This is a genomic window from Staphylococcus sp. GDH8C109P, assembly GCF_017893405.1.
GTDB lineage: Bacteria > Bacillota > Bacilli > Staphylococcales > Staphylococcaceae > Staphylococcus > Staphylococcus cohnii.
The window spans coordinates 346,030-461,372 of the sequence record NZ_JAESMX010000009.1; the positions used below are offsets into that span (position 1 = coordinate 346,030).

Consider the following 115,343-nt stretch of genomic DNA (forward strand, 5'->3'; position numbering starts at 1 on the left):
AAAAGCTTTTCAAGATAAAGGATATATGAATGATGTTGATGCACTAGTGATTGCTGAACCTTCTCAAGATCGAATTATTTATGCACATAAAGGATCAATGGATATTCGCGTCACTTCTCGTGGCAAGGCTTCACACAGTTCTATGCCTCAACTTGGTTTCAACGCAATTTCACCATTAGTAAAATTTGTTTATAAAGCTGATGAAGGCTTTGAAAAATTCACTAAAAGTAATGATTTATTAGGCAATGCAATTATGAATGCCACAATTTTCAACGGTGGTAATCAGGTGAATTCCATTCCTGAACATGCTGAGTCTGAATTTAATATTCGTACGATTCCTGAGCATGATAACGAACAGTTCATCTCATATTTCAACGAAATCTTAAAACAAGTCGAAACTGAACAAACGGATATCGATATTGACACATACATGTCTAGACCACCTGTTTATACTACAGGACAAAACCAATTAGCTGAACTTGCTGTTGAAATGGGAGAAAAATATTTAAATACTACATTACCAACTGAAGCTTCACCTGGTGTTACCGACGCGTCTGATTTACTAGTAGACAAAGATGAAAACTTTTCATTTATCATGTATGGCCCTGGGGCTGTAAGCCAAGCACACCAAGTAGATGAACACGTGGAAAAAGATATATATCTGACATTTGTTGATTTATTTACAGATTTCTTCTCTACTTACTTAAATAATTCAAACGAAGTATGATTGTAAATCGATTATAAATACCATTTTGATAAAATAGTATAAAATCAAATGAGCATGGGACATAAAGTTCTTGGACAAGTGAAAAAAGACAATTTCTATTGAAATAATATAGAAATTGTCTTTTTCATTATTATTTTGATTATAGTTAGCTCGTTGATCTACTACTTTCTTATATCAAGTGCCATTAATACAACGCCAAGTTCGCTTTTGACGCGTTTGTTTTCCTAACCTATACTACATTTTTCGTGTTCAATAATGTGACGTATTTTGGGGAGACTCTTGAGGGAACAGGACAGTCTGAAACTATCCCCAAAGAAAGCGAGCCAACAATACGAAATATTGCATAAAAAAGAAGCACTCAGATGAATTGAATTAAATCATCTGAGTGCTATTTTTCTGAAATTTATGTTCCAGACTCTCTATCGCGTTAAAACATGATTATATCAGTCTATAATTTTTTTCAACTTATTGATAAATTGTGCTCTTTCAGGAATTGGGAAGATAGGATGAATATGAAATAGCTGGTATCCTGGGATAAAGTTATGATGAATACCTTGAGCATTTAACACTTGCGATAATTTAACCGCGTCAGGATAAAGCGTTTCTTTTGTACCAATTGAAATGGTTATTTTTCCTAATCCATTGAATGATCCGTAAATTGGCGAAACTCTCCAATCCGTTAATGACAGTTCACCAGCCCATAAACTAATTAAATATTTACTACCCTCAACACCTAACATGGGATCAATTTTTTCATAATTGTAAACTTCAGGATGACTAAATGTACCATCCAGTACTGGTGAAATCATCACAATATCACTTGGCTGTGACATATTCACTGTTTTTAAATACTGTGCAAAAGATAATGTAATTTGGCCTCCAGCCGAATCGCCCATGATAACAACACGCTCTGAACTCACCTTTTGTTCTAATTCACGTCTATAAATCTCTTCTAGTAATTCAAAAGTTTCTTTATATGTTGCATGTGGAATTTTAGGATATATTGGCATTATTACTTTTGCATCAAAGGCTGTTGCCAACATATCTATATATTCAAAATGATATGGCAGTGGATCTTGGAACCACGCTCCACCGTGAATGTATATCACTACTTTTTGTTGACGATCTTCTTTATCATTCACAATATAATTGGTTACATTGTGAATTTTTTTAGTATAAACAGCATTGTCAAAGTTATAATTCGTACCTTCGTACTCGCCTTGTGTTTGTTCTTTAACAAATTCAAGCGCTTTTTGTGCGTTTGCTTTCTTTTCAAATGGTTGTTTCATCTTTGTTGCTCTAATCATTATTTCATACAAAAAGCTTTTATAACTACGTTTTTCTAAAAGCTTGGCGTATAAATATGAAGCTATCACACTACCACTTGCAATGGTTAATATTCTTTTTAGCATTTCATATTACCTCCAATGAACAATTACTTCGTGACTTGGTTAGTATCAACAATAAACTAAACTATATATTGTGCTCCATCCATAAGTTTAATAAACACTTAAACATTAACACCTCACACAAGCCTACCATGCTCAAATATGTTGTGTGACTAGTGCGCTTCACACATCAAAATATAGCAAATAATCCTTTTAAGAAAATGCTATAAAACGCCTTTTGGATACAATTCTCCAAAACTAGAGCGAAGTTGAATTATCGTTAACTCATTTTATTAATATGTATTGTACATTTCATTACGAAATGATGTAATGTTAATTTGTATTAAGTTAGCTCTCGAGTATAGCTGAATCTATTGAAAATGATTGATTTATCATCATTGACATATATAATTCATCATAAAAATGATGGTCCATATAAATAGATTCATGTTTGATACCTTCAATTTTGAATCCTAATTTCTCATAAAATTTAACTGCCGGAGTATTAGTTGTAATGACAGTTAATTCTAGTCTTCTTAATCCTTTACGCTCAGCCCATTTTATTGTTTCTTGAAACATCTTTGTTGCTAACCCTTGATGGTGTTTTTCATTTATCACACCGGTCACAATATAACCGATATGCTTAATTTTCGCTAATCTACTAATATGTACAGATAAATATCCTAGAATGTCATTTTCATCAGTTTTAACACCAATATAGAAATTGTGTTTAATATCATCAACAAGTCTATCTTTATTAAAACTTCTTTCATCAGGTAAATAGAGCATGTATTGTGTCTCTTGATCAATCTTTTTCATGCAAGTATACAGCGCTTCAGCTTCATTCGGACATATTCTTTCTATGCGCATAAATACTCCTCCTCAATTCAATAGATTAATCTTATCATACATTATTTTTATTATATATGATACTTGTGATTTAATTTACCTCATTTTTGTTTTAGACAATTTACTTTTAATTATAAGTTTTTTAAATTGAAACATCCTATTATTAGTATTACTTTTATGTTAATAAACTAACAACAGGATGTCTAATTACTTATAATGCACAACTATTTCATATTCATTTATGATTTTAAACTTTCATACATTATGGATAATTGGTGTTCTATTTGCTGCATATCAATAAATCTACCTTGACGATGCATTTCTTTACCGTTGAGAAAGATCAAATCAACCGGTACTGTAAAGATAGATAATTCACCAGCTATTTCTTCTACATTACTTTGATTAACCACACCTAATGGTATGTCTGGGAATTCACGCAACATGTCCTCAATTTGCGGCAATACCGCATGACAAACACTGCAATTATCTCTCATTACATGAATGACTACGAGCGGATGTTTGTTAATAAATGAATGATATTCATCCATGGAACTTAATGTTTGAGTCATATAGAACACCCTCCTTAATTATAAAGTGTTTAATATTATGCACCATATATAGTATACTTCGCAATTTATATGCTTTTGACTACAAAATGTGTACGTAATCATCATATCTAAATATATTTACAAATCATTATTGAAATTTGGCAGTAATCGTTGAATACGTGTTCTAGTTTCCTCTGTATAACCTTGTAGTCCACCTGTATGAATAAACAAAATTGTTTGTTGATCATCATATTTTCCTTCTTGAATTTCTTTAACCATACCTCTAAAAGCTTTTCCTGTGTAGGTTGGATCTAAAACAATACCTTCTTGTTGTGCAATATCAATATAAAATGCTAATTCTTCATCTGTTGCTTGTGCATAACCTAATCCAATATAACTATCATTAATGGTAATTGTATCGAATGTATCTATGTTTTCATCTAAATGATTAATGATTGTTTGCACTTTATTTTTAAAGGCTGCTGCACTTTCATTGACTGCATAACCAATTATCTTTGTCGGTAGGTTGTGACTGTGTTTACCAAACCATAAACCTGCATATGTGCCACCTGAGCCTACAGCTACATTAATAGAGTCAAAATGACAACCTAATTCAGCCTCTTGTTCTATAACCTCTTCAAAAGCATTGATATAACCATGCGTACCTATCCAATCTGATGCGCCAGTTGGTATCATAAAAGGTGTTTTGTTTTTACTTTCTAGTGTATGGCTCAATTGTGCCATCGCTATTTCTCGAGACTGATCGTCGTCAATCACATGTACATGTGCACCAAGCATAGCATCTAAGAATAAATTACCTTCAAAAGATTTCATTGTACCTTCTAACACGAGATGACATTCAATTTGATATTTTGCGCATAGTGCTGCTGTTGCTCTGGCATGATTAGATGTGATTGCACCTGTTGTAATAATCGTATCATAGCCATGATCAAATATATATTGTATCGTATACTCTAACTTTCTTACTTTATTCCCTGATATTTCAGTGCCAGTATAATCATCTCTTTTAATATAAATTTCTTTGCCTAAACGTTTACTTAAGTGTACTAACTTATGAATAGGCGTGGGTAAGTTGGCGACATCTAACTTTCTATTTAACATTATTTTTAACCTCCTGCGTCAATATTTCTTACACGTCCGGAATAAATACACTTGCCTCGCTATCTCTAGGATAATAATAACCATTTGGTATCGTTTGCAACTCAATTAAACTTCCCCATGGAGTTTTAACATATACCGTACGATTACCAGCTGTATCTTCATATTTTGTATTACTGTGAGGTTCAGAGATAGGTTCTCCTCCAGCTTGTTTGATTTTATTAAGGGATGCTTCAAAATCATCCACGTAAAATGAAATATGTGTATAACCTATGTCTTGTAAATTTACAGCGTTTTTTTGATTTGCATATACAAATTCAAACATCTCTATATTGGGGCCATCATTGAACACCATCATTCTCTTTTTAACAATTTCAGCACCATTCTCCAGTCCCAATACATGTTCAACAAATTGGCCACCTCTAGGTTCATCCATTTTAGTTTGGCTATCATAAGCAATACGACCATCTAAAGCCTCTTTAAAGAAAGCCGTTGCTATTTCAATATCAGGTACAGTTAAACCAATATGATTAATACCTCTAGCCATCAAGTCGTAATCCTCCTTATATATCCTTTTCGTCTGTTTCATATCATAGCTAATATCAGTCAATACAATAAGTTTACTAACAATTGCTTGTGACTTGGACACACCGGATACTGTTAAGCATGTGCTATACAGGCAATCAATCTAGCATTTAATGACTTTCAGCCAAGTCAAAATGATTTTTCAATAAAATATATCGATTCATATCTTGATAATTTTCACCATCATACATGTCCTGAATATCAGTTGCTACAAAATGAAAACCTGCATTTTTAGCAACTTTATTACTAGCAATATTTCTTACGTCTGCAATAATCGTGAGTTTATTCAATTCTAAAATTTCAAATGCATAATGACATATAAACACAACACTTTCCGTCGCAATTCGCTTACCTGTATATCCTTTCGCCATCCAATAACCTATTTCTGCTTTTTTATTTTTTAAATCGATTTTATGTAAATCTATTGTGCCAATCAATTCATCTTCATAATAGATTAGAAATAATTGACCTTTACTTTCAGCTTGATGTTGTATCATCATTTTTAAATATGATTTTTCCGCATCTACAGTGAGATCTTCAGTAATGAAATCTAAAAATCGTGATAAATGCGTAAAATTTTCTTGAATGGTTTCAAATAATGATTCAGCCATTTTAAGATCTGGTGGTCTTAATGAAACGTTCGGCAGTATTTCTATAAACGGTCTATATTGCATTGTCTCACCTTCTTTAATTATGTCTTATATCATATCTTATTTGTAATTTCTGAATATTTCAACATTTTAATGATTAGACATAAAAAATAGGAGTGCCTCAGATATCTAATTAATACTTTAATATCTGAGACTACTCCTAATAACATGAAGTTCAAGTTAGCTAAATGACTTAGCAAATTATTACTTAATAACCTATTATTAAGGCAATAGACATACCAATACAACATATGATTACCCATACTAAAATTAATTTCCAAGCAAATTTAAGCCACTGAGTATAAGATATCTTTCCAACAGCTAAAGCACCCATTAAAATTGCAGAAGTTGGAAATAAGACATTACTGATTGAATCTCCATATTGAAACGCAAGTACAGTAATTTGTCTATTGATATGTAATAAGTCAGAGATTGGTACCATTAATGGCATAGTAGTTAATGCTTGTCCAGAACCTGATGGTATAAAGAAATTCAAAAAGAATTGTAAGATAAACATCGCGATGATAACTGCCGAGGAAGGTACATCTGTAAGCAAGGTTGTCATACCATGTACGATGGTATCTATTACTTGGCCATTTTCTAAAATGACAATAATACCTTTAGCAAAGCCAACAATCATTGCGCCAAACAAAATATCTTTCATACCTTCTATCATGGCTTCAAATGTACCGTTGACGCCCAATCCTCCTATGACACCTGCAAGTAAACCTGCCAATAAGAAGTTAGCACTCATCTCGTTAAAGGACCAACCATAATTAAAAATACCAAACACATTTAATACGATCGCTGCAACAATGAGTAGTAAACCAACTTTCTGTCGCTTCGTAAAACGTGGCGTATCCATCGCTTCCGTAGATTGTCCTTCAACTTTTTCCAGTTCGTATACAATACTTTTCGACATATCTTGTTTCACTTTACGTGCATATATCATCACTGTTGTAATAGCTGCCAACAAGATAAAGATATAAATAATCGAACGCAACCCCCAACCTGAAAATAATGGTAACTCCGCTACAGATTGTGCAACACCTACAGTAAATGGGTTTAACATACCACCAATAAAGCCACTTGCTGCTCCAAGTATAACCATTGCTGCTCCAGTCAACGCATCATATCCTAATGTTCTTGCTATAATAATTCCAATAGGAACAAAGATAATCGTTTCTTCTGCTAATCCAATTGAAAAACCTAATATAGAAAATATCGTCATAGTCAATGGAATCATTAGTACTTTATAAGATCCTAATGTGTTCATTGCTTTATTCACACCATTTTCAAATGCGCCTGTTTTATGGACAATACCAAATGCGCCACCCACTAAGAAAATGTAAAATATAATTTCAGCGCCACTCTGTAATCCTTCTGGAATTGCTCGAAATATATCAAAAAACGAAACGCCATGTTGTGACACTTCTTGATATGAACCAGATATAACTAATGTTTGTCCATCTTTTTTTTCACGTGCATATTCCCCAGCTGGTATTAAATATGTAAGTAAACTTGCCACAACAATGATAAATAATAACAATGCATATGTATGTGGTGTTTTAAATGTTATCTTTTTAAAAATTGATTTGAACATTTTAAATATCCCCCATTAAATGGTTTTTAATTGAAAAAAATCATAATCTAAAAAATAACCTGATCAATCAATTTAATAAATTACTGTTATAATAATACACTTTATAGATATTATGCTGAATTTTCAATCTATTTTTAAATATCTTTAACTAAATCATAAAATATTATGATTTTGAACATGCATGCTTGCCTGGGGATATGATTCGAGCCTGTAGTCTCTCGTTCATATCTTTTCCCTAGGCGTCAGCACGTTACAAAATCACGATGGGAGATATTTAGTACAAATGAAAAATATTTTGACTTAAATCCATTCAAGCTAATCATTTCATGTTGCAGCTATTTTATATCTTTTAAAATATTATGATTTTAAACGTGCATGCTTGCCTGAGATATGATTCGAGTCTGTAGTCTCTCGCTCATATCATTCCTCTAGATTTCAGCACACTATGACATCATTTTAATTTATTAGGTTTCGATTCAAGACGAACGTGATGCAAAACTTCACAAAGCAAAGAAAACGCCAATTTCTATAATATTTCAATAGAAATTGGCGTTTATTTTTAGTCAGAGAAATTAAAGTCTCTAATTTTTTACTTATATCAACTTAGAAGAAACGTTTAACAGCTGTTGACATTGGAGGAATTTCATCTAAATCTAATTTTTTATCTTCAGTAATAGATCTGTATGCCCATTTACCGTAATTAATTGCTTCGTCTTTAACAATTTTACCAGGTAATGGCGCAGCATTTGGATCAACATAAACGTTGACAATTGTTGGTCTATCTTGAGCCATTGCTTCTTCTACAACTTCATCAATTCTATTAGGATCTTTAAGTGTATAACCAACGCCACCGCAACTTTCCGCAAATTGTGCTAAGTCTATATCAGTGAAGTTGATTGCATATTCTAATTCACCAGCAGCTTGTTGTTCATATTTAATGAATGATAGTTCTTGGTTATTTAAAACAAATATAGTCATTGGTAAATCATATTGTACTGCTGTTGCAAAGTCTTGCATTACCATTTCAAACGCACCATCGCCTGCTATACCCACTACTTGACGGTTAGGGTAAGCACGTTTTGCTGCTAATGCACCTGGTAATGCACAGCCCATCGTACCTAACCAACTAGAAACGATGAATTTATTATTCACTGTTAGATCTAAATAACGTGTTGACCATACAGTAGATGTACCTACATCGATTGAGAAAATCGCGTCATCTGTTCTCACTTGGTTGATTGCATCTATTAGACGTTCTGGACGGATTGGTGAACTTTCATCTGCTTTATCTTTATCCATCCAAGAATCCCAAGTTGCTTTTCTTTCTAATGTTTTATTTAAGAAATCACGATTTTTCACGTGTTTGGCACTATCTGTTAATTGTTGCAATGCTAATTTACTATCACCAATTATACCTGCATTCACGTCGAAACGATGTCCAATATTTTCTGGATTTGTATCGATTTGAATTGCTTTGATATTTTTCTTAGGTAAATAGTCAACATAAGGATAGTTTGTACCTACCATTATTAGTAAATCAGCGTCTTGAATCGTTTGATAAGACACTTTAGTACCAATTTTACCTAAGTTACCCAAATTATATGGGTGAGCATCTGCTAAGATACCTTTAGCAGGTAAAGTAATGATTGACGGAATTTTAACCGCTTCAATAAATTCTTGCACTTCGTCTTTAGCATGTTTAGCACCAGTACCGATAATCATAACCGGACGTTTACTTTTATTAATAAGCTTAGTGGCTTTTTTAATGCTACGTGGTTTTGGTGCAACACGTGTTGGTGGTGCAGTGTCCACTGGTGTATTTGTTGTATCTTTCACTTTGTTTGTCAATAGGTTATTTGGCAGAATTAAGACTGCAACACCTTTTTTCTCATAAGCCGTACGGATTGCTTCATTAACAATGCCGAATATATCTTTATCATTCTCAGAGATTTGACGGTTATAAACAGCTACATCGTCTACCATTTTGCTAATATCTGTTTCTTGGAATGCTTTTGTTCCTAAAGCTGTACTATCTGTTTGTCCTGCTAAAATAAGTTGAGGAACATTATCCATTTTCGCATCATACATACCATTAAGTAAGTGAACGACCCCTGGACCACCGATACTTAATGCAACTCCAATTTTACCAGTCAATTTTGTATGACTTGCAGCTGCTAAACTTGCTACTTCTTCATGACGTACATGAACAAATTCAATATTATCTCTTTCAGTTCTTAAACTATCTACTACCGCATCTATAGAATCTCCTGGGATACCATATAAGTGGTCTATCTCCCATGCTTGTAATGCTTTTACTAATGCTTCATTTGCTTTAATTTTTGCCATTGTAAAAATTGCTCCTTCCAAATTTTAACGATTTATTTTTACCCTAAAATAGTTAATACTGTGTTTTAACACTACGCTTAATATAAAAAGATTATGAGTATCGGGAGAACGATTGAACTTAATAATGCAGTCAAGATCATACCAATTGAACTAAACGCACCTGCTTCTAAATCAATATCAAGTGCTTGAGCTGTACCAAAAGCATGTGATGCGTTACCAAATGTTAAACCTTTTGCAATAGAAGTTTTAAATCTTCCAAATTTAATCAAATACGCACCTAAAATGCTCCCGATTAAACCAGTTGCTACGATAAATAACACTGCTATTGCATCCACACCACCCATTTGGTGAGATACTTGAATACCTACAGCAGCTGTAATTGATCTTGGTAACATCGTAACAATAACTTCTTTTGAATAACCAAACATTTTTAATATGACATAAACAAATGCAAAGTTCAAAATTACTGCTGTAATCACACTACTAAATATAATTTTACCATTAGCTAATATTTTATGACGATTTTGATATAGTGGATACGCTAATGTTACCACTGTACAATTCAACAGTTGGTGTATCCACTTTCCACCGACCATATATTGTTTATAATCTAAGTTAAATAACAATAATACAACGATAATTCCAATTGATGATATAAGTGCAGGGTTTAAAAATGGGCTCCGGTATTGAAACTGTAATTTTTTTGCTCCAACGTACATAAAAACTGTCAGTAGAATCATTAACAATGCTTTTAGAAGTACCATCTAATCTTGACCATTCCCGTATTGTTCAGCTTTAACCATTTTTTCAGCAATAAACCCTGAAATTAAAGCAACACAACATGTGCCTAGAACAATCATGATAAAGAATAAAATAAAATTAAAATTGATCATATTAGCGACATCCATAATACCTACGACAGATGGAACAAAGAAAAATACCATGGTAGCTAAGAAAAATTTAGAGCCTTCTTCTACCCATTTTGTTGGAATAATTTTAAATTGTAGTAATAAGAAAAATAATATTAATCCAACGATACTACCTGCAATCGGAATATCAAAAATCATTTGAATTTTATTACCAATAAAAGTAATACCCATAATAATTAATGCTTGAAACATAATTTTGATTATCTTTAGCGCTACCTGCAATACTCATCACCCTTTTTATTACTTTTGAACTGCTGACTATTTTTAACTACTTTGTTGATTACATGACTAAGTATAACGCGCCATTAAATATAATAAAAATATTGTTTTTTCATAATACCAATTACTTTTTTCTATGAAAGCGATTTTACATATTCCAATTAGCTATAGTTAATAAAACAAATCAACTATTTTACTATGTGTCCTTTTCAAATGATTTCATAGCATAGCTTTTACAACTAAAAATAGTGGGAACAGTATTGGAATCAAAACATCCGTTTGATTGCGCAATCTACTCCCACCAATCCCTAAAATTACTCTACGCTATGGTTGAAATTTCTATTATTAACACACAATTGATTCAATCGTTTTATTCAAATGTTGTTTCATTATCACATAATATGAATACTAACCTACGTCTTTATAAACGTTGTTTCATAAAATCTATCCATTGTCTGGTTGCATAACTTAAATATTTATCTCGTTTCCATATCACACCTAATTCCCAACTCATGCCTGGATCCTCAAGTGTTATATTTTTAAAGTCACTGTTTAATAATCCCACTATATTCTCTGGTAAAATACTTACACCTAAATGAGCATTTAAAAGATTTTCAATAAAGTTCCATTGTGAAATCTTGGATATTGTATTAGGTATATAACCTGCATTTTTTGCCGCTTCGATAATCTTATCATTCAAGTAAAAATCTTCATTAAAAAGTATAAAATCTTCGTCTTTTAGCATGCTCATTTTCACTTGTTGATATTGAGCAAGACGATGTTCTTTATTCAAAACTAATTTCAACTCTTCTTGATATAATGGCAAGGAATGGAAAATAGATTGGTCTACTGGTAATGTTGTAATTCCTATATCTATTTCATCATTAATTAATTGATGTTCAATCATTTTGCCACCGTTTTCCACTAAGTTATACGTTACATTAGGATACTGCTGATGGAATTCACCTAAAATATGAATAAACTTATTCATATTCATGACTGCAGACAAACCAATGCTAATATGACCTGTTTCTAAACCTAATAAACTATTAATTTCTTTAGGCAGATCTTTGTATAATGATAAGATTTCTTTACTTTTATGATAAAAAACTGAGCCAGCATCCGTTAGGACAAGTTGACGTTTGCTTCGATCAAACAATGGCATATTCAATTCTTTTTCAATGTCTTTAATTGCTTTACTTATCGTTGGCTGAGCGATATACAATGATTTAGATGCATTTGTCATACCTTGTTGGTTTACTACTTCTACAAAATACTTCATATGTTTAATATCCATATGCGTGCTCCTCTATACTTAACTTCAATGTGTATATCCTAGTATACGGTTATATACTATTTTTTCAATCTTTTTAGTTTATGCATTATTTAATGTATTGAAATGATTAGGACTATTGAAAAATCATCCTGATATGTATAATCAATTTCTATGCTCATTTTCACTATAAAAAAGAGAAACCAAATATCACACTTGATTTCTCCTCTTTTTATAGTAAATGATAGAATTTCATAAACTCCGCTAAATTAAGCTAAGTTAGCATTGTCTGTATTTCCTTCATCTGAATCTTTTAATTTAATTATTTTAAACCCAATAAATCCAAAAATAACTGAAATTATAGGAACTGTATAATTCACAATAGCAAATGGTGCATATTCCATTACCGATACGCCTAACGTAGATGCGATAAATACACCACATGTATTCCAAGGTACGAATACTGAAGTTAATGTTCCACCATCTTCTAATGCCCTAGATAGATTCTTAGGATGTAAGCCTTTGTCTTTAAAAGCACTCGCATACATTCTAGAAGGTACAATAATAGATATGTATTGTTCTGAACATGTAAAGTTAGTGCCGATACAAGAAATAATCACTGATGCAATCAATGAACCAGTTGTTCTCGCTACTTTTAAAATCACCGAAATTAATGCAGATAGCATACCCGAATATTCCAATACGCCACCAAAAGTCATCGCTACTAAAGTCAATGAAATCGTATAAAACATTGATTCTAAACCGCCACGATTAAACAGTTCATCTACAAGTTTATTACCTGATTCAATCGTATATCCTGTTTGCAAAGCAGTCAGCGCTTCCGTTATGCTTCCACCTTGCACAAAAATTTGAGCAAAAAATCCAAATATAATGCCGACACAAATTGCTGGAATAGCTGGAACTTTGAACGTTACTAATACAATAACTACTAAAGGTACTAACAACAACCATGGTGTAATCACAAAATTATCTTGCATAGTGTTAAGAATTGCATCGATACGCTTCGTATCAAAATTTTTATTACCATACTGCATACCAATAAAGAAAAATGCAATTAACGCAATAATCACAGCTGGGATTGTGGTATAGAACATATGTTTAATATGCTCAAATAATTCAACACCAGATAATCCTGAAGCAAGATTTGTCGTATCTGATAATGGGCTCATCTTATCACCAAAATAAGCACCACAAATGACTGCACCAGCGACCATGCCTGGAGAAATACCCATGCTAACACCAATACCCATTGATGCAACACCAACAGTAGCCATTGTCGACCAACTACTACCGATAGCTAACGCTACGACACCACATAATATAACTACAACTGCTAAAAAATAACGAGGGTCTATTAACTGAAGCCCATAAAATATCATTGTTGCTACGACACCGCTACCAATCCATGAGCCAATAACTAAACCTACAAGTATAATAATAACAATCGCTGGCAAAGCATGCCGTATGCCCTTGTACATCATTTCTTCTACTTCACTAAATTCATATCCATGCAACATAGTCACAATGATAGCGACCGCAGTACCAATCATTAGAGGAATATGAGGTTCTTTTTCTAATACAGCCACAGTTATTAACATCGTAATAATCATAATTGACAATGTAACGACTGCCGACGTAACACCTAGTGGCTTCTTTAAATCATGTTTTTCTTCGTTATGCTTATCTTTTGGCTTTAAAATAACAAACACCTACCTTTGTTAATTTATATCATACTTAAAAATGTATGCGCTTTCAATAGTGTATTTATAAATTTTTAATGAATTTTATCTCAATTAATTTATTGTTATACTTAAAATCAGCGTCATTACTCGACTTACTCTCCTGTCTGTAAACTTCAAATAATGATTTAAATGCTTTGATTTTTACAACAATAAAATATAAATGCGATTAACAAAGGTGGTATATACTAAAAAAGTCTAGACGACATTGCTTCGTCCTAGACTTTTTCATATTGTCTGTAATTGAGTTAGTAGTGCTTATGCATGAAGTGAAGTTCAGGTAATCATTTTATACTTTCTTCAATATTCGTCATCTTTGCCAAGCTGAGATGACGAAATTATTTTAATAAAATTAGATTTCTATCCGCGCTCTAAAGCATTTTTATGAGGCATATTTACTGAAATTGATAGCTATGATGACCTTTTGCAAAGCCTTTCGCCGTATAAATCCAAGAACCTCCGCCTTGTTCAATATCATTAGCACAAATCACTAACTGATCCGTCCCTGGGATAAATGCTGGATGGGTTGAACGAAGCATATGCCCTTGATCACGACCCGGGATTAAAATTTGTCCAATAGGATAACCTTTTTTATTAAACACTAATACTCTGCCCTGTCCATACATTGCTACGTATAAATTATCATCACTGTCTATACAACATGAATCTGGCCCTTCGTGTCCAGTAAAATGGTAAGGTATAGAAGCGCCAAATGGTGCAATGGTTACACCGTCTTCTAGTAAATCAATACGATGTAATCGGTTCGCATTTGTTTCAGTTACCCAAAGTGTTTTTTCGTCAGTACTTAAAGCTACGCCATTGGCAACAGCTAAATTTTGAAGCACAGGTGTTATGGATTTATAATCTGGCGCAACATAATATACGCCACCTTTAAGATTCGTAGAGTATCCTCTAAAATCAGTAAAATAAAATCCACCTTTACTATCAAACACTAAATCATCTACACAATATTCTGTGTCAATGTCTGACACAATCGTCTCTTCTGCTTCTCCCTCAGCATTAACTGCAAACACGCCGCCTGAACGCTCAAAGTCACCCAAATAACAAACAAATAATCTTCCATCCTTGTGGATTTTAACAGCTGCAGGATTTTCTTTATGTGATGTAAAAAGCTGAGTTACTTTTTTGTCTGGCAAAGTCACATGAAAAACAGTTCCCCCAAACACTTCGCAAAGTGTTAAATCACCATTTCTATCAAAGCATAAACCTTCTAATTGTAATCCTTCATCTGAAATTTCCAACCAAGGTTCTGCAGTTATTGTTTGTAGACTTTGTTCCGATGCTAAAATTGGCACCACAGAATGATTCTTGTGATCATATGATAATGCCGGTAGATTATTCCCCATCATACTCCCTCTTTTCTTTTAATCTTTTCTTTCGAGCTTGTAATTTATATTATATGGAACTCAAATCACAAAATAAAATATTTATATTTTAATTCAAAGTCATTTATTGCGCAAAAAGACGGAGTAATGAAAACAATGAGTCATTACTCCGTCAATCATATTAAATATTTTAAAGTCTCAATGATACCTATCAAAAATATAATTCAATCGCTAATATGCTTCTCTAATTTGATTGAGAATCTGTTCTGCCATAGCTGCATTTGCGCTCGGTTTTTCTTTTAACAGTTCAGCGACTCTAGCGATTTCATCACCTTGCGCACCCACAACAATTGCTAATGATTTATATTGTAAACTCATATGACCTTTTTGAATACCTTCCGAAACCAGTGCACGACATGCTGCAAAGTTTTGAGCTAAACCAACTGCAGCTACAACATGACCAAGTTCTTGTGCTGAATCAACTTTCATTAAATCTAAAGCAGCTCGAGCAATAGGTAAGACACGTGTACCTCCACCAACTGTTGCCAGTGTCATTGGCACCTCAATCGTACCAATTAATTTTTGGCGTGTTACATCATATTGCCAAGTAGCTATACCTCGATACTGTCCATCTTTACTCGCATATGCGTGAGCACTAGCTTCAGCACCACGCGTATCATTACCTGTAGCTAAGACAACTGCGTGAATGCCATTCATCACACCCTTGTTATGCGTCGCTGCACGATGAATATCTACTTGCGCTAACACAGATGCTCTTTCCATTCTACGTGCTACTTCGGCACCGTCACGTCCACCTTTGGATAGTGATTGAATATCTATCTCACCTTGTACTTTAACAACAGAAGCAGTGGCGTGATTAGATAGAATACTCATTAATATATCTACATCTTCAAGTTCCGTTTTTAAATATGCAGAAATCCCCTCTAATATTGTATTTAACATGTTAGCACCCATTGCATCTTTTGTATCTACAAATACTTTGAGCGATAATAATTCCGCTTCTGGAAAAGTATCTATTTCAATTCGACGGTAACCGCCACCTCTTTCAATAATACTAGGATAAGACTCATCTGCAATTTGCTTAATCTTCGGCTCAAGATCTTTAATATTTTGAGATAAACGTTGTGTATCCTTTACGTTATCAAAAACAATTTGTCCAATCATTAATCGCTCACTAGCTACGACATGAAACCCACCTGTTTCGTTGACTAACTTTGCACCATAGCTTGCAGCTGCAACAACAGAGGGTTCTTCAACCATCATTGGAACAACATATGATTTGTCGTCTACAATAATTTCAGGTAGTAACCCGACAGGCAACGCACCTTGACCAATCACATTTTCAATTAAACTGTTGGCAATTTCTTCTGGAATTAAAGGATGTGTTAATAACATATCGTGATTATCTTTATTCAACCAACCATAATCAAGTAGACAATCTAACTTCTCCTCACGTGATAAATGGCGAAAATCTTTACCTAAAGGTAACATTAGGCATCCCCCTTTTCTACATATAATGCGATACCTAAACCGCCACCAATACATGCAGTTGCAATCCCGTTTCGTTTATTTTCTTGTGATAAGATATTTACTAAAGTAGTCACCAATCGTGTACCACTTGCACCTATTGGATGACCTAAAGCAATGGCACCACCATATAAGTTAAGCTTATCAGGATGTATCTCTAAATTGTTTTTAACCGGTATACTTTGAGCAGCAAATGCTTCTGTCATTTCCACAACGTCAATATCATCCATGTCTTTCTTGGATTTTGTTAATAATTCCGTCACTGCATGATACGGCGCGTACCCCATATAGGTAGGATCACAGCCAATTTCCGCGTGTTCACCTAATGTTGCAATAATTTCAAAGCCTTCTTGCCTTGCATAATCCGCATCCATCAAAATAATTGTTGATGCGCCATCATTGATACTTGAAGCATTCCCACCTGTGACAGTGCCATCTTCTTTAAATATTGTTTTTAAAGTACTTAATTTTTCAATACTACTATTGCCACGAATGCCTTCATCTACCGTCATTAATTCGCCTTCATTATCTGTTAATGTAACAATTTCATTATCAAATTTACCTGCTTCTGAAGCTTGCGCTGCTTTATGTTGTGAATCGTTCGCAAACGCATCTTGTTGTTCTCGTGTGACATTATATTTTTCCGCTATTTTCTCTGCTGTAACACGCATTGGTACATTTAGAAATGCATCAGTTAAGCCGTCATGCATAAAACTTTCAACTGATGTTGCTTCTTCATCAAATAGTATTTTGGGCGCATTTGTCATACTTTCAATACCTCCAACAGCTACTACTTTTGCTTCTCCTAATTGGATTTGTTGCTTGCCAAGTATGATAGATTTTAACCCAGAACCACAAACTTCGTTAATCGTCATCGCAGGTGTTGTATTAGGCACACCAGCATTGATACTAACTTGTCGTGCAGGATTTTGGCCACTTCCAGCCTGAAGTACATTGCCATAAATGACTTGCTCTATCATTTCAGGTTTGAGATTAATGGCTGACATAGCAGCCTCTAACGTTTTTGTACCTAATTCTACTGCAGTATAATTACTTAATTTACCTCTGAATTTTCCTATAGGTGTCCGCTTGGCACTTACGATTGCTATCTTTTTCATTATTATTCTCCTTTTGAGCATATTGTAAATAATTGTCTTTTATACATATGATTTGATATGATACAATTGCTTATTTATTAAAAGAAAGGTGTCGATACACTTTATGACAGTTGGTATTGATCAAATCAATTTTTATGTTCCAAATTTTTATGTAGACATGGCTAAACTTGCCGAATCTCGTCAAGTTGACCCAAATAAATTTCTTATTGGCATTGGGCAAAATGAAATGGCAGTTAGCCCAATGAGCCAAGATATTGTAACTATGGGTGCCAATGCTGCCAAAGAAATCATCACTGAAGATGATAAAAAACAAATTAGTATGGTTATTGTTGCTACTGAATCTGCTATAGATTCTGCTAAAGCATCTGCGGTTCAAATACATAATCTATTAGGTATTCAACCATTCGCGCGTTGTATTGAAATGAAAGAAGCTTGTTACGCTGCTACGCCTGCTATTCAATTAGCGAAAGATTATATTGCCAGCCGCCCTAACGAAAAAGTTTTAGTTATTGCTAGTGATACTGCTCGCTATGGTCTAGAATCTGGCGGTGAGCCAACGCAAGGCGCAGGTGCAGTTGCTATGATGATAACACAAAACCCACGTATTCTTGAACTAAATGATGACGCAGTCGCATTTACAGAAGATGTATACGATTTTTGGCGTCCAAGTGGACAACCGTACCCGTTAGTGGATGGTGCATTATCAAAAGATGCCTATATCCACTCATTCCAAGAAAGTTGGAATGAATATGCACGTAGATATAATACTACATTAGATACATTTAAATCATTATGTTTCCACGTACCATTTACTAAAATGGGTAAAAAAGCACTCGATTCTATCTTAACAGAAGATATCAACACAGAAACTAAAGAACGATTAACTACAGGGTATGACGCAGCAACTTATTACAATCGTTATGTAGGTAATATTTATACTGGGTCATTGTACTTAAGTCTAATTTCATTGTTAGAAACACATACTGAATTAAACGCTGGTGATACAATTGGTTTGTTCAGCTATGGTTCAGGTTCTGTTGGTGAATTCTTTAGTGGTAAATTAGTCGAAGGCTATCAAGATGCACTTGATATAGAAAAACATAAAGATCTATTAAATCATCGTACAGAAATCTCTGTTGACACATATGAAACATTTTTCAAACGTTTCGACAACCTTGAATTTGATCATGATATAGAGTTAGCAAATGAAACAAAAGGTATTTTCTATCTCGAAAGCATCAGTGATCATATTCGTAATTATAATACATTAAATTAAGTTTCAATTCACTTAATCTTACCTCACTTCATTTAGTATGATTGGTGACATAGAAAATAGTATATGTATCTAAAAAACTTTATCTAAAATCGAAGGTTAAATACAATTCCAAATATTCAAGCCCGTAAATGAATTTTTTGATATTCAATTACGGGTTTTTTTATATAAAATAAAGAGGATGACTTTTACTTCACTTACATAAAAGCCATCCTCTTTTATTATGTTAAACACATTATGATTAGATTACCTATGAGATTTAACCACGGTTCGTTTCGTCTAAATCTTGCGTTTCAATATCTCTTTTGGGTTGTAACGATAACCCTAAATATTTACGTTCTTCATTTCCATCTTTATATAAGGAAATCATCATTAAGATAACTACAAAACTAAACGGTAATGCTGAAATAATTGCCGCAGATTGCAGTGCATCTAATCCAGTGTCACCACCAGCCAATAATAGTACGTACGCGATAGCTGCTAATGCAAGTCCCCAGACAATTTTTATAAATCCTGACGGATTCAATGTACCATATGCAGTTTGCATACCTAAAACAAAGGTTGCAGAGTCTGCAGAAGTGATAAAGAATGAAGCGATTAATGCTAACGCAATAATTGATAGTATAAATCCAAATGGCAACTCGTTAAATATACCGAATAATTGCGTTTCTGGTGGCATTTTAAATATCTCGCTATGAGATTGCCCTACGTCTATACCAGTTACACCAAATGCACTAAACCAAATAATACTAATCACAACTGGTACACCTAATACGGCAATTACAAATTCGCGAATACTACGACCTTTAGAGATTCTCGCAATAAATATACCAACAAATGGACTCCAGCTCATCCACCAGCCCCAATAATAAATTGTCCAGCTTTTCAACCACTCAGCTTTTTGTTCATTTAATGGTGCCACGTCTAAACTATTAAAAATAAGTGAATTAAGGTAATCACCAGTACCACTTGTCATCATATTTAATATCAGTACGGTTGGTCCTACAATAAAAATAACAATAAGTAATAATGCTGCTAAAAACATATTTAAATTACTTAAATATTGGATACCTTTACTCAAGCCACTCCACGCACTATATAAAAATAACACTGTAACTACAGCAATAATAATTCCTTGAACAACAGCATTATTCGGCACACCAAATAAATAATTTAAACCACCGTTTATTTGTATTGCGCCTACACCTAAAGAAACTGCTACACCAATAATAGTAGCAAACACCGCTAAAACATCTACTACGACACCAATTGGGCCATCCACTCTATCGCCCAACACTGGTCTTAGCGTTCTAGAAATTAAGCCATTTTCTCCTTTACGAAATTGAGAATATGCCAAGCCTAATGCCACTACACCGTATACTGCCCAAGGATGAAATCCATAATCAATAAATGAGGACCTAAAGGCTTGTGCCATTGCTTCCTTTGTTTCAGGATCTGCTGTTGGCGGCGCTAAATAATGTGATATCGGTTCTGAAGAACCATAAAATACGAGACCTATGCCCATACCTGCACTGAATAACATCGCTAACCAAGATACCGTGTGAAATTCCGGTTTATCTGTTGGTTTACCTAATTTCAATTTCCCAATAGGGCTGAAGACTAAAAATACACAAAAACCTAAAATTACTGTATACAGTAACATATAATACCAGCCAAACGTTTTTGTTACCCAAGAAGAAATAACGCCAGTAATTTCTCCAAATTTAGCTGGAAAGATAGCTCCAATAACTACTAATAAGCCTACGACTAGTGCTGAATAGATAAACACACTAGAAAACGACTTTTTTGTATTATCCAAATTTTCCACCCCTCTAATAATAATAAAAAGACGTTTTATAGGATAACACACTGAGTAAGAGAAACAACTTTATATTTTTAGGAAATTTTATTGATAAAAAATACAAAATGTATAAAATAATAATATTTACTTACAATAATTTTCAGTCAGGAAACTATGTTATATTTACGGTTTTGTACTATGTTTCGGTCTATAAAGTGTTTGCATATCTACTTTTTCCAGTTTCAATAACTCAATTTTAGTATCAATGCCACCACCGTAACCAGTAAGACTACCGTTTTTGCCAACTACTCTATGACATGGAATTATAATAGAAATCGGGTTTGTGCCAACAGCACCACCCACTGCTTGTGAAGACATATTTGGTTTATTTCTTTTAATACCTATTTCTTTAGCAATATCACCATAAGTGACAGTCTCTCCATATGGTATTTTCAATAAAACATCCCAAACTTGCTCCCTGAATTCGGTTCCTATAGTTTTTAGTGCAAAATCTATTTTAGGATTATTTCCAGAAAAATATTTATCAAGCCAAATAATCGCTTTTTCAAAAATTGGTAAGTCTGCTTCTGTTAACGATTCATCATAATTTGATTCAAAATCATCATGTTTAGGTAACCACAATCCTGTAATTGCTTCGCCATCCGACGTTAGTGCAACCCGACCAATTGGTGATTCATAATATGTCTTATAGTGCATCGTATCACTTCTTTCTAGTATATTTTGTAATTATCATAATCCTTTTAAATTTTAATGTAAAATAGATCTTGATACTTCTTCATAATAGAAAGCCCTCGTAAGTAAATACATAGCTTCTTAGTTACTGCGTACCAAAAAGCGCAATTACTACATTGGACTCAATTTACCATGATATATTTATTTCCACCTGACCACTCAATTCACTTGCTTTATGATAAATGACAAGAGAAAAATCTAATTTTATGCAAATAAATTTCGTCGTCCTATACCAACAAAGATGACTAGTATTTAAAAAATTTAAAATGATGACCCGAGCTGAAGTTCATTCATAAGCCCTATTAATTCAATAAATTGAGTAGTGGCGTTAATTTTCACTTAAACCATCTACTGACAATATAAATGAGCCTGGAACAAATCAATGATGTCCCAGACTCAACGTAACTATGAATAAAAGAAATGTCTTCACTATTTAACTTTCCGTGTTGGTATAACGATTGCACTTGCTAAAACACCACATAATACTAAACAAGTCCCTACTATGAAGCCTACACCTGCAGCAATATGCATGTTTTGACCACTCTGAATAATACCAGTAAAAATAGAAGTCATAATTGCAATACCAAATGCACCACCTAATGTAGAGCCCATTTTAAAAATACCTGAAGCGACACCAACTTTTTCTGGTGGTGTCGTGGAAACCGCTGTACTTAAAGCTGGTGTAGCAAATAATCCTGTACCACCACCAAAAAACACAGCGCCAATTAGCGCTACAACAACATAAATAGCAGTATCAAAAAATGTCAAACTAAACATTAATACACCTAAACCAGTAAATATTGGTCCAATAATCATCGCACGTTTGGCACCAAATCTTTTTATACTTTTCTCACCTAAGCGAATGACAAGCAATAACGAAATTAAATAAGGCAATGTTAACAATCCTGCTTGGAAAGCTGTTAATTTCAAACCACTTTGTACGTACATATTTAATAAGGCAATTACTCCAACGCCAGTATTTAATAAGAAATTAGCTAAAACAGCACCAATATAAGGTCTATTTTTAAATAAATCTAAATCAATAAATGGCACCTTTTTGACTCGTTCTACTTTAAAAAATATGTATATACAAATTAAAAATATGACAAATAACATTACTGTTACACCATTTAGCCATCCTATTTTATAACCCTGTGTAATTACAAAGCTAATACTACCAATCATAATAATAAAAATAATTAAACCTATATAATCAAATGGGCTCGCTTCCGCTTTATTAATGCGACTTTCTGGTAATTCACGCAATAAAACTAAAGCCAAGATTGATAATATAATCGATAATATGAAAATGGATTGCCAAAAAATAAATGTAGCCATTGCACCTGCAAAAAAGGAAGATAAGCCAGTACCACCAAATGCACCGATTGACCAAAAACTGAGTGCTTTTTGTCTATCATCTCCATTAAAAAAGTCATTCACTATAGATATTGTGGCTGGCATGATAATCGCTGCAGAAAAGCCCTGTACAATTCTACCAAGTAGTAGCATCACAATATTTCCAGAAACAATCAACATCAGCGAACCGATAATACTCAACACTAAAGCAATTCTAGTTAATTTCACTTTACCAAATTTATCTGATATATTCCCAGCCACTACCATAAATACACCTGTCACAAATGATGTTAAACTCACTGAAATATTTACGATATCTGGACTCGCATCAAAAGTGGTTTGTATTTTAGGCCCAATATTCAAAAAAGATTGAGCAAATAACCAATAAGTTAATATAGATAAAACAATACCAGTTAACAACATGCTACCTGAGACTTTTTCTGTCTTCATTGTCATAAAAACATCCCCTATTTCAAATAATGATAATGATGAATCCATTCGTTCATCATTTTATAAATTTGAATACTATAATGAGTTATAATACAATTTATAAAAATTCATATACCTAAAATATTATCACTATTTTATAGAAAATTGGGATGTTACCCTCTAATTATTATGAATTTTCTGATAATTAAATTTAAAAAACTTAATTTTTTCTTAAAATTGACAATATCAAAATAATTTTTTGATCGCTTTAGCAAAATATCTTTTGAAGTACGTTACATTGTGTTGGCCTCTTTTATTGGTAGTATAATAGAGTGATGCCTTCTCAGAAATCATTAATTCACTTAATATATCTACAGCTAATTCTGTTTGAACAGACATTTCTTGTTTAATGCTAAGCTGTTGCTGTCCTTCAAGCTCCCCTACATACCAATAAATTTGTTTGTCCTCTTTAATAATCGTTTGTTGTTTCATAAATGCCACAAATCCTGGATACCATACTGAAGGTGATATTAATATATAACGGCCAAAACTTTCTGGACTTTTAAATAATGTATACAAAGAAAGTAATCCGCCTAATGAAGCACCAGCTATACCGATATCTTCAGTTCTTTGAGATATATTAAAACATTTTCTTAAATAAGGAAGCAAATGCTTAGTCATCCATAAAATATAAGCATCTGCTTCCCCTCTATAATTAATCCCATCTACGACTGCTCCCCATGGGCTATATTCCTGATTTCTATTGTTGGGAAGCACTCCGACAAATATAATATCTCGCTCAACATCTTTAAATAACGCGTCTCCATCTTGCACTAATATCAGCGGATAGCCATTTTCTTTCTTTTCATCATATGCTTTGGGCAATTTCACAAAAATCACATGTTGTTGAAAATGAATCTTAAATGTTTTAACATTCATTTTAATCACCACCTTCTTAGCAGTTCAAAAACACCACGCTTTAACTAGAGAAATTAAATAATTTTATTTTATTTTTTTTAGCATACTCTAATGCTAAAATTTCTAAAATATTGATAAAAGCTAAATTATCTTTAACTTTAATATATTGAAACTTTAACTTTTTTTCATTTGCTTTAATGTTTTTCATTTCCGCTTCATCTAAACCATGATGTTCTATATAAGCCTTTCTAAATTTTGTAGTTCCAGTGTCTGAAGCTGAATTAAATTGTCCTAATTTATCATATAAATCTTTTTGCGTAAATTTAAAACCAGTCATAAATCCACCAGCTTGTCCTACAAATATTGGTGTTTTATTTTCAAAAATCACAAAAACACCTTTTTGTTCTGCAACTTTACTTCTACTTTCATTATCAAAAGCAAGCGCATTTGCTTTATCATACTTAAATAATTTTTTTAATTGCTTATTATAGTCTTCTAACAAGGTATTTATTTTTTTCTCGCCATTCAATGTAATCATTCCTTTCTTTTTTCATTTAACATATACACCAAATGACCTCATATTAAACCTTTAGTTATCATTCGTACTTTTTCGTATTAATGAAATAGCTCAAAAGTCTTCATCGTAATTTTAATTTTTTCTATATATGCATGTTTTTTATACAACGAAAAACGTGCGTATACAGATGGTTTATCATGTAATAAACTCCGTATGCGCACGCTTTTAATCTCAAATTTTAATTGGCTTTAGATAATATTGTAAACTCGTGTATGCCACAATAAACACATGGTAACATTCACAAATGAACACAAATATGTTATTTAAGATAATTTAATACTGTTAATCCTACAGCTTCTGCAGAAACTCGCATTGAACTTTCACTGATGTTAAATTTAGGATGATGGTGCGGATGAATATCACCGTTTTCTGGTGCAGCTCCAGCATAAATAAATGTGCCAGGAATTGCCTTAGCGTAGTAAGCAAAATCTTCTGAAGGCGGTTGTGGCTCACATCTTTCAACACTTGAAATTGCATCAGTATCCGCTTCTTGTATAGTATCTACAACAAATTTTGTGAATTCAGGATCATTGTACAAGGCTGGATAATCATCATGGTAGTCTAATTCACATGTGACACCAAACATTGCTTCCAATCCTTCGGACAAACGTGTCACTTCTTTTTTAATTGTATTTTTAGTATCATCGGTTAACGCGCGTACGTCACCTTCTATTTCAATACTATCTTTAATCACATTGAATTGTCCTTTACCATCAAATGAACCTATTGTAACAACACCCGTTTCAAAGGGATTTAATCGTCTTGAAACAATCGTCTGTAATGTATTCACAAAGTATGCACCTGCTACAATACTATCATTTGCTGTATGTGGAGACGACCCATGACCACCTTGACCATTGACTTTAAGCTTAAAGAAATCACGTCCAGTTTGCACGTTACCTTCTCTGTAATAGATATTACCTGCAGGCATATGACTCATGACATGAACACCCAATACATGATCAACACCATCTAAAACACCGTCTTTAATCATTGCTTGTGCACCACCAGGAGGTACTTCTTCAGCTGGTTGATGTATGACAACAACTTTACCATTAAATTGATCTTTCATTTCAATAAGTGTTTCTGCAAGAATTAACATATATGCCGTATGTGCATCATGCCCACATGCATGCATGACACCATCATTTTTCGAAGCAAATGCTAGGCCTGTATCTTCTTGAATTGGTAAAGCATCAAAATCAGCACGAATTGCGATTGTCTTGCCTGGTTTACCACTATCAATAGTAACTTTCAAACCATTTGGACCCACATTCGTTTCAACTTTACAATCTTTACCTTCATAAAATGCTTCTATATATTTAGGTGTTTCTTTCTCACAAAAAGATAGTTCTGGGTGTTGATGTAAGTAACGACGTATTTCTATCATACGTGTTTCTTTTTCTTTCAATGTTTCAATCAATTGTTTCATTATAATCATTCCTCCAATGAAATATACGATACCTTAAAGCCATTATATTCTTTTCAAATGACAACGTTGTATTAATGAATTATGCTCTATTTTGCTTCTTAAACGATGGCACAGCTAGAAGAATAATGACGAATGAAAGCAATGCCATTAATACGTTTAACCATAAACCAGCCATCGCACCAAACTTCACATTTGTAGCTTCTGTAACAACGCCATATAAAGCTCCTGATAAAGCTATACCAAATGCGCCACCCAATGAGGAAGCCATTTTATAAATACCTGAAGCTACACCAACTTTATCTTCAGGAGAATTAGATATCGCCATATCTGTAGAAGGTGTTGCATAAAAACCTAAACCTAATCCATAGAGTAAATAACCAATAATACATACAACGACATATAGCGCACTAGGTAAAAATGTAAATGATATTAAAATAATACCAACCATATTAAACGTTGTACCTAACAACATAGGTTTTTTAGCCCCTACTTTTTGTAAAACTTTTTCACCGACTCTAATCATCAACAATACAGTAACCAAATATGTAATCGATAAAAGTCCTGTTTGGAATGCGTTGAAACCTATACCTTTTTGAACGAATGTATTGGCTACAAGCAAAGCACCTGCAACACCATTTAGTAAGAAATTGGATAATGTCGCCCCTGTATAAGCTTTGTTTTTAAATAATTTAAAATCAATTAATGGATTATGTTTTTTATTTTCAACTATTACAAAAGCTATGGTTGTGATAATAAATACAATAACTAGTCCTATTATAATAGGTGAAAGCATGCCAAATGTACCACTTTGAGTAATTACGACGTTAATACTTAACATCATAATTACAAAAAGCATCAACCCAGTAAAATCAAATTTCAAGTTTGTTGTATTATCAGATTTGGTTTCCGGTGTCCCTTTTATTAATAACATTGCAACTAAGGCAATAATAATAGATAAAATAAAAATCCATCTCCAACCAATAAAAGTTGAAACCATACCACCGAATAGAGATGCTAATCCTGATCCACCCCAAGAACCAATCGACCAATAACTCAGTGCACGCTGTCTATCTTTACCTTCAAAATAAGTCTTCATAATTGCTAAAGTTGAGGGCATAATCGCTGCTGCTGATAAACCTTGAATTACTCTTCCTATAATGAGCAATATCGGCAGGTTACTAATTATAATCAATAAAGAACCAATGATACTTAACCATAAACCAATATATGTTATTCTCACACGCCCTACTTTATCTGCTAAGCTTCCAGCACCAACAACAAACATTCCTGAGAATAGAGCTGTAATACTAACAGCAATACTTATTGTGCCAATATTACTATTAAATGATTGTTGTAACGTAGGAACTACGTTTAATAAAGATTGCGCAAATAACCAAAAAGTGACAACTCCTAATACAATACCTAATATTAATTTGTTGTCACCTTGATAACTCTTCGTATTTCCCTGTTGAGTCATTTGTTCATCCTCCTAAAATATTTTTAAAATGACAAATAGGGAAGATTAGCTTAGTTGGAAAATGTACTTATTATCGACATTTTCAATAAATGATACTTGCTATCCTCTCTATAAAATATAGTAGTAGGATATATTTTGTTAAAATATATAATAATTGTGGTTTTTAGTATCGATTATTTTCTAAATAACAATTGTAGTTTTAAATGACAAAAATGAACTATATTATTTTTGTCATTTTGTACCAAACTGCAAATGAATAAGCTGATTATTTTATCGCCAAACATACGACACAGCGATATATCAATTTTTATGTCACTCTACAACTACAATTAAAAGTATTTTTTAAATTCAATCAATTGTACAAATTGTGATGTTAATGTTGGAGGATCGATTTCAATTCCTAAACCAATGTGATGTTCAAATAAAAAACTTAAGCATTCATCTACTTTCATATATGGATGTATAGTAGGAATAAGTTCATCACTTTCAATAACTTTATTTTCAATATAGCCTTTTAAAATAGGATCTTTGATAAGCACATGGCCCAAACCTAAAAATTGTTGTACTTCTATCAGTTGTTTTCTGTATCTTTGAAAAAGTAATGTATCAAGGCTACCTATTTGAATCACATGATCATAATCTGACAAATCGTGTGTTTGATTGTAATTCAGCGTAATATCAATGACTTTTTGATTATAAGGAGATTGAATCATAGTACCAAGCGTTTGTTGGATATAAGTATTTAAATAGTATAGATACATTTGATAGTTTTCCGATTCAATTGTTGTTTTGGCAGTGTCCACAATATCTCCAACCTGATACCTTTTTCTATATTGCGAAGGCGTTAATTTGGTGTCTAATTTAAAATATTTCAGCAGCATATTAGAGTTACTAAAACCATTTTTCAAGGCGATGTGAGTAATAGCATCTTTTGTTTGTACTAAGTCGTTTTTACAATGTTCAATTCTAATATGATTAACATAATGATTGAAACCAATTCCCATATGTTTTGTAAATAACTTTGACAAATATGTGTGACTTAAATGCACCTTCTCAGCTACCTCACTTAACGTGATTGGTTTGGTGAAATTTCTTTCAATATATTTACATACAAAATCTAAGCGGTGATCATTAACATCATGTTCATGATTTATATTTTCATAAGCTGGCAAATATCTTACAATCATAAACATTAAGTCAATTAACAGTTGTTCCATATATAATCTATAAAACTTCCCTTTTCGAATATAGACGATACCTATCTTAGCCACAACATTCAGAATTTGTTGGTATATAACTTTTTGCAATGTCTGTGGATTTAAAATATATATTTTGTCATTGTAATCACTAATATATTGCTTTAAATACGATTCTTTCAAATGAATGGCGGTATATAAGGTATCTTCCTCTTCTATAAGTCGATAGCGCTCTCTATGATTGATAATAAAAACATCGCCTGCTTGAAATTTATGAATACTAGTCCCACTGACGAATTTCAACTTATTTTTTAACACGAGAACGATACGTACACCATCATTAAAATTAAACACTGAATTATTGTTGTGATTAAATTCGATATTATAAATTTTTTCCATAGCACACCTCTTTATTAAAATATATTTTAATAAAATAAATGTGTATTTGCTATTTTGTTTTTTAATTTGTCGTTAATTAAACATAAAGGAGTGCGTCTCCAAATATACTATAATATTGGCAGTGATTTATGCCGACTCCTGCGGGAATAGCACTAGCCGAAGACTACAGGCTAAGGTAGTGCCCGCGGAAAGCGTGCATAAAAAAACTGCCAACAAAGTCGGAGACTTTGTCGACAGTCTGAGACTAATCCGTAGTTGTACGGATTAGTCTTTTGCTTTAAATATGTGTGTTACATACTAAAACTTTTATTTTTTATTAATTGTTTTTTCAATTAATTCATTCAAATGACGAATATTTTCACTTTGTTGCGCTAGTAGCTTAACAATTTCATCATCTTCACTACCAAACGAATTTTCGTTTTTGTTATCAACACGAGTTGAAATGGCCGGTGATTTATCACTTTCATTTTGCGACTGTGTTAAATCTTTTTTATATGATTTTAAAGCTTCATATAAAAATGCGCGTTGCGTTGTTTGTTGTGCAATTTCGTTATATAGCATTTTCGTTTTTTGATCCACAGATATTGTATTATTTTCTTCATTATATGTGTTTTGTTGTTTGCGGATGCTAAATGTACGATCATAGCTATCATTACCTGCAGACTGATTGATATGTGCATAATTAGATGCCGGCATCTCGCCCTGTAGAGCATGCCCTTCAATATCTACATGTGGTAATATTCGATTTAACCATGCTGGCATATACCAAGATGCTTTGCCAAATAATTGTGTTAATGCAGGAATCAATAATAAACGTACGATAAATGCATCAAACAATATACCAAAGGCAAGTGATAATCCCATAGATTTGATCATCACATCATCTTGGAAGACGAATGCAATAAACACACTAAACATAATAAGTGCTGCAGCAACAACGACTGGACCACTTTCTTTAATACCTACTTTTATCGCGTGTTCATTATTACCTGTTTTACTATACTCTTCATGAATACGGGACATAAGGAATACTTCGTAATCCATCGCCAGACCAAAGAGCAAGCCAATTGTAATAACCGGTAAGAATGCTAGTAATGGTCCCGTTGTATCTACGCCAAATAGTTCAGACATAAATCCTTCTTGCATTACTAAAGTAGTAAAGCCTAATGTTGCCACTAAAGAAAGTACGAAACCTAGAACTGCTTTTAGTGGAATAATGATAGAACGGAAGACAACCATTAATAGTACGAACGCTAATGCTACGATAACACCAGCAAATAATGGAATAGCTTCATTTAGTTTTTGCGACATATCTATATTAATTACACTTTGTCCAGATACTTCGGTTTTGAAATTATATTTGTCTCTAGCATCATCATTATAATCTCTTAAATCATGAACTAAATCATTAGTAGATTTAGCATTTGGACCTTTATCAGGAATTACCGCTACTAATGCATAATCTTTACTTTTGCTCAATTGTGGCGGTGCAACCATCTTCACATTATCCATATCATTAATATCTTTACTCAAACTTTGTAAATCTTTTTGCAACGCTTCAGGATTATCATTTTGATCTTTCACATTTACAAGCATTGCAATTTGACCATTATATCCTTCTCCAAATTTATCAGATACAATATCATAGGCCTTTTTCTGAGTCGTATCCGCTGGTTTCATACCATCATCTGGTATACCTAGACGCATATCATTAATCGGTATAGCAGCTACGACTAAAATAATAAGTCCAATCAGTACTGCTGCAAGCGGTTTACCAACTACGAATTTAGACCATTTCGTATCTACATCTCCTGCAAACTCTGTTTTTGTTTGTTTAGGATGAATTTGTTTATGGAAAATACTGATCAATGCTGGTAATAAAGTTAATGCACTAATCACTGCGACAAATACACTAATTGCAGAAGCAAAGCCCATCACGGCTAAGAAATCTATACCAACAAGTGACAAGCCACAAACGGCAATAATAACTGTAACACCAGCAAAGATAACTGCACTGCCTGCAGTACCTACTGCTAAACCTATTGCCTTAATGTGATTGGGCTCACTTTTAACAATTTGCCGATATCTAAATAAAATAAATAGTGCATAATCAATACCTACCGCTAAACCAATCATGACTGCTAATGTTAAAGTCACATTTGGAATATCAAATGCATAGGTTAATAATGATATGATGCCTACGCCAGTACCTAAACCAAGTAAAGCACTAATAATCGGCATACCTGCTGCGATAAACGAACCAAACGTAATTAGAAGTACAACAAATGCTACAATAATTCCGATTAATTCAGAAGAACCACCAACTTCAGTAGATTCCATACCTGTACCCATTAGTTCCACTTGTACGTTATGATCATCTTCTAATTTTTCAACTTGATCTTTCACTTTATCTTTTGAATTTTCTTTTAATGACGTTGCAGACACATCATAATTAATATCAGCGATTGCTGTAGATTTGTCCTCACTGATTTGTTTATTATCATAAGGATCTGAGATATTTTTAATATCTTCATCATCATCCTTAATATCTTTCAATGTATCTTTGATATCTTTAGTCATATCTTGCTTCACTATGCCATTATCTGAATCACTTTTAAAGACTACTCTAATTTGAGCTTTCTCACTATCTTGTCCAAATTCGTCTTCTATTTTGTCATTCGTATCTAATGACTGTAAGCCATTCATTGTTATATCATTATCAAATTTAGGCGAACTTATTGTAAGCGGTATAATAATTGCTGCAAGAATAATCACCCAAGCAACTACACTCCACCATTTGTGCTTTGCAACAAATGAACCTAATTTGTATAAAAATTTTGCCAAACTATTGCCTCCTTAATTAAACAACGTTATAGTTTATACATATACTGTAGATTATTTCTATTGACATCTTATAATGATTTACCCTATTTAAAAAAGAACTAAATATGCAATTCCGTATACTTAAACTACAGATTAGGAGAATTGTAGAATGAATGAAAAAGATTTGCGTGTAATCAAAACAAAGCGGGCACTATCTCAAAGCTTATATGCATTATTAGAAAAATATGCATTTTCAACTATTTCAGTAAATCAAATTTGCAATGAAGCGTTGGTTCATCGCACAACTTTTTATAAGCATTTTTATGATAAATATGATTTACTTATTTATTTAATGACCTACTTAACCAAAGATTACTTTTCAACAGATATTAAAGAACGTATCAACAACCCTTTTACTAGCTTGGATCAATCCGTCACACACATTGACGATTTTAGTAAAATAAAGCATAAACAAGAAGATGATAAAGAATTTGAACGTACGGTTCAGAATCATTTTATTCGTATACTACAAAATGATATTAAAGCAAACGAACATCGGATAACGGTTGACCAAAGCGTTCCAATAGATTTAGTATTTTATGTTTACGGTGCTACTTTATATGGTTTTATGGAATGGATGCGTGAACATAGTAACAATATGTCACCTCAAGCCATTGATGCACTTTTTCATAAAATGATTAATATTCAAGTTAATGATGAATAAAAAATTAGCACATCAATAATTTTGACGAATTGCATCAACGTTAATTTAATTTTTAGTAAGTATTTAATACAATAGTATGAAAAGTGAGTATTACAAAGTAATTCTAAGCAAACTAAACTTGCTTACCGTGCAGTTCCTTAAATATGGTAAGTAGGCAATATGATATATAAAAAGCCCGTAAATGAATTTCAGAAAATTCATTTACGGGCTTTTTGATACTAGGATGATTTCCTAGTCATTTTTTATAATTAAAACATTTCTGAAACAACTTTTTGTTCTAAGAAGTGCAATAGATAGTCTGGGCTACCTGTTTTTGCATCTGTACCAGACATTTTAAAGCCACCGAAAGGATGGTAACCAACGACTGCTGCAGTGCAACCACGATTTAGATATAAGTTACCAACGTCATATTCTTTAACAGCTTCAATCCAGTTTTCACGGTTATTCGTAATAACTGCGCCTGTTAATCCATAATCTGTGTCATTAGCAATTTCTAATAACTCATTAAAATCTTTTCCTTTTACAAAACCAACAACAGGTCCAAATATTTCTTCTTGCATGATTTGATCGCTTGATTTAAGACCAGAGAAAATTGTAGGTTCAACAAAGTAACCTGTAGCACCATCAGTACCACCACCTTGTTCTAACTTACCTTCTTTTTTACCAATTTCGATATAATTTTTAATTTTATCAAATTGTTTTTGATTTATAACTGGTCCCATGTATGTGTTGTTTTCTGTATTTCCTAAAGTTAAATCTTGTGTAAGTTTAACAGCTTTTTCTAAAACTTCATCATATACATCTTTATGGACGATTGCGCGTGAACAAGCAGAACATTTTTGACCTGAGAAGCCAAACGCTGATGAAACAATCGATTCAGCTGCCAAGTCTGTATCTATATCTTTATCAACTACAATCGCATCTTTACCGCCCATCTCAGCGATAACACGTTTTAAAAATTGTTGTCCTTCTTGAACTTTTGCAGCTCTTTCAAAGATGCGTGTACCTGTCGCACGTGAACCTGTAAACGTCACAAAGTGCGTGTGCACACTATCAACAAGATAGTCGCCAATTTCTTTTGGATCACCAGGAACAAAGTTCACAACACCTTTTGGTAAACCTGCTTCTTCTAATACTTCCATTAATTTATACGCTGTTAACGGCGTATCTTCTGCAGGTTTTAAAAGAACTGTATTACCAGCAACAACTGGTGCTAAAGTAGTACCCGCCATAATTGCAAATGGGAAGTTCCATGGTGGGATTGTTACCCCAGTACCAATTGGTTTATAAAAATATTGATTGTGTTCTCCTTCTCTATCTAATACTGGTTTACCATCTGCGAGTTCCATCATTGATCTAGCATAATATTCGATGAAATCAATACCTTCAGCTGCGTCACCAACTGCTTCGTCCCATGGTTTACCAGCTTCATACACCATCACTGCCGATATTTCTTCTTTGCGTCGTCTAATAATTGCTGCAACTCTAATTAAAAATTCAGCACGATCTCTGTGTGTCCATCGTTTCCAAGATTTATAAGCTTCATTAGCCGCATCAAAAGCTTTATCTACTTCTTTTGTTGTAGCTTTTGATACTTCAGCAATAACTTCAGAAGTGTTTGCAGGATTGATAGATTGAAATGTATCCTTAGTAAAAATTTTCTCCCCATTAATCACTAACGGAAGTTTTTGATTTAATTCACCTTTAACTTTCTTTAATGCTTCTTTGAATGATTCGACATTGCTATTATCAGTAAAGTCAATGCCTGGTTCATTTGTATAGTTGACAACCATTTTTTCTACCCCCATGTAAGTTTGTAAATAGAAAACTAAAATGGAAAACTTCCATTCTTATTTTTATTGTATAGGTATCACACAACAAATGCAATCGCTTACAAAAACTTTTGTAAAAATAAATCGCATTTTATATCTATCTTTTTAACGATTTTACTTCTCTTTTTTCAATATTGCTCAAATTACTTTAAAAGAACACTTTCTTTAACTTCTTTATACATATAATTATGAACTTAAAGAAAGTGTATGATTCATATGATGACGATTTAAAATTGTTTCTAAGTTCATCTAATTCATTGTTAAATGACCATTTTTATCATGACAACGAACAATATTTAATTTTTATGTACTTTTTTTCTTTTATTATGTTTATGTGGTTTTTTAACTAACAGTATAATACCTGCAATTAACCATAACAAAGCCGTAATAATATTTAATGTAAACACACTGACAATAGCAAGTAATATAAATATCACACCTACTGTTTTTGGTATTTTATTAATTAATAATACAAAAATTAATGCTAAGATTGTCGTAACAATAACTAAACCTAAAGCAACAATAAATAATTGGCTTATATGATCTAACAATTGTGAAGTTTCTGTTTGAGTTAAATTATTGCTAATAGCTTCTTGATTTTCAAAAGAGTCCATTAATGAACGCTTAAAACTTCGATCATTTAAAAATGGTGCAGCAATAGCCATTAAAAAAATTAGTACAAATTGTATGAAAATTCCTAGCCAAACTAGTACTTTTTCTAAAGTACGTTTCATACGCAACCTCCTTAGCAATTTATAAATTTTCATATTTTCTATACCCATAAAAATATGAATCATGCAACTTAATCAATATAATAATTTTTATCAGAATTTTCAATGAATAGTGTCATTGCATTAGGGTAATTTCTTAATATAAATTAAAACAAAGGGATGATTTAATACTATTATGAATGACAAGAATGCACACGCCAGAAAGAAAAAACATAGAAATCTTGTTTATATGATATCTGTTGCAATTATTGTACTTATCACATTAATAGCAGGTATTTTCCCTAAAAATTTTGGGAGTCATGCACAACAAGTCTACGATTATATAGCAAATAGTTTTGGGTGGCTATTTTTAGTAATTATTTTTATTTTAGATATATTTTTAATTGCTTTAGCCATTTCACGTTACGGTCGTTTTAAATTGGGTGACGATAATGAAGAGCCTGAATTTTCTATGATGTCTTGGATTGGAATGCTCTTTTCTGCAGGTTTGGGTGTCGGCATTGTATTTTGGGGTGTAGCAGAACCATTAACCCATTATTTACATTCGCCATTTCCTGGTAAAACGCCTGACGCCTCTGCAGAATCCGCTCGTGTTGCTATGGGCTATACTTTTTTCCATTGGGGTATTTCTCAATGGTCTATTTTCGCAATTGCCGGTTTAACAGTGGCGTACTTCCAATTTAGAAAAAAACGTGATGGTCTTATTTCAACCGCAATGGAACCTGTATTTGGTGAATCTTATAAACGACCATATAGAAATATAATAGATGTATTAGCAATCATAGCTACAGTAATGGGGATAGCCACATCTATTGGCTTAGGTATTATGCAAATTAGTGGAGGTCTTCAACATGTCTTTAATGTCCCTAACAATAATGTCACTAAAATATCAATCACTATTTTAATGGTAGGTATCTTTTTAACGTCAGCAATTACTGGCTTAAATAGAGGGGTAAAATGGTTAAGTAATATCAATATTGGCTTAGGTGCAATATTACTTATCTTCATGTTTATTTTTGGTGATTTTAAATTTATTTTAGAATCTTATACATTAGCAATAGGTGATTATTTACGTCATTTTATTGAATATAGTTTACGTATCAGCCCTTATACTGGCGATAATAGCTGGATACAACAATGGACTGTTTTCTATTGGGCATGGGTTATTTCATGGTCGCCATTTATAGGAGGTTTCGTAGCTCGGGTATCTCGTGGAAGAACGATTAGAGAATTCGTCGTTGGTGTATTAATTATACCACCTTTAATTTCGTTTACTTGGATAGCTGGATTTGGTGGTACAGCAGTGAAAATAGCATTAAATGGTAACGACAACATTGCAAACATTGTCGACAAGGATTATACTGTTGCACTTTTTGAATTATTATCCAAGTTTCCTATCGCTGACATCACAAGTGCATTAGCAATTGCACTCATCTTTATATTTATCATCACGAGCGCTGATTCTACCACACATATTGTTGCAGGTATGGCAACTGGTGGGATCGCCAACCCTAAAATCAAACATAAAATTATTTGGGGGATATTAATTGGTGCTATATCTGTTTCTATGACAATTGCAGGCGGTTTGACAAGTTTACAAACTGCATCTGTTGTTACAGGTCTACCATTCTCAATTATTTTATTACTCATGATTTTTTCTTTAATGCGCGCATTAAGAAGAGAACCAACTGAACACTTTAAAATGACTTACATCAATGATGATAAAGATTATTCTATACCGCTAGAAGAACGTGAAACAAATGATTTAGAAACTGATGCTGATGCTTCAGTAGAAGAAAATGAATCAAATCACAATGCTGCGAAAAATAAAAATCATGATGCAGATACCAAAGACAAAGATGATTAATTGACCATGTTGTTCGAAATTATCAAACTAGCTCAATCATTAATGTTTATACGTGTTTAAAAAATCTCAACTGGATAGCGGCGTAGTATTGAAATTAACGATATTTCGATTTCAATACTACGTCTGTTTTTATTTTTTCTAAATATTCCGAACAATTTGTACTACTTATATGTTGATTTTTGCTAAAATATATCTAAGAAGCTAATTTAAGGGGATGAACACATAATGAATTTACAAAACCAACACCCGAGTACTTTAAGAAAAATGATAAGTAAAGGTGAACTCACTGGTCATACAAGTGGAATGGCTAAAGGTTATGTCCAAGCCAATGTAGTCATATTACCCTCTGCCTATGCATATGATTTTTTAAAATTCTGTTTTAGAAATCCTAAGACATGTCCGCTTTTAGATGTATCAGAAATAGGATCAACTTCTTTTCCTACTTATGGTAAAGATGCTAACATCACAAATGAAGTAGCACAATATAAAGTATACCGTTATGGAGAATTAGTGGAGTCTCCTACTGACATAGCTCATTTATTTAATGATGACATGGTGAGTTTTTTGATTGGCTGCAGTTTTACTTTTGAGCATGCTTTGTTGGATGCTGGTTTACCAATTCGTCACATTGAAGAAGAGCACAATGTTCCAATGTATATAACAAATATTCCAGCCGCATCAAGTGGTCATTTCTCAGGAAATATCACTGTAAGTATGAGGCCGATGACCATGCAACAAGCTATAAAAGCAACAGAAATTACAACCCATTTTAAAAATGTTCACGGTACGCCAATTCATATAGGTAATCCATCAGAAATTGGCATCGAAAACATAACAAACCCTGATTTTGGCGAGCCTGTCACGATTAAAGAAAATGAAGTCCCTGTATTTTGGGGCTGTGGAGTTACTCCACAATCTGTTGCGTTAGATGCTAAGCCAGAATTGATGATTACACATGCACCTGGACATATGTTTATCACTGATGTCCCAGATAGTCAGCTAAGTAATTAATATAAACTTGAACTTGTTTAAACACATATTTTTAATGTTATAAAAATAAAAACACAGCAAAATGGCATCCATTTAATATTGATGGATGCCATTTTGCTACTTTTTCATTTATATAATTGACTTTATGTTAAGTGTAAAATACATACGATGGTTTTAAATTGATCTTTCATATCGTTTATCTATTACTCAGTATTATCGTGCTTCTATCTCTTCTTTCGAAACGACTGGATAATTTTTAAACCAAACAGAACAAACATAACCTACGATTAAACCTATAATACCTACAATAGCACCATATATAATGATTTTTATCGGGTTATTGAAACCGAACATAACAAGGAAACCTGCGAGCGGTGTAGCTGTACCTGTAGCATCATTAATCATACCAGATGTTGCTATAACCGCACCTGCTAAAGCTCCCCCAATAAAGTTGGCAGTATAAACGGGCACTGGATTTGCAGATACAACATCTGCTTGTGATAATGGTTCAATACAAACCGCAATTCTAGATTTGCGATCTCCAAGTTTTAGTTTATTAAACATCGTACCATTAATGAAAGATGACGCAAATGAAACCATTGCCGCAATTGCCATTGGCATTCCGGTTAAACCTAATAATGCAGTCAACGCCATGGAACTTAATGGTGCTGTCCCAACTACTGTAATGACGCCACCAAGTATAAGCCCCATAATAATCGGGTTAATTTCTGTGGAACTTTGGATAATGTCTCCAATTTTCAATAATGAATTATTTACTAATGGCGTGATTACAGTAGCTACTAACCTTGCTAGTGGCGCTATAATCAAAATGCCTACTATTAAATCTATGCCGTCTGGCACTTTATGTTCTGCAAACTTCATTAAATAACCAATTGCATAACCAGCAACAAACCCTGGTATTAAATCTAAACCACCACAAGCCGCTGCAATAACCAAAGCATAAACAGGTGAAACACCTATTGCTAAAGCAACTAAACCTGCAGCTGCCACGCCGCCTAGTCCACCAGCAGCATCACCAAGATCTCCTAAAAATTTAATGCCAAATAGATCTCCGCCAACATATTTATGAAAAGCTTCTACTAAAAATGTTGCTATCGCTGCATTGGCTAATGCTCCCATCGCACGCATGCCATTAGGAGCACGATATGTAAATAATGTAAATAACACTAAAACAACGATTAAAAACAAGGTTCCTATTAAAATGTCCATGAATAATTCTCCTCTTTCTTTGAACTACTCACTCTTTAAACTTGTGAAATAAATAGTTCAATCCTTTCTATATATGGATGCTAAAGCTACTTGCAACAAATAAATATTAAATTATTTGTAATTAACAAAATATAAACTTTTCAATTTCCATATTTATACATTCTAACACAAATTTTCATTATATTCCGAACAATTTTATTATTTTCTATTTAAGCTCCGCGGAACATTTTTTAAAACAAATTTAATTTGTTTTAAAATTTCACACAATAGTATTTTATTTATCTTGTAGCAAATAAAAAGGAGCAGTAACATCATCCGTTGCAAACGTTGATTCATGTTACTAACTCCTATTAAAAAAGTTCAATATATAATTTAAGCTCATAAAGTCGCTTAGTTGTTATCAATCGTTTTTATTGGTTTTGCCGGTGAACCTATTGCAACTACATTCTCTGGAATATCTTTAGATACAATACTTCCAGCGCCAATAACTGTGCCATTACCAATTGTAACTCCAGGTAAAACTATAACATTTGCGCCAATCCAAACATTATCTCCTATATGTATTGGTAGCGCTTGTTCCAATCCTTGGTTTCTAACTTGATAGTCTAAGGGATGTATCGCAGTGTAAAAACCACATTTCGGTCCAATAAATACATGATTGCCCACGAAGATTTTACCACCATCCATGAAATAACAGTCATGATTAATAAACACCTGCTCACCTAAAAAAAGGTTATAACCATAATCAACATAAAATGGACTTAATAATTCTAAGTGATGTGGTTCAGCATGTAACAATGCTTTCAAAATTGTTTGGCGTCTCTCTTTATTACTGGGTTTAGTTTGGTTTAATTCAAAGCATAAATCTTTTGCTATATTTCTTTCTTTGTCCAAATTTGCATCATACCATTGTCCAGCTAACATTTTTTCTTTTTCACTCAAATTTCATCCCTCACTCGTCTTCACTAATTTATCAGATTAACTATATCATCTCGTCGTGATATTTCTAAATAAATGCCTTTTCACTAAGCGATATAAGAAAGCCATTGGTACATTAACGTTCCAGCATAATTACCAATCACATAACCTAATGTGCCTACAATTAATATAGGTCCGACTAAATCAGTCCAACCTTTACCTATCGCTAATGCTGCTGCAGTAGTGGGCCCTCCAGCGGTTGCATTACTTGCTAATAATATCTCTTCTATATTGAATTTTAACAACTTGCCTAACAACAAGCTTATCCCTAAGTTAAATATTAAAATAATCATTACAAAGATAAATAACAGCGGTGCCGTTTTAACAATTGTAACAAATGAAGCCGGTGTACCTATGACAACAAAGAAAATATAAATTAAAAATGTTCCAATTTCAGAAGCACCTGCTAATTTTTCAAAGAAATCTCCCCAAATGGCAACAATGACAAGCGTTAAAGTTGTAAGCAAAAGATAGAAATCTCCAAAAAATGACACAAGTATAGTTAAGACCAAATTACTTTGAGGTACGACTTGTTGTATGAATTCAGAAAGTTTAAAACTGATTGCAACAATTGCGATCGCTGCAGCGATTGAAAATGCAATATCTAATAATTGAATTTTTTTAGGTTGCCAAAATGATGCTTGCGATGCTGGTGAATGATCACTTTTATAATGTGTATTAAAGTGTTTTTTAATAAACGGTATCGATGGAATCGCAATTAATAGCAGAAAATATAATGCCATTACACTATTATCTGCGACAACTGTGGATGAAACCATTTCTCCAGGTGTTTTTAATTTGGAACTCAAAGCAGCAAAATTTACGCCACCACCAATGTAGCTTCCAGTCATCATTGCACCTATTTTAGATAAATAAGGTACTGAATGATTTAATATGATAAAAGCTACAGTTGTTCCAATCATGGTCCCTACTGATGCAATTAAAAAAATAAACAACAATCGTCGACTTTCTTTCCAAATTTTTAATATATTCGCACTAAAAAGTAGTAATGGTATAGATAAAGGAACAATATAATCCCACACCGTATCATAAACTGGCGCACTCGTCGGTATAACTTTAAAGTTAGAAAGTATCATCGCGCCTACCAGTGCAATAATCGCCCCTGATATCGTACTTGCCCATTGATAGCGTTGTTCTAAAAAGATACTTACTGTTGCCCACACTATAATAATTGCCCACAATACCCATGTATCATCTTTACCTACCAGTGTACCCAATATCATAAAATCACTCCCTTTATATCTCAAATGCACAAGTTTAAACTTATTCTAACAATAAACCACTCTTTTTTTACAATTTTCTGAAAAATAAATTGTCATTACTTTTCCAAATTGATATTCTAACTAATGCAAGGGTACAAACAAGGGGGATTTTTTATGAAACAAAAAATTGGTTTGATCCTAGGACCGTTGCTTTTCTTGATATTTTATTTTATTCCTGGACTTACTGGTCTAGATGACGCTCCTAGGGCTGTACTTGCTGTAACACTATTTGTTGCCACATGGTGGATTACAGAAGCGATTCCTATTCCAGCAACGTCGCTCATTCCACTCATTCTATTACCTTTAAGTGGTGGAACAGATGAGCAAGTGGCTGCAAGCGCTTATGCTGATCCGATAGTCTTTATGTATATGGGTGGTTTCATCATTGCTTTGGCAATTGAAAAATGGGACTTACATAAACGTATTGCAATGACGATTATCGCTATGATGGGATCTAATAGCAATCGTATTATTTTAGGTACCATGATTGCAACAGCATTTATATCGATGTGGATTTCTAATGCTGCAACAGCTTTAATGATGCTACCTATTGCATTAGCTTTAATACATGAAATTCAAAGCGCACAATTTTTAAAACCAGAGTCAGCACATAAATTCAGTAAAGCATTATTACTTACAGTCGCTTATTCCGCTTCTATTGGTGGTCTCGCAACTTTAATTGGTTCAGTACCAAATGCAGTGTTTGCAGCAATCGCTGCTTCAAGCTTAAATAGAACAGTTTCTTTTGCACAATGGATGATTTTTGCTTTACCTTTAACAATTATATTGCTTATCATATTATACTTGTTAATGACAAAATGGCTCTTTAAAATTGAAGATGCAGATAAAATTTCTTCTGACTTTGCCAAAAAAGCATTACGTGATTTAGGACCCATGAGTTTAGAAGAAAAATTAACCGGTGTTGTATTTCTATTTGTCAGTGTCTTATGGATCAGTGGTAGTCTTCTTCCAGCTAGTCTCCACTTATCTGATACCATTATTTCAATGACAGGCGCAGTGCTCTTATTTTTAATTCCTGCTAAGTCTCACAAAGGTGGATTACTTATTTGGGATGATATGAGCAAGCTCCCTTGGGGAATTTTACTATTGTTTGGTGGAGGGCTTTCATTAGCTGCTGCTTTTGAAGACTCTGGTCTAACAAAATGGTTTGGAGGTATGCTGGGTGTTGTAAAACCTTTACCCCTCATTTTAATTGTTATCGTGCTTACAACTGGGATCTTATTCCTTACTGAAGTGATGTCTAATACGGCTGTATCAAATATGTTAATGCCAATCAGTATTGGTTTTGCTGCAGCTATCAGCCAAGACCCTTTCATAATTATGGGTATCGTTGCAGTATCTTCGACTTGCGCTTTCATGTTGCCCATTTCAACACCACCAAATGCAGCTGTATTCAGTTCTGATGAATTAGAAATGAAAGATATGGTAAAAGCTGGATTTATATTAAATTTATTCACTATTATTGTCATATCATTATTTGTTTATTTCTGGTTACCGATTGCTTTTGGTCTCTAATTACAGTCGATGATTATATATTTTCATAAGTACGTCGTATACAACTAAGGTACGATGATATATAAATACTATGGACGCATGTCACATTCTGAATTTTCATATATAATATATGTATCATCATTAAAAGGAGTCATTACTTATGAAAACAATCATCAAAGGTGCAATAGCTGTCCTCTTGATATTAGGTGTTGTAAAAACATTTCAAGATCACGATATCGTAGCAGAAACTACAAATTATTATCAACAATTTAAAGAAGGAGAAATACTACAAAATATTGAAAATGTTAACTTTGACTCTTTGAAAAATATAAATGTCGATGACTTCATTCCTTCAGATTTCTTTTAGCAGTTTAGAACGTATGCATCAAACTTGATACCTTAGTTATAAATAAAAGGAATGCCTTTTAGATTTATCTGCTCATGTAGTCTATCAACTTTCAAAACATGGCTAGATCAAAACATTCTATGTTAAATATCATATGAACAATTCACGCTCAACTTTAAAAGACTTTACACATATTGCAAAACTACTTTCATTTTTCATATGGTTTTACAATCACTATAAAATATAACGAAACACTTTCATTAAATTCATGTTATTAAATGAATTTATATGAAAGTGTTTTTTATTAAAATAACTAGAAAGCACTATCAAAGTGTATATCTTTATGGAATATCAAATGATAATGCCTAATTACATATTTTCAATTTTGTTAAAAGAGAGAACGTCATACATGCATCACTAATTTAATGGTGTAAGCTTTGCAATCAATGTTATAGAAAAATATATTATTACGTTAAACCATCATAGCTAAGATGCCAACTATGCTTAAGAAGTAATATAATCACCACCATTTACATGAATGACTTGTCCTGTAATGTAAGAACTATCTGCATAAGACGCTAAAAATACGTATGATGGTGCAAGTTCTGCAGGTTGTCCACGACGACCCATAGGTGTTTCTCCACCTTGATGTGCTACTTTTTCATCTGAAAATGTAGCAGGTATTAAAGGTGTATATATAGGGCCAGGTGCAACAGCATTTACGCGTACGCCTTGTTCTATCAGACTCGTCGCTAATGATCTCGTAAACGCAACGATTGCCCCTTTAGTTGCTGAATAATCTATGAGATGCGCTGATCCTCTATAAGCGGTAACACTAGTAGTATTGATAATGGCATCACCGTTTTTTAAATGAGGCGCTGCTGCTTGAGATAAAAACATCATGCCAAAAATATTAGTTTCAAACGTTTCTTTCACTTGCTCTGGCGTAATTTCTTGAAAACTATCTTGCGGAAATTGAACACCACCATTATTCACTAAAATATTTAAGCCATCAAAATCTTTAACCACTTGATCAATTAATTTTTGAGATTCTGATACTACCTTTAAATCATGTGCATAAGCTTTAGCTTTCACGCCTATCTTTCTCAAATCATCCACTACTTTTTGAGCATCCTCATGTTCATCATAGTAACCAATGGCAACGTTCGCCCCTTCTTTTGCAAATAACATCGCTACAGAACGTCCAATACCAGAATCACCACCAGTAATTAGAGCAACTTTACCTGTTAATTTGCCACCACTTTTATATCCTTCCATTTCCGTTATAGGTTGTGGATCCATATCTTTTTGGATACCTGGTTGTTTATTTTGTGTATATCCTTTAATTTGCTTATGAAATTCTAATAAATTCATCATTATACCCCCATGTGTAATAATTCTATCGTGTACTACATACCACAAATAGACAACAACAAACATATTTAAAAAATGCTGTGAATAACGTCATATGTTCATAACTTAATCCACAGCATTTTATTTAAAATGATTTATTAAATTTTATATTGTTTAAATTGAGTGTTTTACTATTCGACTTGAATGTATAAAAGACATAATTGCAAATATACAATACACAATTGAATATACAATCATGACAATATAAACAGGTGTCATACTCGTTGCATTATAGAGTCCCATAAAAGCTTTTGCTGCAAAATATGCATGCATCAGTGATACAACTAAAGGTAAGCCAAAGTTGAAAATAACTTTTAAGCCTAGTCCTTTCAACATATCTTGATGCGTATAACCAATTTTTCTTAAAATACGAAAACTCGGTATTTCATCTTCAGTTTCGTCCATTTGTTTAATATAGATGATACATCCTGCTGCCACTAAAAATGAAGTTACAAATAATAAAATACCGACACTCTCGTTCATTTCTTGTTTTATCATACCTTGTGATTGGATGCTTGGTTCAATCGATTGTGCAATTTTCGTTGCTTTAGTCAAATCCGTATGATGTTTCAAATCATAACCATATTGCTTATTTGTCTCATTACTGCCCTGTTTAATTTCCTCATATTTGTCAGAGCTCACGAGTAATACGGGACCGCCATAACTTATTTCACTCATAAATGTCGCTTTGCTACTATCACCAATTACCTTAAATGTTTCTTTATCGCTATTCTTCAACTGAATCTCTTTATTTAAGTCATATTTTACTATTCCATTACCGGCTGCTAAATTAATCAATTTCGCTTTATTTCCAGTCACTGCTTTATCGTTAAAGTATTGGTTACTCGTTACAAATAAGCTATCCATGCGCCCCATATTGGATTTTTGAAATACTTGATCTTTTAATATGTCACCACGCACTACTTCTTTATAATCTTTTGTCACATCTATATCTGCTTGTTTTAATTTACTTTCAAATTGTTTTGCTTGTTTACTATCTGTAAAATTTAAATCATGGGGTGCCATTAACTCTGTATTTTCATCCATCGTTGATTTACTAATCGCACCAAAGCATAATACTGTTACGGTTACTGCTGAAATAGTTGCAATAATAGTTAATGATAAGGCATTTTTCTTCATTCTATGCATGATAGATGATGTAAACACTACATCAGTGATTGACACGTTACCTCTTTTTGAACGTTTTAACGTTTTAAATATAAGTGAAACAGAACTGCGGAAAAATAAATATGCACCTAATACCGTTAACAATAAAATGATAAATGGCGAATAGACGATCATATTGATGAACTTCCCAAACATTTCTGTAGAGATATAATAGCCAACACCAATCATCACAATACCTAATACACCAAAAATAATTTCCATCACAGTAATTTGAGACTTGGTTGCTTCCGTGCGTGCATTGTCATTCATCATCATTAAAATACTGCGTTTACGTAAAAATATAAAACTTTGTATTAGTATGAGTATAAATGACACAACAATAAGCATCAATGTTTGCATTACAGCTGGCAATTGAAACGCTAATGATACGCTCATATTAATGTCTAATACTTTGAGCACAATCATCAACAGTAATTTCGAACCAAATATACCTATAAGCATGCCAATCACACTCGTTAATAACAGCATCATCGCTTGCTCAATGACTAACATTCTCATGATGTTATTTCTTGTTAAACCAATCAATTGATACAGTGCAAATTCACTTGTTCTACGTTTAATAAAAAGTTGATTCGCATACATTAAAAATATAACAATAATAAAGAATAAAAATACTGCCCCAATTTCTGAACCTTTTTGAATTGTCTTTAATGATTGTTCATTATTAATACTGTCAGTGTATTTTAAAGTTACAAAACTAAAGTATAAAACGATACTGACAATTAAGGAAAATAAATACATGGCATAATGTCTAATATTTTTCCTTAAATTCTTGATGACGATTTGATTAAAATTCATTTGTCACACCACCTAAGGCAGTTTGCATGTGAATGATATTTTTATAAAATGCTTGATTGCTATCCTCACCTTGGTATATTTCAGAATGTATATCCCCATCTTTCAGCATGATGACACGATTTGAATAACTTGCTGCAACGGGATCGTGTGTGACCATAACGATAGTAGCATTTGTTTTTTGGTTTAACTCTTCCAAACGGTTCAATAGATCTTGTGCACTTTTTGAATCTAACGCACCTGTTGGTTCATCCGCAAAAATAATAGCTGGTTTATGTACTGAAGCTCTTGCTGCAGCAGTACGTTGTTGTTGTCCTCCAGATATTTCATTTGGATATTTATGACCCAATTCACTAATACCTAATGCTTGAGTAACTTCGTCATAATTTTGTTCTTTTTCTTGTTTAGATAATTTTTGAATAGATAGTGGTAACATAATATTTTCTTTAACAGTTAATGTATTAAGTACACTATAATTTTGGAAAATAAAACCTATTTCTTTTTTACGGAAGTCTGCTAATGCTTTATTACTCATTTTATTAATTTGATGACCATTAATTTCCACTGTACCACTCGTTATATAATCAATGGAACTGATCACATTAAGTAATGTCGTTTTACCAGAACCTGATGGTCCCATGATTGTTACAAATTCACCTTTTTCAATTGTAAAATCTATACCTTTTAGTACTTCTTGCTTTCTATGTTTATTGCCATAATTTTTCGTTAATCCTTCAACTTTTAGAATAGACATGTATTACACTCCTTCAATCACTTTACTTTTATTTATATTTTTATCATAGCGAATTTATTTAATTTCCTCGTTTGATTTTACTAACAAATACATAATTTCAAATAACAAAACTGTCACATTTTTATTTCGTAATAAATTATAATTTTTGAATTTTTTTGTTATAAAGTACTATAAACTTTTTTTATGCTATGTGCTATACTATTAAAATTGACTTTTAATAAAGGAGCACAAATTATGCTAAATAAATTAAAGAGAGAATGGCTCACTGCACCAGGAACAAATATATTAGCAGGCATTGTTGTGGCACTTGCATTAATTCCTGAAGCAATTTCATTCTCTATTATTGCAGGGGTAGATCCAATGGTCGGTTTATATGCATCATTTATCATCGCTGTCGTCATTTCATTTGTTGGAGGTAGACCCGCAATGATATCCGCCGCTACAGGTGCTGTCGCTTTAGTCATTGTGCCATTAGTACGCGATCATGGTATACAATATTTACTTGCTGCAACCATTTTAATGGGCATCATTCAAATCATCTTTGGTCTATTAAAAATAGGTAGACTGATGAAATTCATTCCAAACTCTGTGATGATTGGGTTTGTGAATGCACTAGCTATAATGATATTTATGACACAACTTAAACATATCTTTGGTATTTCATTACCTACATATTTATTTGTAATCATCACATTATTAATTATTTATTTATTACCTCGTGTGTTCAATCGTATACCTGCACCATTAATTGCTATCGTCGTATTAACGATCGTCTATTTAGTTACTGGTGTAGATGTTAAAACAGTTGGAGATTTAGGCGAAATCAAAAAAAGTTTACCGCATTTATTAATCCCCGATGTACCATTTAACATGGAAACTTTTAAAATTATATTCCCATATTCCATATCAATGGCAATTGTAGGTCTTATAGAAAGTTTATTAACGTCACGCATCGTCGATCAAGCGACTGATAGTTATAGTAATAAAAACCAAGAAGCTCGTGGACAAGGTATCGCAAACTTTATCACAGGCTTTTTCGGTGCAATGGGTGGTTGTGCTATGATTGGGCAATCGGTTATTAATGTGCGTTCAGGTGCAACCACACGTCTTTCCACATTTACAGCGGGTGTGTTTTTAATCATCTTGATTATGGTCTTTGGTGACTGGGTTGTTGAAATTCCAATGCCAATTTTGGCCGGCATTATGGTGATGGTTTCTGTAGGTACATTTAATTGGCAATCGTTTAAATTTATACAAAAAGCCCCACGTTCTGATGCATTTGTGATGATGCTAACGGTAGTTATCGTATTGTTCACAAGTAACCTAGCGCTCGGCGTCATCGTTGGCGTTATTGTCAGTGCATTATGTTTTGCTACAAAGATATCCAATGTCTCTGTTCAAAATGAGGAACGCGATCATCACATCTATTATAAAATTGAAGGTCAAATTTTCTTTGTATCTATCGATTCCTTAATGAACCAATTAGATTTAGAAATAAGCGATAAAACAATTTATCTCGATTTTAGCCAAGCACATTTATGGGATGATTCAGCTGTTAATGCAGTAGATACCTTGATAGAAAATTATAAAAAGAAAAACAATATGATTTATGTACAACATCTTAATAAAGACAGCCGTAAAATTGTTTCTGAACTCAGCAAAGTTAATCAGCAGCATCTAATATAACTTTGATTTAAATCATAAGCTAACATCACTTGTTACATACATACTGATGTTAGCTTATTTTATTCCAAACAAACACATTGACTTTTATACCTACAGGGGGTATATTAAATTTAACAGATGACATACAAATAACGATTCATTATAAATCTATGAAGCAAAAGGAGGCATTCACTGAGATGGATAACAACAAAAAAACGACATTAGGTATTACAGGTATGACTTGTGCTGCATGTGCGAACCGCATCGAAAAGAATTTAAATAAAATGGAAGATGTCAAAGCAAATGTCAATGTTACAACTGAGAAAGCAACGATTGAATATAATTCAGATAATACTTCACTAGATGCTTTAACTCAAAAAATTAAAGATACAGGTTATGATGTTGTCACTGAAAAAGCTGATTTAGATGTCATGGGTATGACTTGCGCCGCATGTTCAAATCGTATTGAAAAAGTACTTAACCGCACTGACGGTGTTGAACAAGCAAACGTCAACCTCACAACCGAAAATGCAACGATTAATTATAATCCAGAAGTGACATCTATAGATGAGTTGATAAAAAAAATACAAAACATCGGCTATGATGCAAAAACCAAAGCAGCTCCTTCAGAAAAAAATTCACGAAAAGCACAAGAGTTAAAAGGAAAGCGAAACAAATTAATTGTTTCAGCCATACTTTCTTTACCTTTACTATTGACGATGTTTATCCATTTATTCGGACTACCATTACCTAGTTTCTTAATGAATCCCTGGTTTCAATTCATATTAGCTACACCTGTTCAATTTATTATTGGTTGGCAGTTCTATGTAGGTGCTTATAAAAATCTGCGAAATGGTTCAGCCAATATGGATGTATTAGTCGCGTTAGGTACGAGTGCCGCATTCTTTTATAGTATTTATGAAATGATAAAATGGTTGAACCATACAAATGATACACCTCATCTGTATTTTGAAACGAGTGCTGTATTAATAACACTTATCTTATTCGGTAAATATTTAGAAAGCCGTGCCAAAACACAAACTACAAATGCTTTAAGCGAATTGTTAAGTTTACAAGCAAAAGAAGCACGTATAATCAGAAATGGCAAAGAACAAATGGTGCCACTAAGTGAAGTTGTTGTCGGAGATTATATCCAAGTAAAACCAGGAGAAAAAATACCAGTAGACGGACAAGTAATCAAAGGTATGACTGCGATAGACGAATCTATGTTAACTGGTGAATCTATCCCTGTTGAAAAAACATTAAACGATAATGTGATAGGATCAACAATGAATAAAAATGGTACCATTACAATAGAAGCAACGAAAGTAGGAAAAGACACTGCTTTATCTTCTATTATTAAAGTAGTCGAAGATGCTCAAGGTTCAAAAGCACCTATACAGCGTTTAGCTGATACGATTTCTGGCTACTTTGTCCCTATTGTCGTAGGTATTGCTATACTCACATTTATCATTTGGATTGCTTTTGCCCAAACTGGTCAATTCGAACCTGCACTTGTAGCAGCAATCGCTGTATTAGTGATAGCTTGTCCATGTGCATTAGGTCTCGCAACACCTACTTCAATTATGGTGGGCACTGGCAAGGCTGCTGAAAATGGTATTTTATTTAAAGGTGGCGAGCACATAGAACGTACACACCAAATTGATACAGTCGTTCTTGATAAAACAGGAACTATCACAAACGGTAAACCAATTGTGACGGACTTTGATGGTAATGATGAAACACTACAACTTTTAGCTAGTGCAGAAAAAGATTCTGAACATCCACTAGCTGAAGCAATCGTCAGTTATGCAAATGATAAAGGCATCGATTTATTAGAAACAACATCTTTCGAAGCAGTGCCAGGACACGGTATTCAAGCAATGATTCATAACCAAGACGTATTAGTCGGCACACGTAAATTCATGAAAGATGCTCATATTGATGTTTCAAAGTATGAAGATAATTTAGTCAAATATGAATACGAAGGTAAAACAGCAATGCTCATTGCTATTAATCAAACACTACAAGGTGTGATTGCCGTCGCCGATACAGTCAAAGATTCTGCCAATGAAGCGATTCAACAATTGCACGAATTAGGTATTTCCGTAACAATGCTTACAGGAGATAACGCGCGAACAGCACAAGCAATTGCTAAACAAGTAGGTATAGACGCTGTAATTGCAGAAGTATTACCAGAAGAAAAAGCTTCAAAAATCAAAGAACTTCAAGATAATGATAAAATTGTTGCTATGGTTGGAGATGGCGTTAATGACGCACCAGCACTAGTTCAAGCAGATATCGGTATTGCTATTGGAACAGGTACAGAAGTAGCAATAGAGGCAGCTGATGTTACAATTTTAGGCGGAGAATTATTATTAATTCCTAAAGCAATCAAAACCAGTAATTCAACGATAAGTAATATCAGACAAAACTTATTTTGGGCATTCGGCTATAACGTTGCTGGTATTCCTATCGCAGCTTTAGGTTTACTTGCACCTTGGGTAGCTGGCGCAGCAATGGCATTAAGCTCAGTAAGTGTGGTAACAAATTCACTCAGATTAAAACGAATGAAATTATAACGCAACTTTGTAATAATAATAATAATAAACATCCTTGATTTAAGGAGGTGATTCCTATGACAACAGAAACAATTAAAGTTGATGGCATGAGCTGTGATCATTGTAAACAGGCAGTAGAATCTGCACTTACAAATCTAGATGGCGTATCAACGGCTGATGTGAACCTTGATGCTGGTAATGTTGAAGTTGATTTTGACGATAATAAAGTTACAATGACAAGCATGAAAGATGCTATCGAAGATCAAGGCTATGATGCTAAATAACCTGCACATTCAAAAAATGAGGGCTGAGACGAAATCAAACGTCTTAGCCCTATTTTTATATTACATATTTAATTAACACGAAGCTTACTATCACCAGTATATATTACCTCTAATGTTGCATCTAGCGCATCTACAATAAGATTTTTTACAGCTGCATCTGTATAAAAAGCAATATGTGGAGATAGAATGACATCTTGTCGTTCTATCAATTCAATTAATATTGCATCATCTAATTGTGTATTGCGTTGATCACTTGGGAATAGCCCTTTCTCACCTTCATAAGTATCTAATGCTGCACCTATTATTTTCCCACTATTTAATGCATCTATAAGGGCTTTTGTATCAACAATCGTACCGCGCGCACAATTAATAAACACGGCACCTGTTTTCATTTCTGTAAATACTGCCTCATTAAACAAATATGTATTTTCCTTTGTCGCTGGAATATGTACAGTTACAATATCTGCATCTTTAATCGCCTCACTCATACTTTCTTTATATGTTAAATACGCTTCACATGAGACTTGAGGTTCAATATCATATGCTACTACTTCTGAACCAAAACCTTCTGCAAAAATCTTACCTACAATAGAACCAATACGACCTGTACCAATAACTGCAACTTTTAAATCTTTTATAGAACGTGACAAAATACTCGGTTGCCATCTAAAATCATATGCTGCAGTTTTATTTTGTATATCATTAAAATTTCTAATTAAATTTAATGCTTGAGACACAGTATATTCAGCGATAGAATGCGGAGAATAAGAAGGTACATTGGTTATAACTAGTTCATATTGCTTAGCTAACTCAAGATTATAACTATCAAAGCCAGCACTTCTCTGAGCAATTTGCTTAATACCATAATCATGTAATTTCTGATACACTACTTCATCTAATTCAATTTGTTGTGACAACGATACCCCATCAAAACCTTTAACACGATCTACTGTTTCCAAAGATAATATGTCACTATCTAAATCTACTTTCACCTGATGTTTTTCTGACCATTCATTAATAAAAGGGATATCTTCTTCTCTGACACCAAAAAGTTTAATGCTTTTCATTGATCATTTCACTCCTATTCTGCTTCATATAAATGTTTTAATAATTGAATGCGTTCTGCCGCTTCCATTAAGCTATCATCATCCACTGCTAATGAAATACGTACATAGTTCTGCCCATGTTCACCAAATGGAATACCTGGAGCAACTAAAATGGACTTTTCTTTTAATAAATATGTTTCAAAAGTTTCACCATCATAATGTTTAGGTGTTTTTAACCATAAAAATATGCCACCATTCATCGGTTCAAAAGGGATACCTGCTTCATTCAATTTAGCTGTAAACTTACCTCTTCGGACTTTAAATATTTCATTTTGACTCACAAGGAAATCATCATAATGATTTAAAGCAAATGTAGCCGCATCTTGCAGTGCACCAAACATACCAGCATGCGTATGTGTTTGATATTTTTTCAATGCTTGTATCATATCTTTATTCCCTACAGCAAAACCAACTCTAAAACCTGACATATTATATCCTTTTGATAAAGAAAACACTTCTATTGCTAAGTCTTTAGCACCCTTTGATTGTAAAATACTTGGATTTTTATAATCAAAGCCAAATGCACTGTAGGCAAAATCATGAACAATTTTAGTTTTTGTGCCTTGAAATTGTGCAATTGCTTTATCAAATACATCTTTTGTAGCAACTGAACCTGTAGGGTTATTTGGATAAGTTAGATAAACTAAGCGTGTATTCAATAAGACGTCTTTATCTATCATATGCCATTGTGGTAAATAATAAGGTGGCTTTAACACAAGTGGTTGTGGCTTAGCATCTGCCAACAATACACCTGCTAAATAATCTGTATAACCTGGATCGGGAAGCAGCACATTTTCACCCGGATTAACGATACATGTAGGCAAAGCGACTAAGCCGTTTTTCGTACCATATAGAATACAGACTTCTTCATCCTTATCTAATTCAACATCATATTGTCTTTTATAAAAATCGACGATTGCTTGTTTGAATGTTTCTTTCCCATGAAAAGCGACGTATTTTTGATTTTCAGGTTTATAGATGGCTTCTGCGTAGCAATCAAGGATACCTTTAGGCGTTGCGCCATCAGGTATACCTACGGCCATATTAATCAACGGTAATGGCCCGGGCTCTATTTTACGTCCCATCGTTTTACCAAAGTAACTATCCGGAATTTGTGATAACCGATCTGATATTACCATTAAAAGTCCTCCTTAAAATAAAAAACTATATGCCTCATAAGTGACATATAGCTCTCACATGACACTTATCTATCAAGTATTCCACTTGTTGAATGTAGCACAGTACTTATGATTATAGATAAGTCTGTTGCTGAAGTTTCAACGGGTCAAGTCCCTCCACTTCTCTGGATAAGTCACTTTATAATTAAATTAATATTAATTTTATCAGAATATTCTAACATGTCAATATAAAAAAAGAGTGACTCAAGCGAGTCACTCTTATCTATATCACCAAACACAACACGTTCAGTGCTATAGATTTTACCACCAACCGTGGTTTTTACGGAATTCTAACGCTGCTGCTTCAGAACCGTAACGTTGTTTAGCGTAGTTTAACATACCTTTAGTTTGATCAGCTACTGAACCAGTACCCCATGATTCCTTAGTTTGACCTAAGCCTCTATATCCTGCTGGGTTAACCGCATTTGGATTACCACTTGATTCAGGCATTACAATTGAATTCCACATAGCTTCTGATCCACCAGCAGCTAAGAATTGTGCTTTAACTGATCCACCAGTTGAAGCCGCAGATGCTTGAGCTGTTTTATATGTTTGCGTAGCTGCACTTGTTTGTGCTGTTTTAACATTTGTAGTTGCTGAAGCTTTTGGTGCTTCTACTGCTGCTGGAGCAGTATATGATTGTTGTGAACGTACTTCACTTGCTGATTTTTCATTTGTGTTGACACTTACTTCTGAACTTACATCTTGTGTAGTATTAGGTGTTGAAGCTTGCGCACCAACTGCATGGTATTCCCATGACCATGTGTTACCGTCAGATGTAAAAGTAAACTCGTTACCACCTAGTACAAAATTGTAGTTATATGCACCAGCGTGTAATGGTTTTTGATCTAATTCAGCTGAACCATTTAATGCTAATTCTGCTAAATGTGCTTTGTCGATGTTTTGTTCTGAAGCGTGAGCTTGATTGTTGTCAGATGCTGCTGCATATCCTGTTACGCCTAATGCTACTGCTAATGATGAAGCTAAAATTGATTTTTTCATAATAAAATAAATCCTCCAAATTTAATTTTTAATAAAATATATTTTCGATAATTTTTTTGTCGTATTTGCTAAAATTCTTTAAATTTTATGTTTTGTTTTTTGACCATAGTTAATATACCATATATTTTTATCAATCATATTACACTTACATAACAAAACTTTACAAAAATTATTCTGATTTGTAACATTGCAATCTTTTGTAATTGCTTTATACAACATTCTCAAATAATCAATTTTGCTTTTATTATTTATAATTATTGATATAAAAGAATGTTATCTCTTGATTTGCTTCATTTTTTATATAGTCTGAAAAATTACAAACAACCTTATTGTTACATAACTGTAACAATATATTTCGATACATTTTTTATATATTGGGGTCATACTTGCAAATTATTTTGTGCAAAATTAAAAAGGCCTTTGATTTGAGGCCTTTTTAATCTTTTTACTTATATATTGATAATGCGCATTTTTAATATATTACAATAAGCAAATCTATATCTTCACTTATTTTATGCTAGGAACTTAAATACTTCTTTATCATATAATTTCAAAACTTTCATATAGAATATATGAATTAAGAAACCTATCATAAACGGAACGACAAAAAATGCGATAAATACATATAATAGATTAAGTAGTAATGGGGCTTCCATATGTTTAAATGCGCTGATGGGACCTACCAACCCAATAATACCAAAACCAGCAGATTCTTTGGTACCAGCAATACCTAACAACGCGCCAAAAAATCCAGTGATAATCGCATTGGTGAAGATGGGTAATAAAATAATAGGGTGTCGAACCATATTGGGAATCATCATTTTAACACCACCTAAAAATATTGTAATAGGTACGCCTGATCTGTTTATTTTCATCGTACCTGCGACGAGAACACCTTCACATGCTACAATGCCTAATGAGGCTGAACCTGCTGCTAAACCACTAATACCAATGGCTAGTGCTGTAGCCACTGTAGAAATTGGTGAAATGATTATAAAACTAAAGACAAGTGCAATAAGCATTGACATAATTATGGGTTGTAATTCTGTAAATGTATTAACTAAGTTACCAATACCAGTCGTAATTAATTGTATGTATGGCAATAACGTCAAACCAACCAAACCTGAAATAACACCAACGATTGTCGGTAAAATAATCAATGTTAGACTACCAAAACGTTCACCGATTACCAATATTAAAAATACCGCAACTGCTGCTGTTATCATTGTATTAATCAAATCTCCCACGCCGGCAAGTACCCACACACCATCTTTAAATTGTGCCACACCACTTCCGACAAAAGCCGAACTAGCAACTACAGCTGTCGCTAAAGGCGTTAAACTAAAGCGCATTGCAATCAAAGCTCCTACCAATAGTGGAACTGTAAATTGAATACCTAAAACAACCTGTAGTAAAGATTCAAAAACAGCATATTTCGGCGCTAAAAGTTTAAATACCTCACCTAAAATAGCATTAGGTATGAGCCCAGCAACAATTGCAATTGCTACGCCAGATAATACATTATTAATAAATTGTTTCGGACTTACTTTGATCATTGTGTGCCTCCTATGTTGTGATAAATAAAATATACCATATTATCGCAATTTTCAGAATATTTATTTTGTATACTTTATATAAAAAATACAGTTAATCATATCATTACAATTTCCAATTCATTCCTTATGTCCACTAAACACAAAAATTGCAAAAAAAAAAACGGATAGACGTCCATTGCTTTTTAATGAACTTGTCTATCCGTAGACTTTCATTGCTTTTTAAAATAATATTTAGCGCTAATGTCGAAAGTAATTGTTATGTTCCAATACGCACGTCGTGTTTGTTAAATCATATTGTTAAAAACATTTTATTTTGCTTCCATCAATTCACGCGTCAATACGAGACCTTGCGTTGCATTCTCAAAAAATTCTAGTTTTTGAAGTGTGTTTTCTTCTGGCAAGTGTTGCTCAAATTGCTCCCATATCCAAAAGGCAATATTTTCGGCTGTTGTATTCATAGATGGTAATGTTTCATTAACGAGTTGACCATCCAAATAAGTTGCGATTTGTTTATTATATATTTTATCGACTTCATTAAAATCTAATGCCAATCCAGTATCGTTTATTTTAGATAAAATTTCAATATTGAACTTATAGTGTTGATTGGCTAAATCTTTGTGCGCTGTTTGACTAAAATATATTCGATTATCACAAGTAAATTCATAATAATTTTTAATAAGTACTGCATTACTGCGATATTTAAATTGTTCAGGTGGTTGAACTTGATCAAAATTTGTCATATTAAAATCTCCTTTTCAACATTATATTTATCTATACCCTTTAAGTTACAATATATGAGTTCTAATGTTTTTAATATTACATTTTAGGCTATAGAAAAATAATTGAATTATTAAGAGTAAAGGAGCTTTTTATGACTATTCAAATACAACGTATTTATGAAAAACCACTTAAAGAAGGCGTACGCATACTTGTAGACCGCGTTTGGCCACGAGGAATCTCAAAAGACCAAGCTAATTTAGATCATTGGCTAAAAAACATTGCACCAACATCTGAATTAAGAAAATGGTTTAATCACGATCCTCAACTTTACGCTGCATTTAAAGAAAAATACGAGAAAGAATTGCGGGAAAATAACGATCAAAAAGAAGCTTTTAATGAATTACAAGATATAGTTGCTAACAGTAAACAAGATGTCATTTTACTTTATGGTGCAAAAGATGAAAAACATAATCAAGCGGTTGTGCTACAACAATTATTACAATAAGGTGTGAATATGATGGCTCAATGGCATATCGACATAAATGATTCACCTGTCCAGACACTCATGCGCCAAGACGAGACCCTTGCAAAACTTATAAGACAAATTGGCAATGTAGAAATAACACTGCGCCCTAATCCGCTAAAATCGTTAATTCGTTCTATCATTGGACAGCAAATTACCAATACTGCCGCTTCAGCAATTTTCCAAAGATTTTCGGAAGCAATCCACAATCAATGGGGTGTTGCATCGGTGTTAAATTTATCTGAAGCACAAATGAAACACATAGGTCTTTCTAAAACTAAAATAAACTACATTCAAAATTTGCTAGTGCATATAGAACAAAATAAACTCGATTTTACTAATTTACATGAATTAGATGATGAAACTGTAAAACAAGTTTTAACACAGGTCAAAGGTATTGGTCGTTGGACATCAGAAATATTTTTAATATTTACATTAAAGCGTGACAATATACTGCCTATTTTTGATGTGGGGTTACAGAGAGCTGCTCAATGGCTTTATCAAACTTCAAACGCTGAAAGAAAAAAACAACTCTCTCTATGTGCAAAACGATGGCATCCATATGCTTCATATGGGGCGTTTTATTTATGGGAAGCAATTCATCAAAATTTATTAAATTACGACTCTATTGACTCACTTTTAGACGAATCATCTTCGTAATACGTTGAGCTTAATATTTTAATTATAACTAAAATCATTCTATATTACGTTACGCTATCACTACGGTAACATCGCATTATTAGGATAAAGCGTGGATGGAATAATACATTTTCTCAACAATTATTTCTTATACAGACTCTCTTCACCATTAGGTAACGATTCTATAAATTTTCTAGGGTTTTCCGCATACTCATTTCCAACGCCACCTTCCATTCTTTGAAAATGTAGATGCGGCCCTGAAGTTTGAGAACCAGTATTACCAGAAAGTGCAATGATTTTTCCAGCTTTAACTTTTTCACCAGGTTCCACTTTAAATTCATTTAAATGCATATACCATTGATGATGTACACCATCTTCTTCCATAATCTGCACTACTTTGCCACCTAAATCATTTTCAAAAGTTCTGGTTACTTTACCATCTGTCGCTGCAGTTACTGGCGTGTTTTTAGCTATGCCATAATCAATGCCATAGTGTTTACCGTCGAAGTCATTATATTTATAATCACCAAAAGATTCAGTCTCTCTACTTATATTAAAAATGCTTCTATCTTTCTTTCCACTATCTTTATTTCCATCATTTTGTTGTACTAAATTTTCTCTTACATATCGTTGTACAGTATCTATATTTGTTAATAATAGTATTAACGGCACTAATACAATAACTAATAATAATATCGTTTTAAATGTATTTTTCACTATCCGATTCACCTTTTAAATTATGATATTAATATCATAATAAATGCTTTTATCTGTATTTTGCTAATTATTCAACTTAAAATCATCTCATACTTTCGTATTAAATAACTGTAATGAAAATATTAAAACAACTTTTGCAATATAGATTTACTCAAGTCAAACACGAAAATTTTATATCATTAACATAAAGAAAACGTCAATTTCTATATTGCTGCGCTAGAAATTGACGTTTATTTTTAGTGACAAATACTTATATTCCATACTTTTCTTTATCGTATTAACAGAATTCAAAAAAACTTATCTCTAAGCTCTTACAAATGTTACAAATCAATATTTTCAAAATTTAGAGAATAATGGCTATCCATAATTCAGCTTACACGTTATAACTTTTTAACATATGTTCCATCAAAGTCCAAACACGTTCAACATCTACAGCCGTAGCAAAATATGCATTTTTTTCTTTGTTTGTGACATTATTTAAGTCGACTGACATTGTACCGTATGTGAGCGAACTTTGATGTTCTATGTCGATGTGTGTCTGCTGCATAGTAAATAAGTCAGGTTGCAATAAGTATAAAATTGTACACGCATCATGAATAGGACCCCCATCCATATTAAAATGTGTTTTATAAGTAGATTTGAAAAATTCTAGTAGTTCAACAACAAATTTAGATATTTTATTATCAATGCTACTAAATCTTTGAATTACTTCATCTGTTGCTAAGACCTGATGAGTCACATCTAACCCAAAAACATTTATGTTAATACCACTTTCAAATACTCGTTTAGCAGCTTCTGCATCCACCCAAATATTAAATTCAGCGGTAGGCGTCCAATTTCCGAAAGTGCCACCTCCCATAATTGTAATAGAATCAATTGATTGAGCAATACTAGGGTCTTTGATTAATGCAGTCGCAACATTTGTAAGTGGACCTGTTGCAACAATTGTTACAGGATCAGCGCTATGTTTTAATGTCTTAATAATTACATCTGCAGCGTGATATTGAGTTGGTTTCAACGATGGCACTTCAGGTAATTTAGGTCCATCTAATCCCGAATCGCCGTGAATTTCCGAAGCGAAGGAAGCAGGTTTTATGAGTGGACGCGAAGCACCTACAGATACTTCAATATCTCGTCTTCCCATAACTTCTAATACATTAAGTGCATTTTTGGTGTTTTTTTCAACTGCTTGGTTTCCTGCTACAGTGGTCACGGCCAATATATCAAGTGTACTATATTTCGCACCTGCTAGAATTAATGCTATCGCATCATCATGACCTGGATCACAATCCATGATTATCTTTTTAGTCATTTAACACACTCCAATCGTCTTATGTATATTAAATATGAATAAAATCAATTTTATCTAAGTATTATTTTGTAGTAAATATTTTATCATTTAACATCAATAATCTAATTACAACGGCATTGTTTCATTTATTAAGCTTTATTTTTTTACTACTGTTAAACTTATCATACTACTTTTCTAATGGTTTTGCTTTTTATTTTCCGAAAATTCACATAATTTTATAGAAATATCACATTTTTTGTATGAATTATGTTTGCTGCATTAAAAAAAACTGGTAAGTTAGTACCATTACACAACTTGAGGTGGTCTTTAATGCAAGCAATTTTAATTGGTATATTAGCTGCTTTCTTTTTTTCTATTACATTCATACTAAATCATGCAATGTCTAGTGAAGGTGGCAGTTGGCTTTTTAGTGCGTCACTACGCTTTATTTTTATGTTCCCTTTTTTGTTAATGATGGTTATTTGGAACCGTAAAGGGCGTCACCATATTATTTTATTGCATATTAAGCAAAATTTTTTCAGGTGGTTATTGTGGAGTTCACTTGGTTTTGTCTTTTTTTATGTACCCATAACTTTTGTATCAAATTATAGCCCAGGTTGGCTTATTTCTGCGACATGGCAATTAACCATTATTTGCGGTCTTTTTACAGCTCCATTTTTCTACACATATATACAACAAGGACAATCCACAATCAAAATGAGAGAACGTATCCCGTGGCGTTCACTTGCTACATCTAGCATTATGATATTAGGTGTTATCATTGTACAAATTCCGCACATTTCGAATATAGAATTACATATTTTCCTATTATCTGTCATACCGTTGATGATTGCAGCATTTTGTTACCCTTTAGGCAATCGTAAAATGATGGTGGTTGTTGGCAACGATTTAAATACGATCGAACGGATATATGGCATGACCTTAGTCACCTTACCATTATGGTTGATTATTTTTCTGATTGGAGTAGCTACTCAAGGGCTACCCTCTTCAAATCAAATCACGCAAACTTTTTTAGTTGCGATTTTCTCTGGTATCATAGCAACAACATTATTCTTCTATGCAACGAATATAGTGAAACATAACCAAACCAAGTTAGCTGCTGTTGAAGCGACACAAGCGATGGAAATCGTTTTTACATTAATTGGCGAAATGTTACTTTTAGGCTTAGCGTTACCAAATATGTTAAATATTGTCGGTATTATAATCATCACATTAGGTATCATCATTTATTGTTTTTTTAAATAGTAAAATAAATGATCGTAAAATAGAATTGAAATAAAATCAAAGCTAGTTATGTTAATTGACAACTTGTTCGTAAAGCAAGATAATTTGTCTAATGATAATAACAAATATAGAGGTGTAATTAATTGACTCATACTCATATAGATCCCCGTATTATAAGAACTAAAAAATTATTAATGGACGCTTTTCGTGAAATTGCAAAAGAAAAAAAGTTAGTATCAATTACGGTTAAAGATATTACCGAACGTGCCACTGTCAATCGCGCTACCTTTTATGCTCATTTTTACGATAAATATGACATCATGGAATATACACTGTCTGAAACAATCTTAAAAAATTTAAATCAATCGCTCAATATGGTTGCAGAATTAAATGAAAAAGCACTGTGCCAATGTTTTATTACAATTACTAGTTATATCCAAGATACTCATGAAGAGTGCCGTCTAAATAGTGAAGCATATGGGGAAATTGTCGAGAAAAGAATTAAAGAAGAATTAGAAGATATTTTTTTAAAATTAATGTCTGATGAACACAAAGATATAGATAGAGAGACACTTGCTACAAGTGCACGTTTTCTATCATGGGGATTATACGGCATCGCTAAACATTGGTTCCATTCGAGTAATTTACCTGCTGAATCATACATCAACAAGTCATTACCCTTCATTACATCCCAACTTTCAAATCAAAAATAATTCGCACAATGCGTTTGGACAATGAAAATAGTTATGCTTTAATCATTCATATAGCCCCTCGTTAAATAAGTTATCGTAACTTATTTAACGAGGGGCTTAATTTATTTAAGTAAAATAAATGTTTAAACATTGTGATCATTGATAAATTCCAATACTTCACCTGTAATCGCTACTGCATTATTGCTTTCTCCTTCTATACCACCGTAATGTAGACCAATTAATTCATTATTTGCATTAAAGACAGGCGAGCCTGAGTTTCCCCCAAATGTGCTGGCACTATATGTTAATATACTGTCATTATTACTTATGACTTTACCCGAACTTTCCCACATCGTTGCTAAAGGTTTGTCACCTGGATAACCTGTAACTGTTATTGGATCATTACTAGACACAGTACTAGTTTCACCAATTGTGGCAGGTGTTACAACATCTCCAACTGACTGCCCTTCACCATTTTTATTAAAATGAACTAGTACTAAGTCAGCATCTCCAGGATAGGCTACCACTTCTTTTTCTGTAAATGTACCATACGGAAAACTATTTTCATTTTCAGCAGCAGGTGCAAATGATAGCTTTCCATTACCGTTATTTACTACATGCTTATTCGTCAATACTGTATTTTTACCAACAACCACACCAGTAGCGATTGTTTCTCCTTTTTCTATGTAGCCAATGGATTGGTAATGACCAGATTGAGTATTTTCAATTTGATGTCTATTTTCACCTGGTAGCATGACTCTTGGTGTGGCAGTACCTATTTGATTCCTCTCATTAGTCTGTTGCGAACTTTTCATAGTATCATTTTGATTTTGTGCTTGTGCCTCAGCATTGATAGTGCTTGATAAAAATAATAATGTGCCTATAATGATGCCGACTAATATGTTTTTCAACAAAACCTACCTCCTATTAAAAAATATTACTTTTTAAATTTACAGAATTTTAAGATTTTAATCAATTATTACTTAGTACATTAATTATGTGATTTAAACAACATATTGCTCACTTTGTCGCTTATACAATGAATTTATAAACATGTTGTTTGCATTATAATAAATCATGCCATATAATCTATCTAAACAACAAGTGTTACTTAGTTTACAGTCGTTGTTTAATTTAATTGAAGAGGAGGGATAGACGTGACAACAATTCAAACACACAATGGTTTTCAAAGAACTTTTCAACAGGAACATTTAACCTTAGGATTAATGTTACCCTTTGATGATCCTGAAAATATCGCATTGCCAATTGATCAACAAATAGCATTAGTTCAATATGCTGAAAAACTTGGATTCACAAGCTTATTTGTGCGAGATAATCCTTTATATAGTCCGCACCTTGGTAATGTAACGACAAACTACGATCCGTTTGTGTTTTTAACTTTCATCGCTGCCAACACATCCAAAATCGCTCTCGGAACATCTAGTATTGTTGCAACATTACGTCATCCTGTGCATATTGCTAAAGCATCTGCCTCTCTTGATTTAATATCAAACGAGCGATTGTTATTAGGGATTGCTACTGGAGATCGTCAATTTGAATTTCCAACTTTTAAAATCAATCCAAACGATCTAAGTCAACATTTTCAATCAGCTGTGTCATCTTTAAAAGAATTATGGCAATCATCATCACCACAAACGTCAAATACTTTATTTGAACTGTACGAAGATTCTGGCTTACAAGTATTACCAAAGCATAAGCATATTCCTATGTTCGCAACAGGATACGCCAAACAACATATTGATTGGTTAAAAACACATGTGGATGGTTGGTTATTTTATCCTCAACCTTTCCAACAACAAAAAGCTTTATTACAGCAATGGCATCAAAACGATACATTCAAACCCTTTATGCATCCTTTGGTAATTGATTTATCAGTTAATCCGAATGAACTTGTAAAGCCGATTAAAGGTGGTTATCGCCTAGGAAGAAACACTTTGTTAAACATCCTAAAAGCGTATGAACGTATCGGAACCAATCATATAATGTTGCAGTTTATAGCCAACGACAGAACTTATAAAGAAATATTAACAGAGGTTGGTAATGAAATTATTCCACACTTTCCACCTCGACATTTACAGGAGGACAAAATTTATGAAACTACTAGATAGAATTAACCAATTAGCAAACAAAGAAAAAGTGCAAACTTTGAGTGTAGAAGAAAAACAAGAGCAACACGTGTTAAGACAAGAATATCTTCAAATGATTCGCGGCCAAGTCGTTAACACATTTTCTACTTTAAAAGTTGTAGATCCTTTAGGTGAAGATGTTACACCTGATAAAGTTTATAAATTGCGTGAAGAAATGGGCACACTAAATTTAGATTAATAAAAAACCCGTCAAGCAAATGATACTTGACGGGTTTTCTATATAATCATTAAATTGAAACGTATTAATGAGTTTGTTCATCATATTTTATACTTATCTTTTCATTTTAAAGGGTTGATGCTTTCTAACACTTTTTAAGCTGAAATATTTGTAATGAAAGCAATGTGTAACAAAACTATATAACAACAAAGAAGCATCTTTTCTACGTTTAACTATTTAATATGTTTTCCATGGATCGATCTACACTGCCCGCATACATACTTCCAAATTTCAGTAAATGCACCATTAATAAATACAAACGATAAAATTCTAGTCGTTCATTGGCACCTTTACTTAAAGGATAATGCTTATTATAGGAATCATAAAAAGCTTGAGTAAAGCCACCAAACACAGTAGTTATACCTAAATCAAATTCTCTATCACCATATAGTGGTGCCGGATCAAACAATGCAGGTTGACCATTTTCTAAGAACATATAATTACCACCCCACAAATCACCGTGCAATAATGAGGGTTTACTTGTATGGTCACTCAACGCACTTACAATTACTTCCCGCACTCTATGATAAGTTTGTACATCTTCCTCTATCCATAAACCTTGATCTACCAATCTATCTTTTAAATGATCTAAACGACGTTCAACAAATATGGTCGTCCAACTATCAGACCAATCATTGTCGAATGATACATCACCGCCTTCATAAGGTAAATCAAAACCAAACTTGCCATCTGGCTGCTGTTGTTGATGCATTTTAGCTACCAATTCTCCAAGTTCAGCTTGGCTACCTTGGTTTCCTTCATTTAAAAAACTTAGCAAAAGATAGGCATCTCCATCGATTTCACCACTATCTATGACTATTGGCGCAGTAATTCCAGCTTTTTCAAACAAATTGAGACCAGCAACTTCTGCATCAAAAAAGGCTTTACTTCTCTGACGTTGTACTAATAAAAAATATGGCTTTTGAGATGTTTCTACGCGATAGGCTTCGTTAACGTCTCCACCGCTTACTGGTGCAATAGACTGTATATTATCTAATGGTAATTGTGATTGCCATTGTTTTTTCATAAAAATATCCCTCCATTATTCCATCACATCATTGTACTATTACCGTTTTATTTAAAATTTAATCAAAATCAGGGTCTTCTCTAATAATTTGAAGGTTATATTAATATTTCTTATTTATACTAGGCATATGAATACTAAAATGCTAGTCTATTAAAGACATATATTTTCATCTACTACTAATTTAAACAAATGGAGCGATTACAACATGTATAAGTTAATTAAACCTATTTTATTTCAATTAGACCCTGAAAAAGCACACGGTATGACGATTAATGCCCTTAAAATCCCTCAAAAGTACACTAAATTGCTGCCAATACTCGAAAAATTATTTCATTATAGGAACCCTATATTATCTCAAAGCATCAAAGGTATACATTTTGAAAATCCAATCGGATTAGCTGCGGGATTTGATAAATCTTGTGAAGTTCCAAAAGCACTAGATAAAGTAGGATTTGGATCGTTAGAATTAGGCGGCGTAACACCTAAACCACAGCCTGGCAATCCTAAACCACGCATGTATCGATTAGTAGAAGACCACGCGCTAATCAATCGTATGGGATTTAATAATTTAGGTATGAACAAAGCGTTGAGTAATCTAAGAAAATATAGTTACCATACGCCTATTGGCTTAAATGTTGGGGTAAATAAAGCAACGCCGTATGAAGCACGTTACCAAGATTATATAAAAGTCATAGACACATTTAAAAATGACGTCACATTTTTCACCGTTAATATCAGTTCTCCTAACACGGAAAACCTACAAAGTTTTCATGATAAAAATGAATTTTCTCAATTATGTGCTGCTATACAAAATTATAAAACACAACATGATCTTAACGTACCTATTTTTATAAAATTAACATCTGACCTTAGTACAGAAAGTTTGTCTCGAATGCTCAAACCTATAACACAAACGTTTGATGGCATCATTTTAGCAAATACTACGCAAAAACGTGAACAATTACATTCCGTTAATCAAAAAGAAACTGGCGGGTTAAGTGGAAAACCTTTATTTAAGCGAAATTTAAAACTGATTGCACATGCCTATAAAGAAACGCAAGGTCAGTTTTTAATCATTGGTACTGGTGGCATTTCCGAAGTGAATGACGTCATCAAAATGTTACGTCATGGTGCATCGCTGGTTCAAATTTATAGTTCACTCGTATTTGAAGGGCCTGGATTAACTAAAACTATGAACAAACAGCTTGCACAATATTTACTAAGAAATGGATACAAACATATCGATGATATCATAGGATTAGATGCGTAAAATATTTTAGTTTTTCTAATCGAATTATTTATTGTAAAATATTAATTGTGAAATTATGATGATTTTTTATTATATAGGGTAAACAATTATCGAAGGGGGCGCTACAATGTATAAAAATATATTATTAGCATATGATTTTGATAATTCTTTTAATAACGTTCCTAAAGAATTACAAAACTTAACTACCGGCGTTGACAATGCAAAAATCACTATTTTCAACGTTATACCTGAAGGTGATTTACAAACTTCGGTTCGCTATGATGGCAAACATTTTGAAGAATTAGCTGAAGAAAAAGGCAATGAGATATCACCTTTTGTTGAAAAATTAGAATCACTCGGCTTAAAAATTCAAGTGAAGTTTCGTTCTGGCTACATTAAACAAGAAATATTAAGTGAAATCGAAGAAAACAGCTATGATATCATCGTTATGAGTAATAAGCGGGCCAAACCAGACATAAAAAATGTACTGGGAAATGTTACTCATAAAATCGCTAATAGCGCAAATATTCCTGTACTTATTATAAAATAATTTAACATCATTAATAAAACTCATTATTCTATTAAGGAATAATGAGTTTTTTGTCGTTATTTTAGTTTGTAATATCGTTATCTTGTTTTAAATATCGCTCGATGACTTGTAACACACCTGATTCATCATTGGAAGGCGCTCTGTAATTTGCGACATCAGCCACTTCAGGACTACATTCAGCCATTGCATAACTATTTGGAGTCAAAGCTAACATTTCTATATCATTATTTGCATCTCCAAAAGCTAGCAATTCTTGTGGTTGTATCTCCCATTTATCTAAAAGTGTTTTAATCGCTACACCTTTATTCACTTTAGGTAATATTAAATCCAAACTATCATTTCCACTTGTAACTGGCTTTATTTCTTCACCATATTGTACTTTCAAACCTTTCATTACTTCATCTAAAAGTAATGGATCTTTAATTCTAAGCGCAATCTTAACAAATTCATCTTGCTCAATTGTTTTAAAGTCAGAAACTTTCGTTATATTAAAATAATATTTATATAAAAATGATAAAAAGTCATTACTCACATCTCCTAATACATAAGCACTTTTAACTCCGCTTAACACAATATCTTTAATATGATAATGATTAATAATCAAATTTAAAACGTCAAATACCAATTGTTGATCAAAATATTCAGCTGCTTCTAACTTGTTATTTTGATACGTAACTGCGCCATTTTCAGCTATATACGTTATCTGATGATCCTTATCTGAAAAAAATGAACGTAATTGTGCATATTGGTTACCACTTGCAATGATAAATTTTATATCTCTTTCCATCATGCTTTCAAAAATTTTATTGAAATAAGCTTCATCATAGGTATTATCCGATTTAAAAAAGGTACCGTCTTTATCTACTGCTATTGCTTTTATCAAATGTTACACCTTCCATTCCTGTACAAATCATTAAAAGATGGGATTATATAATAAGTCATTACATCACAATGACATTGAACAAATGGCCATCTATATCACTAAATAAAGCCCCGTAATACCCCTCATGTTCCGTGCCTGTTTCTAGTACTTTTCCGCCTGCTTGTTCAACCAACGAAACTAACGTATCAACTTCTGGTTTTGTTGAAACTGAAAGTGACACTAATGCTTCATTGTTACCTATAGATGAAAGTCTAGAAACTTTTTCAAATTGCTTTTTTTCTATCAGCATAATGATTTGGCCATCTTTCGTCTGAATACCTCGCATTTTATTCATCATGTCTTTATGTTTTTTGATTGTAAATCCTATCGTATCATAAAATTTTTCACTTGCTTCCAAATCTTGTACTGGTAAATTGAGCCATGCAGCATTAATTTCCATTAGCCATCCTCTCCCTTTTCAAATTTTTCAACGTATTACACACTTATAGTAAAACATAAATCACTTTTAAAAACATGACTTTATCATTTTCTATTTCAATAGCACAAAGCTTGAAAATATTTATTTTAGCTTTCAATTACGGTAGACTCTAACCATTCTCATCCATGTTTGTCAAAGCGCTGATACTCTTTAAATTAACTTGTTTTAATAATTGATCGTAAGTATTTAGTGCTGTCTGAGTTACTTTTTCTCCATAACCAGTTAGGTAAATGTACATGGCGCGTTGGTCTTCTACACATTCTTGTCTATATACAAGTGGCGTCTCTGTATTTTCCATTCTTACAATAAGTCTAGACATCGCACTTTGACTTAAGTCAACCACTTTAATCAAATCATTGATTTTGTATTTTTTATTCTCTGACTTATAAATTTCATATAATACATAAAATTCTTTAATACTTAGATGATATTGATCTTTCAATTTTCTTTCAATCATCGCTTCAATATAATGTATATATTTAGTCATTTTAATCCAATTATCCACTTTTTGTTCTTTTTTCATTGTATATCTCCCCACTAATCATACGTTTGAAAGTTTCTTAGGTCATTTATTAATTAATGCTGAAATGATGTTGTACAAAAAACATTATTTCCAAGTGTTGCACTTTTTTCATATGACTACCTATATAAATACGTTGCTTTTATAAACTATATTATTCAATATTCTATAAGTTTCGGTATCTACTTTTTAGTTTAAAGGATAAAAATGTCGAACTAAAGACGTGATACTCCCAATTTCCACTTTTTTTATACATCAACAACATATAATTATAATATTGTTTATCTTGAGCATAATACAAAAAACCATTTTAGTGTACTAACAATTAATACTAATAAAATAAGTTCAATTCTATTAGTGTTTCAACTGTTAATAGTGACTAAAATGGTTTTAATTTGTTAAATTAACACGATTTATGCTTATTGCTTTTTCAATAATTGCTCTTTCAAATCTTTACGTTCATATTCTAAAGAGTAAGGATCATTTAACCAATAAATGCCCTCATCCACTTTAATTGTATGTCCATTTTTGACAGCCTCAGTACTTTTCCATAAATCTTTATTTTCAAAAGATAATTGAGTTCCTTTAGCGACTGGTGTAACGACATAATCACCTGCCATATCTGGAATTTCTTCTTCAGATATATCAGCTAAATCATTTTTCTCAGTAGCTTTTTCAACATTTTCTGGCATTTTTAAGCCAAATGCATCATACAATACTTCACTACCATGACCGTATGTCTTACCGAGTGCATATACTTTTTTATCAAAATCTTTGATAATTGAAACAGTTGTGTCTTCACCAATAGCCTCTTTTATTGTTTCTCCATCATTTTTTGTCTTTTTCTCCCATTCATCAATCCAGGCATTTGCTTGTTTTTCTTTACCTATTATTTTTCCTAGCTCTTGATGTTGCTCTTTGTAATCATGTTTCAAATAATCAAAAGCAATTGTGGGAGCAATTTTATTTAATTTTTTTGAATTTTTATCAGTATTATAAGTAATAATTAAATCTGGTTTTAACTTTGCGACACTTTCTACATTCTCTGCGTCTACTTTTTTAACGTCTTTAAATTTATCCTTTAATACTTTGCTATCATCCACGATGTTAGCTACACCTACTATATTCCCATCAAGTTGTTTTAAACCACCTGCATAAGTTGCACCAAGTACGACAATACGTTTTGGCTTTTTAGGTATTTTTACTTTATCTCCTGAATCTTGAACATACGTCTTTGTTTCTTTCTTGCTTTTTGATGACTCATTATCAGATTGATTACCACATGCTGCTAATACCAAAATAAGTGCAAGTAATGGTAAAAATAATTTTTTCATTCCTAAATATCCCCTTTTCATATGTTTACAATTTAAACTGAGCTTAATTATATATTATACTTCATTTATATTGAACGAACCACAAATAATTGTTGATTGTGCATGAATGATGACTCAACTTAATATATAGAAAGTAGCGCTTTGGTATAATGGTGGCGTTCTTCAGAAAATAAATACGCAATCGGAAAATCATCGACAATTTCGCCATCTTTCATAACAACAATTCGCTCAACAAATTGATTTAAAAAAGCAATATCATGAGAAATCATAATGATGCCTTTGTTTGTTTGATCATGGTAGTCTTTCAAAACTTTTATCATTCTTTGTTCAGCTATCACATCTAAACTGGCAGTTATTTCATCGCAGATTAACATATCCGGTGCTAGCATTAATGTACGTATTGTGTTAAATCGTTGTAACTGTCCACCACTTAACTCGTCTGGAAACTTTTGTAATAATGATTCTTCTAAATGCATATATGACATTAAATATTTAAGATTTGCGCGAATATCTGCTGTTGATTGTGAACCTTTATAATATCGTATTGGTTCTTCTAGTGCGGTTTGTATTTTGAATTTGGGATTAAAACTATCGTATGCATGTTGAAATATCGGAAGCATACTTAGTCCTTGTGTTGAATAATGACCTTGATAATTGGTTAATAATCCTAACATTACATGAGCCAACGTTGTTTTACCAGAACCACTTTCACCAACAATGCCAACTTTTTCATTTGAAGCTATCGTTAAATTAATATTTTTTAAAATAGGAGCATTTTTATAAGCAAAGTTTATATGTTGCAACTTAATCATTTATGTCATCCTTCCTTAACTGACTACGCGCATCAAACAATTTAAGACTGTATGGTTTTACATTTCCATCCTTAAATGCTTGAACATGATTAAAGTCTATGACTTTGCCATGTTGAATGACGCTAATCCAATCACTAAAATCAAGCACGTGAGATAAATTATGCGTAATCATCAATAAGGTCACTTTATGAACTTCTGCTAAGTGCTTGATTAAATTCATCACATTATAACCTGTGATTGCATCTAATGATGCTGTAGGTTCATCGGCAATAATAACGCTTGGATTTAACATTAAAACACTGGCGATTTGAACCCTTGCAAGCTGACCACCTGATAAATTAAATCTATAACGTGTCATCACTGCTTCTGAATCTAAATCTACCCATTTAAGTGCTTGCTTTACAAATTTATTAGCTGTAGTTTTATCTACCTTATAATGCATTTTATAAATTCCTATCAATTGCTTACCTAATTTTGTGTGATCATTAAAACTATGTGTATAATCCTGAGATATAAATCCAATTTCTTTTCCTAGTAAATTGCTTACACCAGTGATTGATTGTCCTTTGTAAACTAATGAATCAAAATGTGTCGTCAACATACTAGAAACTTGTTGTACGAGTGCTTTTGCAGTTAAACTTTTGCCAGAACCACTTTCACCTACCAAAACATTCACTTTACTTTTTCGTAATGTTAAATCAAGATGGTCTACGAGTCTTTGACCATTGGTATCTGTGATGGTTAAGTTTGTAATTTCTAAAAGGTTATTATTAGCCATCAGCATCACGCTTTCTTTTTAAAAGTCTATCTCTCAATGCATCACCAGTTAAATTAAATAATAAAATAGTTAATGTGATTAAAAATGCAGGTACAATTAATAACAATGGGTATGAACTGATATAATCTCTACCTGCATTTAACATTGCTCCCCACTCTGGAGAAGGTGGCTGTGCACCTAAACCTAAGAATGATAACGAAGAAATATAAAGTATAATTTTCCCAAAATCTACGGTCATTAAAACAATCACAGAAGGCATCACTTGTGGGAAAAAATGTTTTAAAATAATGCGATGTGTTGGTACATTAAATAGCTTAGCCATTTGAATATATGGTTTACTTATTTCACTACTTACAATTGAACGTGTGAGTCGTGTGTAAGTCATCCATTTGATAATAGTAATTGCTATCACTAAATTCCATATACTCGGTTTAAAGAAGCTTGCCATAGCAATCATTAACACAAATTCTGGAATACTTAATCCTATGTCGATAACACGCATAATAATCGTATCAACAAGACCTTTTTTATAACCTGCTAAAAGTCCCAGTGGCACACCAATTATTACGGTAATCAACAAAGTGATTAAACTGATGATCAATGTATATCTTGCACCGACAATCACTCTTGCTAGTAAATCTCGGCCATAATCATCCGTACCTAGCCAATGTGTGCTACTAGGAAGCTCTAGTGTATGATTCAAATGTACCTCTAATGCACTATCTGTTGAAATAAAAAATTGGGCTACGATGAGTAACAATACATAAATACCAAACATATAAAAAATAAAATTCCCTTTATTCTTATGTCTCATTCAATATCACCATCCTGGCCCTGACGTTTTAATGTATCATTTATTTTGTTAAAACGACGTTTAGGATCAATCCATAAAAGTAACAAATCACTAATCGTATTGGCCAACACCACAAAGAATCCAATCATGATAACAGCACCTTGTACTACTGGATAGTCCCTCGCTCTAATACTATCTACAAGAAAGTGACCAAGACCTGGTATACCAAATAAATTTTCAATCACTACCGTACCACCAATCAAACTACCAACAGACATACCTAATACAGTAATCACGGGGACAATAGCTGGCTTAAACAAGTCTTTCCATAAGATGTAGTGCTCTGACATTCCTCTCAATCTAGCCGCTTCTACTTCTTTAGATTGATATAGTTCAACTAAAGTCGAACGCATTAACCTTACATAATATGCACTCATGCCAATACTTAATGCGATTACAGGCAATATATAACCAGCGATAGAGTCTAAACCTGATGAAGGCAGTATATTTAATTGTTGTGCAAATATATAAATTAATATCGTTCCTAAAAAGAAGGAAGGCACACTCACAGTAAATGAAGTCAATATTCTTATCCAAGTATCTATCCATGTATGATATCGTTTTGCTGCTAATATCCCCAAAGGAATAGCAACTAGAAATACGATAACAATCGTTAATACTGCAATGATTAACGTTGGAGGTGTGTAAAAAATCAATTCTTTAATCACAGGCTCTCCAGTTTGATAACTTGTACCGAAGTTTAATTGTATTATCTGACCTAACCATTGAAAATATTGCACTACCGGGGATTGATTGAGTCCTAATCGTTCTTTCGTAGTTTCAATTTGTTCACTTGAAACATTCGCTACATCTAAGTGCAAAACTTTATCAACAGGGTCTCCAGGCGTGAGTTTCATTAATATAAAAGTGATAGTAGAAAGGACAAACAATACAATGATCATTTGTCCAATTCTAGAAAGTATATGTTTTAATATCATTCTTTTTTATCAACCTTATAGTCAATAAGATAAATACCTTCTGGTGTTGAAGTTAAATTCTCTACATCCTTATTCATTCCAACGATATTATCGTTATAAGAAATATAACTGTTTGCGATGTCATCACTTGTAATATCAATGATTTGATTAGTAATGTTATTACGTTCTTCTTTGTTCACTGTTTTATTTAACTCATCTATTAATGCTGTGACCTTATGATTATCATAGCCACCTGCATTGATTGCGCCTTTTGGTTTGTAAGCTTGGTTAAAGAAATAACCCGTATCCCCTCTAGGAATTGTACCAAAACTGTAAAGTGAGGCATCCCACTGATCTTTATCTTTTAAATAACCCTGTATGTCATCCACATTACGTAATTGGATATCAATATTAGCTTTTTTAGCATCTGACTGAATTACTTGTGCAATTTTAGGTAATTCTGGACGTCCATTATACGTAGATATCGTCAGTTTTAATGGATGTGCTTCACTGTAACCTGCATCTTCCATTATTTTTTTAGCTTGAGCAATATCTTGTTTTTGCACATCTTTATTTTTTATAAAGTCCAGTTTTTTATTAAATGGTCCAGTTGCAGGTGTTGCATAGCCTTTTGAAACGTTATCTGCAATACGCTTACGATCAATGACTTTATCTAATGCTTCACGAACCTGCTTTGTCATTTTATCACTTGTATGATTGTATAATAATAATCCAGTTCTGAAACCAGAGACAGATGAAATTTTCGTCTTATCACTCTCTTTTAATGATTTAACTTTTTCAACAGGTACATCCGTAATAACATCTGCTTTTCCAGAATCTAAATCACTCGTGCGGGCATTGCCGTCTTCTTGATATGTAACATTGATGTGGTCTAGTTTTGGTTTGCCTTGCCAATAATCTTTATTTCGGTCCAATTGAATTTTCTGTGATTGCTTATAATCTTTAATTTGATATGGACCAGTGCCTACAGGGGTTTTATTTATATCTCCTTTAGCTTCAGTATCATAAATAGCTGAGAATGGACTAGCTAATTCTGAAATGAGTTCAGGATATGCAGTTTTAGTTGTGATTTGCAATTTTTGTCCATCCACTTTGATATCTTTGATTGGCAGTGAACCTTTGACTAAATCACTTTTTTGAATGCTTTTCTCCAAGCTGGCTTTAACTGCTTCACCTGTCACTTTTTTTCCGTTTTGGAATTTAATATTATCTTTTAATGTTAAATCTAATTGAGTCGGTGATGTTTGTTCGTAAGATTTAACTAGCAACTTTTGAACTTTACCATCTGCTGTCGCTTTAAATAATGATTCTGCAGCACCTCCCTTCACAGGTACATCTGTTTCATATGGTGCGATAGATGTCGTTTTCAAAGGTAATTCTATATCTAAAGTTTTTCCTTTAGACTGGCTGCTAGAGCCACTACAACCAGCCAAAATTACTGCTGTAGAAGCTAATACTGTGATGATTTTTTTCATAAACATACCTCTTTCCAACAATTTTTATTGAATAATAATCTATCCACAAAGCACACCCTCTTTTATTATACTTAGTTTGTACATTTAATTAAACTTCATGCTTCAGAGGTTACTTATTTTTGTACACGCATACTATTTCCTGCGAATAACATAATCCATGTAGCAATAATAAACGGTAAGGTAAAGACAGGTAAGCCAAATGGTGTTAGCAATGTAATCATGCCTGCGTGTATAACTACCGTGAGTAAGACACCAAGCACAATACTCATATATCGCGGAATTCTAGTTTTAAATGCCACACCTAACGCTAAAACTGTAAGAATGACATTATAACCAAATAAACCATCATTAATCTGATCATGATTTGCACCGAGCACTGTAACAGCTGCAAAGCCAATGACGTTAGCAATCATAGCGTAAAGTCCTGCTTTTCTTGAAGCAATAAATATCCCAATCAAAATGAAAATACCTGCTAAAACACTTTTTAATAAAAACACTTCACTAAAACCTGATAAAAAGGCACTAATAAAATCGATATGATGTCCGGAATATGTAATTTCTTTGACTGTATTAGGCAATATTTTTACATCTGCATTTACAAACTTGAATTGAAAAGACATTAATAAAACAACCCAGCTTACAAATACATATGGCATCGTTAACATAGGTACACCAAAAGGTTTGAAAAACTCTCTAAATGCAGATCCTAACGGCATCGTTATAATTATTGCAACGATGACTATCAATAAGCTATACCATTCAGGTACTAAAAATAACGTTAATGCAATTGCTGTCAATACTGGATTAAAACCTGCTAAACCACTATTAATCTCTTCGTCCGAGTAATTTGTATATTTAGCTAATAATAGTGATGTTAAACTAGCGATGAGGGCCATTAAACCGACTTTCCAACTACCTATAAATAGACCTATTAAGATAAATAAACCTGTCCATGCATTGTTCAACAATAAAACCTGTGCGATATTTTTTAATAATATTTGAATCGCATTCACAATGTCACCTGATTTCTATAAAATTTACGTTATTCATCTTATATCATACAACCTATAATTAAAAGCCTTTCAAATTTTACTAAATTCGCTATTTCCACACTTTTCCTTAATGTGTAATTCTTGTAGTTAGCCTAGCAACCCTTTATTATTAAAATGTAGACACGTACACATTAGTGTTGGTTTTAACAGTTTGGAAAAGGAGTGAACAACGTGCATTTTACACAACGTGAGCAAGATAAGTTAATGTTAGTCATTGCATCCGATTTAGCACGTAGACGTCAACAAAGAGGATTAAAATTAAACTATCCTGAAGCAGCCGCTATCATCAGTTTTGAATTGTTAGAAGGGGCGCGCGATGGGAAATCAGTAGCAGAACTTATGAGTTATGGAAAACAAATATTAAGCGCAGATGATGTCATGGAAGGTGTTGCAGATATGTTAACTGATTTAGAAATTGAAGCAACATTCCCTGATGGTACAAAATTAATTACTGTCCATCATCCGATAGTCTAAAGGAGGATACATGATGAAACCAGGTGAAATTATTGTTAAACGTACAGAAATCGATGTTAACAAAGGGCTTCATGCCACAGTCATCACTGTAAAAAACACAGGCGATCGGCCTATACAAGTTGGCTCTCACTTTCACTTTTTCGAAGTGAATCCTGCATTAGATTTTAATCGTGAACACGCTTATGGCAAACGTTTAGATATACCCGCAGGTGCTGCAGTTCGTTTTGAACCAGGTGATGAAAAAAAAAATTCAATTAGTAGAATATAAAGGAAATCGTAATATTTTTGGTTTCCACGGAAAATAAATGGTCCTATAGACGACACACGTGTATTTAAACCAGATGATTACACTAAAGAATCAGAAATTATCGATGAGTCCAATTTATCAGAAGATAATGCTAATAAAGAAAGTGGGTATAAAAGATGAGTTTCAAAATGACGCAATCTCAATACACGAGTCTTTATGGACCAACAATTGGTGATTCAGTAAGACTCGGTGATACAAACCTATTCGCTAAAGTCGAAAAAGATTTCGCTACATATGGTGACGAAGCTACTTTCGGTGGCGGTAAATCCATCCGAGACGGTATGGCTCAAAACCCTAACGTAACAAGAGACGACAAAAAAGTTGCAGATTTAGTTATTACTAATGCGCTAATCCTTGATTATGACAAAGTAATCAAAGCAGATATTGGTGTAAAAAATGGCTATATTATGAAAATTGGTAAAGCGGGTAACCCAGACATTATGGATAATGTCGATATCGTTATTGGTGCAACGACTGATGTCATTGCTGCAGAAGGTAAAATTATAACTGCTGGTGCCATTGATACACATGTCCACTTTATCAACCCAGAGCAATCACTCGTTGCATTAGAAAGTGGCACAACTACATTAATCGGTGGTGGTACTGGAGCTTCTGAAGGCTCAAAAGCAACAACTGTTACGCCTGGACCTTGGTATATTCATCGCATGTTGGAAGCAGCAGAACAAATTCCATTAAACATTGGTTTTACTGGGAAAGGACAAGCTGTTAACCACACTGCCCTCGTCGAACAAATTCATGCAGGTGTCATTGGTCTTAAAGTCCATGAAGACTGGGGTGCAACACCATCTGCTTTAGATCACGCTTTACAAGTCGCAGATGACTACGATATTCAAGTTGCCTTACACGCAGATACTTTAAACGAAGCTGGATTTATGGAAGAAACAATGGCAGCAGTTAAAGACCGTGTATTACACATGTACCATACTGAAGGTGCTGGTGGCGGGCACGCACCCGACTTAATTAAGTCAGCGTCTTACTCAAACATTTTGCCATCATCCACTAACCCTACTTTGCCATACACACACAATACAATAGATGAACATTTAGATATGGTTATGATCACACATCACCTTAACGCTTCTATCCCTGAAGATGTTGCTTTTGCTGACTCTCGTATTCGTAAAGAAACAATTGCTGCAGAAGACGTATTACAAGATTTAGGGGTATTTAGTATGGTAAGTTCCGACTCCCAAGCTATGGGTCGTGTTGGTGAGGTAATCACACGTACATGGCAAGTGGCTCATCGTATGAAAGAACAACGTGGTGCACTTGAAGGAGACGGTGAATATAACGATAATAACCGTATCAAACGTTATATTGCGAAGTACACAATCAATCCTGCAATCACACATGGTATTTCAGAATATGTTGGATCTATTGATGAAGGTAAACTTGCAGACATTGTAATGTGGGACCCAGCGTTCTTTGGCGTTAAGCCTGAGATAGTGCTTAAAGGTGGCATGATCAGTACAGCGATCAACGGTGATGCTAACGGCTCTATTCCAATTTCTGAACCACTCAAGTATCGTAATATGTATGGACAATTAGGTGGTAATATGCAAAGTACTGCTATCACTTTTGTTTCATCCACTGCTTATGAAAATGATATTGGCAGAAGTTTAGGCTTAAAACGTAAATTAAGACCAGTTAAAAATATTCGTAATTTAACTAAAGCAGATATGAAAAATAATAGCGCTACACCTAAACTAGATGTAGACCCGCAAACTTATGAAGTATTTGTCGATGGTGAGAAAATAACAAGTGAACCAGCTACTGAGTTACCACTAACGCAACGTTATTTCTTATTCTAGGAGGATAAAGTATGATCATCGAAGAAATTAAAGGTAATATTGCAAATCTTGCGCAAAATGAAAAAAACAAACATGTTGAAAAAGTTTATCTTGAAAATTCTGACTTAGTGAAACGTATCCAACGTGTTACAACAGATCATGGTAATGAAATTGGCATTCGTTTAAAACAGCCAATCGATTTACAATATGGTGATATTCTATATCAAGACGATACAAATATGATTATTGTAGACGTCAATTCAGAAGATTTATTAGTTATCAAGCCACGTACATTACAAGAAATGGGTGACATTGCTCATCAGTTGGGCAATCGACACTTGCAAGCACAATTCACAGAAACAGAGATGCTTGTACAATATGACTATCTCGTAGAAGATTTATTGAAAGACTTAGGCATACCCTACAGCCACGAAGATAGAAAAGTAAACCAAGCATTTAGACATATAGGTCATTCACATGATTGATCACGCACATTTACGCTTATTCCAATTCTGTGATTCTCAATTTCCGACTGGCGCTTTCAGTCACTCATTCGGTCTTGAAACATATATCCAAAGAGATATTGTCCATGATGAAGCATCTTTTAAACAATGGCTTGAATTATTCTTAAATGAACAACTTTCATTTGCTGACGGCTTAACGATGCGCTTAGTCTACGATGCACTAAATCATCATAACACTGAAAAAATATTGTATTTAGATCGCATACTTTTTGTACAAAACTTGCCTAAAGAAACCAGACAAGGTTCAAAACAAATGGGTAATCGTATGGTCAAACTAGCAGCAGAGCTTTACGATAGTGAATGGATAAAGTGGTATCAAACGCAAAACAAAAATAAAAAAGCAAAATTGCATCTGGCGATTTGTTTTACTATGCTTGGTCATTATTTAGGTGTCGATATTGAAATGATTATCGATTACTATTTATATCAAAATGTATCGAGTTTAACACAAAACGCAGTTCGTGCGATTCCTTTAGGACAAACTGCTGGTCAAAGAATCGTCCATGAAATGATTCCCTTTATGAAAGAAACAAGAAATCATATTATGACATTAGAAGAGTCACAATTAGGTATCACTGCACCCGGATTAGAAATCAACCAGATGGAACATGAGAACGTAAATGTAAGAATATTCATATCTTAGGAGGGCATTTTCAATGACAGAGACAGTTAAAATAGGTGTCGGTGGCCCTGTAGGTGCAGGGAAAACACAACTTATTGAAAAATTAGTGAAACAATTATCTAAAGAATTTAGCATAGGTGTCATTACCAACGATATTTATACAAAAGAAGATGAAAAGATTTTAGTTAATTCAGGCGTGTTACCTGCAGATCGCATTATCGGTGTTGAAACAGGTGGCTGCCCACATACAGCAATTCGTGAAGATGCTTCAATGAACTTTGCTGCTATCGATGAATTAAAAGAACGCAATGAAGATATCGATTTAATCTTTATCGAATCTGGTGGCGACAACCTTGCTGCGACTTTCAGTCCAGAGTTAGTCGATTTTTCTATATATATTATCGACGTTGCTCAAGGGGAAAAAATCCCTCGCAAAGGCGGACAAGGCATGATTAAATCTGATTTCTTTGTAATTAACAAGACTGATTTGGCTCCGTATGTCGGCGCTTCATTAGAACGTATGGCTGAAGATACTGAAACATTCCGAGGCAAAAGACCATTTGCATTTACTAATCTTAAAACAGATGAAGGCTTAGATAAGGTTATCGAATGGATAGATCAGGATGTCTTTCTTAAAGGTTTAGCTTAATGGCAAATGCACAGCAAAAATGGACTGGCGTATTAGATTTAACTGTTTTTAATAATGGTAGAAAATCTGTTGCGCGTGATATCTTTTTTGAGAAGGCATTAAAAGTCATACGCCCAGTCTACTTAAACGGCTCAGATATACCTACATTTTATATTGTAAATGTAGGTGGTGGTTATTTAGATGGTGACCGTTACAAAATGGATTTCACAGCAGAAGAAAATGCAAATGTGACTTTAACTTCACAAGGTGCGACAAAAATCTATAAAACATTAAATGATCATGTCGAACAATATCAAAGTTTTAAAATTAAAGACAATGCTTATATTGAATATGTCGGCGATCCTATTATTGCCTTTGAAAACGCTAAGTTTTTCCAACATAATACGTTTAATTTGAGTGCTAGCGGTTCACTATTCTATACAGATATACTGACACCCGGTTATTCAAAAGAAGATAAAGCCTTCACATATACGTATATGCATCTGCTTAATGAAATTTATGTTGAAAATGAACTCGTAACATTTGATAATTTGTTACTTGATCCAACTAAAAATAAAGTTGATGGCCTAGGATATATGGAAGACTATACACATTTAGGTTCATGCTATTTCATACATCCTGAAGTCAATCAAACTTTTATAGATGACGTTTATGATTACATCAAGCATTATCATAAACTATATAATTGTCGTTTTGGTATTACGCAATTACCAACGCATGGTTTCAGCATTCGAATCTTATCAAATAAAACACAAATTATCGAGCGCATTTTAAATGCTGTTCAAACGTACGTTGCACAGCATATCTTTGACAGAGAAGTCAATTTCTTAAGAAAATATTAACCTTAATCATGTCGTATATTATGAAATAGCAATTCCAACCTCAATGAGCATGAAACATACAATTTATACTCAATAAAAAGAACTTAGACAAACCCTGTGCAAATTAATGCGTAGGGTTTGTTTATTTTTATTTATATAGTTGTTTTTTCAAATAGCAGTGGTCTTTCAGACCATTACCGGCACTATTTAATTTATATATATAATGTTCTTCGTATAATATTGGCAGTTATTTAGACCGACTCCTGCGGTAAGCGCACTAGCCGAAGACTACAGGCTAAGGCAGTGCCCGCGGAAAGCGTGCACAAAAAAACTGCCAACAAAGTCGGAGACTTTGTTGGCAGTCTGAAAGAACTTATAATATTATAACAACTTTCATACCATTTACTTTAAATAATATTTAGCAACCATACGATACTAATGACTAACAATAAAATTGTCGCAATATAAATCGCTAACTTTTGCCCTTTTTTTAATGATTTTTCTTCATGCGTAAATAAGCTAAATAATGACCCATCTTTCCCCATTAGCAGTGCAATAGAATAAATCAGTAATATAATCGCTATAATTAATACGATTAATGCCACATAAACCATGCGATTGGCTCCTTTCGGATTTCAATAGTTATTATTTCTTATCCGTACATTTTATCTTAATATTTACGCTACAAAAAATATATAGTTATTGCTAAATGATGTTTTACAAATCTTGTAATGATTTACCTTGTTTTTTTATTCTTCTCACCTTAAATGGTGCATAAATTAATACGATTATAATAATGATGCCCATATAACCTATTACCGGATAGAAAAATGTCATTAAATCTGTAAAACCTGCAAAACTAATTGCAAAACCAATTAAAGTAAATATCGTATAAAATATTTTAAATTGTTTCGTCTCAATTTCAGTAAAACGTGTAGCTAATGAATAAAACATACCTAAACATGTATTAAAAATCATTAAATAAATAACAATTGACATAAACACGCCTAAAATAGGTGAAATATCATTGACTAGTCCCAACATTGGTAACGGTAAGTGGCCAACTGTTTCAATCTTAGAAAAAATTGCCAAATGGCTAATCATAATCATTAACCCTAAGACAATACCACCGGCTAAACCACCCCATGCAGCAACTTTACTATTTTTCTCATTACCTCCCATAACAATTGACATTGATGCACCTAATCCTACATTAAGCGAAACATAATTCACACCTGCGATAAACCAATGAGGAACAGCAGATGTATGACTTTTAGCCAATGTATCTAATTCGCTAAACGAACCTGACATCGTAAACAAACAATATATAGCAACAATAACAATACAGATAATCAATAAAGGTGTAATATTACCGATTACTTTAACAACGTTATCCACACGTAACATACCAAATACGAGTACTAATATAACCATAAGTGCAGTACCGTACACAGCAGGTATGCCAAATTGTTGTTCAAAATTTGAACCTCCACCTGCAAGCATAACGACACCAAATCCAAATAATGCAATAATGAGCACAATGTCTACTAACCAAGCAATGACTTTGCCAAACATTGTACCACCAGTCAATTTATGTATCACGTCATTATGCCCTTCAGCTTTAAATATACTGCCTAACCATACTAGCATCATACCTACATAAGCAAATAACACGGTAGAAACAATACCCGCGAGTATGCCCACCGTTCCAAAGCTAGTAAAATACTGTAGTATTTCTTGCCCTGAAGCAAAACCTGCACCCACGATAATACCGATGAATGCACTACCTATTAAAAATATCCTTTTCATATAAATCCCCTTCGCTAAAGTTACATTGAATTTCATTTATAAGCATTCGCAAACGCCTATAATATCACTTCACTCGCATGCATCTTTGATATTGGCAAAGGATGCGCAACTTTCAAATATGTTTGTGAATTTAACATACTATTTTCACAGGACCCTAATCCTGTACCCTTTTATCCTTACCATCCAAACCTTAGTACGATACTGAAATTTGTTTGAATTCAAAATTTCTGTACCTTTTATTTTAAATCTATAAATAAAGATATAAACTCAAAACATTCGAAATGCAAGCGTTTACATTTTTATGATAACTTACTTGAATTCGTTTATCAATTCCACATTTTCAATAAGTAATATTGAATTATGTATAGTTTCAATCAAATTACTAACTTAAAATGTTTAATGTTGTTACAATAATATAGGCTACTATTAAATTTATACTTTAGGAGTGATTTTGTGGCAGAGGAATACATTTATAAAAACACCGTGCAACCATCTTGGATAGATAACAATAACCATATGCATGATGCACAATATTATTCCATTTTCAGTGATGTCGTCGTTGGATTTTTCGAATCAGTCGACTTATATGTTTCTTATCGACAAACACATGAAATTACTATTTTTAGTTTGGAAGCACATATTTCCTTTTTAAAAGAACTCGTATTAGAAGATGACTTTTACGTTAAAGTACATATTTACGATTATGATGCGAAAAGAGTACATTTATTCCTGACAATGTACAACGATAATGATGAGCGTATTGCTACATATGAAGTGATCATGATAGGCGTTAGTAAAGTTACACGTCGTAGCATGGCATTCCCACAGCCTATTCTAGAGAAAATACAAGCAGCTTTTAATATGCAAAAGCCGTTTAACGCGCCATCGCAACTAGGTCATGTTATTGGCATACCTAGAAAATAGAAAATAATAAAAGTAGAACGGAAATCCAACTTTCATTTCTGTTCTACTTTCATTATTTTAAATAACCCTTTTTGTTATTTTGCTGTAAACATGTAGTAAAGACTTTCCTTTGTAAATAATAAATGGTTTTCATACACATCGTCATGTTTATAATTCAAATCAATTAAATAACCAATATTTAAATTGATCGTTTGAGCAATTAAACTACGTACAAAAAACTCCGCTTCAACATGCCGCATTTCATTGCAACTTATCATCTTATTGATCATTGGTTTCAAATGAGAGACTAAACGCTTATTAAATACTTCTAATAACACCGACTGAAATGTTTTACTTGTCATCGCTTCATTAAAGAATACTTTTAACAGCATTCTATTTTCATAAATAAATTTAGAACGATTGTCTACAAATGTATTTATAAATGATTCCAAGTTGCTTGCGCGATTCAATTCACTTAAGAACTCCTCTGCTACAGTAGGCACTATGTTATCTTTTATAATTGGCACCAGGCCTGCATAGAGTAATGATTCTTTATTTTTAAACTGTTTATATACTGTACCTTCAGCAACACCTGCCCGCTTAGCAATATCACTTGTACTTGTTTGTTTATAACCTTTTTCACTAAAAAGTATAAGGGCACTTTCAATCACTAAACGTTGCTTTTCAGTTAAATGCTCTAATTTAGGTACAATTTCTTCCACGATATCTTTAATATTCCGATTCATGTATGATACCACCTATATTTAAACTTTTCTATAACGCTTCATTCCTAAAATATTCAATATTAGTAATACTACAAAAATACCAAATAATACACCCAAGTTGATATAAATATCCTGCACACCAAATCCTTTTATCATTACATCTTGCATAGCTTGTCCGGTATAAAATAATGGCATCAAATGTGCAAAGTATTGTAAGCCTATATTCATCGATGATATTGGTATTAAACCTGCAAATAATACTTGCGGTACGATTACAAGTGGTATAAATTGAATCATTTGAAATTCTGAAGATGCAAAAGTAGACAACAGTATGCCAAACGTTAAAGCTACGAGTGCTGTTAATACTGTTGTAGCTAGAACTAACCAAATCGACCCCTCAACAGCTATATTTAATACATATATGGCATAAATAACTACTACAAACGTTTGAATAACACTAAAAATACCATATCCCATAATATAGCCATAAATAATATGGCTTCTCTTAATAGGAGAAGATAATAATCGTTCTAGCGTTCCTGAGGTTCTCTCTTTTAATAAACCGATGCCAGAAATTAAAAATGTGAAGAAGAAGACGAAAAATCCTATTAAAATTGGATTAATCGTATCAAAATATGTAGCATCTTTATCCCCATATAAATAATGTGTATTAATTTTTATCGGTTCACGATTCTCGGTCATACTTTGACCTGTATTAGCATTGTCAGGTATTTGCGATTGAACTTGCTCTAATGCTTTTTTTAATGATTTTGTATTTTCTTTCATTTGACTCATATTATGATTGGTTAACCACTTTTGGTTTGTAGAAGCCATGACTCCCTTATCTGTAGGATTATCATTAGCAAAAGTGACTTCTAACTCATGATTTTGCATGTGTATAAACCCAGTCAAATTATCTTCTTTTATCTTGTCATCTATATTGTTATGATTTTTAAAATTTTCAATCGTGATGTCTTGTGATTGTAATTCTTGTTTCAGTGATTCAGGAATATCATGAACACCTACCTTCACACCATTTGAGTTGTCTGAAACTGTAAATATATAATACAGTAGCGTTAATATTAACAACGGTGCTACTAGCAATAACATCAACGTACGTATGTCTCTGATTGTTTGTTTGAAAATTCGTTTAGTAATATAAAATGCATTCATATTTAGTCCTCCATTTTCAAAAACACTTCTTCAATTGATTCAGATTGATACTGGGTTTTAATATCTTGCGGTGAGCCCATTGCAATAATTTCACCATGGTTCATAAGTAATAGTCTGTCACAGCGTGTAGCTTCATCTAACACATGTGTTGTGACAAGAATACTTTTCCCTTCTAATTTTGCCGCATCCAAATCTTTCCATACCGCTTGTCTAAGTTTAGGATCAATACCAACGGTAGGTTCATCTAGTATTAATATTTTAGGATCTTGTAAAAAACTAATAGCCAATGACAACCTGCGTTTCATGCCTCCAGAATATGTCGATACCTTTTTATCTAATGCCTCTTGAAGTTTCACCATATTACTACATATTTCCACACGTTTCTTGATGTCTTTTCTTTTTTTTATGTATATACTGCCAAAAAATTCTAAGTTTTCTCTCCCCGTCAAGTCAGTATAAAGTGCATCACTTTGAGCCATATATCCAATATCACCTAAAATTTTTCTATTGGGCATTTCAACGTCATCTATCGTTACCCAACCTACATCAATACGCTCCATACCTAACATACATTGAATTAATGTTGTTTTACCAGTTCCAGATGGACCAATTAAACCGACGATTTCACCTTTTTCAAAAGCAACATTTATATCTTTTAATACTTGTTTATCACCAAAAGATTTACTTAAATTATTCACTTCAATCATCTTTACACCTCACTAATAGTGAGTGAACACTCACTTTATTGTTATATTACACTTTGATATACTAAATGTAAAATCATATTATTTTTATAGCTTTTTGACATTTTGCTATTTAACTGTTAATTCCAAGTAGAACGGTCATTCTATTTAGAAAGTGTGAGACGATTGTCACAAAAGCGACAAGATATATTATCAACTGCTGAACGATTATTTTATGAATATGGGTTTCGTGGTATATCTGGTGCAATTATTGACAAACGGGGGGCTTCGTTATGCATTTAATTTAGGTGTTATTGCACTTGCCCTCGCAACAATTGCCCTTGCTTTCACGCCAAAAATTTGGATCATACCATTTATATCAGCTTCATTATTTGGCTTAAGCTATATATTCTTAACTGGTGTGCTTTTAGTTTGGGGAATTAAAATATTTGTTAAAAATGCCTCTTTAGACATCGGCATTCCCTTTTTAATGTTAGCTATTGGACAAGTTATTGGGTCTTCATTAGCAGGTTTATTCATTGATATGTTCAATTTTATGTATACATTCATTATTTACGGTTTAATTGGTTTCATCCCCCTATTCATTTATCCTAAAGTCGAAGTTCTAGAAAGCAAACTACCGGATGGAGATTACAGTCAACTTCAACAACAAAACGCTGAAATTTTAACTCATGAAAGTATGAATGACACACACGATCAATATACACATCATCAACATTACTAATATATGGATGAAATTGCCTAGGAAATAATGATTGTAAACAAGAAAAAAAGACTTTGTTTATAAACTTCCCCACTAATTTTGTTATTTGTTAACACTAGTGGGCATACATTATTGCTATAACTGTAAACTTAATTCTTACTTTTTTAGTAAGAATACTTGAAAATAAAAAATTGCTCTTGTATAGTGTTAATTATCAGAAAATTCAAATATATATAGGAGGGACAATGTATGTCTCAAAATAATTGGCATTTAGATACTTTATCAATCCATGCCGGTCAAGTAGTAGATGAATTCTCAAAATCACGAGCAGTACCAATTTATCAGACCTCAAGTTACGTATTCGATGATACTGAACATGCAAGAAAACTTTTTTCTTTAGAGGAACCTGGAAACATATATACCAGAATTATGAATCCTACACAAAATGTTTTTGAAGAACGCCTTGCTGCGCTTGAAGGTGGTGTGGGTGCCTTAGCCACATCTTCTGGACAAGCTGCGATTCACTTAGCTTTGTTAAATATTGTTGAAAGTGGCGATGAAATAGTAGCATCTTCAAACCTTTATGGTGGTACCTATAACTTATTTAATGTCACTTTCAAAAAACTAGGTATTAAAGTACACTTTGTTGATCCAAGTGATCCCGAAAATTTCAAAGCAGCCTTAACTGATAAAACCAAAGCAGTTTATGCCGAAACGATTGGTAACCCAAGAATAGATGTCTTGGATATTGAAAAGGTTGCTCATATTGCGCATGAACATGAGATACCTTTAATTGTTGATAATACTTTCCCAACTCCTTATTTATTGCGTCCATTTGAATATGGTGCTGATATTGTAATACACTCAGCTACAAAATTTATAGGCGGACATGGTACTTCCATCGGTGGTATCATTGTCGATAGTGGTAAATTTAATTGGAATAATGGAAAATTCCCTGGTTTAGTCGAACCAGATCCAAGTTATCATGGCGTTTCATACGCAAATGATGTAGGTGAAGCTGCTTATATTACAAAAGCACGCGTGCAATTATTACGCGATCTTGGTTCTGCTGTGTCACCATTTAATGTACATGAATTTTTAATTGGTTTAGAAACATTACATCTTCGTTTAGAACGTCATTCAGAAAATGCACTTAAAGTTGCCCAATATCTAGAGAAACATCCTAAAATTTCCTGGGTGAATTATCCCGGCTTAGAAAGTAATGCATATCATGATTTAGCCGGAAAATATTTACCTAATGGCCAAGGTGCAATTTTAACTTTTGGTGTAGATGGTTCAGTTGAAGATATTGCAAAATTTGTTGAATCTTTAACTTTATTCTCACATTTAGCAAACGTAGGCGATTCAAAATCGTTAGTTATTCATCCTGCTAGTACGACTCATTTACAACTGTCACCTGAAGAACAAAAAGCATCTGGAGTTTTACCAGAATTAGTAAGATTATCGATTGGTACTGAAAACATTGAAGATATCATTACAGATCTTGATCAGGGATTACAAGTATTATAAAAATAAATACATTGCTTTTAGTGCAGGAAACAGAAATCTAAATCATTTAAAACGATTATGTCGACTCCGTTAATAAGGTAGATTAGTGAATATTCATTTGAACTAAAGCTTATGCAAAGTCCCATTAACTCAAATAACATGAGCAGTGGGGCTTTAATTGCCAATTAAATGTTTAAAGAAGTTGAGACAGTTGGTTTTCTTCAACAGCATAATTTCTATTTGTATGAGCATACAAATTCAATATGTTTTTATGTACATACTTCACTTACTTAACTCCTATAAATCTTTGTACCTCAATTTGCTAAACATCCACCTTTTAGACACCTCGCAAGGGTAACCTCAGACAACCCGAAGACTAACTTTAGCTATACATATTGTTTTAACTTCTGTAAATTTAATAAATTCTCTTTGAAATTACATATTAATATTGGGATAATAATGATAATTATTTATCAAGTCGGAGGTACGCTTTTGGATAACTACAAAGATAAAGTAACGATGAATGTGATACTGCTTGCTGGTAAAATTTTATTATCATCTGGCGCAGAAGTTTCTCGTGTTGAAGATACAATGAGACGAATAGCCATTTGTATGGGCTATTATAATAGTCAAGGGTATGTCATTAATGTATTTATCAATTTTTCATTGAGTGAAGAGCATGATACTCGAATTTTACGCATTGATAAAAACAGTACAAATTTACTTAAAATATTTCAAGTAAACAACATTTCACGTAAACTCACAGGAAATCAGCTTTCTATAGAAGAAGCTTTTGAAGCGTTGAAAAATATTGATAGATCCAATTTAAGTATTCCATTATGGAAAAAAGTAATTGCTGCAGGTATTATTTCGTTAAGTTTTTTATACTTACAAGGCGGTACTTGGTCTGATGCAATTACTACGATTATTGCTGGTGCCATAGGGTTTTTAATCGTTGAGTATATGCAAAGTAAATCACTAACTATGTTTATACCTGAGTTTGTAGGTTCATTTATTTTAGGTGCTATCGTTATATTTGGATCAGAATTGTTTCAAGTCAATAAATCTTTTGGGCCAGCTATGATTGCATCCGTTATGCCAATTGTACCTGGTGTACTGATAACGACTGCGATACAAGACTTGTTTAGTAGGCATATGTTAATGTTCACAGCAAAATTTTTAGAAGCACTCGTTATTGCCTTTGCAATTGGTTCAGGTATTGCGATTGCTTACTTAATTTTTTAGGAGGTCACATGATGACAATTTTATTTACTTTTTTATGTAGCTTTAGCGCATCATACTTTTTTAATGTGATATACGATGCCCCTAAAAAATTATTTTTTCCAGCTGGATTTGCAGGTTCAATGGGCTATTTTGTCAGCTACATTTTAGAACAATCCTTTGAAATGGATAGTATATATTCCAGTTTGCTTGGCAGCTTAACTTTAGGTTTACTTGCACATATCATGAGTCGTATTTTCAAAGCGCCCGTTGTACTTTTTATGATTCCTGGCATCATTCCACTTGTCCCAGGGAGTATCGCTTTTAGAGCGACACAGCAATTGGTTACTTTAAATTTCACAGATGCTACCAATACCTTTATACGAGCGATTTTAATTGCAGGTTCTATTGCATTAGGGCTATTGCTTTCTGATCAATTATCTAAAACATTAAACATACGAAAATATATTTTAATTAAGCGCAACAGACTATAAATCCACTTCATCATTTTAGTCACCAAAAAATAGCGAGCATCTGAAACTTCCATTTAATCACTTCAGGTACTCGCTATTTTTATAAATCAGCAAACTTTTTTATTGTTTATTTACATAATAAAGACCAGTTAGCACATTTGATGCCAAATCACTTACTTTAATATGAAATGGTTTATTTTGGATTAAATGATGGCTTTGTGCATATGCTTCAATGTTTTCTTTATACGGTAATGCACTTTGTGTAACACCACCACCAAGAATTATATGATATACATTAAATATATTAAATAAATTCGTACACAGTTGTTGTGTTAGTAACACTACTTCATCCATCATATTATTGATATTTTCATTTTCTTTATTCATATAGATGTCGATTGCTTCTCTAGTACTTACTGTTCTTTGTAAAATATCGCTCGCTTTACGACTGATTGCTAAGCCTGACAGTTCATTTTCAACACATCCAAACTGATGGCACACTGGACATTGATAATCGCTATTATTTTTAATAATAGTATGACCAATTTCTCCAAAATTACCATCGACGCCTGTAACGAGTTGACCATTTCTTATATATGCCATGCCTATACCTGTGCTAATTGTTAAGTATATGACATCTTCTGCATCTGTTTTTAAATATTGATATTCCGCTAATATTGCTGCATCAGTATCATTTACGAAACGTGGTTGAAATGCACTATGCTGCTTTATGTAATCACCAGCGTTAAAACCAATATATTTTTGTAGATTAGGCGGATTCAAAAACAGTCCTTCTGTATAATCACAAGGTCCTGGCATCGCAATGTTTAACGTGCTTTGTGCTATATCATTATATTTTTTGCTAAATTCATTCGCTATATTAATAATTCTTGTAAATTCTACCTCTGGATGATTGACATCTGTCTCGAATTTTTGACTATCTATCACTGATAAATCTTGGTCTATAAGCCCTACAATGGTTTTCGTACCACCTATATCTGCACATATTTTCAACATATCCATACACTCCATCACTCATATTATTGCTTCGATTATAGATAAAAGAGGTGTAGATTAAATTAATTTGCTTTGGCACAAATCAATTCATCTCACCTCTTAAACATTATACATAACTTATGATTATTGTCATATTACCATTAAATGCTATATCATGATCTTCTGTCGTTAATATAAAATGTGTTCCTTTTTGTAGTTTATACACTTCATCATTCGTTTCTACATTACCATTACCTTCAACAATGGATACAAGACAATACGTGCTTGATTTTTCATAATTTAACACACCATCGATCATCCAACGTTCAACCGTGAAGAAATCATTTGAAACAAATTGCGTATATGTTTGACCTTGTACTATTTCTTGTTTGGGTGTTGTATTAGGTGAAGTAGCAGCAAGGTTGATCACTGCTTTACTTTGTTCTAAGTGTAACTCACGTTGGTTCCCATTGTTGTCTGTACGCTCATAATCATAAATTCTGTATGTTGTATCAGAAGATTGTTGTGTTTCTAGTATTAAAATACCTTCACCGATAGCATGTACTGTACCTGCAGGCACATAGAAAAAATCTCCGGCTTTCACTTTAACTTTATGAAATAACTCATCAAATTGTTGTTGGTCTATCATATCATTTAGTTCAGTTTGATTTTTAGCGTTAACACCGTAAATAATTTCAGCATCTTCTTGTGCGTCTAATATATACCAACACTCTGTTTTACCGTATTCACCTTCATATTTTTGGGCATAGGTATTATCTGGATGAACTTGTACTGATAATTTATCATTTGCATCTAAAATTTTAGTTAACAATGGAAATTTAGCATTCCCTGTGACACCAAAAAGTGCTTTATCCTCATTCCAAACTTCTTCTAACGTCTTACCTTGATGCCTTCCATTTTCTATTATATTTGTACCATTTGGATGCGCCGAAATTGCCCAACATTCTCCTGTATACGCACTTGGAATATGATAATTAAATCTTTTTAGAGCTGTCCCACCCCATATACGTTCTTGAAATACAGGTTTTAAAAATAATGGCATTGTATGATACCTCCACTTAAATATCTTTTAATATATTATAAATCTGTTTACTATTTGTTGCATTTATTAAATTTTGTCTGGTCTCATCATCCATCAAAGTTCTTGATAATCTTTGTAATAATTTAAGATGTGTGTCACTGCTATCACTTGGTACAGTAATTAAAAATATCAATTGAGGTAATGTTCCATCTAAACTATCCCATTTCACGCCTTGCTTATTATTCATAACTGCAACAATTGGTGTTTTAACCGCATCTGATTTTGCATGAGGGATGGCTACGTTCATTCCAATAGCTGTTGTTGATTCCATCTCTCTTTTTAAGACATCAGATTTTAATTGTGATTGGTCTATAATATAACCTTGTTCATTTAAATTTTCTATTAATTGATCTATCGCTTCATCCCTGGATAAAGTTTGTTCTGAAATATGAATGACTTTTTCACTAAATACACTTTGTTCTTCTAATGTTTGATTATCCGTCTTAGATGCACTATTTTTTGCTGTTTCATCTTTATTTTCTGATTGATCCATGCCAATTTCAATATTGTTCGTATCAACTGCAAGTGATGGTGTTTGTCTTCTTAAGATTAAAACAACACTCATTGTAACGATACTACCAATGATTACTGCTATAAAGAACCACAATATTTGATCAATACCGCCCAGCACTGCAACAATTGGACCACCGTGCGCAACTCTGTCACCTACACCGCCAATTGCAGCAATTACAGCAGCTACCATCGCACCAATCATATTAGATGGTATAATTCTTAACGGATCTTGTGCGGCAAATGGTATAGCACCTTCCGTAATGCCGAACAATCCCATAGTAAATGATGCTTTACCCATTTCAATTTCACCTTTGTTAAACTTACGCTTATTAATAAATGTAGCCAATCCTAAACCAATAGGGGGCGTACATACCGCAACTGCAACCATTCCCATAACAGCATAGTTACCTTCTGCGATTAATGCTGAACCAAATAAAAATGCTACTTTATTTACTGGGCCACCCATATCAAAAGCAATCATTGCACCAACAATTAATGCTAAAATAACAATATTTGTCCCTTGCATACTCTTTAACCAAGTTGTTAAACCTTCGAAAATGCTCGCAATTGGTGCGCCAATCAAGAATATAAAAATTAATCCTACAATCAATGAAGAGATGATTGGAATAATAATAATTGGCATAATAGGTGCCATCGCTTTAGGTACCTTAACATTCTTTATCCATTTTGCAATATAGCCTGCAATAAATCCTGCAACAATACCACCTAAAAAGCCAGCGCCTGCATCACTGCCATAAAAGCTACCGTCTGCTGCGATTGCACCACCGATCATACCAGGTACTAAACCAGGTTTGTCTGCAATGCTAACTGCGATATAGCCAGCTAATATTGGAACCATAAAACTAAATGCTAGAGAACCAATATTTTCAATAGATTTCCAAAAAGAATCATCTGGTATAACTAAACCTTTTGATGAAGCTTCACCACCTAAAGTTAAGGCAATGGCCATCAATAAACCACCAACTACAATGAAAGGTACCATAAATGATACACCATTCATTAAATGTTGATAGACCATTTGCATCCCGCTTTTTTGCTCTTGTTCATCATCTTTTTGATTCGTATCCCCGTTACGATCATGATGAATATGTCCATCTTTATCAATAATACGTTGAATTAATTCTTTCGGTTTATGAATACCTTCACGAACGCTTTCATTTATGATTAATTTCCCATCAAAACGTGACAAATCTACTTGTCTATCTGCTGCAATGATAATGCCATCCGCTTCCCTAATTTCTTTTGATGTTATAACATTTTCTGCCCCAACGCCACCTTGAGTTTCTACTTTTATATCTACGCCCATTTCTTGAGCTGCTTGTTCTAACTTTTCTTGTGCCATATAAGTATGCGCTATACCATTTGGGCACGATGTAATCGCTAATATTTTCATCATTTCATCCTCCTCATATTCAATTGTAAACGCTTTCTAAAATAGATAAAAAGAATAATTGCCGTTGCTAGTGGCAATTATTCTTTGATTAAATTTATAATATATTGTTTTAGATGCTGCGTTTCCATAGTCATAAGATAATCGACATCATACTCATTTAAATCAGCGATCACATGTATTATTTTCTTCATTGCTGAAATTTCAGAATTAGCAATTGCTAAAAAGAATACTAATTTAACTTTATTTTGTTTCCATAGTAACCCATGAGGGCATTTAAATATAATGACCTGTGAACGCAACACCTTTTCAGGGTCACCATGTGGCATACTAATGCCATTCCCTATATATGTTGAAGCATATTTTTCACGTTCCAATGCACTCTTCATATAACTTTCCGTAATGGCATGTTGTTTCATTAAAAGCGATTGTGCTTTTTCAAAAATATGGGTTACAGTTACGTCATCTGTCATCTTTTGAACATCAAATTGAATTGCAGATATTTCATCCTGTTTTAGCACAGGATTTCTTTTACTATTAATAAATGATTTAATTTGTTTTATGTCATTATCTGAAAGCAAAGGGGATACCTCTATCACGTGTAATGTATCTGGTAAATCCTTGGTATTAATGGGATGCGTAGTAATCAGCATATCAATATTTGAAAAGTTGTAATGAGACATCCGCTCTAATTTTAAAGTATCAACAATATTTATATGATCATCTAAATTCGCAATTTTAACTTCCAACAAATTAGATATTCCTAAACCATAATAACAAGTTATCACAATATTAATTTCATCTTTTTTATTACGGTCAATGGACGATTGAAAATGTAATGCTAAAAAGGCAATCTCATCTTCTACTAAGTTTAGATTTGAATCTTTCTCTAGGTATTTTACAGTTTCATACAATGCATTAAAAACAAAAGGATAATATTTTTTAATCTCATCAGTTAATGGATTATTGATATATACATTTTTAGCAATACGCAAATACGCTCTACTAAAGTGTGCTTGAATATTTTCGCGTAAAATATTGTCTTGGGTAAAATTGATACCAACTATTTTTTCCATGTGCTTAATCATGCGTGCTACATAGCTTTCGACAAAGAGTGTTTCTATTCCCAAATCATATTTATTAAAATAATAGCTAATAAAAAAAGAAAATAACTTAGCAGTATCTTTAGATAAACCATAAGCTAATTTATGATTGATATCCTCTATACATTGCATTGCTATTTCTTCTGCCTCTTTATTTACCACCCATGAATCTTCGCTTGTTTTTTTCCTTTTTATAATAATAATCAAATGAATAAGTAATTGTTGAATAAGCATATCAGAAGTAAACAGATGATGTTGTTCTAATCTGTTTTTAATAATATAACAGATAGATTTAATGTGCGCTTGAGGTATTTCATTAAGTATAAAAGCTTCTACTGTCTTTTCATTATTAGATAATTGATTTAAATGTAATATCGCATTTCTGATATTCATTTCATTACCTATTATGGTAATACCTTTTTTCTTAATGACATCAACATCAATATCAAAAGACGCACACCAAGCTTTTATTCTATTTATATAATCATAAGCTTCCGTTTTTGTTATCACATATTCTGATTCTATTTGATCAATTGTATTTGGTTTTTGATACATTAATAATTCGTAACCGAGTTTCATTAATTTTTCATTTTCTTTCGTTAAAAACGAATGTACCAATGTCTCTAATTCATCCTCATCATAATGGTCACCATTGAGTTTATACCCTTTACCTTTAACACTTGTAATCAAATGATTTATAATTTCGTTATTAATGTATTTAATATCATTTCTCACTGTTCTATTTGAAACATTTAAATAACTTGCTATTTCATCTGCGCTTAGATAATGATTACTGTTATTTAGCAATAACCTAATGAGTTTAGCATGTCTTACCAACATGATTGCACCGCGCTTTCTAATCGTTTGAATTTTTATTAAATTCAATATTAATATTTAAATACATTGTAGCCATACCCTCACATTAAAGCAAGAAGTCACACTAAGATACCTTTGATAAAATGATGTATAAATCATTTCGATTACATTTAATGATCATATTTAACAAAAATCAATATTTAATATGTTTTGTATATGAACACCTAAAATCTGTGTTTAAAACTTGTTTGCACAATTACTAATTATTGGTTTTGAACGCTCATAAGTTTGAAAATTGGATAGCGTCTGAATGTTATTAAATATTAAAATAATACTAACCCAATAAAACAAAAATATGAATACCAAATAAAAAATGGCAATTTCNNNNGAAATTGCCATTTTTTATTTGCTACGAGATACTTATGTTTCTATCTCTATACTAAAGGAAATTATTTTTGTGCTATATTAATTGTTTGTCTGATATATTGATATGCTTCAATTAGCTGTTGTTCTTCCTGCTCATCCAATGCTATAGGATACCTTTGGACAATGCCATATTGGTCAACTAATGTTGGTAAACTATACGCCCCATCATCTAGCCCATATTCCTGACTGATTGATGTTAATGGCATAATTGTACGCTGGTTTAAAGCAATCGCTTGTATCAAAGCAGTCGTCACCTTGGAAATAGCTGCATTGGTCCACCCTTTTTGATAAAAAACATCCATTGAAACTTCATTTATAATAGACGTTATATGTGCCTTATCAATCGCTGGCGCTTGACTTAAAGCTTCATACTCTGATAATTCCATACCGTGAATACGTACTTTGCTCCATACAGGCACTGCATACTGACCATGTTCACCAATAACAAAGGCTTCAACATTTTTAGGATCAATTTGGTAATGCTGAGCGACAATAGTTTTGAATCTTGAACTTTCTAATGCTGTACCCGTCCCAATTATTTTATGCGATGGATAATTGACTTGATTGGCAAAATATACCATCGAATCTACTGGATTAGAAATTAAAATAATAATTGCTTCTTGCGTAACTTCAGCAATTTGCTTCATCACATTTTTTATAATGTCATGGTTATCTTGTGCCAATAATGTTCGGTCGCCATCGTTTTTATCTGTTTGTATACTTGCGGCAATAACTATAAAATCTGCGTCAGCTAAATCTTGGTACGCGCCTGCTTTAATTCTCACATGACTGATATTAAACAGTCCTTGTGAATGATTATGATCAAGCGCTTCACCACTTGCAATTTCTTCTTTGCTATCAATCAATACAATTTCTGAAAATAAATTCAAATACTGAACGTCTGTCAATACTTGACTGCCTACTCTACCAAGTCCAACAATTCCTAACTTAGACATGTCTAACCATACCTCCTCTGTTTGTTAAAACTTATATTCATAAATCAATGTTTTTATTTTTCATAAGGTATAACATCTTCATTATATTCTTTTTTAATAAACTTTTTCATATCTTCAGATTGTAAAACTTTTAGTAATGTTTGATATTTTTTATCATCTTTATGACCTTTTTGAACTGCAACAATATTGGCAAATGGTGATGATTTACCTTCTATTGCAATAGCGTCTTTGTGTGGCGTTAAACCATTATCAATCGCGTAATTAGAATTCATGATTACAGCTGCGCCTTCTTTACTTTTATAGGTTTTAGGTAAAAATTCTGCCCCTTGTTTATTGTTAAACTTGAGATTCTTTTTGTTTTCTACAATATCTTCAAATTTGGCATCTTCAATTTTGACACCTTTTTTAATTTTTATTAACCCTTTATCTACGAAAAATGATAAGAAACGTCCTTCTTCAGCTGGATTATTAGAAACATAAATTGTAGAACCATTCGGGATGTCTTTGATATCTTTATATTTTTTACTGTATACACCCATTGGTGTCGTAAATACTTTCCCTACTTCTTCAATATTATAATTATGGTCTTCTCTTTCAGCCTTTAAATAAGGCACATGTTGAAAGAAGTTTGCGTCCACGTCACCTTTATCTAAGAGTTTATTGGGTACTTTATAATCATTAACAACTTTAATTTCTAAATCATAACCTTTTTTCTTCATTTCCTCTTTCGCATGTTTTAGAACTTCACCATGAGGTGCTGGTGATGTAGCAATTGTAATCTTTTTATTCTCTTTATCTTTGGACGAACCACAAGCTACAAGTATTACAGCAAAACATACTAAAACAGTTAAACTAATGACCTTTTTCATAACATCTCTCCTTAACTTTATCTAAAAATAAAATTCACTCATTATGTAAAAAAATACTTTCTCTTAATAAAATAAAGAGAAAGTATGCACCTTCTCTTATCTTCGAAAGTAATCATTGTTACTTTCTGTGAATTAGCACCATTTCGTTAAACGATGGTTGCTGGGCTTCATCGGGCACGTCCCTTCGCCTCTCTAAATAAGAGTCAATCATATGTATTTGAGTTGTATTAATCCTAGCATTCCACTCATGTTTAGTCAATGAAATTTTAGAAAATTCTAATTTATTAATGATTAATCTAATATTAATAAAATTGTTCCATGTGAAACGAATACATTTACACTAAAAGTAGTGAACATTTAGTAACTCAGCTACTTAAAATAAGTAGAATTTTAAAATTACTAAACATAGTAAAAAAACGTCAATTCCATTAGAAATTGACGTTTTTTGCATACATTTTTTATAATCTTTTCTAATCATCATCAAATATGATTTTCAAAAAATATTATATTTTTATACAGAAAAACTTAATCTTGGAACAAATGTTTCAAAATGAATACGTTCTTCTGGAATTTCAAGTGCTTGTAAATTTAACATCATTGAATTTAAGAATGAACTTCCACCACAAATATAAATTTCTGTTTCATCATCAAGATATGCCTCTAAATCTTTTTTTCTATATAACCATCCTCATCACGTAAATGAGCATGAAATATACTTTTCTCTGATTTTGCGTTAATTGATTTAATTGTATCTTCAAAAGCAATATTATCACTATCTGAAGTTACCTGAATAAATGTAGCAGATAAATTAGCTTCAACAGCTTCTCTATACATTGAAACAAGTGGTGTTACACCTACGCCAGAACCTAAGAATAATTGTTTTTTATCTTTATTTACTAAACCAAAACCACCTACTGGTGCAGATAACTCTAATGTATCTCCAATTTTAACTTCGTCATGTAAAATCGTTGAAACTTCACCTTCATGTTCTTCTGTAAAATCTTTTCTTACACCAAATGTTAAATAATCACGATTTCCATCTACAATGGAATAATGTCTTTTAGCCTGATAAGGTAATTTCTTATTTGAAATATTTACAGTAATATACTGACCTGGTGTGAATTGACTTAAATCAATATCCTCTGATTGAATCGTAAATGATTTAATGATTTCTGTTTCTTTTTGAATATCAGTGACTTCAAACGGTTTAAATCCTTCCCAAGCCATTTGGCTATAAACTTCTTTTTCTAAGCCAATAAATGCGTCTGCGATTGCTTGATAAGCTTTAATCCATGTTTGAATAATTTCACTATCATCAGTCAATCCAGTTACTTCTTGAATCGCCCAAATTAAATTTTCACCTACAATCGGATAATGCTCAGGTTGAACTTGTAACGCACAATGTTTGTAGACCACTGGCATGATAACCGGAACAATTGGAGATAAATCATCAATATTATCAGCTGCAGCTAAGACAGCCATAGCTAGTGCTGAAGATTATAAACCTTTTTTCTGGTTCGTTTGGTTAAATACATTTTTCAATTCTGGATGCTCTTCAAATAACCTTTTATAAAAAATAGAAGTAATATTTTGTCCCTCGTCTTTTAGAAGTGGCACTGTTTCTTTAATTATTTTGATTTCTTCATTCGTTAACATAAAATCTCTCCTTAATAGTAATTTAAGATAGTTTAAGACAAAATAATTATATTAAATCACCTTATTCAAATAAATTACTAACATATTTATTATCATTTTAAGATATTAATGAAGCCTATCTTTAGCTTACTATTTATATCATTTTTGTAAAATCAAGTGTTTGGAAAAGAATGTTATGACTATAAAATTAGAGCGTATTTGCGGTTCTAGTATTTGTATATTAACAGATAGCATTGGGCCTAATGGTATTTCTAAAGAAGAAACTAATTTAGATTGTTGGATATATGATATTGCCCTTCAATAAAATTATGATAAAAAAGCTCTAAAAAATACTTTAAAAATAAAAAATAGCACAAAATAACAGTACTATGACCTAGTTATTTTGTGCTAAAAATGAATAACATATGCAAGCAGTTGTTTTAAAAGGATGACTTAAAACAGTCATTTTTCAAACACCTTGTAATAAAAAATCTATGCCACTTAAGTGTGACCAAGCTAAGTGATAGATATTTTTAATTTTAACTTGTTTTCTATTCTTTTTAATTGGCATATCTTATTTTATATTTTTTCTAGGAGCCTTGTTTTTAATAGGTTTTATTGGGCCACCAGATGCTTTCGAGCTAAACATTACACATTTACCCTTTAAATCTCTTATCCATCCATTTTCAAACCAACCTAAATGACTCCCATTAAAACCATATACTTTATTACATTGAAAATAAACGACTGCTCTACCATTAAAAAGATAAATATGGATATTATCTTCGGTATAGGCTGTAGCATCACCATTTTTGTCGTAAAAGTTCATTTTAAACCTTCTTTAATGCTTATTTTTATAGTTAAAAATATATTTTACAATTGAAAAATTCATTACAGTTAAAGCTATAATAATACTGTGAGTATTTGAAAGTTAAATTTAAAAACATTTTTTTATTTTAAGTGTAATCCACCACTCACGGGGAAGTAATGTCCTGTGTAAAAACTATCATCGTCATTCACAAAAAAGTTAACTGCACGAACAACATCTTCTGGTTTAGCTATTCTTTTAGCGGGTGTTATTTCGGCGATACTTTTAATAATCTTGGTTTGTGATTTAGTTCGGTCTGTTTCTATCATACCTGGACCAACAACATTCGAAGTGATACCATATTCACTCATTTCAAGTGCTACATATTTTGAAAAAGTACTTATTGCGGCTCTAGAACTACCATGATGAGCTACATTATTTGACGGTTTTTCACTAGATAATGATCCTATATAAATAATGCGACCATAATGATTTTGTTTCATAGTGCCTAAAACAGCTTTTGTCATATTAAAGGCTGCGCCCATATCTTCATTTAAATTTTTAGACATGTCTTCCCAAGTCATGTCTTCAATTGACATTGGTCTAAATAATGGACCAGCATTGTTTACCAAAATATCAACAGTACCGAATGATTTTAATGCTTCATTAACTACTCTCTGCGAGCCATCAATGGTTGTGACGTCAGCTTGCACAATAATGGCGTTGGAACCTAAATCTTTAATTTTTTCTTGGACACCTTCAACACTTTTTTCATCATTTAAGTAATTCAATACAATATTGACACCTTTTTCTGCTAAATTTATAGCAATAGCAGCACCTAGACCTCTACCGGATCCTGTAACAATCGCAACTTGATTATTTATAGACATATTTTGTACTCCTTTGATTTAAATATTGTATTCATTTCCCATAGATATAGATATTCTATTCCATGTATTAATTTGTGCAATTGTAAATATTAAATGGGCATATTCCTCTTCGTTATAATTTTCACGAACGCGATTATAGAGCGCATCCGGAACTTTATGATTAGAAATTAACGTAACATGTTCAGCTAATTCTAGTGCCAATTTTTCAGCGTCGCTGTATATATTAGTATCTTCCCAAGCATTTAATAAATAAATTTTCTTTTCGTCTATACCTCGTTTTCTAGCATCTGTAGTGTGCATGTTTAAACAAAATGCACAACCATTCAATTGAGAAACTCTTATTTTTATTAATTCTTGCAATTTGTTGTCGATTGTATTTTTTTCAATAATTTTTCCATTTCATACATTAATTCAATATTATCTGAGGCAATTTCTTCATAATTCATTCGTAAACTCATCTTATACACTCCTTATTTTTTAATGTAATTGATAGATACGTCTGTCATGATACTTAAATCTGTTTCTGTTAATTTTTGCTCTATAAGCTCTACTATATTTTGTAAATTTGATTCATCATTTTAATTAAAACGATGAATCGTTGGTGCATCTATATCTAACACGCCAATTATCGTATTATCTACAAATATAGGTAATACAATTTCTGATTTACTGTTTGAATCACAAAATATATGATTTGGATATTCGTAAACGTCTTCTACATTTATTAAATTACGCTGTGTTACAGCATCTCCGCATACACCAGATTCCAATTTTAAATGTGAACAAGCTGGTTGTCCTTGAAAAGGACCTAATAATAATTCTTCATTTTTTATAAAATAAAAGCCTAGCCAATTTACATTTGGTAAATTTGAATAAAGTAAAGATGAGATATTTGAAAAAATGGTAATAGGTTCTACTTCATCTTCTATTAAAGCTACTAATTGCTTAGCTAAACTGCCATAGTTTGTGGATTTATTAGTCATTATGATTACTCCTAATTTTATTCTTTATTTTTTATAAGATAATCTTGTACTTCTTTTTTATTCTTATAACCATTAGTGAAAAATACAGCCTGTGGTTTATCTAATTGATCATAATATGTGATTGAAAATATTGGTATTTAAGACAATTTCTATATGATTATCAGCAAAAAATTCTCTTTTTCTAATAAAAGTATAGAAGTATTTTCATTATCTTGCATACACGCTTTCATCAAAAGGGGGGGCATATGTCAATCGTTCCTCACTTTGAACAATTTTAATGCCACCTTGATACCCTTTTTACTTAATTTCTTTACTGCAAATATACTTACTATAGACCCACCTACAATTACAACATTATCATCCATATTAAAGTACTTCTTTATAAATTATATTTGTTGATAACATCATGATTACCTGTCACAGAGATTGTTGCACCAGTTATATAACTTGATTTTTCTTCACAAAGAAAATTAATGACACGAGAAATATCTTCACCATATTCTTTTCTTTGAATCTCAAAATGAGATAATTCATTTCTTTTATACTCAGCTATATTTTTTTCCTTATCATCACCTAAAATATCACCTGGACAAACTGTATTAAATGTTATTCCAAAACGCGCTTCTTCTTTTGATAAAGTTTGTGTTAATGATATGACACCTGTTTTTGCAGCGGCATATGCGCCTCGATATATCCAACCTGGTATATTTTGGCTTTGATCAAAACCAAATGTTATAACTCTCCCCCATTTATTCTTCCTCATAATAGGAATAACTTCTTTAACTAAAATGAAAAAACTTTTTAAATTACCGTCAACCATAGCATTCCATTCTTCATAAGTAGTATCGACAATGGTTTTCTTCCCCTTAATAAATGGTCCTGCATTATGAATTAAAATATCTAAGCGCCCCATAGTAGACATAATTGTTTGAATCATATTTTTTACATCATTTATTTTTGATACGTCTGCTTGGATTGCTATAACATTCACACCAAATTTATGCTTGATTTCATCAACTAATTTTTGTGCTTCTTCCTTACTTTTTCGATAATTAATAACTATATCAATTTCATTAGCAGCTAAATCAAGCGCTGTTTTCTTACCCAAACCTTTTGCACTACCAGTAATTAAGGCTACTCTTCTACACATAATTACACACCTTATTCTAATTATTTATTGATTAAAGTTAAAAATTCATTTCTTGTATTATAATTTTTATGAAATAACCCATGTACAGCTGAAGTGATTGTAGAAGATTGTTCTTTCTTGATACCTCGGCTACACATACACATATGTTTAGCTTCAATCACTACCATGACACCTCTAGGTTCTAACACCTCATTGATTGCTTGTGCAATTTGAGTTGTTAATCTTTCTTGTACTTGAAATCTTCTCGCATATCCTTCGACTACTCTAGCAATTTTTGATAATCCAGTTACCTTTTCATTAGGTATATAACCAACATGAACAACACCATAAAATGGAGCAAAGTGATGTTCACACATTGAATAGAATTCTATATCCTTGACCAAAACCATGTCGTCTTGTTTAACATCAAACGTTTTTGCTAAATGCGTTTTAGGATCTTCATTATACCCTTCTGTATATTCTAAAAAAGCTTTAATAAAACGATAAGGGGTATCGATGAGACCATCTCTATCAGGATCATCTCCACATAATTCTATGATGTTTCTCACACTTTCCATTGCAAGATTCATCTGTCTTTTTTTCTCTTCAACATTATTGACAAAATTACTTGAGATAAGATCATTTACTTTTTCTTCCAAATCTATATCTTCCATATCTACACCACTTTTTAATTATTATTTATGATCACAAATTGCTTGCTTAAGCTTGCCTTTATTATTTATCTAAATAATAGCAAAAACAAACGTTCTGCTTAATAAAATATAGATTTTCAAATAATTGATTAACATTGAAATTAAATTATTCGGGTAATAATTTAATAACTGATTAATATATAACATCGTTTAAATTTATTTTTTGACGGTTATTGGAGGAATTAAGATGAAAAATGTAGGCATTATTGGGGGCCTCGGACCTGAATCAACAGTGGACTATTACCAATCTTTCATTCATAAGTACCAAGACAGAAAAAACAGTAAAAAAACACTTCCTGAGTTATTTATTAATAGCATTAATATGTATAATATTTTTGAATATATTAATAACAATCAATTTGAAGAATTAGCAAACTATGTAGGAAATGCAGCAAAAAAATTAGAAGATATTGGTGCAGATTTTATAATTATAGCTGCAAACACGCCACATATAGTATTTAATGAAATTGAAAAAATGGTAAATGTACCAATGATCAGTATCGTAGATGCAACATATGAATGCGCAGATGAAGAAAACTTACAATCATTAGGTCTTTTAGGAACTAAATTTACAATGGAACATGATTTTTTCAAAAAACAATTCACCAAAAATAATAAGCATGTTGTCGTACCTAATGAGAATGAACAACAACTAATACACCAAAAAATTGTTGATGAATTGGAAAATGGTATTGTAAATCAAGAAACTAAAGAAGACTTTCTAAAAATCATCAGTCGAATGACAAAAGAAGACAATATTGATGGTTTAATTTTAGGATGTACAGAATTACAAATGCTTTTTGATAAAAATGATTTTAATATTCCAATTTTAGAAACAATGGATATTCATGTAAATAAAATGGTTGAGGAGGTTTTTAAATGAGAGAATTAATTGGTCAATGTGAAAATTGCCATAAAGATGTTTTTTGTTTAAATGGTTTTTTAAATGGCGTGCATAAAAATAATCATTTGTATTGTTTTGAATGTATTGATACTGTCAAATAATTATTTAATTAAACACTTTTTCAAATACTTGTGATGTCAATAAAACATGATTAAATATGATTAATAACAAAGTATATTCATCGCATCAATTTGATAAATTAAAACGTAAAATGGCTAATTTCTCCAGAATTCTTAAAAGTATTGCACCTAACGATTCATAGCGTTAATATTTTAGCCTACTATCAATAATAAGTTGAAATCTCGATAATTAAGAAATAGTATTAAATCTTTACAACCAGCCTAATATTAGACTTTAAAATTATTAAGCGACTTCTGAATAATAAGAAGTCGCTTTTAACATGTCGCATGATAACCTTATGAATTTTTATAGAACCGTAATTTCTATTGTAATAATAACGTTCACTTTACTGTTATGCATTTTTCAGTTAGTTGAGTTACTGATTTTATATTCACTGCTGTTAAGACAAAATCAACTTCTTGTTCAACTTGACTTATTACTCAAATATGACCTCTAGGTGGTGCTCAAATAATTTTCATAAAATCCCAGAAACTAAATCTATATCATTTTTCTTTGACATTAGTTTTTAAGTTATATCATAAATAAATTGTTTTGTTAGCTCCCATTTTTTATCTGCCACATGTTCAACAAATCTTGTATCATGTGAGGTAAATAAGATAATTCCTGGGTATTTATTCATAAACACTTCTAATGCTTCTAAAGTTTTAATGTCTAAAAAATTAGTTGGTTCATCTAAAATTAACATATTCGCTTTCGTTGAAAATAATACTGCTAACGATAATTTCGTTCTTTCCCCACCACTCAAAACATTACAAGAACGCTCAAGTGCTTCATTTAAACCCAAGTTATTTAAAATAGCCCTACTGAATGATTCTGATGAATCCGTTTCATCCATTAAATATTGCAACAATGAAACGTCACGCATGTCTTCATAAGCAAGTTGACGATAGTATGCCATTTGCACTTTAGGAGAACAATCGATCCCCTCTATTTGGTGGTAAATAGCTTCAAGCAAAGTTGTCTTACCTACACCATTTGCACCTACGAGTGCTATATTTTTGCCATATGGTATTTGGAAACGTACTTGTGTTAGCAGTTTTTGACTTCCTTTAATCAATGTTAGATTTTGTGCAATGATTGGATAATTATTATAGATATCATAAATTTTTTTTTGTGGAAAATTGAATTCATGATAACTTTGTGGTTTTTCAACTTCTTCCAAATGTTCCATTCTTTTTTCAATATGCTTAGCTTGTTTTTGAGCAGCCTTCTCAACCGTGCCTTTTTGTTTTGATGCACTTAAACGATCTGGTGCTATACTTTTATTTTTTTGTTTTGATGATGCTTGTCCCATTTGTTGCGCTTGATTTCGTTTAGCTTTACTGGCTTGGGACAATCTTTGTTTTTCACTTATATACTGTTCATATTGACGTTGGTGTTCTAACTGTTCTTGTTCATATTGATTTTGATACTGTGTGTAATTACCTTTAAACACTCTTATTGTGCCATCTTCTTGTATATCCCAAATTGTGTCAGCAATTTGGTCTATAAGTGCTCTATCATGACTTACTATAATTAAAGTACCATAATAATATTTTAAAATATTATTCAGATAATCTTTACCAATTTTATCCAAGTGATTTGTAGGTTCATCTAAAAGTAATATCGGACTATAATTTGATATGACATTAGCCAATTTATATTTTGCTTTTTCACCACCACTCATACTGTCGGTTGTATGCATAGGGATATGGAGTTCACTCATTAAACTACCGTCTAATGTGTTAAAATCATTTTCCATATCCATGTTAAGCTGTTCAAAATATTGAATTTCGCCATCCGTTTCAACCGTTCCAGATTCTGGTTTTGTTTTTTGAGCAATCATATTTAGTAATGTGGTTTTGCCAGTACCATTACCTCCAATAAGTGCTATTTTTTCAAATTGATAAGCATAAAGATTTTCAATATTAAGGGATCGAAAATCTGTCAGCTTATGTTTAATTTGGTTAAATTTAATTGTGTATTTTTCCATTTTTATACACTCCTTGTATATTTAAAGGACGTGTACGCAAAAAAATGAGACAGGCTACTCCCGTCTCATTCACATCACACTTTCAAATATCTAAAGTTTATTACTGAAGTTTTAGTATTTAAAAGTGCTTATTATTCCTATCAAAGGATAAAAAATGACATACGTCACCCTATGAGTGTGTATTGCGGACAAGCCTTTTTGAATTAATTTAATTTTGTATTCAAAAAGGGTTATCTCAGTCTCATAGAAGCAGTCATTTTAATCCTCCTCGCTTAATAAAGTACTATCAATATAACATTTCATTACTCTTTTTACAATATCTAACTAAGAATAAGGCTCATGAACAATCATCAATACGATTAAACATACTGTCCAGTCGATTACAGAAACTGGCATGCTATTAAGGTGATAAATATTATATATTATAAGGACATTGCTGTGATGCCATTTTCTCTTTTCTTATTCATTATGATTTTTTTCTTTTCTAGGCGGCCACACAAAATATGAAATACTAATAATTAAGTCTATAATAATGACAATTGTCCAAATATGAATAACACCATCCATGGCTTCTGTACGACTTTTATCATTAATTAAATAAACAAGTAAATGTAAAATTCCTATACCTATAATATAAGAAAGTAAATGTTTCAACCAACTTTTAAAATATTTTTTAGAATATGCTAAACCATCGAGTTTATAAGGTTTGGGACCTTGTTTCATTACATAATATCTAAATCTATCATCAGCCCAATTTATCATACTCTTCCCAAATACAAGAGATACTGAAATATAAACTGCAGCTATAGCAAGCGGCATTTCAGCTGTTGCACCATTCATGAGATCTACTACTGTTGTTATAAGCAATATTAAATCTATAACAGGTGTAAGTGCTAGGAAGAAAAAACCTAGTTTTTGTTGTTTTAAGATATATCTTGTTACCAAACCAAGTAATATTACAACCCAAAAGGCAATTTCACAAAAAATTATAAGCCACACGATAAAATTCATGGGCTGTCCTCCTTCATTGCGTTAATCTAACTATTTCTTCATCTACAATTGTTTGAATATCATCGTTTGAAATTCCATTTGGGTTAAGTAATTTATGCAAAGCCAAACCGTCAATTAATGCGTGTAATTTCATAGAATTAAGATGAATATTCAAATTATCCTTCAACAAATGCTCGTTTTTTAATAATGTCAAAACACTATTACATAATTGATCTATCCCATCATCAAGTGTACTTTGGCCATATTCATGTATGTCATATCGAAATGCCATCCATACTTCCATATCAGCTAATCTCTCTTGATCTAATGGTAATACCGATAATAAACTTGCTTTTGCTTTGTCTATTGTATTAAGGTTTTCGGACGTAAATATTATTTCAATTCTCCTCCTTATTTTTAGTTCCACTTTAGACATTACAGCGTTTAATAACTCTGAATGATTTGGAAAATAATATCTAATCTGTCCTGGTGTCATTTCAGCTAATTTCGCAATTTGTCTTACAGTAGATCCCTTAACCCCATTTTCTACAATTGAATCGAAAGCGTATTGAATGATTTGTTCTTTCTTCTTTTCATGATTTATTATTTTTGGCATGTTCTCAGTCTAACATATTTTAATACAAGTGTGTTAAATAAAATTTGCACCATCAAAACAGACAAATGTCACTTTATTTGCTTAATGAGGAGTCCCATCACTATAAAGAAATAGGGCTTATTGTATAATTTTATCTACAACTTGTGATACCTAAAGTTCTTTACCATACATATCAAAATAATTGGTATCTTCCACAATAATTAAATCTTTTGAATCTAATGCGCATTTATAGGCGTTTTCGTTTTATTTATCAGATTTTATAGATAATAAATAACATTATTGTTTTGATTTTAATGAAACCTTTTAGCTCCCCTAATAGACACCTTAATCCTATGTTTTATTCAATGTTGTGTAATTAATTAAGAAATAGAAAAAGCCTTAACCATATCAGTGTTAAGGCTTTTTACAATAAAAAACATACATTAATAGTAACTCATACCAATGTTTATGCCACTTTCTAAAAAATATCTAAATCTAGTTTATTGGATTCATTCCATCTTTCCATGTTTTATATATTAATTTCCCACCTTGCATTTTAAACTTTTCATTGCTTACACCACGTTCAAAAGGTGCTGCAGGTTCTATACTAATATTAGGTGTTACGTTTAATAAGTTAGCATACCAGTCAGCCCAAACATTGCCTTTTACAGGATCATCATCTGCTACATTATAAATACCCGAATCAAAGTTTAAGGCCTGTATCGCGGTTTCAATCGCATCATCTATATGAATAAATGATTGAATCCCTTCTGTGATTGAAACTTCATTATTCATAAATTGCTTATAAATCATGCCATCTTTGCCATACCAAGTACCTGGCCCATATAATAATCCATAACGTAAAATGACGTAATTTTTTATTCGAGCGGTTTCTTTTTCTAATCCTTCAACGCCGTCTACTGTGATTTTACGATCACCTATAGACTCGTAATCTAAAGGTGTATCCTCAGTTGCTAACCCATGACCACTTTCATATGCGAAGGCAATGCTTTGTGATTGGATATGTTCAACACCATGCAGAATTGCTGCATCAACAAGATTTTTTTTACCTTCTATTCTAACTTTTGTGTTGGCTGACATATCAACTTGTTTTAAATCAGTAATTTCATTCATAATAATGTCTGGTTTGAAATCACCAATACTATTTTCTATCGTTTCATATTCTAAAACATTACCAATATATGCTTTAATACCTGCATTAACTAGTTTTTCTTCACCCTTTTTAGACGTTGTTAATCCAGCTACTTCATAACCTTCTTCTAATAATCGTTTGGTCAATTTCGTACCAATAAGCCCTGTAGCACCAGTTACAAATACTTTTGTCAACATAATCCACCTTTGTTAATCACAATTTATAGTTATTTTTATGTTTCTTGACTGCATTTTATATACCTTTCAAGGTGACGATACACGTGACCTTGAAAAGATTATGAAACATCTAAAAGTCATGTTCATTATAAATATCAAATTGATGATATGTGCATTGTTCTATATTTCAAAAATTTGGTATATAACAATCATCACTTTCACTCAATGATTCATTTATTAAATATACCCACAGAACGTTTAATAATAAACAATGAACTACGTTGAATATCGCTTATTTTGCAACTAACCAGACAATCCATTAAATGATCATCAAAAATTTAATGCCCTTAATTTTTCCATTCATTTCCGATGCGTAACTTTGAACTTTTAGTGGTATATAAATAGCAATATGAATCATTACATAGATTAAGGAGTGTTTAAGATGCGTATTTTAGTCTTAGGAGCAGGTGGAATTGGAGGCTACTTTGGTGGTCGTTTAGCAGAGAACCATAAAAATGTTACTTTTTTAGTAAGGCCGAAAAGAAAATCTTATTTGGAAAGGAATGGCTTAGTCATCCATAGCCACAATGGTGATTATAGTTTCACCCCACAATTGATTACTAGAGAAAATAATGCTGAACCATTTGATGTGATTTTACTATCTTCAAAATCATATCATCTTGACCAAGCAATTGATGACTTGAAACCATTTGTTGGGGATCATACAGTGATTATTCCGCTGTTAAACGGTGTTGCACATATTCCAAAATTACAAACTATTTTTGGTGAAAATAAAATTATGGGTGGTTATTGCATCATTGAAACTTCATTAAATGCCACTGGTGAAGTCGTACAAACAAGTGATTTTGATAAACTTTTCTTTGGAGAATTAGATGGCACAAATAGTGAAAGAGCTAAATTGATAGAGGATACTTTCGCTAATACAAAATCTGAATTTATTTTAACTTCAGATATCGAGCGTGGTATGTGGCAAAAATATCTAATGATTACAGTATTATCAAGTGTAACTACAATGATGCATGCGCCAATCGGACCAATACGTGATAGTGAAGGTGGCACTGATTTTATCAAATCATTATATGAAGAAGTTTCGTCCATTATGAGAAGCCACCAAGTCCCGATTGATAAAACAATCGTCGATAAATATATGAAAGGACTTTCTAAGCTATCTTACCATTTCAAAACATCCATGCAGCGTGATATGGAAAAAGGTTTAAATATTGAAGCCGATCACTTACAAGGCTATTTGCTGAATTTAGCCGAAGAACATCAATTAGATGCACCACTGCTTTATGCTTCATATCAAAATCATAAAGTTTACAAAGAAATGCTTCAATAAAATCTTAAACGTAAGCTAAAAATTATATGGAGGCATACAAATGACATTAAATACGTACGCACATCCTTTTGATATCGCAACAAACTTAAAACCACAAGAAACTGGCGTTTATCATGGACATACTTCTTCTGATTATGCCAATATGGTTGGCCCTTTTGGTGGTGTGATTGCATCAACATTATTACGAGCAGTTATAGAACATTCCGATTGTCTTGGTAACCCAGTTTCATTTACTGTTAATTACGCAGCACCTGTCAAAGATGGATCATTTACCATAAATGCAAATCCAGTAAGAACCAATCGCTCTACACAACATTGGTATGTCGAACTGCGCCAACATCATAATATAGTCATTACAGCGACTGCAGTTACCGCAAAGAAAAGAGATACATGGTCTTCAACCGAATTAAACATGCCAGAAGTACCAAATGCAGAAAATGTAGACAGTTTATCATTAACAGAAGTTCCACCCTGGGTGAATCATTATGATATTAAAATAATAAAAGGTGTACCTAGAGCTTACACTAAGTCAAATCATGCAGATTCAGTTACATTACAATGGATGAAAGACAAACCAAATAGACCGTTAGATTATTTATCTCTTGCCTCAATGTGTGATGCTTTTTTTCCAAGAATATATGTCCGTCGTGAAAAAGTTGTACCAATAGGTACAGTCTCTCTTACTGTGTACTTTCATTCGGACACGGTAGCATTAGCACAGCACAGCAATAATCACGTATTAGGACATACGCGAGCACATAATTTTAATGATGGTTTTTATGACCAAACTGGCGAAATTTGGAGTTCTGATGGAGAATTATTAGCTACGACAACTCAACTTGTTTATTATAAAGAATAAGACAATACAAAAAACCTAGGCCTATGATTTTGCATAGCCTAGGTTTTTTTATGATTACTGTTCTTTCATCGCTTTTTGATTCGAACGTTTTTGTAGTAAAATTGACACCACACCGACAACAACAATTAAACCAACAATACCAATGATGCCCATATATTTCGCTACATTACCAAGCACGACACCCACTACTAAGAAATCTGTGTCTGAGAATGTAGTAGCAGCACCGCCTAATTCACCTAAGAATGGCAAGAATAATAATGGTAAGAACGTGATTAATAATCCATTTAATGCAGATCCAGCAATCGCACCTCTAATACCTCCGCGTGCGTTACCAAAGACGCCTGCTGTAGCACCTAAGAAGAAGTGTGCCACCACACCTGGAAGTATCACGACACCACCAAATAAGAATAAGATGAACATCCCAATCACACCTACAATAAAGCTGACAAAGAAGCCAATTAACACAGCATTTTGTGCATAAGGGAAGACTATCGGACAGTCTAATGCAGGTTTCGTATTTGGAACTAACTTTTCAGATATACCTTTAAATGCAGGTACTATTTCTGCAAGAATTAAGCGAACACCCGTTAAGATAATGAACACACCAGCTGCAAACGTAACACCCTGAATAAGTGAAAAAACAATAAAGTTTTGTCCATCGCTGATTTCTGAGTGCACGAAAGTAGGTGTAGCAAACAATGATGCTACAAAGTAAAGCAATGTCATTGTTAAAGAAATACTAATCGTACTTTCTCTTAAAAAGCTTAACCCCTTAGGAAAATTGATATCTTCAGTCGACTTTGATTTACTTTTA

At 32.7% G+C, this 115,343-nt stretch carries 105 protein-coding genes, 4 pseudogenes and 2 riboswitches (2 of these 111 only partly in view); of the genes and pseudogenes, 34 read left to right on the forward strand and 75 right to left on the reverse strand.

Going from position 1 to position 115,343, the window contains the following annotated elements:
- A protein-coding gene (locus KA867_RS03525) for an ArgE/DapE family deacylase (protein ID WP_107385993.1) crosses the window boundary here: on the forward strand, positions 1-727 show its 3' portion. The gene continues 437 nt to the left of window position 1, outside the view; 727 of the gene's 1,164 nt are visible here — the last part of the coding sequence; its start codon lies off the left edge, out of view; the stop codon is at positions 725-727.
- On the opposite strand, the pseudogene KA867_RS13380 reads toward KA867_RS03525, so the two are convergent.
- The 16 genes and pseudogenes from KA867_RS13380 to KA867_RS03600 form a co-directional block, all read right to left on the reverse strand.
- Positions 713-942 (reverse strand): annotated as a pseudogene (locus tag KA867_RS13380) (hypothetical protein); the annotation flags it as partial. The gene KA867_RS03525 and the pseudogene KA867_RS13380 sit on opposite strands and share 15 nt — an antisense overlap.
- 228 nt (positions 943-1,170) lie before the next feature.
- A complete protein-coding gene (locus KA867_RS03530; protein ID WP_210137049.1) occupies positions 1,171-2,139 on the reverse strand; it encodes an alpha/beta hydrolase fold domain-containing protein in 969 nt (322 codons plus the stop codon).
- 324 nt (positions 2,140-2,463) lie between these two features.
- Positions 2,464-2,985: a GNAT family N-acetyltransferase gene (locus KA867_RS03535; RefSeq protein WP_107384001.1), complete on the reverse strand. Its 522-nt coding sequence runs from the start codon at positions 2,983-2,985 to the stop codon at positions 2,464-2,466.
- Positions 2,986-3,203: 218 nt separating this feature from the next.
- Positions 3,204-3,533, reverse strand: coding sequence for a thioredoxin family protein (locus KA867_RS03540; RefSeq protein ID WP_107384000.1), 330 nt, complete (start codon positions 3,531-3,533; stop codon positions 3,204-3,206).
- A 117-nt stretch (positions 3,534-3,650) separates the two neighbouring features.
- Entirely contained in the window at positions 3,651-4,634 is a 984-nt protein-coding gene (locus KA867_RS03545) for a D-cysteine desulfhydrase family protein (protein WP_210137050.1), read from the reverse strand.
- A gap of 28 nt (positions 4,635-4,662) precedes the next feature.
- Positions 4,663-5,178, reverse strand: coding sequence for a VOC family protein (locus tag KA867_RS03550; RefSeq protein ID WP_107383998.1), 516 nt, complete (start codon positions 5,176-5,178; stop codon positions 4,663-4,665).
- A gap of 148 nt (positions 5,179-5,326) precedes the next feature.
- Positions 5,327-5,890, reverse strand: coding sequence for a GNAT family N-acetyltransferase (locus tag KA867_RS03555; protein ID WP_107383997.1), 564 nt, complete (start codon positions 5,888-5,890; stop codon positions 5,327-5,329).
- A gap of 184 nt (positions 5,891-6,074) precedes the next feature.
- Positions 6,075-7,469: a YfcC family protein gene (locus KA867_RS03560; protein WP_210137051.1), complete on the reverse strand. Its 1,395-nt coding sequence runs from the start codon at positions 7,467-7,469 to the stop codon at positions 6,075-6,077.
- A gap of 603 nt (positions 7,470-8,072) precedes the next feature.
- Positions 8,073-9,815, reverse strand: coding sequence for a pyruvate oxidase (locus tag KA867_RS03565; RefSeq protein WP_210137052.1), 1,743 nt, complete (start codon positions 9,813-9,815; stop codon positions 8,073-8,075).
- Positions 9,816-9,892: 77 nt separating this feature from the next.
- Positions 9,893-10,579, reverse strand: coding sequence for an LrgB family protein (locus KA867_RS03570; RefSeq protein ID WP_107383994.1), 687 nt, complete (start codon positions 10,577-10,579; stop codon positions 9,893-9,895).
- On the reverse strand, positions 10,580-10,966 hold the full coding sequence (locus KA867_RS03575; protein ID WP_019470016.1) for a CidA/LrgA family protein: 387 nt from the start codon (positions 10,964-10,966) through the stop codon (positions 10,580-10,582).
- A 418-nt stretch (positions 10,967-11,384) separates the two neighbouring features.
- Entirely contained in the window at positions 11,385-12,260 is an 876-nt protein-coding gene (gene cidR, locus KA867_RS03580) for a cidABC operon transcriptional activator CidR (RefSeq protein WP_107383993.1), read from the reverse strand.
- Positions 12,261-12,505: 245 nt separating this feature from the next.
- Positions 12,506-13,966 (reverse strand): Na+/H+ antiporter NhaC, encoded by a 1,461-nt coding sequence (gene nhaC, locus KA867_RS03585; RefSeq protein WP_107383992.1) that lies wholly within the window; start codon positions 13,964-13,966, stop codon positions 12,506-12,508.
- Between the two features lie 425 nt (positions 13,967-14,391).
- Positions 14,392-15,366, reverse strand: coding sequence for an SMP-30/gluconolactonase/LRE family protein (locus KA867_RS03590; protein ID WP_107383991.1), 975 nt, complete (start codon positions 15,364-15,366; stop codon positions 14,392-14,394).
- A 207-nt stretch (positions 15,367-15,573) separates the two neighbouring features.
- Positions 15,574-16,854 (reverse strand): hydroxymethylglutaryl-CoA reductase, degradative, encoded by a 1,281-nt coding sequence (locus KA867_RS03595; RefSeq protein ID WP_107383990.1) that lies wholly within the window; start codon positions 16,852-16,854, stop codon positions 15,574-15,576.
- Positions 16,854-18,008: a thiolase family protein gene (locus KA867_RS03600; RefSeq protein ID WP_210137053.1), complete on the reverse strand. Its 1,155-nt coding sequence runs from the start codon at positions 18,006-18,008 to the stop codon at positions 16,854-16,856. Before KA867_RS03600 ends, KA867_RS03595 begins: the two co-directional genes overlap by 1 nt.
- A gap of 103 nt (positions 18,009-18,111) precedes the next feature.
- Here KA867_RS03600 and KA867_RS03605 point away from each other — a divergent pair, with 103 nt between their 5' ends.
- The gene (locus KA867_RS03605; protein WP_107383988.1) at positions 18,112-19,284 is read left to right on the forward strand and encodes a hydroxymethylglutaryl-CoA synthase; all 1,173 of its coding nucleotides are present in this window, start codon (positions 18,112-18,114) and stop codon (positions 19,282-19,284) included.
- A 256-nt stretch (positions 19,285-19,540) separates the two neighbouring features.
- Here the strand turns inward: KA867_RS03605 and KA867_RS03610 are convergent, their stop codons facing one another.
- The 9 genes from KA867_RS03610 to KA867_RS03650 all read right to left on the reverse strand — a co-directional run bounded on the left by KA867_RS03610 (position 19,541) and on the right by KA867_RS03650 (position 32,463).
- Positions 19,541-21,100 carry a BCCT family transporter gene (locus KA867_RS03610; protein WP_107383987.1) on the reverse strand — a complete coding sequence of 520 codons (1,560 nt, stop codon included), beginning with the start codon at positions 21,098-21,100 and terminating at the stop codon, positions 19,541-19,543.
- Between the two features lie 165 nt (positions 21,101-21,265).
- Positions 21,266-21,799, reverse strand: coding sequence for a methylated-DNA--[protein]-cysteine S-methyltransferase (locus tag KA867_RS03615; protein ID WP_210137054.1), 534 nt, complete (start codon positions 21,797-21,799; stop codon positions 21,266-21,268).
- Positions 21,800-22,264: 465 nt separating this feature from the next.
- Positions 22,265-23,641: an MFS transporter gene (locus KA867_RS03620; protein ID WP_481906153.1), complete on the reverse strand. Its 1,377-nt coding sequence runs from the start codon at positions 23,639-23,641 to the stop codon at positions 22,265-22,267.
- 225 nt (positions 23,642-23,866) lie between these two features.
- Positions 23,867-24,559 (reverse strand): alpha/beta hydrolase, encoded by a 693-nt coding sequence (locus KA867_RS03625; RefSeq protein ID WP_183076628.1) that lies wholly within the window; start codon positions 24,557-24,559, stop codon positions 23,867-23,869.
- Positions 24,560-24,599: 40 nt separating this feature from the next.
- Positions 24,600-25,067 (reverse strand): hypothetical protein, encoded by a 468-nt coding sequence (locus KA867_RS03630; RefSeq protein ID WP_107383983.1) that lies wholly within the window; start codon positions 25,065-25,067, stop codon positions 24,600-24,602.
- A gap of 307 nt (positions 25,068-25,374) precedes the next feature.
- Positions 25,375-26,550, reverse strand: coding sequence for a M20 family metallopeptidase (locus tag KA867_RS03635; protein ID WP_210137174.1), 1,176 nt, complete (start codon positions 26,548-26,550; stop codon positions 25,375-25,377).
- A gap of 76 nt (positions 26,551-26,626) precedes the next feature.
- Positions 26,627-28,024 (reverse strand): MFS transporter, encoded by a 1,398-nt coding sequence (locus KA867_RS03640; RefSeq protein ID WP_107383982.1) that lies wholly within the window; start codon positions 28,022-28,024, stop codon positions 26,627-26,629.
- A gap of 329 nt (positions 28,025-28,353) precedes the next feature.
- Complete coding sequence (locus tag KA867_RS03645) at positions 28,354-29,619, reverse strand: AraC family transcriptional regulator (RefSeq protein WP_245355903.1); 1,266 nt, start codon at positions 29,617-29,619, stop codon at positions 28,354-28,356.
- A 306-nt stretch (positions 29,620-29,925) separates the two neighbouring features.
- On the reverse strand, positions 29,926-32,463 hold the full coding sequence (locus tag KA867_RS03650; protein ID WP_210137056.1) for an MMPL family transporter: 2,538 nt from the start codon (positions 32,461-32,463) through the stop codon (positions 29,926-29,928).
- 148 nt (positions 32,464-32,611) lie between these two features.
- On the opposite strand from KA867_RS03650, the gene KA867_RS03655 reads away from it, so the two are divergent.
- Complete coding sequence (locus KA867_RS03655) at positions 32,612-33,166, forward strand: TetR/AcrR family transcriptional regulator (protein ID WP_107384328.1); 555 nt, start codon at positions 32,612-32,614, stop codon at positions 33,164-33,166.
- A 248-nt stretch (positions 33,167-33,414) separates the two neighbouring features.
- On the opposite strand, the gene pruA is transcribed toward KA867_RS03655, so the two are convergent.
- Both pruA and KA867_RS03665 read right to left on the reverse strand, forming a co-directional pair.
- Positions 33,415-34,959 carry an L-glutamate gamma-semialdehyde dehydrogenase gene (pruA, locus tag KA867_RS03660; protein ID WP_019470000.1) on the reverse strand — a complete coding sequence of 515 codons (1,545 nt, stop codon included), beginning with the start codon at positions 34,957-34,959 and terminating at the stop codon, positions 33,415-33,417.
- 335 nt (positions 34,960-35,294) lie between these two features.
- Positions 35,295-35,732: a DUF4064 domain-containing protein gene (locus KA867_RS03665; protein WP_107504760.1), complete on the reverse strand. Its 438-nt coding sequence runs from the start codon at positions 35,730-35,732 to the stop codon at positions 35,295-35,297.
- 172 nt (positions 35,733-35,904) lie between these two features.
- On the opposite strand from KA867_RS03665, the gene KA867_RS03670 reads away from it, so the two are divergent.
- Together KA867_RS03670 and KA867_RS03675 are read left to right on the forward strand one after the other, a co-directional pair.
- On the forward strand, positions 35,905-37,596 hold the full coding sequence (locus tag KA867_RS03670; protein ID WP_107384330.1) for a BCCT family transporter: 1,692 nt from the start codon (positions 35,905-35,907) through the stop codon (positions 37,594-37,596).
- Positions 37,597-37,821: 225 nt separating this feature from the next.
- Positions 37,822-38,607 carry a putative hydro-lyase gene (locus tag KA867_RS03675; protein WP_107384331.1) on the forward strand — a complete coding sequence of 262 codons (786 nt, stop codon included), beginning with the start codon at positions 37,822-37,824 and terminating at the stop codon, positions 38,605-38,607.
- A gap of 192 nt (positions 38,608-38,799) precedes the next feature.
- On the opposite strand, the gene KA867_RS03680 is transcribed toward KA867_RS03675, so the two are convergent.
- The 3 genes from KA867_RS03680 to KA867_RS03690 form a co-directional block, all read right to left on the reverse strand.
- A complete protein-coding gene (locus tag KA867_RS03680) occupies positions 38,800-39,816 on the reverse strand; it encodes a PTS sugar transporter subunit IIC (protein WP_019469996.1) in 1,017 nt (338 codons plus the stop codon).
- Positions 39,817-40,206: 390 nt separating this feature from the next.
- Positions 40,207-40,758, reverse strand: coding sequence for a sugar O-acetyltransferase (locus KA867_RS03685; protein WP_210137057.1), 552 nt, complete (start codon positions 40,756-40,758; stop codon positions 40,207-40,209).
- A gap of 83 nt (positions 40,759-40,841) precedes the next feature.
- The gene (locus KA867_RS03690) at positions 40,842-42,038 is read right to left on the reverse strand and encodes a DUF819 family protein (RefSeq protein WP_107386270.1); all 1,197 of its coding nucleotides are present in this window, start codon (positions 42,036-42,038) and stop codon (positions 40,842-40,844) included.
- A gap of 153 nt (positions 42,039-42,191) precedes the next feature.
- Between KA867_RS03690 and KA867_RS03695 the strand changes: the two genes are divergently transcribed.
- Positions 42,192-43,613 carry an SLC13 family permease gene (locus KA867_RS03695; RefSeq protein ID WP_107386269.1) on the forward strand — a complete coding sequence of 474 codons (1,422 nt, stop codon included), beginning with the start codon at positions 42,192-42,194 and terminating at the stop codon, positions 43,611-43,613.
- 139 nt (positions 43,614-43,752) lie between these two features.
- Positions 43,753-43,959, forward strand: coding sequence for a hypothetical protein (locus KA867_RS03700; protein ID WP_019469992.1), 207 nt, complete (start codon positions 43,753-43,755; stop codon positions 43,957-43,959).
- A 483-nt stretch (positions 43,960-44,442) separates the two neighbouring features.
- On the opposite strand, the gene KA867_RS03705 is transcribed toward KA867_RS03700, so the two are convergent.
- The 3 genes from KA867_RS03705 to KA867_RS03715 all read right to left on the reverse strand — a co-directional run bounded on the left by KA867_RS03705 (position 44,443) and on the right by KA867_RS03715 (position 48,088).
- Positions 44,443-45,312: an SDR family oxidoreductase gene (locus tag KA867_RS03705; RefSeq protein ID WP_107384334.1), complete on the reverse strand. Its 870-nt coding sequence runs from the start codon at positions 45,310-45,312 to the stop codon at positions 44,443-44,445.
- 153 nt (positions 45,313-45,465) lie between these two features.
- Positions 45,466-47,337 (reverse strand): FtsX-like permease family protein, encoded by a 1,872-nt coding sequence (locus KA867_RS03710; RefSeq protein ID WP_210137058.1) that lies wholly within the window; start codon positions 47,335-47,337, stop codon positions 45,466-45,468.
- Positions 47,327-48,088: an ABC transporter ATP-binding protein gene (locus KA867_RS03715; protein WP_107384336.1), complete on the reverse strand. Its 762-nt coding sequence runs from the start codon at positions 48,086-48,088 to the stop codon at positions 47,327-47,329. The genes KA867_RS03710 and KA867_RS03715 overlap by 11 nt, the downstream gene beginning before the upstream one ends.
- Before the next feature lie 234 nt (positions 48,089-48,322).
- On the opposite strand from KA867_RS03715, the gene KA867_RS03720 reads away from it, so the two are divergent.
- From KA867_RS03720 to copZ, 3 genes are all read left to right on the forward strand, one after another.
- Positions 48,323-49,774: a SulP family inorganic anion transporter gene (locus tag KA867_RS03720; protein WP_210137059.1), complete on the forward strand. Its 1,452-nt coding sequence runs from the start codon at positions 48,323-48,325 to the stop codon at positions 49,772-49,774.
- Between the two features lie 176 nt (positions 49,775-49,950).
- Positions 49,951-52,335 (forward strand): heavy metal translocating P-type ATPase, encoded by a 2,385-nt coding sequence (locus tag KA867_RS03725; RefSeq protein ID WP_210137060.1) that lies wholly within the window; start codon positions 49,951-49,953, stop codon positions 52,333-52,335.
- Positions 52,336-52,391: 56 nt separating this feature from the next.
- Complete coding sequence (gene copZ / locus KA867_RS03730; protein WP_210137061.1) at positions 52,392-52,598, forward strand: copper chaperone CopZ; 207 nt, start codon at positions 52,392-52,394, stop codon at positions 52,596-52,598.
- A gap of 68 nt (positions 52,599-52,666) precedes the next feature.
- Here copZ and KA867_RS03735 read toward each other — a convergent pair whose 3' ends face one another.
- From KA867_RS03735 to KA867_RS03755, 5 genes are all read right to left on the reverse strand, one after another.
- Complete coding sequence (locus KA867_RS03735) at positions 52,667-53,665, reverse strand: D-lactate dehydrogenase (protein WP_210137062.1); 999 nt, start codon at positions 53,663-53,665, stop codon at positions 52,667-52,669.
- 14 nt (positions 53,666-53,679) lie between these two features.
- Positions 53,680-54,843: an aminotransferase class I/II-fold pyridoxal phosphate-dependent enzyme gene (locus tag KA867_RS03740; RefSeq protein WP_210137063.1), complete on the reverse strand. Its 1,164-nt coding sequence runs from the start codon at positions 54,841-54,843 to the stop codon at positions 53,680-53,682.
- A 62-nt stretch (positions 54,844-54,905) separates the two neighbouring features.
- Positions 54,906-55,018: riboswitch (SAM riboswitch) on the reverse strand.
- A 125-nt stretch (positions 55,019-55,143) separates the two neighbouring features.
- A complete protein-coding gene (locus tag KA867_RS03745) occupies positions 55,144-55,884 on the reverse strand; it encodes an aggregation-promoting factor C-terminal-like domain-containing protein (RefSeq protein WP_107386263.1) in 741 nt (246 codons plus the stop codon).
- Between the two features lie 512 nt (positions 55,885-56,396).
- Positions 56,397-57,440, reverse strand: coding sequence for a PTS sugar transporter subunit IIC (locus KA867_RS03750; protein WP_181187339.1), 1,044 nt, complete (start codon positions 57,438-57,440; stop codon positions 56,397-56,399).
- A 308-nt stretch (positions 57,441-57,748) separates the two neighbouring features.
- Positions 57,749-58,180, reverse strand: a complete 432-nt coding sequence (locus KA867_RS03755) for a 6-carboxytetrahydropterin synthase (RefSeq protein ID WP_107385313.1) — start codon at positions 58,178-58,180, stop codon at positions 57,749-57,751.
- Positions 58,181-58,311: 131 nt separating this feature from the next.
- Here KA867_RS03755 and KA867_RS03760 point away from each other — a divergent pair, with 131 nt between their 5' ends.
- Positions 58,312-58,665 (forward strand): DUF488 domain-containing protein, encoded by a 354-nt coding sequence (locus KA867_RS03760; protein WP_107385312.1) that lies wholly within the window; start codon positions 58,312-58,314, stop codon positions 58,663-58,665.
- A 12-nt stretch (positions 58,666-58,677) separates the two neighbouring features.
- Positions 58,678-59,343: a DNA-3-methyladenine glycosylase family protein gene (locus KA867_RS03765; protein ID WP_107385311.1), complete on the forward strand. Its 666-nt coding sequence runs from the start codon at positions 58,678-58,680 to the stop codon at positions 59,341-59,343.
- A gap of 120 nt (positions 59,344-59,463) precedes the next feature.
- Here KA867_RS03765 and KA867_RS03770 read toward each other — a convergent pair whose 3' ends face one another.
- Both KA867_RS03770 and KA867_RS03775 read right to left on the reverse strand, forming a co-directional pair.
- Complete coding sequence (locus KA867_RS03770; RefSeq protein WP_107385310.1) at positions 59,464-60,039, reverse strand: M23 family metallopeptidase; 576 nt, start codon at positions 60,037-60,039, stop codon at positions 59,464-59,466.
- Positions 60,040-60,412: 373 nt separating this feature from the next.
- Positions 60,413-61,351 (reverse strand): nucleoside hydrolase, encoded by a 939-nt coding sequence (locus tag KA867_RS03775; RefSeq protein WP_210137064.1) that lies wholly within the window; start codon positions 61,349-61,351, stop codon positions 60,413-60,415.
- A 309-nt stretch (positions 61,352-61,660) separates the two neighbouring features.
- On the opposite strand from KA867_RS03775, the gene KA867_RS03780 reads away from it, so the two are divergent.
- Positions 61,661-62,596 carry a DMT family transporter gene (locus KA867_RS03780; protein WP_210137065.1) on the forward strand — a complete coding sequence of 312 codons (936 nt, stop codon included), beginning with the start codon at positions 61,661-61,663 and terminating at the stop codon, positions 62,594-62,596.
- A gap of 122 nt (positions 62,597-62,718) precedes the next feature.
- The gene (locus tag KA867_RS03785) at positions 62,719-63,288 is read left to right on the forward strand and encodes a TetR/AcrR family transcriptional regulator (RefSeq protein ID WP_107385032.1); all 570 of its coding nucleotides are present in this window, start codon (positions 62,719-62,721) and stop codon (positions 63,286-63,288) included.
- A 122-nt stretch (positions 63,289-63,410) separates the two neighbouring features.
- On the opposite strand, the gene KA867_RS03790 is transcribed toward KA867_RS03785, so the two are convergent.
- Positions 63,411-64,178, reverse strand: a complete 768-nt coding sequence (locus KA867_RS03790) for a trypsin-like serine peptidase (protein WP_107385747.1) — start codon at positions 64,176-64,178, stop codon at positions 63,411-63,413.
- Positions 64,179-64,424: 246 nt separating this feature from the next.
- On the opposite strand from KA867_RS03790, the gene KA867_RS03795 reads away from it, so the two are divergent.
- Positions 64,425-65,396 carry an LLM class oxidoreductase gene (locus KA867_RS03795; RefSeq protein ID WP_107504479.1) on the forward strand — a complete coding sequence of 324 codons (972 nt, stop codon included), beginning with the start codon at positions 64,425-64,427 and terminating at the stop codon, positions 65,394-65,396.
- Positions 65,380-65,613 carry a DUF896 domain-containing protein gene (locus tag KA867_RS03800; RefSeq protein WP_107385029.1) on the forward strand — a complete coding sequence of 78 codons (234 nt, stop codon included), beginning with the start codon at positions 65,380-65,382 and terminating at the stop codon, positions 65,611-65,613. Before KA867_RS03795 ends, KA867_RS03800 begins: the two co-directional genes overlap by 17 nt.
- 208 nt (positions 65,614-65,821) lie before the next feature.
- Here KA867_RS03800 and KA867_RS03805 read toward each other — a convergent pair whose 3' ends face one another.
- Positions 65,822-66,679, reverse strand: coding sequence for a fructosamine kinase family protein (locus tag KA867_RS03805; RefSeq protein WP_210137066.1), 858 nt, complete (start codon positions 66,677-66,679; stop codon positions 65,822-65,824).
- 205 nt (positions 66,680-66,884) lie between these two features.
- Between KA867_RS03805 and KA867_RS03810 the strand changes: the two genes are divergently transcribed.
- A complete protein-coding gene (locus tag KA867_RS03810) occupies positions 66,885-67,949 on the forward strand; it encodes a quinone-dependent dihydroorotate dehydrogenase (protein ID WP_181187337.1) in 1,065 nt (354 codons plus the stop codon).
- A 106-nt stretch (positions 67,950-68,055) separates the two neighbouring features.
- Positions 68,056-68,478: a universal stress protein gene (locus tag KA867_RS03815; RefSeq protein WP_210137067.1), complete on the forward strand. Its 423-nt coding sequence runs from the start codon at positions 68,056-68,058 to the stop codon at positions 68,476-68,478.
- A gap of 61 nt (positions 68,479-68,539) precedes the next feature.
- Here KA867_RS03815 and KA867_RS03820 read toward each other — a convergent pair whose 3' ends face one another.
- The 10 genes from KA867_RS03820 to yut all read right to left on the reverse strand — a co-directional run bounded on the left by KA867_RS03820 (position 68,540) and on the right by yut (position 77,562).
- Positions 68,540-69,361: a Cof-type HAD-IIB family hydrolase gene (locus tag KA867_RS03820; RefSeq protein ID WP_210137068.1), complete on the reverse strand. Its 822-nt coding sequence runs from the start codon at positions 69,359-69,361 to the stop codon at positions 68,540-68,542.
- 58 nt (positions 69,362-69,419) lie between these two features.
- Entirely contained in the window at positions 69,420-69,800 is a 381-nt protein-coding gene (locus tag KA867_RS03825) for a VOC family protein (RefSeq protein WP_107504483.1), read from the reverse strand.
- A gap of 148 nt (positions 69,801-69,948) precedes the next feature.
- The gene (locus KA867_RS03830; RefSeq protein ID WP_181187336.1) at positions 69,949-70,362 is read right to left on the reverse strand and encodes a MarR family winged helix-turn-helix transcriptional regulator; all 414 of its coding nucleotides are present in this window, start codon (positions 70,360-70,362) and stop codon (positions 69,949-69,951) included.
- Positions 70,363-70,778: 416 nt separating this feature from the next.
- On the reverse strand, positions 70,779-71,693 hold the full coding sequence (locus KA867_RS03835; RefSeq protein WP_210137069.1) for an ABC transporter substrate-binding protein: 915 nt from the start codon (positions 71,691-71,693) through the stop codon (positions 70,779-70,781).
- Between the two features lie 119 nt (positions 71,694-71,812).
- Positions 71,813-72,505 (reverse strand): ABC transporter ATP-binding protein, encoded by a 693-nt coding sequence (locus KA867_RS03840; protein WP_183076606.1) that lies wholly within the window; start codon positions 72,503-72,505, stop codon positions 71,813-71,815.
- Positions 72,498-73,283, reverse strand: coding sequence for an ATP-binding cassette domain-containing protein (locus tag KA867_RS03845; protein ID WP_119535421.1), 786 nt, complete (start codon positions 73,281-73,283; stop codon positions 72,498-72,500). Before KA867_RS03845 ends, KA867_RS03840 begins: the two co-directional genes overlap by 8 nt.
- Positions 73,276-74,097: a nickel transporter permease gene (gene nikC, locus KA867_RS03850; RefSeq protein WP_107504487.1), complete on the reverse strand. Its 822-nt coding sequence runs from the start codon at positions 74,095-74,097 to the stop codon at positions 73,276-73,278. The genes KA867_RS03845 and nikC overlap by 8 nt, the downstream gene beginning before the upstream one ends.
- Positions 74,094-75,071, reverse strand: a complete 978-nt coding sequence (nikB, locus tag KA867_RS03855) for a nickel ABC transporter permease (protein WP_210137175.1) — start codon at positions 75,069-75,071, stop codon at positions 74,094-74,096. The genes nikC and nikB overlap by 4 nt, the downstream gene beginning before the upstream one ends.
- The gene (nikA, locus tag KA867_RS03860) at positions 75,071-76,555 is read right to left on the reverse strand and encodes a nickel ABC transporter substrate-binding protein (protein ID WP_481906152.1); all 1,485 of its coding nucleotides are present in this window, start codon (positions 76,553-76,555) and stop codon (positions 75,071-75,073) included. The genes nikB and nikA overlap by 1 nt, the downstream gene beginning before the upstream one ends.
- Before the next feature lie 107 nt (positions 76,556-76,662).
- A complete protein-coding gene (gene yut, locus KA867_RS03865) occupies positions 76,663-77,562 on the reverse strand; it encodes an urea transporter (protein WP_210137071.1) in 900 nt (299 codons plus the stop codon).
- 210 nt (positions 77,563-77,772) lie between these two features.
- Here yut and KA867_RS03870 point away from each other — a divergent pair, with 210 nt between their 5' ends.
- The 7 genes and pseudogenes from KA867_RS03870 (at position 77,773) to KA867_RS03900 (ending at position 82,830) form a co-directional block, all read left to right on the forward strand.
- A complete protein-coding gene (locus KA867_RS03870) occupies positions 77,773-78,075 on the forward strand; it encodes an urease subunit gamma (RefSeq protein WP_019469957.1) in 303 nt (100 codons plus the stop codon).
- A gap of 13 nt (positions 78,076-78,088) precedes the next feature.
- Positions 78,089-78,502 (forward strand): annotated as a pseudogene (locus KA867_RS03875) (urease subunit beta).
- Positions 78,499-80,214 (forward strand): urease subunit alpha, encoded by a 1,716-nt coding sequence (gene ureC, locus KA867_RS03880; protein WP_119535418.1) that lies wholly within the window; start codon positions 78,499-78,501, stop codon positions 80,212-80,214. Before KA867_RS03875 ends, ureC begins: the two are co-directional and overlap by 4 nt.
- Positions 80,215-80,225: 11 nt before the next feature.
- Complete coding sequence (ureE, locus tag KA867_RS03885; protein WP_210137072.1) at positions 80,226-80,678, forward strand: urease accessory protein UreE; 453 nt, start codon at positions 80,226-80,228, stop codon at positions 80,676-80,678.
- Positions 80,671-81,360, forward strand: a complete 690-nt coding sequence (locus KA867_RS03890; protein ID WP_210137073.1) for an urease accessory protein UreF — start codon at positions 80,671-80,673, stop codon at positions 81,358-81,360. Before ureE ends, KA867_RS03890 begins: the two co-directional genes overlap by 8 nt.
- A 13-nt stretch (positions 81,361-81,373) precedes the next feature.
- Positions 81,374-81,988 (forward strand): urease accessory protein UreG, encoded by a 615-nt coding sequence (gene ureG / locus KA867_RS03895; protein ID WP_107385730.1) that lies wholly within the window; start codon positions 81,374-81,376, stop codon positions 81,986-81,988.
- Entirely contained in the window at positions 81,988-82,830 is an 843-nt protein-coding gene (locus KA867_RS03900) for an urease accessory protein UreD (RefSeq protein ID WP_107383557.1), read from the forward strand. The genes ureG and KA867_RS03900 overlap by 1 nt, the downstream gene beginning before the upstream one ends.
- A gap of 386 nt (positions 82,831-83,216) precedes the next feature.
- On the opposite strand, the gene KA867_RS03905 is transcribed toward KA867_RS03900, so the two are convergent.
- Positions 83,217-83,423, reverse strand: coding sequence for a hypothetical protein (locus KA867_RS03905; RefSeq protein WP_019469950.1), 207 nt, complete (start codon positions 83,421-83,423; stop codon positions 83,217-83,219).
- Between the two features lie 103 nt (positions 83,424-83,526).
- A complete protein-coding gene (locus KA867_RS03910; RefSeq protein ID WP_019469949.1) occupies positions 83,527-84,618 on the reverse strand; it encodes a YkvI family membrane protein in 1,092 nt (363 codons plus the stop codon).
- Positions 84,619-85,071: 453 nt separating this feature from the next.
- Here KA867_RS03910 and KA867_RS03915 point away from each other — a divergent pair, with 453 nt between their 5' ends.
- Positions 85,072-85,542: a thioesterase family protein gene (locus KA867_RS03915; protein ID WP_107385728.1), complete on the forward strand. Its 471-nt coding sequence runs from the start codon at positions 85,072-85,074 to the stop codon at positions 85,540-85,542.
- Positions 85,543-85,616: 74 nt separating this feature from the next.
- Here the strand turns inward: KA867_RS03915 and KA867_RS03920 are convergent, their stop codons facing one another.
- From KA867_RS03920 to KA867_RS03930, 3 genes are read right to left on the reverse strand one after another with little or no spacing between them, the layout of a single operon-like run.
- Positions 85,617-86,267 (reverse strand): TetR/AcrR family transcriptional regulator, encoded by a 651-nt coding sequence (locus KA867_RS03920; protein WP_210137074.1) that lies wholly within the window; start codon positions 86,265-86,267, stop codon positions 85,617-85,619.
- A gap of 18 nt (positions 86,268-86,285) precedes the next feature.
- Positions 86,286-87,419 carry an ABC transporter permease gene (locus KA867_RS03925; protein WP_181187330.1) on the reverse strand — a complete coding sequence of 378 codons (1,134 nt, stop codon included), beginning with the start codon at positions 87,417-87,419 and terminating at the stop codon, positions 86,286-86,288.
- Positions 87,420-87,421: 2 nt separating this feature from the next.
- On the reverse strand, positions 87,422-88,126 hold the full coding sequence (locus KA867_RS03930) for an ABC transporter ATP-binding protein (protein WP_210137075.1): 705 nt from the start codon (positions 88,124-88,126) through the stop codon (positions 87,422-87,424).
- Between the two features lie 211 nt (positions 88,127-88,337).
- Between KA867_RS03930 and KA867_RS03935 the strand changes: the two genes are divergently transcribed.
- The 4 genes from KA867_RS03935 (at position 88,338) to KA867_RS03950 (ending at position 92,050) form a co-directional block, all read left to right on the forward strand.
- On the forward strand, positions 88,338-88,847 hold the full coding sequence (locus tag KA867_RS03935; RefSeq protein ID WP_245355905.1) for a hypothetical protein: 510 nt from the start codon (positions 88,338-88,340) through the stop codon (positions 88,845-88,847).
- Positions 88,848-89,075: 228 nt separating this feature from the next.
- On the forward strand, positions 89,076-90,356 hold the full coding sequence (locus KA867_RS03940) for a homocysteine synthase (protein ID WP_210137076.1): 1,281 nt from the start codon (positions 89,076-89,078) through the stop codon (positions 90,354-90,356).
- A 471-nt stretch (positions 90,357-90,827) separates the two neighbouring features.
- On the forward strand, positions 90,828-91,580 hold the full coding sequence (locus KA867_RS03945; protein WP_107383552.1) for a threonine/serine exporter family protein: 753 nt from the start codon (positions 90,828-90,830) through the stop codon (positions 91,578-91,580).
- Between the two features lie 11 nt (positions 91,581-91,591).
- Entirely contained in the window at positions 91,592-92,050 is a 459-nt protein-coding gene (locus KA867_RS03950) for a threonine/serine exporter family protein (protein ID WP_046206676.1), read from the forward strand.
- A gap of 99 nt (positions 92,051-92,149) precedes the next feature.
- Here the strand turns inward: KA867_RS03950 and KA867_RS03955 are convergent, their stop codons facing one another.
- The 13 genes and pseudogenes from KA867_RS03955 to folE form a co-directional block, all read right to left on the reverse strand.
- The gene (locus tag KA867_RS03955; protein WP_210137077.1) at positions 92,150-93,046 is read right to left on the reverse strand and encodes an ROK family protein; all 897 of its coding nucleotides are present in this window, start codon (positions 93,044-93,046) and stop codon (positions 92,150-92,152) included.
- Between the two features lie 106 nt (positions 93,047-93,152).
- Positions 93,153-94,088 (reverse strand): mannose-6-phosphate isomerase, class I, encoded by a 936-nt coding sequence (gene manA, locus KA867_RS03960; RefSeq protein WP_119517834.1) that lies wholly within the window; start codon positions 94,086-94,088, stop codon positions 93,153-93,155.
- A gap of 16 nt (positions 94,089-94,104) precedes the next feature.
- The gene (locus tag KA867_RS03965; protein ID WP_210137176.1) at positions 94,105-96,054 is read right to left on the reverse strand and encodes a PTS fructose transporter subunit IIABC; all 1,950 of its coding nucleotides are present in this window, start codon (positions 96,052-96,054) and stop codon (positions 94,105-94,107) included.
- 77 nt (positions 96,055-96,131) lie between these two features.
- Positions 96,132-97,994, reverse strand: a complete 1,863-nt coding sequence (locus KA867_RS03970; protein WP_210137078.1) for a BglG family transcription antiterminator — start codon at positions 97,992-97,994, stop codon at positions 96,132-96,134.
- A gap of 425 nt (positions 97,995-98,419) precedes the next feature.
- Positions 98,420-99,352, reverse strand: a complete 933-nt coding sequence (locus KA867_RS03975; protein ID WP_210137079.1) for a lactate/malate family dehydrogenase — start codon at positions 99,350-99,352, stop codon at positions 98,420-98,422.
- Between the two features lie 53 nt (positions 99,353-99,405).
- On the reverse strand, positions 99,406-100,221 hold the full coding sequence (locus KA867_RS03980) for a MetQ/NlpA family ABC transporter substrate-binding protein (protein WP_107385717.1): 816 nt from the start codon (positions 100,219-100,221) through the stop codon (positions 99,406-99,408).
- A 93-nt stretch (positions 100,222-100,314) separates the two neighbouring features.
- Positions 100,315-100,424: riboswitch (SAM riboswitch) on the reverse strand.
- Positions 100,425-100,732: 308 nt separating this feature from the next.
- Positions 100,733-101,877, reverse strand: a pseudogene (locus KA867_RS03985) (globin domain-containing protein).
- A gap of 553 nt (positions 101,878-102,430) precedes the next feature.
- The gene (locus tag KA867_RS03990) at positions 102,431-102,685 is read right to left on the reverse strand and encodes a 4-fold beta flower protein (RefSeq protein ID WP_210137080.1); all 255 of its coding nucleotides are present in this window, start codon (positions 102,683-102,685) and stop codon (positions 102,431-102,433) included.
- Positions 102,686-102,807: 122 nt separating this feature from the next.
- Entirely contained in the window at positions 102,808-103,554 is a 747-nt protein-coding gene (locus tag KA867_RS03995; protein WP_210137081.1) for an SDR family NAD(P)-dependent oxidoreductase, read from the reverse strand.
- 18 nt (positions 103,555-103,572) lie between these two features.
- Positions 103,573-104,012, reverse strand: a pseudogene (locus KA867_RS04000) (carboxymuconolactone decarboxylase family protein).
- Between the two features lie 120 nt (positions 104,013-104,132).
- On the reverse strand, positions 104,133-104,537 hold the full coding sequence (locus tag KA867_RS04005; RefSeq protein ID WP_245355906.1) for a GAF domain-containing protein: 405 nt from the start codon (positions 104,535-104,537) through the stop codon (positions 104,133-104,135).
- A gap of 379 nt (positions 104,538-104,916) precedes the next feature.
- Positions 104,917-105,687, reverse strand: coding sequence for an SDR family oxidoreductase (locus KA867_RS04010; protein ID WP_119517792.1), 771 nt, complete (start codon positions 105,685-105,687; stop codon positions 104,917-104,919).
- Between the two features lie 20 nt (positions 105,688-105,707).
- On the reverse strand, positions 105,708-106,340 hold the full coding sequence (gene folE, locus KA867_RS04015; RefSeq protein WP_107383540.1) for a GTP cyclohydrolase I FolE: 633 nt from the start codon (positions 106,338-106,340) through the stop codon (positions 105,708-105,710).
- 226 nt (positions 106,341-106,566) lie between these two features.
- Between folE and KA867_RS04020 the strand changes: the two genes are divergently transcribed.
- Both KA867_RS04020 and KA867_RS13505 read left to right on the forward strand, forming a co-directional pair.
- Positions 106,567-107,262: an aspartate/glutamate racemase family protein gene (locus KA867_RS04020; protein ID WP_119517791.1), complete on the forward strand. Its 696-nt coding sequence runs from the start codon at positions 106,567-106,569 to the stop codon at positions 107,260-107,262.
- Positions 107,259-107,384, forward strand: a complete 126-nt coding sequence (locus tag KA867_RS13505) for a hypothetical protein (RefSeq protein ID WP_258230511.1) — start codon at positions 107,259-107,261, stop codon at positions 107,382-107,384. The genes KA867_RS04020 and KA867_RS13505 overlap by 4 nt, the downstream gene beginning before the upstream one ends.
- A 545-nt stretch (positions 107,385-107,929) precedes the next feature.
- On the opposite strand, the gene msr(A) is transcribed toward KA867_RS13505, so the two are convergent.
- From msr(A) to KA867_RS04040, 4 genes are all read right to left on the reverse strand, one after another.
- Positions 107,930-109,396: an ABC-F type ribosomal protection protein Msr(A) gene (msr(A), locus tag KA867_RS04025; protein ID WP_210137082.1), complete on the reverse strand. Its 1,467-nt coding sequence runs from the start codon at positions 109,394-109,396 to the stop codon at positions 107,930-107,932.
- Between the two features lie 459 nt (positions 109,397-109,855).
- Entirely contained in the window at positions 109,856-110,407 is a 552-nt protein-coding gene (locus KA867_RS04030; protein ID WP_210137083.1) for a hypothetical protein, read from the reverse strand.
- Positions 110,408-110,420: 13 nt separating this feature from the next.
- Complete coding sequence (locus tag KA867_RS04035) at positions 110,421-111,002, reverse strand: TetR/AcrR family transcriptional regulator (RefSeq protein WP_210137084.1); 582 nt, start codon at positions 111,000-111,002, stop codon at positions 110,421-110,423.
- Between the two features lie 474 nt (positions 111,003-111,476).
- On the reverse strand, positions 111,477-112,328 hold the full coding sequence (locus tag KA867_RS04040; RefSeq protein ID WP_210137085.1) for an NAD-dependent epimerase/dehydratase family protein: 852 nt from the start codon (positions 112,326-112,328) through the stop codon (positions 111,477-111,479).
- Between the two features lie 424 nt (positions 112,329-112,752).
- Here KA867_RS04040 and panE point away from each other — a divergent pair, with 424 nt between their 5' ends.
- The gene (gene panE, locus KA867_RS04045; RefSeq protein ID WP_210137086.1) at positions 112,753-113,670 is read left to right on the forward strand and encodes a 2-dehydropantoate 2-reductase; all 918 of its coding nucleotides are present in this window, start codon (positions 112,753-112,755) and stop codon (positions 113,668-113,670) included.
- Positions 113,671-113,710: 40 nt separating this feature from the next.
- Complete coding sequence (locus tag KA867_RS04050) at positions 113,711-114,529, forward strand: acyl-CoA thioesterase (protein ID WP_107383533.1); 819 nt, start codon at positions 113,711-113,713, stop codon at positions 114,527-114,529.
- Between the two features lie 54 nt (positions 114,530-114,583).
- Here KA867_RS04050 and KA867_RS04055 read toward each other — a convergent pair whose 3' ends face one another.
- Positions 114,584-115,343, reverse strand: partial view of a PTS ascorbate transporter subunit IIC gene (locus tag KA867_RS04055; protein ID WP_210137087.1) — the 3' portion only. Its footprint extends 599 nt past the window's final position; only the last 760 of its 1,359 coding nucleotides appear in the window; the start codon falls outside the window, past its right edge; its stop codon occupies positions 114,584-114,586.

Excerpts from the sequence above, each read along its gene's own strand:
- KA867_RS13505 (WP_258230511.1), top strand. The coding sequence starts at position 107,259 with ATGAGAGAATTAATTGGTCAATGTGAAAATTGCCATAAAGATGTTTTT.
- KA867_RS03675 (WP_107384331.1), top strand. The coding sequence starts at position 37,822 with ATGAATTTACAAAACCAACACCCGAGTACTTTAAGAAAAATGATAAGT.
- KA867_RS03920 (WP_210137074.1), bottom strand. The coding sequence starts at position 86,267 with ATGAATCGGAATATTAAAGATATCGTGGAAGAAATTGTACCTAAATTA.
- KA867_RS03910 (WP_019469949.1), bottom strand. The coding sequence starts at position 84,618 with ATGAAAAGGATATTTTTAATAGGTAGTGCATTCATCGGTATTATCGTG.
- KA867_RS03745 (WP_107386263.1), bottom strand. The coding sequence starts at position 55,884 with ATGAAAAAATCAATTTTAGCTTCATCATTAGCAGTAGCATTAGGCGTA.
- copZ (WP_210137061.1), top strand. The coding sequence starts at position 52,392 with ATGACAACAGAAACAATTAAAGTTGATGGCATGAGCTGTGATCATTGT.
- KA867_RS03995 (WP_210137081.1), bottom strand. The coding sequence starts at position 103,554 with ATGTCTATAAATAATCAAGTTGCGATTGTTACAGGATCCGGTAGAGGT.
- folE (WP_107383540.1), bottom strand. The coding sequence starts at position 106,340 with ATGGAAGATATAGATTTGGAAGAAAAAGTAAATGATCTTATCTCAAGT.
- KA867_RS03810 (WP_181187337.1), top strand. The coding sequence starts at position 66,885 with ATGTATAAGTTAATTAAACCTATTTTATTTCAATTAGACCCTGAAAAA.
- KA867_RS03690 (WP_107386270.1), bottom strand. The coding sequence starts at position 42,038 with ATGATATTGGGTACACTGGTAGGTAAAGATGATACATGGGTATTGTGG.
- KA867_RS04020 (WP_119517791.1), top strand. The coding sequence starts at position 106,567 with ATGAAAAATGTAGGCATTATTGGGGGCCTCGGACCTGAATCAACAGTG.
- KA867_RS03765 (WP_107385311.1), top strand. The coding sequence starts at position 58,678 with ATGGCTCAATGGCATATCGACATAAATGATTCACCTGTCCAGACACTC.
- KA867_RS03935 (WP_245355905.1), top strand. The coding sequence starts at position 88,338 with ATGAATATGGGTTTCGTGGTATATCTGGTGCAATTATTGACAAACGGG.
- ureC (WP_119535418.1), top strand. The coding sequence starts at position 78,499 with ATGAGTTTCAAAATGACGCAATCTCAATACACGAGTCTTTATGGACCA.
- KA867_RS03760 (WP_107385312.1), top strand. The coding sequence starts at position 58,312 with ATGACTATTCAAATACAACGTATTTATGAAAAACCACTTAAAGAAGGC.
- KA867_RS03975 (WP_210137079.1), bottom strand. The coding sequence starts at position 99,352 with ATGTCTAAGTTAGGAATTGTTGGACTTGGTAGAGTAGGCAGTCAAGTA.
- KA867_RS03545 (WP_210137050.1), bottom strand. The coding sequence starts at position 4,634 with ATGTTAAATAGAAAGTTAGATGTCGCCAACTTACCCACGCCTATTCAT.
- KA867_RS03555 (WP_107383997.1), bottom strand. The coding sequence starts at position 5,890 with ATGCAATATAGACCGTTTATAGAAATACTGCCGAACGTTTCATTAAGA.
- KA867_RS03965 (WP_210137176.1), bottom strand. The coding sequence starts at position 96,054 with ATGAAAATATTAGCGATTACATCGTGCCCAAATGGTATAGCGCATACT.
- KA867_RS03705 (WP_107384334.1), bottom strand. The coding sequence starts at position 45,312 with ATGAATTTATTAGAATTTCATAAGCAAATTAAAGGATATACACAAAAT.
- KA867_RS03980 (WP_107385717.1), bottom strand. The coding sequence starts at position 100,221 with ATGAAAAAGGTCATTAGTTTAACTGTTTTAGTATGTTTTGCTGTAATA.
- KA867_RS03740 (WP_210137063.1), bottom strand. The coding sequence starts at position 54,843 with ATGGTAATATCAGATCGGTTATCACAAATTCCGGATAGTTACTTTGGT.
- KA867_RS03805 (WP_210137066.1), bottom strand. The coding sequence starts at position 66,679 with ATGAAAAAACAATGGCAATCACAATTACCATTAGATAATATACAGTCT.
- KA867_RS03835 (WP_210137069.1), bottom strand. The coding sequence starts at position 71,693 with ATGAAAAAATTATTTTTACCATTACTTGCACTTATTTTGGTATTAGCA.
- KA867_RS03955 (WP_210137077.1), bottom strand. The coding sequence starts at position 93,046 with ATGTTGAAAATATGTGCAGATATAGGTGGTACGAAAACCATTGTAGGG.
- KA867_RS03950 (WP_046206676.1), top strand. The coding sequence starts at position 91,592 with ATGACAATTTTATTTACTTTTTTATGTAGCTTTAGCGCATCATACTTT.
- KA867_RS04035 (WP_210137084.1), bottom strand. The coding sequence starts at position 111,002 with ATGCCAAAAATAATAAATCATGAAAAGAAGAAAGAACAAATCATTCAA.
- ureG (WP_107385730.1), top strand. The coding sequence starts at position 81,374 with ATGACAGAGACAGTTAAAATAGGTGTCGGTGGCCCTGTAGGTGCAGGG.
- KA867_RS03725 (WP_210137060.1), top strand. The coding sequence starts at position 49,951 with ATGGATAACAACAAAAAAACGACATTAGGTATTACAGGTATGACTTGT.
- nikA (WP_481906152.1), bottom strand. The coding sequence starts at position 76,555 with ATGTTTATGAAAAAAATCATCACAGTATTAGCTTCTACAGCAGTAATT.
- KA867_RS03720 (WP_210137059.1), top strand. The coding sequence starts at position 48,323 with ATGCTAAATAAATTAAAGAGAGAATGGCTCACTGCACCAGGAACAAAT.
- KA867_RS03890 (WP_210137073.1), top strand. The coding sequence starts at position 80,671 with ATGATTGATCACGCACATTTACGCTTATTCCAATTCTGTGATTCTCAA.
- KA867_RS03830 (WP_181187336.1), bottom strand. The coding sequence starts at position 70,362 with ATGAAAAAAGAACAAAAAGTGGATAATTGGATTAAAATGACTAAATAT.
- KA867_RS03990 (WP_210137080.1), bottom strand. The coding sequence starts at position 102,685 with ATGAACTTTTACGACAAAAATGGTGATGCTACAGCCTATACCGAAGAT.
- KA867_RS03970 (WP_210137078.1), bottom strand. The coding sequence starts at position 97,994 with ATGTTGGTAAGACATGCTAAACTCATTAGGTTATTGCTAAATAACAGT.
- KA867_RS03905 (WP_019469950.1), bottom strand. The coding sequence starts at position 83,423 with ATGGTTTATGTGGCATTAATCGTATTAATTATAGCGATTATATTACTG.
- manA (WP_119517834.1), bottom strand. The coding sequence starts at position 94,088 with ATGCCATTATTTTTAAAACCTGTATTTCAAGAACGTATATGGGGTGGG.
- KA867_RS03925 (WP_181187330.1), bottom strand. The coding sequence starts at position 87,419 with ATGAATGCATTTTATATTACTAAACGAATTTTCAAACAAACAATCAGA.
- KA867_RS03750 (WP_181187339.1), bottom strand. The coding sequence starts at position 57,440 with ATGATCAAAGTAAGTCCGAAACAATTTATTAATAATGTATTATCTGGC.
- KA867_RS03565 (WP_210137052.1), bottom strand. The coding sequence starts at position 9,815 with ATGGCAAAAATTAAAGCAAATGAAGCATTAGTAAAAGCATTACAAGCA.
- KA867_RS03710 (WP_210137058.1), bottom strand. The coding sequence starts at position 47,337 with ATGAATTTTAATCAAATCGTCATCAAGAATTTAAGGAAAAATATTAGA.
- KA867_RS03715 (WP_107384336.1), bottom strand. The coding sequence starts at position 48,088 with ATGTCTATTCTAAAAGTTGAAGGATTAACGAAAAATTATGGCAATAAA.
- ureE (WP_210137072.1), top strand. The coding sequence starts at position 80,226 with ATGATCATCGAAGAAATTAAAGGTAATATTGCAAATCTTGCGCAAAAT.
- KA867_RS03560 (WP_210137051.1), bottom strand. The coding sequence starts at position 7,469 with ATGTTCAAATCAATTTTTAAAAAGATAACATTTAAAACACCACATACA.
- KA867_RS03670 (WP_107384330.1), top strand. The coding sequence starts at position 35,905 with ATGAATGACAAGAATGCACACGCCAGAAAGAAAAAACATAGAAATCTT.
- KA867_RS03640 (WP_107383982.1), bottom strand. The coding sequence starts at position 28,024 with ATGACTCAACAGGGAAATACGAAGAGTTATCAAGGTGACAACAAATTA.
- KA867_RS04005 (WP_245355906.1), bottom strand. The coding sequence starts at position 104,537 with ATGACTAATAAATCCACAAACTATGGCAGTTTAGCTAAGCAATTAGTA.
- panE (WP_210137086.1), top strand. The coding sequence starts at position 112,753 with ATGCGTATTTTAGTCTTAGGAGCAGGTGGAATTGGAGGCTACTTTGGT.
- KA867_RS04010 (WP_119517792.1), bottom strand. The coding sequence starts at position 105,687 with ATGTGTAGAAGAGTAGCCTTAATTACTGGTAGTGCAAAAGGTTTGGGT.
- KA867_RS03900 (WP_107383557.1), top strand. The coding sequence starts at position 81,988 with ATGGCAAATGCACAGCAAAAATGGACTGGCGTATTAGATTTAACTGTT.
- nikC (WP_107504487.1), bottom strand. The coding sequence starts at position 74,097 with ATGAGACATAAGAATAAAGGGAATTTTATTTTTTATATGTTTGGTATT.
- KA867_RS03605 (WP_107383988.1), top strand. The coding sequence starts at position 18,112 with ATGACAGTTGGTATTGATCAAATCAATTTTTATGTTCCAAATTTTTAT.
- KA867_RS03535 (WP_107384001.1), bottom strand. The coding sequence starts at position 2,985 with ATGCGCATAGAAAGAATATGTCCGAATGAAGCTGAAGCGCTGTATACT.
- KA867_RS03700 (WP_019469992.1), top strand. The coding sequence starts at position 43,753 with ATGAAAACAATCATCAAAGGTGCAATAGCTGTCCTCTTGATATTAGGT.
- KA867_RS03815 (WP_210137067.1), top strand. The coding sequence starts at position 68,056 with ATGTATAAAAATATATTATTAGCATATGATTTTGATAATTCTTTTAAT.
- pruA (WP_019470000.1), bottom strand. The coding sequence starts at position 34,959 with ATGGTTGTCAACTATACAAATGAACCAGGCATTGACTTTACTGATAAT.
- KA867_RS03590 (WP_107383991.1), bottom strand. The coding sequence starts at position 15,366 with ATGATGGGGAATAATCTACCGGCATTATCATATGATCACAAGAATCAT.
- KA867_RS03800 (WP_107385029.1), top strand. The coding sequence starts at position 65,380 with ATGAAACTACTAGATAGAATTAACCAATTAGCAAACAAAGAAAAAGTG.
- KA867_RS03600 (WP_210137053.1), bottom strand. The coding sequence starts at position 18,008 with ATGAAAAAGATAGCAATCGTAAGTGCCAAGCGGACACCTATAGGAAAA.
- KA867_RS03570 (WP_107383994.1), bottom strand. The coding sequence starts at position 10,579 with ATGGTACTTCTAAAAGCATTGTTAATGATTCTACTGACAGTTTTTATG.
- KA867_RS03550 (WP_107383998.1), bottom strand. The coding sequence starts at position 5,178 with ATGGCTAGAGGTATTAATCATATTGGTTTAACTGTACCTGATATTGAA.
- KA867_RS03735 (WP_210137062.1), bottom strand. The coding sequence starts at position 53,665 with ATGAAAAGCATTAAACTTTTTGGTGTCAGAGAAGAAGATATCCCTTTT.
- KA867_RS03845 (WP_119535421.1), bottom strand. The coding sequence starts at position 73,283 with ATGGCTAATAATAACCTTTTAGAAATTACAAACTTAACCATCACAGAT.
- KA867_RS03540 (WP_107384000.1), bottom strand. The coding sequence starts at position 3,533 with ATGACTCAAACATTAAGTTCCATGGATGAATATCATTCATTTATTAAC.
- KA867_RS03615 (WP_210137054.1), bottom strand. The coding sequence starts at position 21,799 with ATGCACTATAAGACATATTATGAATCACCAATTGGTCGGGTTGCACTA.
- KA867_RS03940 (WP_210137076.1), top strand. The coding sequence starts at position 89,076 with ATGTCTCAAAATAATTGGCATTTAGATACTTTATCAATCCATGCCGGT.
- KA867_RS03620 (WP_481906153.1), bottom strand. The coding sequence starts at position 23,641 with ATGAAGACAGAAAAAGTCTCAGGTAGCATGTTGTTAACTGGTATTGTT.
- KA867_RS03655 (WP_107384328.1), top strand. The coding sequence starts at position 32,612 with ATGAATGAAAAAGATTTGCGTGTAATCAAAACAAAGCGGGCACTATCT.
- KA867_RS03825 (WP_107504483.1), bottom strand. The coding sequence starts at position 69,800 with ATGGAAATTAATGCTGCATGGCTCAATTTACCAGTACAAGATTTGGAA.
- KA867_RS03680 (WP_019469996.1), bottom strand. The coding sequence starts at position 39,816 with ATGGACATTTTAATAGGAACCTTGTTTTTAATCGTTGTTTTAGTGTTA.
- KA867_RS03530 (WP_210137049.1), bottom strand. The coding sequence starts at position 2,139 with ATGCTAAAAAGAATATTAACCATTGCAAGTGGTAGTGTGATAGCTTCA.
- KA867_RS03625 (WP_183076628.1), bottom strand. The coding sequence starts at position 24,559 with ATGAATGTTAAAACATTTAAGATTCATTTTCAACAACATGTGATTTTT.
- KA867_RS04050 (WP_107383533.1), top strand. The coding sequence starts at position 113,711 with ATGACATTAAATACGTACGCACATCCTTTTGATATCGCAACAAACTTA.
- KA867_RS03595 (WP_107383990.1), bottom strand. The coding sequence starts at position 16,854 with ATGTTACCTTTAGGTAAAGATTTTCGCCATTTATCACGTGAGGAGAAG.
- KA867_RS04030 (WP_210137083.1), bottom strand. The coding sequence starts at position 110,407 with ATGAATTTTATCGTGTGGCTTATAATTTTTTGTGAAATTGCCTTTTGG.
- KA867_RS03840 (WP_183076606.1), bottom strand. The coding sequence starts at position 72,505 with ATGATTAAGTTGCAACATATAAACTTTGCTTATAAAAATGCTCCTATT.
- KA867_RS03755 (WP_107385313.1), bottom strand. The coding sequence starts at position 58,180 with ATGACAAATTTTGATCAAGTTCAACCACCTGAACAATTTAAATATCGC.
- KA867_RS03930 (WP_210137075.1), bottom strand. The coding sequence starts at position 88,126 with ATGATTGAAGTGAATAATTTAAGTAAATCTTTTGGTGATAAACAAGTA.
- KA867_RS03665 (WP_107504760.1), bottom strand. The coding sequence starts at position 35,732 with ATGAAACGTACTTTAGAAAAAGTACTAGTTTGGCTAGGAATTTTCATA.
- KA867_RS03695 (WP_107386269.1), top strand. The coding sequence starts at position 42,192 with ATGAAACAAAAAATTGGTTTGATCCTAGGACCGTTGCTTTTCTTGATA.
- KA867_RS03645 (WP_245355903.1), bottom strand. The coding sequence starts at position 29,619 with ATGGAAAAAATTTATAATATCGAATTTAATCACAACAATAATTCAGTG.
- KA867_RS03780 (WP_210137065.1), top strand. The coding sequence starts at position 61,661 with ATGCAAGCAATTTTAATTGGTATATTAGCTGCTTTCTTTTTTTCTATT.
- KA867_RS03775 (WP_210137064.1), bottom strand. The coding sequence starts at position 61,351 with ATGACTAAAAAGATAATCATGGATTGTGATCCAGGTCATGATGATGCG.
- cidR (WP_107383993.1), bottom strand. The coding sequence starts at position 12,260 with ATGGATATTAAACATATGAAGTATTTTGTAGAAGTAGTAAACCAACAA.